The organism is Leisingera sp. ABM4_103 (assembly GCF_056158685.1).
The window spans coordinates 3110040-3219844 of sequence record NZ_JBSWTU010000005.1; the positions used below are offsets into that span (position 1 = coordinate 3110040).

The window sequence follows — 109805 nt, forward strand, 5'->3', positions numbered from 1 at the left end:
CTGCGGCCTTCTGACGAAGGCCTGCCGCAGTTGGGCCCGGCGCCGCGCCTTGCGCGGCGCCGGGCCCAAGGCCGCTGGCGGTGCAGGTTTCCTGCACGGCCGGGGCGCGGGAGCACCGCCGGAAATTGCCGGGTGTCAGGCTTCAGCCTGTTCCGTTGCCTCCAGCCGGGTCACAACCCTGGCGCCGCTTTCCAGGGTGCGGTGCACCGGGCATTTGTCGGCAATCTCCAGCAGCCGGCTGCGCTGTTTCTCGCTCAAGGGGCCGCACAGCCGCACCACCCGGGTGAATTGGTCGATCTTGGCTGGCCCGGAGGGCAGGGCGTCCTGGGCGTGCACTTTATCGTGGCTGACATCAACGCTAATCCCTTCCAGCGGCCAGCCCTTGCGCCGGGCATACATCCTGAGCGTCATCGACGTGCAGGCGCCCAGGCCCGCAGCCACGAACCCGTAGGGGGACATGCCGCGGTTGGTGCCGCCATAGGCCAGCGGCTCGTCAGCCAAAGCGTGGTGATAGGGGCCGGATTGCACATCCTGCAGAAACCCGCCCGGGTCCGCCTCCGTCACCCGCAGGATACCTTCCGGTGCACCGGGTGGCGGCGCGGGCGGGGTCATGCCGATATAGCGCCCGGCCCAGGCCGCGATCACTTCTGCAGCATACTCCGCGTCCGCAGGGCGCGAGATCAGGTGGTCGGCATCGTCCAGAGTAACAAAGCTCTTGGGATGCTTGGCGGCGGCGAAGATCGAACCGGCATTGTCGATGCTCACCGTCTCATCCCTCGGCGCGTGGAGAACCAGAAGCGCCGCCTTCAGTTCTGCAATCGCGGGCGCCAGCGCCTCGGCTTTGATATCCTCGACAAACTCCTTGCCGATCACAAAGGGCCGCCCGGCCAGACAGACCTCTGCGCGGCCCTTGGCCTCGATCTCCGGCAGGGCTGCATCGAAATGGTGCGAGACATGGCCAGGATCAAACGGCGCCCCCAATGTCACCACGCCTTTGGCCGAAGGGATCCCGGCACGCGCGCGCAGCACAGCGGCACCGCCCAGCGAATGGCCGATCAGCAGCGAAGGCGCCATGTTGCGTGAGGCCAGATACTGCGCCGCCAGGATCAGGTCTGCCACGTTGGAGGTGAAAGTGGTGTTGGCAAACTCACCTTCGGAGTGGCCGAGGCCGGTGAAGTCGAAGCGCAGCACTGCAATCCCCATCGCCGCCAGCCGCCCGGCAATCCGCCGCGCGGCGGGAATGTCCTTGGAGCAGGTGAAGCAATGGGCAAAGAGGGCGGTCGCCAGCACCGGCCCGTCGGGCAGGTCGAGACGGGCAGCAAGGGTATTTCCGGCGTGGCCGGTGAATGAAATCCGTTCCATGGGCATTGGCGTGGCCTTTATTGGGTGATCCGCATAGATTGAGCGCGCAACGTGGCCTGAACAAGGCAGCAGCCCCCAACGTCACGGGAAGGTGAAGCCAGATGAGCAGCAGTACCATAGAGGGCATCGGATGTTTCAGGCCGCAGTGCGGGCGGGACCGGCAGATGTGGCAGCGGTTGGCGGACTTCTGCGCCAGCGAACGCCAGGCCTTCGGCCGCAATCCGGAAACCGGCCACGTGACCGGATCCGCTTTTGTGCTGTCGCCTGACAGGAAGAGCGTGCTGCTGACCCATCACAAGAAGCTTAACCGCTGGCTCCAGCTGGGCGGCCATTGCGACGGCATTGCCGACGTGCCCTTCGTGGCGCTGAAGGAAGCCTATGAGGAAAGCGGTCTGTCGCGGATCAGGCTCTTGTCCACGCAGGTGTTCGATGTCGATATCCACGGGATCCCTGCAAGTACCCGCGACTGCGCGCATCTGCATTACGATGTGCGATACCTGTTTCAGGCCGCGGCGGGGGAGATCGCTGCCAGCGATGAATCCCACGCCCTGGCCTGGGTGCCGCTGGATCAGCTGGAAGAGGTAACCGATTCGCCCGGTGTGCTGGTCCTGCGGGAGAAGCTGGCGCGGTTCCTGAGCCGCTATTGTTAAGGCGTGGCGCCTGACGGCGCCGCAGGCTGTCCCGGCCCCTCCTTGCGGGAGGGACCGGCATTTGGGCGTTACGCTTCTCCCAGCAGTGCCTTGTCGAACGGGTAGGTGGTCAGGTTCTCATAGCCGTCCTCGGTGATCAGCACCTGGTCTTCCAGTTTGATCGAGAAGTCGCCGCCCTCGGGCGACACCAGCGCTTCGACACAAAGCACCATGCCCGGCTCAAGCACATAGTCAAAGGCGCCCTCGACCATCTGGTCCGGATAGGCGACCAGCGGCCACTCATCGCAGAGGCCGACGCCGTGCATCATGCAGCCGTATTTCTGTTTCTGGAACTCTGCGTCCAGCGCGTGGCAGCCCTTGGAGAGCTCCTGGATGTTCACACCCGGTTTCAGCATTTCCATGTTGTACCGGATGTGCTCCAGCCCGTGCTGCATGGCATAGATCATGTCGGGGCGCGGTTTCCGGTCGCCGATCCACCAGCTGCGGGAGATGTCGATGCAAATCCCGTAGGAGCCGACCAGATCGGTGTCGAAGCTGATCATTTCGTTGTTTTTGATGATGCGCGGCCCGCATTCCTGGAACCAGGGGTTGGTGCGCGGACCAGAGGCGAGAAGGCGGGTTTCTATCCATTCGCCGCCGCGGCGGATGTTTTCCGCGTGCAGTACCGCCCAGACGTCATCCTCGGAGATATTGCCGCCCGGGATCTGCTCACGGGCGAACGTTTCCATCGCCGCCACTGCGGTTTCGCAGGCGTGGTGGGCGCATCGCATCGCCAGAATCTCGTCCGGGCCTTTCACCGCGCGGCATTTCTCGGTCAGCTCTTCGCCGGGGAAGATCTCCAGCCCCTGTGCTTCCAGCGCCCGGAGCCCGTGCAGCATCACCTTGTCGACCGCCAGCCGCTTGTTGCTGCCGCTGTGCTCCTCCAGCAGGATGCGCACCTCGTTGGAGAACTTATCGGCGGCCACGTCGATCTTGTCGCCGCGGTCAAAATAGAACAGGTCCGCGCCCGCGCGCTGTTCCCGCACCAGCGGGTTGAATTCGCTCAAGAAAGGCGACTGCTTGTAATCCCACAGCACCATGTAGCCATCGGCGCAGATCAGCAGGGCGCGGAACGGGTTGTGGGTGTTCCACAGCTGCATGTTGGTGGAGTTGGTCGCATAGCGGATATTGAGCGGGTCGAACACCAGAAGGCCGCCATAGCCGCGGTCGTTGATGAAACGGGTCAGCCGCTCCCAGCGGAATCTGCGCATGGCCTGCAGGTCCGGCAACTGCAGCCCGGCCTCTGCCCATTCGCCGAAAGCCAGCCGGGTCGGGCCGATCTCGACACGGTCGTTGTCGTTCGGGGTGTTGTCGCCCAGCCTGTCACCGCGAGTTGGGTCGATTTTGCGGATGTCGCGGTAGTGCTCGTTCATGCGTGGCCTCCGTCGCTGCACAGTCCTGTCCAATGTGCCGCCTGCGGCCGGGGGAATCGCGGCAGAAAGCGACGGGTTTTCCGGTCGTTTCTGACCTAAGATGCAACGTTGCGGCTGATTCCCGGCGGTTGGAATGCTATCGCAGAAGGATGAAAGCGATTCTGCAGAAGACCATTCCCTACAACCCGCTGGAGGAGAAGAAACTCCCCGGCATTCAGCCGCTTGCGCCTGATGGCTGGCTGGCGGCGGATGATGCCTATGCAGGCCAGATGGCAGAGCGGGAGCGGCTGCTGTCCACCCGGCGGGACGAGGTCCTGCGGCTGGACGCCAGCGCGATGGCAGCGGCGCAAGAGCTGCTGCAGATGGCGCTGGATGCGATGGATTCCGGGGCTGAAGATGCAGCGCTGCGGCTGGATGGCGTGCGGGTCGCGGTCGACTGGGAGGATCCCTTGGGAACCTTGGGCCGGATAGCGCAGCAGGATTTCTGCATCCTGCAGAAACCGGACGGGGCGGAGGAACATGTTCTGACCGGTGCGGTTTTGTGTTTTCCGGCAAGCTGGACGCTGGCGGAGAAATTCATGCGGCCATTGACCGGCATTCATGTGCCGGTGGACAGCTATGACGCGGGCATCGCTGCGCGGGTACAGCGGTTGTTTGACGGGGTGCAGGCGGGCCTGCCGCTGTGGCGGTTCAACGCGCTGTGGTACCGGGACCCGGCGCTATACCAGCCGCGCAGCCAGTACGCTCCGCGTGAAAAACCGGACGCCAGCAGGGCCTGGTATCTGCGAAGCGAAAAGCAGGTGATCCTGCGGCTGCCGCAGACCCGTGCTGTGGTGTTTGCCATCCACACCCACGTGCTTGCGCGGGCGGATGTGATGCGCCAGTGGGGTCCCCGTCAAGAGGACCCTGCGGCGCGGCCTTAGGGGAACAGCGGGCGTGCGGCCTGCACCATGCCTGCGCTGTCCAGGAACAAGAACAGAGCGGCCAGCAGAAGCAGATGGCTGACAAAACGCAGCCGGCGGCGCGGCGCGATGCTGAAAGCGGCCAGAGCCGGGACCTGCAACTGGCTGCTCCAGCCGCTTGGCTGCGGTCCGGCCTGCAGCGGCCTGCGGCTTCGGGCGCGTGCTCGTTCGGCTGCGGCCGAGGCACCGGGTCCTGCTGCACGGTTTACTGCATCTTGAAAAGCGCGTTCGCAGTGGGCCTCAAGCGCAAGCGCGGCTTGGTCTACCGGTGCAAAGCAAGCGCGGCCGCGGGGACGCTCTGGTCGCGGCTGCCTTGGCTGGCTGGTTTCAACAGAGGTTTCTGCCTGGCCGGATACCGCGGGTTGAGGTGCGAACACGCTCAGGAACTGGTCGCAGGTCAAAGCGACCTCAGTATCAAGCCACTCGACGGAGGTGGCTTCGACAGCGGAAAGCAGCCGCCGCAGTACCTCAGCCAGCAGCATCTCGGTGATCTCGCGGTCGCAATGCTCCGGATGAACCGGGGACAGCGACACTTCCAGCAGTGCCGAGGGCTGCAGCATGCTTCCGGTGAGACGGCTGGAGCGCCGCAGCGGAACCCGGCGCAGGCGTACAGTGACAAAGTAATGATCGCATTGCAGCCGGGCGGCATTCTCGGCGCGGGCCTCGATGGTTTCCGCGGAATGGCCAAAGTCTTCGAGCGTGTCCACCACCGCGGAAACCGCAGCGGAAAGGGTTTCTTGATCGCGGCTTTCCAGCCCAAGCCTGCCCGTAAATTGCACGTTCTTTGCCACCGTCCGGATCCTCCATTCAGGGTGCCGATAAAAGAAGAATAAAAATTGAAGGGGTTCAAAGTGGGGCAGAAGATTAGGCCGTGCGGGAAACTGTGCAAACAGAAAAAGGGCAAATGAGGCAGTTCTTAAGTTTCTGAATCTAAACGGTTTAACACTGGTCCTGCTGAAAATAGGACCCCAAATGCGGCTCAACTGTGGCATCTGCGGAACACATTGATGCCCTAGAGCTTACAATGAAGCGGGAATTGCCTGCACTGTTCCTGGCGTGATTTACAACTGCGCCTCCCGCCCGCGCCGGGGACGGCGGCAAGTGCAGCGATAAACGATCGCTGCCGCGGTCAGCCGTCGATCTGGCGTCCCATGATCGCCAGCGATTGCTGATAAACAGTGGCGGCGTTCCATTGCTTAAGAACGGGGTAATTCGGCTCGCCTGGCTGATAGCCTTTGCCGGGCTTCCAGCCCTTCTTGCGCAGGTAATAGGCGGTGGAGGCCAGGGCATCACCCATGTTGTAGAAATCCACCCGGCCGTTGCCGTCCCAGTCCTGGCCGTATTGCAGGGCATTGCCGGGAAGAAACTGGGTGTGGCCCAGCTCGCCGTGCTTGGCACCAAGCGTGCCAGGGGTGATGGCACCCTGATCCACCAGCTTCAGCGCCCCCAGCGCATGCGGGCGGAAGAAATCGGAGCGGCGGCAGTCGTAGGTCAGCGTCACGATTGCTGAGACCACCTGGCTGTCGCCCATGTAATTGCCAAAGGCTGTCTCCATACCGTGGATGGCAATCAGCACACCCGCGGGCACGCCGTACTTTCGTTCCAGTGCGGCGTAGAAGTCGGGATTGCGCGCCTTGCGCTTGCGGCCCTGCGCCACGATGGTGGCAGAGCCGCGGACCTGCATGAACTTCTCCAAAGAGTATTTGAAACTCTTCTGGTTGCGGTCGGCGGCGATGGTGCGGCGGGCGTATTGCGCATTTGCCAGTGCTTGCAGCCCGGCTTTACGCACCCCGGCACGTTTGGCCTCGCGGCTGAACGCCTGTTTCCAGGCATCAAACCCGGCAGAGGTATTGCCGCAGGTCGCAGCCACGGCGGGAGAAGCAAGAAAGGCGGAAATCAGGGCAGGGGCAATCAGCCGGCGCATGAATAGAACTCTCGAAATGTGACTCGTGTTCCTGCAGCCTAGCGTGACTGTGGCCCATGTCTAACGGGAAATCCTGCGATTGGTTCCCATCCGCCTAGGTAAAGGCCGTCCCCGCTGCCAGTGCCAGACCGTCGGCAACCGCTGTCATGGCATTTTCCGTCTCGACACGCGCATTTGGACACAAAGACCGCATCTCAGCCTGCACCGCCGCCAGCAGCGAAGAGCCGCCGACCATGACAATCCGGTCAACTTGCGCCCCCTTGAGACCTGACTGATCCAGGGTTTCTGCGGCACAGAGGCCGATGGACCGGGTCTGTTCCGCCAGCGTTTGGTTCATGTCCTCGGCGGGCATCGGAACCGACAATCCGCGCTGCAATAACTTGAGGTCGATTGCTGCCGTGTTCTCAGCGCCATTGGCGCGGATCTTGCCGCGCTCCACCGCAAAAGCCAGTTCGTGCCCCAGCTCATCTTCCAGCACGGCCACCAGCCGGGCGAGCTTTTCGGGCTCAACCGCATTTGCGGCCAGGTCCTGCGCGGCGCGGCGGTTTTCGGGACTGTAAAGGAAGGGGATCAGCTGCCAGGTGGCCAGATCGTTGAACAGCCGGTTCGGCGCGGGCAGGCTGCCGCCGCCGAAGGTGTTGCGGATCTGGCTGCCGCGCCCCAAGAGCGGCATCACATGATGAATGCTCAGCTGCCTGTCGAAATCGGTGCCGCCCAGACGAACCCCGTGCGAGGCCAGGATACGAGCCGAGCCATCCGCGTCCAGCTCGAACGCGGTAAAGTCTGACGTGCCGCCGCCGATGTCGACGATCAGCCCCAGCCCCGGCGATGGGGCAGCGGCGCGCAGGGCGGCTTCGGGTTCGTACATGAACATCACGTCTTCAAAACCGGCCTCAAGATAGCAGGCGCGCAGGTCCTTTTCCGCCTGTGCATCTCGGTCTGCACTTTTGGAGTGGAACCGCACCGGCCGCCCGGACAGCGCATGGGTGAACTGCATGCGGGTGGCCGCCTCGGCGCGCCGTTTCAACTCTGCCAGGAAACGGGCGATGATCGTGGCAAAGCTGATCCGCTCGCCGCCCAGCCGCCGCTCCTCATGCAACAGGGAAGTGCCGAGAAGGCTCTTGAGCGCGCGCATGAACCGGCCTTCCTCGCCGCTGATCAGCGCTCGCGTGGCGCTGTGGCCGATCCGCATCTGCCGGGAGTCCTCTGCGAAGAACACCGCTGTGGGCAAGGTCTGTTCGCCAGGTTCCATCTCCACCAGCCAAGGGCGCCCTGCGACGGCGATGCCGGCTGCGGAGTTGGAGGTGCCGAAGTCGATACCAAGAGTGCTGGGGGCGGTCATGAGGGAGATCCTGTACGCAAACCGGAGCGGGCCCGGCTATAGCATAAGACAATCGCGATCAAGGCGAATCATCCCCTTATGCGGCTGAAAGATGCACTTGGGCGGATTGCCGCAGGAGGTACAAGTCCTTCAAAACCCTACAGTAAAGCCTGCGTAAAAAGATCTTAATTCCTGAATGTCACCGTTTAAACGCCTGCCGCCCAGAGCAGGTTGTTTGGAGTTCGGAAGATGAGTAAAACTGATTACCAGCGCATCATCTCAAAATTTGCGCTTGATGGAGACCATCAGAAAGACCTGGCACGCGCGAGCAAAATGCTAGTGCCTTACTTCGATGTAATCCTCGACAAATTCTATGATTTTGCCCGGGCTGACAGCGAAGCCAGCAAGTTCTTTCCCGACGAGCAGATCCTTACCCATGCCAGAACCGCGCAAAAGCGGCATTGGGAACTTCTGCTGCGGGGCGACTTCCCGGAGGAGTATTTCGCTTCGGCCGAACGCGTCGGAAGTGTTCATTTTAAGATCCAGCTTCCCTTCGAGCTGTACCTGTCTGCCTATTCACGGGCAACATCGCATATCCAGCAGGTTCTCGGCGAAAAGTTCGGCGCCGTAGTAACCCCCGGTGGGCGGCGCAAGCTGTTTGCGATGCTGGGGGCTCTGAACCGCGTCTTTGCGCTGGATACCTATTTCGTCATCGACGCCTATTTTGCGGCGCAGCGCGCCGAACAGGACACAGCCTTTGACTATATCACTGCCGGGATCGAGCGGATGGAGGCCCGTGATCTGTCCCAGAAGATCCCAGCGCCCGGCGAGAGCGATTATCCCCAGCGTTATGATCAGGTGCGGGTGACCTTCAACCGGCTGATGGGAAGCCTGGCAGGCGTAATTGGCAGCATCCAGGACTCGGCCACGGGCCTGAACAGCACAGCCGGCGAAATTTCCGACGCTGCGCAGGAATTGTCCCAGCGGACCGAAACCCAGGCCGCAACGCTCGAGCAGACAGCGGCGGCCGTTGAGGAGATAACCGCCAGCATGCGGACGTCGGCCGACGCGACCCAGGAAACCAGCAGCGTGGCCGCCACCGCGCAAGCCTGCGCAGAAGACGGCTTTTCCGTGGTGACCGATGCGGTGAAAAAGATGAAGGAAATCGCCGACTCCTCGGAAAGAATTTCACAGATCATCGGTGTGATTGACGACATTTCCTTCCAGACCAACCTGCTGGCGCTGAACGCCGGGGTCGAGGCCGCCCGTGCGGGCGAAGCGGGGCGCGGCTTTGCGGTTGTCGCTTCTGAGGTGCGCGGGCTTGCGCAGCGCGCCGCTGTATCGGCCAAGGAGATCAAGGAACTGATCAATATCAGCTCAGGCCACGTGGACAAGGGCGTTTCGCTGGTGGACCGGGCAGGCGAGGTGCTGAACCGGATTGTGACTGACGTAAAGAAAGTGTCGGAATTGTCGGCGTCGGTCTCGGCCTCGGCGGGCGAGCAGACCACCGGACTGACTGAGATCAACACAGGGGTTTCGCATCTGGACGGGGTCACCCAGCAGAACGCGGCCATGGTTGAGCAGACGACGGCCGCCACGGTGACAATGCGCCAGGATGCGCAGTCGCTTGCTGACCTGGTCAGATCCTTCGATGTCGGGCAGACAGCCGGCCCGATTGCCGCCGGAGACGGGGACGCTGGCGGCAGCCTGCGTCTGGCCGGCTGATGCGGTGATCCGCCGTATCCCAGCGGCACAGACAGAAAAAGGCGCCCCTTGGGGCGCCTCTTCCTTTGTAATTTCAGCGGCTTAGCAGCTGTAGTACATGCCGAACTCAACCGGGTGCGGGGTGTGCTCGTACTTGTGGACCTCTTCCATCTTCAGCTCGATGTAGCCGTCGATCTGGTCCTTGGTGAACACGTCGCCCTGCAGCAGGAAGTCGTGGTCGGCGGCCAGCGCGTCGACGGCTTCACGCAGCGAGCCGCAGACGGTCGGGATGCCTTCCAGCTCTTCGGCCGGCAGATCGTACAGGTTCTTGTCCATGGCTTCGCCCGGATCGATCTTGTTGCGGATGCCGTCCAGACCGGCCATCAGCAGTGCTGCAAAGCACAGGTAGGGGTTCGCCGCCGGATCGGGGAAGCGGGCCTCGACGCGCTTGGCTTTCGGGCTTTCGGTCCACGGAATACGCACACAGCCGGAGCGGTTGCGGGCGGAGTAGGCGCGCAGAACCGGTGCCTCGAAGCCCGGGATCAGGCGCTTGTAGGAGTTGGTGGACGGGTTGGTGAAGGCATTCAGCGTCTTGGCATGCTTCAGGATACCGCCGATGAAGTACAGCGCTTCCTGGCTGAGGTCGGCATATTTGTCGCCTGCAAACAGCGGCTTGCCGTCTTTCCAGATCGACATGTTCACGTGCATGCCGGAACCGTTGTCGCCATAGATCGGCTTCGGCATGAAGGTTGCCGATTTGCCGTAAGCGTGCGCCACGTTGTGAATCACGTATTTGTATTTCTGCAGCTCGTCGGCCTGTTTGGTCAGCGAGTCAAAGATCAGGCCCAGCTCGTGCTGGCAGGAGGCCACTTCGTGGTGGTGCTTGTCCACCTTCATGCCCAGGCGCTTCATGGTCGACAGCATCTCAGACCGCAGGTCCTGCGCTTCGTCGGTCGGGTTGACCGGGAAGTAGCCGCCCTTCAGGCCCGGGCGGTGGCCCATGTTGCCCATTTCGAACTCGGCGTCGGTGTTCCAGGAGCCGTCGGTTGCGTCAACCTCGTAGGACACCTTGTTGATGGTGTTGGAGTAGCGCACGTCGTCGAACAGGAAGAATTCCGCTTCCGGGCCCATATAGGCCACGTCGCCGATGCCGGAGGACTTCAGGTAGGCCTCGGCCTTCTGGGCGGTACCGCGCGGGTCACGCTCATAGGCTTCGCCGGTGTCCGGCTCCACGATGGAGCAGTGCAGGCACAGGGTCTTTTCCGCATAGAACGGGTCGATGTATGCGGACTCGGTGTCTGCAACCAGTTTCATGTCGGAGTTTTCGATCGACTTCCAGCCGGCGATCGAGGAGCCGTCGAACATGAAGCCTTCTTCCAGGAAGTCTTCGTCGACCAGGTCCACATCCACGGTCACGTGCTGCAGCTTGCCGCGCACATCGGTGAAGCGGATGTCGACATAGGCGACGTCCTCGTCCTTAAGTGTCTTGAGAACTGCGTCTACGCTCATTCCCTCGGTCCTTTTTGTAGAGATGTAAGGATTTTCGTTGAAGTCTTTAGAGTGCGTCCGGGCCGGTCTCGCCGGTACGGATGCGGATCGCTTGCTCGACGGGCGAGACAAAGATCTTGCCGTCGCCGATCTTGTCGGTCTTGGCAGCATCGACAATGGCTTCAATCGCCTGGTCGACCTGATCGTCGTCCAGCACAACCTCGACCTTCACCTTGGGCAGGAAGTCGACCACATATTCGGCGCCGCGGTAGAGCTCGGTGTGGCCTTTCTGACGGCCAAAGCCCTTCACCTCGATCACCGAAAGGCCTTGGACGCCAACGTCCTGCAACGCTTCCTTCACCTCATCCAGTTTAAAAGGCTTGATGATGGCTTCGATCTTTTTCATCGGCTTTGGCTCCTCGCAAGCTTGTTGGAGGTGTCATTTCACTTCTAAATGAAGGCAGCAATGCACAGCTGTGCGGCTGCGGCAATTGTGGGCAGGATTTGATCGTGACTGCCCAAAAATTAAGCACTGCGCCCGGAAATTGCGCAGAATTGAATCGGGGAAGGGCAAAACATGACCGAACTGCTGACCGCAGCCCAGATGCGGGCCATTGAGCAGGCCGCCATAGAGTCCGGCGAGGTGACCGGGCTGGAACTGATGGAGCGCGCCGGGCAGGGGGTGGTTGAGGCCATCTTTGAGGAATGGCCGGAGCTGGCAGAAGAGCGAGGGGCCGGCCCCTCGCGCTCCCCGGAGTATTTGGGGAAAGATGAAGGGGCGCGCCGGGCGGTGGTTCTGTGCGGGCCGGGCAACAATGGCGGTGACGGCTTTGTGGTGGCGCGGCTGCTGAAGGAGCGCGGCTGGGAGGTAGAGGTGTTTCTTTATGGAGACCCGGCCAAGCTGCCGCCGGATGCGAAGGTGAATTATGAGCGGTGGCGGGAGATAGGGGCGGTGCGGCCGCTTTGTGAGGAAGTGATTGATGCTGGAGAGGGTGCAGATCTGGTGGTTGATGCGGTCTTCGGCACAGGGCTGGCGCGGCCGTTTCTGGATCACGGCGAGGTTCAAAGCGAGCTGAACCTGTGGCAGGCCGCTTCCAGCCGTGGCGCGGCCCCGCGGGTTGTGGCAGTCGATTTGCCCAGCGGCGCTTGCGCGGATAGCGGGCTGTACCTGGGGTGCGCGGGTGAAAACCCGTTCGATGCAGCTGTGATGGCAAATCTCACGGTGAGCTTCCACCGGGCAAAGCTTGGGCAATTCCTGTCTGTCGGCGCGGAAGGGTGCGGCAAAGTTGTTGTGAAGGACATTGGCCTTGCTGACAGGGGCAGCCCCGCGGTGCCGGGCGAAGTGGTGACGCTTGCGGCGCCATCTGCCGGCGGCAAGGCGGCGGGGCATAAGTACACCCACGGCCATGCCCTCGTCCTCTCTGGCGGTCATGGCAAAACCGGCGCCGCCCGGCTGGCTGCCCGCGGCGCGCTTCGGATCGGGGCTGGGCTGGTCACCGTCGGCTCGCCGCGCTCGGCGATGTTTGAAAACGCCGCCAATCTGACCGCCATCATGCTGCGCCAGATCGACGGCGCGCATGGGGTCAGCGAGCTCCTGGAGGACAAGCGTTTCAATGCGGTCTGCCTCGGCCCTGGCCTGGGCCGCGGCGCCGATACCCAGGCGCTGGTGATGGCGGTGCTGAAGGAAAATCGCGCCACCGTGCTGGACGCCGACGCGCTCACGAGGTTCGAGCTGAAACCCGAGGCGCTGTTTGAGATCCTGCACGGGAATTGTGTGCTGACCCCGCATGGCGGCGAATTCGCCAAACTGTTCCCGGACCTGGCGGACAAGCTGAACTCGCCCGCCACCTCAGGCCCGGCCTATTCCAAGGTGGACGCCACCCGCGAGGCGGCGAAGCGCGCGGGCTGCGTGGTGCTGTTCAAGGGGCCGGATACGGTAATCGCCGCGCCGGACGGGCGCTGCTCAGTCAATTCCGCCCATTACGAGCGCTCCGCGCCCTGGCTTGCCACAGCCGGATCTGGAGACGTGCTGGCGGGGTTCATCACCGGATTGATGGGGCGCGGCTTCTCCCCGATGCAGGCAGCGGAAACCGCCGCCTATCTCCACGTCGAATGCGCGCTGGAATTCGGCCCCGGCCTGATTGCCGAGGACCTGCCGGAGCAGATCCCCGCGGTGTTCCGCAAGCTTGGGATGTAAGCAGGCTCAAGCCGCCGGGCGCAGGTTCTCTTGCGGCGCGGCGGCTGCCGCCAGCTCAAGGCCGCCTGCATAGATCACATGCGGACGGGAGAACTCCAGCACCGTCAGCTCCATCATCTGCAGGCCCAGGTCGCGGATGAATTCGCCGTCCACCAGCTCATAGGCCGGCACCACCGCCTGCGGCTGGCTGAACATCGCCTTGGCGCGCCAGTCGCGGATCAGAATGCGCTGGTCCCAGGGCACGGTCAGATCATCTTCACACCGGGTGTCGCCCAATGACCCGGCGGTGATGCAAACTGCCTGCAGCATGGCACGGCGGGTTCGCACGGCTTCGACCTGGGCCATGCCTTGGGTGCGGGTGATCAGGCTGTCGCCTGCTTTGATGTCTTCTGCGGGACGCTCGCCCTCCCGGGTCAGCACGATGGTTCCGCGCAGCAGGCTGATGTTCTGGCTGCCTTGAAACAGGCGCCGGGGCTGCGTCTGGCCGCGCGCCGCCAGTTGCGCGCGCAGGGCCGCATTTCCAAACGGTTTCATATTATTGCTCGCTTTGTCTGCCTCAGACTTTTTTGCCAAGCTACGGCAGAACCGGATTCCAGGCCCAGCCTTTCGCGGCAAAAATCCGCTCATTGTTGCAATTATGCGGACGGATTGTTGCCGATCTGCACATCGGCATCCGGGCCGCGTTTTCCTCTCGCATCCCCCGCCAAGCTTTGCTATTCAGCGCGTCACGCGGCGGGCCTGACCCGGCGCACGTGCGGGTGTGGCGGAATTGGTAGACGCACCAGATTTAGGTTCTGGCGCCGCAAGGCGTGGGGGTTCAAGTCCCTTCACCCGCACCATCTTGATTTTAAAAGAATAACTTGGGTTGTATCGCGCGGAATGCGGCGGGTGAACCAGAGCGTTTTACACTTCGTTTTACACTCTTGGTTCTGTTCTTATTCCGTTTTTGTTCTGTTCCGGCGCAGCTGGGCCGTTTTGGACAGCTGCTTTTGCCTGGCTTGCTGGCGGTACTTTTTGACCATCTCCAACGACTTGTGGCCGGTCACAGACTGAATTTCTGTGTCGGAACAACCGGCCTCTGCCAGCTCTTTCGCGGCGGTGTAGCGCCAGCCGTGGATAACAAAGTCCTCGGCCTCGATCTTCTTGCGGACCTCGGCCACAAGGCTCTGAGCGCGCCTTTTGCTGAGGTGCTGGGTCAGGTTTTTGGCCAGGATGTGTTTCCCAGTGCGCGGCAGGAGCTCTAGGAAGGATTGCAGCCGCTCCGGGCAGAAGATTGAAAGCCGGGCGCCGGTTTTCTCCTGCACAACGTCCATATAGCCGCCCTGGAAGTGCGCCCATTCCATGGCAACCACATCGCCGATGCGCTGTCCGGTGCCGATGCAGAGTTCATAGATCGCGCGCTCAATCGTCAGGCCATGCTGCTCGCAGTAGCGCTCAAATGCCGCCAGCTTTGGTTCCGGCCAGGCTTCATAGCTGCCGCCTTTGAGTTTCTCGACGCCCTGGGCAGGGTTGGCGGTGATCCATTCCAGATCAATCGCGTGACGGGCCAGAATTGAAAGCTGTTCGATCATGGCATTTGCCTTGCGCCATTGGTCTGCATACTTGTCCCGTGCTGCGATAACGTGCTTGCGGCGCAGTTTGGTGAAGTCCTTTGGACCGTTCTTTTCGCGGAGCAGTTCCAGCGTGCGGCGGTACTCGGCTTTGGTGCTGGCTTTCAGCCCTTTGAAGCGCGGTGTCTGGTAGTAACTGGTAATCACAGCGTCAAAGGTGGTTTTGACAGTCCCCTGGTGCTGGCCGGACCTGATGGTCCAATACTCCCGGTCAAATTCCTCGCTGTCAGGATCGTCGGGCAGGCGGATCAGGGTCTTTCCCTTCCGAAAATACCAGTAGTCTTTTCCGCCGCGCGCGATGCGGGCCAAGTAGGGTTTTGAGTTCTTCTTTACCATTCGAAATCTTCACTCAGCATGGCGCCTGAGCTAATCGCTTCAAGCTGTTTCACGGACCAGCGTTCAACCTTGCCGCCGATCTTGACCGGCTTGGGCAGGCTGCCCGCTGCCACCAGAGCGCGGAATTCCTTAAGCGGCATATCCAGCATCTTAGCTGCTGTGCTTTCGCGCGCTAGGATTGGGTTTGCTGTGGCCACGAAATTCGCCTCCTGATTTCCGTCGATGCCCCCTCGATCGATGAGGGGGCAGAAAGAGAAACTCGATGGGGTTAGGACGTGCGGCCGAAGTAATAGGGGCGGCCGGTGTTCTCGGCTGTCTGATGGGCCATCGCAGCAAAGGTGGCCTGGCGCATGTATTCGACGCGGTGCCAGCGGAAGCCCAGCATCAGGCCGCTGGCGGTGGGCCGGAAGCGGAACTTGGCGCGAATATCGGCCGGTTCCTCGCCCTGATAGAGCGGGATGCAAAGGCCGATTTCCGTGGGCACCGTCATGTCGCCTTTGACCTTGGTTTCATCCTCGTAGACGAAGGTGCGGTCGCCGTTTTCCAGCCGGATGCCGCTCTTGAAAGAAACGTCCTGGGTGGCTTCGAGGTCGCGGCAGATTTCCAGCATCACTGAATGATCCGGGTCGCTGATATCTGCAACGTTCTCTTCGATGAACAGGGCGAATGCCTCCTGAGAATGCATTTCGCCTTCCATCTTGTTCCAGCGGTCGTATTCCTCGCTGTTGCGCAATTTCAGCGTTGCTGTGTGAGATGCGTGCTGGCGCTGCAGGTCGGTGCTGTTGTCATTGTGCCAGTCCAGGTGCGCACGGATCAGCCCGGCGTCATAGTCCGCGATCAGGATCGATCGGCCATCGCTGAACCGGTTGACGTAGTTGGTCAGGGATTCCCGGTCGTCGAGGATAACGGCCTGGCTGATGTGCTCGGGCAGGCGGTTCGGGTCGGAAATATCCTTGAGGTCGAAGCCCTCGGGGATGAAGGCGTGCTGCCGTCCGTCAGGGCCGGTAATTACCGGGTTCGCCAGCCGGGCGGCTTCAATCGCTGTGTCCATTGCTTGTTTGGGCAGGTTCGCGTCGGTGTTCTGCATTGTCTGTTCCTTCAGTTGCAGGGGATCATTCAGCGGCGGCAGGGCGCCGTCGCTCAATTTCGTCTTCAATGTCCATTTGGTTCGGATCGCGGCGGCTGAGGCGGCCTTCGTCGTCCGCGAAATAGATGCCGGTGCCCATCTGCCGGTGCGGTGTTTTGGAGCTGATCTTGGGCGTGCATTCGATCTGGCCCGCCTTGTTCCGCTTGAAGGGCAGCTTGATTGTGATTTCACCATCGCCACCAGTTTCGGCCATCGCGCTGATTACCTTCTCAAGGTGTTCGTCAGCTTCATGCAGGAGCTGGCCGCGGCGGAATGACTGAAGGAATTCGAGGAAGTTGATTGTGTGGTTGGGCAAGGGCATGTCGTGTCCTCTGTTGGTTCGGGTTAAGGGCGCGGGGTTGCGAGTTTGCCGGTCCATGCGTCGAATTCGGTGCGCAGGGCCTGGAAACGGTCGGCGGCGGTTTGGTCGTGCAGCAGCTCGCAGCGGCTGGTGACCTTGCAGACCTGGCGGACGTATTCCGCCGCGCCGCCTTGGGTTAGCTGCTTATCCGGGTAGCCGCAGCGTTGGGCTGCGAAGGTCTGAAACCGCGGGTCATTGCAGAGGATGCCTGCCTGCGTCGACGGCGGCAGATCCTCAAAGCGCTTTTTCTGTTCCGTGGGCATTGGCTTGCCTTTCTGCAGGGCGGGCGCGGCGCGGCTTCGTGAGTGGTGGACTTTGCCGCGCCCGGCGGATCTGGCGGGGTTCGGTTTCTGGAAAAGGGCCGGGGGTGGTTCGGGACGTGCCCCCGGCCAGTCTGCTGAGGCGCAGGTTTCAGATGGCCTCGGCAACTTGCGTGTCTGCGGGTGGCAGCGGAGCCGCGCCGTTGTACGGGCAATCCGGGCGGCCATCGGTGGCGCGGCGGGTGCCGTCGAGGGTGTGGTGGACTTGCGCGGCTCGCATCCACGCGTCCAGGGCAGCCGGCATGCCATCCCCGGAGGCGGAAACGCCCAGCAGGGTCACATACCAGCGCGTGGCTTCGAAATCGAAGCGGTCGCCGGGATCGGTGCTGCCCGGGGTGATCTTGCCGCCCAACTCCTGCAGCAGCATCGCTTGGCCGAAGCGGCATCGGGAGCGCATAGCGCGTTCGGCGGTATAAAGCTCCTGCGGGGTGCAGGGTCGGGCGGCGGTCAATGTGGAATGCATCTGCATGCGGGATCCTGATCATTTGTGCGCGGGCAGCGGATGGGTTGGAGGATTGCGCCGCCCGCGCTGATCCGCGCCGCAAGACGGGCGCGAAACCTCAATGAAAAGCGGCGCGTCAATCCTCCGTCACGCGCCGCTTTCGGCTATTATGGGTGGGGTGGTGCCCTTGGGTTCGCCCGGCCGGTGTTGCCGGTTTCAGCCGTGGCTCCGTGGGTGGCGGAAGCGGCCTGTGCGTCAGGCTGCATTGCGGCGCTGCACCGGTATATTCTTCTCTGCGATGAGGGCGCGCACCTTGGCTCCGACGCGCGCAAGGGTTTGGTCTGTCGGCTCGGGTGCGGGTTCCGGGCGGTCGATCAGATGAGCCGCGCGCAGGCGTGCCGGGTCAAAGCCTTGTCCGCGGGCGGCCTTCATGGCGGCCCATGCCTGGGTGAACAGGGCGGTATCGTGCAGGTAGTGTTCCGGTGATCCGACGATCTGGCGGGCGGTGTGAGTAATGTCTTGCATTCAATCCTCCATCGGTTGATAGGAGAAGAACTACATAGTACAAATAGCCTATGTCAATACGGTAATAGTCCAAAAATACTACTTTGTGGTACGGAAGGGCTGCGCGCGCGTTGGGTATTGAAATGAAAAACCCCGCGCAATGCGGGGTTCGCGTAAAGGAGAGATCAGGTGGATGACGGGAAATTGAAGGCCGGAGCGCTTGTGCCGGTGCCCCTGGGGGAGGTTGTCGTGCATATCGACGGCGCAATCCTGTGCGTGTCAGATCATGTCCGAATACGCTCTGATGGCTCCGAGGTTCGGGAGTGGCGGGCCTACGACTTAGTCCCGCGGTGTCAGGACGACACCGGTCTTCACCACCTCAAACGTGCCGTCTCGTTTAAAGTTGCAGCGATCACCGTCGCTGGTGATGAGATCAGTGCGTCCCAGGTTTCCTGACGGGCGGGGGTGGCCCCATTCGTGGATAGTGTAGACGCGCCCGTCGCTGCCGTCTGCGGTGATGGTTTTAAGGCGTTTAGGGGTCATTTATGTCCTCTATTAGCACGGAATTGAATGATAAAATGGAGTTTTCTCCCGGGTGGGTAACCGGAGACTTAAGTGTTGTCAGATTACGAAATTATTGTTCATCTTCGCCGTATTCTCGCTGAGACTGATCCGCAGCGTCAGCAAGACCTCGTCCATAGCCTAGTAGCTGCTGGCGCAGGTGTTCGGGCAGCCTCATCACTAGGCGAGCTATCTCTTTCTCTTCTTCGGTCCTCGCATCGCTGAGGAATTCTTCAAGCGTCGTTCCGAGGGCGGCGCATATCTTGCGGGCGGTATCAATGCGAGGGCTTCGCTTGTCTGCATTCTTGAACATCCCGCGAATGGCGCTGTTGTTTAGGCCTGCCTTGACGGCAAGCCCGGCCTCGGTGAGATCAGGATCTTCGTCAATCACTTGGCGAAGTTTCCGCAGAAATGGCTCTTTGATGTCGTCTGGGGTCATGGTTGTAATCAGAAAAGGTTTTTTGCCCTATTTCCATCGGACAATTGAACTTGACCGAAGTAGTACTAATGAACTACCACCTGTGGAATGGAGCAGTTTCTTTCACAGATCCGCAACTATGCGGAGGCTATTGGGGTAAAGCCCTCGACCGTCATTCAGAAGGCGGGTGCGGGCGGCGGTGCAACCTGGGGTCGGTGGGAGAGCGGGGAAAGCAGCCCGACGCTGCACACCGTCGACAAGATCCGCAAGCATATGGCGGACAACCCGCCACCTGCCGGTGATGCGGTCCCGGCGGAGGCGGCAGCATGAACCGCCCCAGCCTGACCCTGATTGTGAACAATGATGTGCCATGCGCTGAGCGTGGCGCGGCAGCCAGTCAAAAGTCTTGGTCAAATCAGTTTGACCCATATGCGCTGAAGGCTAGCGCGCCTGATCTTTGGTCGGCCTACTTCCGCGCCCGGTTCCGCAGCCCGCGCGAGGTTGCGCTGTTCTGCGATGTGAGCTTTCAAACCGCGCTGAACTGGTGGGGTGCGGTCACTGCCCCGGCCAGCCACATCGCGCTTCTGGTCATGCTGACCGATCCGGGCGCGGCAGCGTTTTTCGGTGATGCGTTGGCGAGTGCAGCGTGATGAGCAATGCCTGTCTATATAGTGGTCAATTACCAGCCGCATTCCTTCCGCAATGGTTCGATCGCCTCTTCAATGCCGGTAATATCGAACCGCGCAACAACTTTGCTTTGGCCGTAGGGAGTGAAACGGAAGATTGCGCGCTCGCTTCCAGTCATTGCCTTTATGAATGGAATGGCTTTGCTGCCGGTCCAAAGGCCAAGAGCCGCGTTATCAGTGCTGGCATCAAATTCCCGAGTGTGAGCGGGTTTGTCGCCAAAGCGATATTCTACCCGCCCGTACCCGCCCACGCCGGAAGCCAAGTGGCAATCGGTTGCAATGTAGATCGCAGTGGTGTTCTCGGAACAACGCAAGAGGAGCGTTGCCTTTTGTGCCGCTCCGTAGCTTCTGCACGACAACTCATTTTCGGACTGAAGCGAGGCATAAACATCTGTTGTGTCTTTGAACTCAGACTTGTCGACCCGGACATTCCAGTTGCCTTCGGGCGGTTTACTGACTGTTTGAGTGGGTGTCACACCGGCCTCTTTGTCATAGCAGGCGAGGCGATCCAAATCATTCTCAATCGCGGCGCAGGCGTTGGCGAATGTAGTGGTAGGGGACGTGGTTGCTGCGAGCATCAAGGCAGTTGCAAGGTGCCGTACAGAAGGCATCAAAGAATCCTTTTCGTCAATTTGTTGGCTCCCGCAAAAGGTGCAGGCAAACGGCGCGGCGGACAAGTCCCGGTTGTCTGTGAAGGTTTTGCAGGTGCTGTTCAGTGACCGTCCGTCCAGAAAGCGGCCACTGTGTCCTGTCAGAGGCCGAACTCACTGCCATCAAGTTGAACGATGAAGGCGTGCGCTTTCTTATGCTGTGTTTGGCCCGTGAAGTTCATGAATTTGCTGTCTCTCGCGACATCGCGCATAGCACGATTGAGAAGCAGTTGCCCCTCGTCTTTGGCGAACTCAACCGCCGCCTTGGCAACCTTCTTGACGTTCGCCGTGTTTCCACAGGGGATGCATCCTGCCTGGCCGGTCTCAGTGTCCACTTTTCCTACCCAGCTTATCGGCTTGCGGCACAGGCCGCAAAGGACCGAGCGGCTGGTTCCGTTGACGGAGATTGAGATGCTATCGTCGTCGCTCATTAGGGAATCCTCATTCGACCAGATGGTTGGCGCCTCGGACGATGCAGGCAATCGAGACGGCGAACAAGCCCCGGTTGTCTGCGGATCTGCTGCAGGTGTCGAGGTGGGCAGACCTCGGGGACACACCGAACGGGGGCAGGTGTACCTGCAAGCAGCCCCCTTTTTCCTCCCTGTTGGACTAGGGCGCGCAGCGGGTGTCTCGCTGTGCGCCCCTTTTTCTGCGGGGGCGGGGCATGCGTGATTTGACAGCAACTGCGCTGGATTTCCCGGTGGTGCCCGATTGGCTTTGGCTGGGCTGGTTTTGGGAGCCTGTCGGGCTTTTGAGCCGCCGCGCGCGCCTGGCTGAGGTGGCCGCAGATGCGGGCGGCAAGCTTGCTTGTTTGGCAACGCCCTTTGCGAACGTCTGCGGCGGGCCGGGTCAGGCGGCCGATGCGGCGATGATCTGGATGGACCGGGCCGCGGCAGCTGGGTTTCTGCCGCTGGCACCCGCCTATCTGGCCTTTGAGGCCGGGCGGGACGTGCCGGAGCCGGAAAAGGTGCTGCGCTATGCTGATCTGGTGATTGTGCCGCCGGTGCCCGGCTGGCAGCGGTCGGCCTGTGTGTGGCGGGCGGTCTGCTTGGCGCTGACGGATCACAAGCCGGTTTATTTGCTGGACGGGGGCGCCGATGGCTGACCCTTGGCAGCGCAAAGAAGTTATCGGGGATTGCACCCTGTACCTTGGCGACATGCGGGAAGTTCTGCCTGCGCTGGACGTGCAGGCGGATATGCTCTTGTCAGACACGCCTAACCGGATCGTTGCCGGGGGAAACACAACCGGCGGCATGAAAGGCTGCTTTTCGCATGACCGGTACGACAACTCGGGTGAGCTGTTCGATATTGTTGAGTGGGCAGACATGGCCCCGTTGTTGTTCGCGGCCTGACCGGAGCTAGCGGCCTGCTGCAGGGCGGGTTGGAACGATAATATGAGGAAGGGCAGGGCAATGCAGGACCAGGTGAACCGGTTCGACAACTACCCGGAGCCGCCGATCGAGGCGGAAGTTTCGCTGGGAGGATTCGAGCGGATCGATATGCCGATTGATTGGCTCGTCGAAGAATGGGCGGTTGGCCTGTCCTCGGCCGGGCTGGGGGCTCTCTTCCGCCTCTATGCCGTCAGCCTGCGGCAGTCGCCCGCGGGATCTCTGCCGGGCACTGTCCATGCCATTGAGCAGATCGTTCCGCGCAGTGTCGGGCACGATGAGCTGCGCGAAGCGCTGGAGTTGTGGCCTTTGCATTCTGATGGGCGCCGGTATTGGGCGCGCATCGTGCCTCTGGTGGAAGATGCTTGGGGCCGGAAACGCGGCAAGCGGACAAAGGATGCCATGCGCAAGACGCGCGAGCGGCTGGCGAAGAAACTGATGGAACTGGGCGTGTCCGAGAACGGCGCCAAGTTCGGTGAGCTGCAGGACATGGTGCTTGATGAGCTGCCGGATGGTGCACGGCTCACAACCAAAAACGTCTTGGATGCAGCTACTCGTGCCGGTGTTCTCGGAAATGTCCGCCCGGTCCGGTTGGACACTGTGGGACAGTCGACGGAGTGTCCAAAAGCGTCCGGCGGACAGTCCGCGGACAGTCACGGGACAGTTGGTGGACAGAATTCGGACAGTCCGCTTGTGTCCGGAAGGCCGCCCGGCTCGACATATAGTGCAGGGGTGCGGCGATGACATTTTTTTTGCCTGAAAACTGTCACGCTTTTTTCCGCGGCGAACAGACCAGATCAGATCAGAACCCCCTTACCCCCACGACAGTTGGACGGACGAAACGGCAACCGGTGCAGGCAGAGAAAGAGGAGCAGTGAAGGCTGATGTGCAGTGACCAAACTGAAAGCAAGCGCGCCCGGGTGCGGCGGCTGGTGATACAGCCGCTGCAGGACTTGGGCTTCAGGTTTCCGAAGGGCACGCCGGAGGACAGGCAGAGGGCTATGCTGGACCGGCTGGCGGACTCCATCGCCTACATGAGCGACAAGGGGCTGATTGCGTTGCAACAGTCCCTGCAGACCAAGGGTGAGGGCTCGGCCAAGTGCTTCTGGCCTTGCCGCGCAACGGTGATGGGCTGGGCGGAGGCACTGGAGTGCCGCCCGCTAGATGAGCTGCCGGAGCTGCTGGGGTGGTACCGGTCCCGCGCCGGGGCAGAGGCAATGCGGGACGGTGTGCTGCTGGCGGAATACTTGTTCTGGCGGGACAATAAGCGCCCCCCGGCAAAGGGGCCGGAGAAAGACAGGGTGCGGCGGCAGGCTGCAGAGTTCAACAGCGAATATCAGAAGATCATGGAACGGCGCGCGCGCGGGTTCCCGGATATCCACGACCAGGGAGATTTCGTCCGCTGGTATGAGCGCACGCTGAAGAAGTGCGAGGCGTGGGTGATGGAAGGCAAAGCGGCCCGGGAAGGGGCTGGATTGAAAGAAGGGATGCAGGCGTGAGCGAGCATGTAGCAGTGGTGGCCGCAGATGGTGAGGCGGTCATGACGCCGGTTGAAGAATACCTGGCGGCGCGCCAGCTTCGGGAAAAGAAAGAGGCGGCGCGGATCGATGCAGTGAAGGCGCGCGGGGATGTGCCGGCGGAGTGTGGCGACCGGATACCGGCGGCCCCGGCGCGGGGTGCCTTCCGGGTGTTTGAGCCGGTGCAGTTCTATCCTTCTGGCGAAAAGGGCTATGAGGCAAAGCCTGCAGGCTTTGAGGGCCGGAAGGCAATGCAAATGGCGGATGCCTTTGACGTGATGGCGGCCAGCGCGGCGCGGAAGAAAAAGCTTGCGCCGTTCTCGGCCGGGCAGGTTGCAATGGGCCGTCACTACCGGGATCTGCTGGAGCGGTACGAAAGCGCGGGTGTGCGCTGTTCCTCGGTTGAGGCAATCCGCACGGGCGGCAGCGGGCAGGGTGGCGAGTTCATTGACGCGGTGCTGCGGGATCGGGAAGAGATTGATCGGCTGCGGCGCCGCATCGGTGACGGAGTTGCGATGGAAGTTCGGAGGGTGCGCCCGTCCAAGCGCGGCACGCGCGGCGCCATCAGCAACCGCGCCCTGGTGGATATGGTCTGCCTGCATGACAGGACGATTAGCGACGTCCTGCGCAAGCATCATTGGTCGGTCAACGGCGACAATGTGAAAGCTGTGACGCGGGCGCTGGCCGGTGTGCTGGATGCGATGGCTGGGCCGGTCAGGGGAAAGTACGGTGTCAGGGGTTGCAACATTTACGATCGTGATTAAGTTCGTTCCCAAGGGCTATGGCGCAGCCTGGTAGCGTGTCCGTCTGGGGGACGGAAGGTAGCAGGATCTAATCCTGCCAGCTCGACCATCATGAATAACGCCTGGGTGTTTACGGACCTGGAGATATTGATGATGGAGACTATTCAGTCTTTTATGCCGTGGGTGGCAAGCCTTCGGGACTTTCTGTTGCTAATTCTAGTTGCGCTTAGGGTGTGGCGAGAGATCAGGAGGTTGTGGCGAGGGAAAACGTAAGATCAAATCTGCCTGTTCGCCTTTTCCGATAATCGGGGCTTGACGCTAACATCATCTGCGTGCCAATGAATATGCATCATCACGAAATGCGCCCGCAGGAAACTGCCGGGCGCTTTTGCTTTGGGGGTGCGCTTATGACGGCTCGGAGCGAGTACCACCACCTTTACAACCTTTCAGCTTGGCGGCGGCAGTTGCGGCCTCAGCATCTTCAGCGGGAGCCGCTGTGCCGTGCGTGCCTGCGTCGCAGTATCATCAATGATGGTTCGCTGACCTCGTCGGGCGAGCAGCAGTCCAATCCGCGGCGGCGCTTTCTGGTGGTGGATCACCTGGTGCCGCACCGCGGTGACAAGGCGCTGTTTCTGGATCCGGAAAACCTGCAGACGCTCTGCCCGGATGATCACGATCAGAACAAGCAGCGGCTGGAAACACGGGGCTACTCGGAAGAGCGCGGCGAAGATGGCTGGCCGCTCGACCCGATGCATCCGGCCAACGAATAAGGCCGCCGCCTTTCAAGTGGGAGGGGGAGGGGCGCAAGAAAATCCGCTTTCGGTGGAAACCGGAGGGGGAACCTTTCTGTGCGCAAAGTCGAAATTGGATAGAAAAAGCCACACGGGATAGGGAGTTAGGCAGGATTATGCGGGGGCGGAAACCAGCAGAAGAAAAGGTTGTGCCGCTCACCGAAGACGGCGGCCAGCTGCACAATCTGGATGAGCGCGCCCGGTCCCGCCTGGAGGAGCTGCGGCCGGAAGGGCTGACCGGCGAACTGCGTTGGACCTTTGACCGCCTGGCGCTGCCGCTGTGTCATCCGACCGTTGACCGGCTGAAGCCGCACAACGTGTTCATGTTCCGCCAGCTCTGCGCCGCGGTGGTCCGGCATGAGCGGCTGACTTTGGAGCTGGAAGAAACCGGCGAGACCTACGAGAGCGAGACCCGCAACGGCAAGCAGTTGAAGGCGCGCCCGGAGGTGGCCCAGCTCAATGAGACCTTCCGGCAGATCCGGGCGCTGGCAAATGACTTTGGCATGACACCCGCGGCGGAGCGGGGACTGTCCGGCGGCGGGCAGATGGGGTTCAATTTCCCTGACCCGAACGGGCCGGAGAGCTATCTGACGTGACCGATGCGGTCGCGCCGGTCTCCTACGAGGATGACCCGGTGACAGCTTGGGCGCAGGATGTGGTGGCCAGGGAGATCGTTGCGGGGCCGTATGTTCGGGCGGCGGCGGCGCGGCACCTGCGCGATCTGGTAGAAGGGCCGAAGCGGGGCCTGAAGTGGGATTTGGCGGCTGCGAAGCGGGCGATCAATTTCTTTCCCGATGTGCTGCGGCTGAACGGCGGGCAGTTCGAAGGCAAGCCGTTCCACCTGCACCCGAGCCAAGCGTTTCGCATCGGCTCGCTGTTCGGGTGGAAGAAGTACAGCGCCACGCACCGCGCCTGGCTGCGGCGGTTCAAGCGCTTCTATGACGAAGAGGGCAAGGGCAACGGCAAGTCGCCCATGCTCGGCGGCATCGGTCTATACATGCTGGTGGCGGACGGGGAGCCGCGGGCCGAGGTCTATGCGGCGGCGGCCAAGAAGGATCAGGCGGGTATCCTGTTTCAGGACGCGGTTGCGATGGTCGATCAGTCGCCGACTCTGAAGCGCCGGGTGGGGCAGCAGGGCGAAAACCCGGTCTGGCAGATGACCTATGTTGGCCGCCGGGGTGACAAGCGGAAGTTCAAGCCGCTGTCGGCGGAAAAGGCGCAGTCGGGCCCGCGCCCGCATTGCGCGCTGACGGACGAGGTGCATGAGCATCCGAACCGGGACGTGATCGACATGCTGGAGCGGGGTTTCAAGTTCCGCAAGCAGCCGCTGTTGTGCATGGCGACGAACTCCGGCACCGACAAGAAGTCGATCTGCTGGGAGGAGCATCAGCACGGCGTGAACGTTGTGACTGGCGTGCAGGAGGATGACAGCACCTTTGCCTTCATCTGCTCGCTGGACGAGGGCGACGATTGGGAGAATGACCCGAGCTGCTGGCCAAAGGTGAACCCGCTTCTGGGGGAGACGATCGAAGAAGACTACCTGCGGGATGTGGTCAAGCAAGCGAAGATGATGCCGGGCAAACGCAACGGCATCGCGCGGCTGCATTTCTGCCAGTGGACGCAATCCGTGAAGGCGGCGATCAAGCGCGAGGCCTGGACGGGCTGCCATGGTGATGTGGACCCGGAGGCGCTGACCAAAGCGGGCTACCCCTGTTTTGGCGGCCTCGATCTCAGCCAGGTGCGGGACTTTTCGGCGTTGACGCTGACTTGGGTTTTGGACGCTACCAAGGACGCGGAAAAGCTGGTGTCGAAAACTTGGTTCTGGACGCCGAAGGATACGCTTCTGGACCGCTCGGCGCGGGATCAAGCGCCCTATGAGTTATGGGCGGACAGAGAGTTTATCGAGGCGGTGCCGGGTGAGCGGCTGAAATACCCCTGGCTGGCGGATGCGCTGGCGGATCTGAACTCGCGCTATCAGCCGGAGGTGATCGCCTGCGACCAGTACGGGTTGGAACGGCTGAAGGATAGCCTCACAGAAAAGGGGCTAGTGCTGCCGACCGAGATCCATCCGCAGGGGTTCCAGAAGCGGGTGCTGGAAAAGGTGCCGGATCCGACCAATCCGGGGCAGGAGGTCGAGATTTACCTGTGGATGCCGGATTCCATCAACAAGCTGGAGAACGCGATCTATGACGGCCGGCTGACCGTGGCCAAGAACCCGCTGCTCGACAGCATGGCGGCCTCGGTCACCTATGCCGAGAACCGGACGGGGCACCGGATGTTCGACAAGGAAAAGGCGCACGGGCGGATCGACGGCATGGTGTCGCTTGGCATGTCCGTTGGCATGGCGCTGTGCCGGGAACGCGGGCAGCAGGAACAATCGCCCTGGGCGGATGACGATTACTCGCTGGAGGACACACTTTGGGACTGACGGGAATTTTCCGGCGCGGGTCACCGGCGCAGGCTGCGGCACCGGTGGAAACGCGGGCGCAGGTGATGATGGACAGCGGCGAGGCCTCGATCGCGGAAGTGCTGAGCGGAGAGGTGGCCGAAGGGGTCACTATGAAAGAGGCTCTGTCGCTGCCCGGCGTCTGGGCTGCGATCAACTTTCTGTCGGCGGCCATGGCGGGCCTGCCGGTCGAGGTGTTCGAGAAATCCGGCGAGCCGGGCGGCGACAAGAAGGTGACGGGCGGTGTGGCCGATGTGCTGGGCGCTGCGGTCAATGACAGCACCACCAGTTTCTCCTGGCGCGAGACCTTCTTTGCGGAGGTGTTCGGGCCGGGCCGGGCCTATACCTACATTGAGCGCCGCGGTGGCAGGGCGGTCAATCTCTTCCCGATGGAATATGACCGCACCACGGTGCGGAAGATGAAGGGACGGCTGTTCTACGATTACCGGGAGCCGTCCGGCAAGGTGAAGACCTACGAGGGCAAGGACGTGATCGATATCGCGTTCCTGCTGAAGCCGGATCACGTGGGGCACCACAACCCGGTGATGACCTGCGCCAGCGCCATCCGCCAAGGGCTGAACGCCAACCGCTATGCGTTGACGGTGTTCGGCAAAAACGGCGTGCCGCCCTATGTGCTGAAAGGCCCGTTCACCGCGGCCAAGGAAATGATGCGGGCGGCGGCGGACCTGATGAAGGTGACGCGCCGGTCCGCAGAGGAAGGTAAGCCGGTGCTGCCCATTCCAAGCGGCCATGATCTGGTGCGGCTCGGCGATGATCCGGAGAAGATGCAGTTGACGCCGGTGCAGATCTTTGCGGTCGGGCAGGCGGCGCGGATTTACCAGCTGCCGCCGGTCTTTCTGCAGGAACTGAGCAAGGGAAATTACAACAACATTGAGCACCAGGATTTGCACCTGGTGAAGCACACGCTGCGGCGCTGGGTGAAGAAGTTCGAGCAGGAACTCACGCTGAAGATCTTCGGGCGCGGGGCCAAGCGCTACGTCAAGCTGAACCTCGACGGTATCATGCGCGGCGACTTCAAGACCCGGATCGAGGCAATCGTGAAGGCGATCCAGAACGGGCTGATGACGCCGAATGAAGGCCGTGCGCTGGAGAACCGCGCGCCTCTACCAGGCGGCGATACGCTGCTGGTGCAGGGCGCCACGGTCCCGATTAAATTGGCCGGCAAGGCCTTCGCCAAGGGCGCGGCGGATTCCGCAGCTGACGATGACGCCGGGGCCAATGAGGGCGCGGCCGAACAGGAAACCGACACAGACTGAGAGGAGGCCGCCATGAGCGACCCGCAACGCGAGGTGCGTTTCTGCGCCGTCGCGCCCATCGAGCTGCGCGACGGCGACGCCGGGAGCGATCTGATCAATGTCACCGGCTACGCTGCCGTATTCGGAGAGCGGGCGGAGATCGGCCCGCTGGACCGCTGGGGCTGGGCCGAGGTGATCGAGCGCGGGGCTTTTGCCGAAGCGCTGTCACGCGGCGATGACGTGACCTTTCTGGTGGATCACGGGGGCTTGCCGCTGGCGCGCACCTCGTCCGGCACGCTCACGCTGGCGGAGGATCAGCGCGGCCTGCGGGTGGAAACCGCGCTGGACCCGTCCGATCCGGACGTGCAGCGGATCCTGCCGAAGATGAAGCGGGGCGACATGTCCAAGATGAGCTTTGCCTTCATTGCCGACAAAGAGACCTGGGACGAAACCGGCGATCATGCCCTGCGCGCAATTCATTCGGTTCAGCTGTTCGACGTCTCGATCGTGACGGACCCCGCCTATGACGGCACCGAAATCGGGCTGCGGTCGAAGACTGCAGCCCTGGGCGGCGACAGCGATTTCTATCGCCGCCAGATGCAGATGCGCGCGCGTCTGTCCGGCCTGGCCTGACTGGCCCCGCCCAGCAAGTTCGCGCCTTGGGCAAGCGCAGTTTCCAGACAACCGAAAGGGTTTGACATGTCGAAGATCAAGGAGCTGCGCGACAAGGCGCAGAAACTGCTGACCGAGGCCACCGGCATCCGGGACGGCATCAATGAGAAGACGCCGAAGGATGAGGCGCGCGCGGCGAACGAGAAGTTCGATGCGATGATGGACCAGTATGATGACCTCGTGAAAGAGGCCGACCGCGAAGAGCGTGCTTGCAAGGCCCGGCAGGAGGAAGAACAGCGCCGGGAAATGCGGGAGCGCGAAGAGCGCGAAGAGCGCCGCCCCGGCCAGGAAGATCGCAGCCACGTGCCCGGCGACAACGTCAGCGACGAATACCGCGAGGCGTTCCGCCAGTATCTGGCTTCCGGCGCCGACCTGTCCGAGCTGAGCAAAGAGGCTCGCGACGCACTGCGCTCCGGGTTCCGCGAGATCCGGACGCAGACCACCGGCACCGGCGCCAACGGCGGCATCCTCGTGCCGACCACGCTTGCCAATTCGATCAACATCGCGGCCGCGGCACACGGCCCGATGATGGACAGCAGTATCGCCACCGAAATCAACCTCTCCAACGGCGCCCCCTTCGACTTGCCGAAGGTCGATGACACCGCCGAGGAAGCGAACCCCCATACCGAAGGAGACGAGGGTGTGGATGATGACTCCGGCGATATCGTGCTGGCCAAGACCTCGCTGCTGGCCTACGCGCTTGTGACGCCCTGGATCAAATGGTCCTTTGAGCTGGCGCAGGATTCCTCCTTTGGTTTTGAAGCCTTGCTGGCCAAACTGATCGGCGAGCGCATTGGCCGCAAGGGTAATGCCTGGCTGACAGTCGGGTCTGGCACCAATGAGCCTTTGGGCTTTGTCACCGGCGCGCCGGTGGGCTGGACCGCGGCGGCGGCGGGGGCGCTGACCTTCGATGAAATCATGGACCTTGAGCATTCGGTTGACCCGGCATACCGCGGCGGCCCGAAGGTGCGCTTCCAGATGCATGACCAGACCGTCAAGGCGCTGAGAAAGCTGAAGGACACGAACGGGCGTTACATCTGGTCGGATGGCGACGTGACCAAGGGTGTGCCGGCCACGCTGAACAACAAGCCGGTGTCCTTCAACCAGGCCATGGCGCAGATCTCGGCCAGCGCCAAGCCGATCGCCTTCGGGGATTTCTCGGAATACTACGTCCGCAAGGTGGGCAACCCCTTGATCGGCGTCGCCCGCGAGAAGTTCTTCCCGAACCTCGGCATCATGGGCGTTCACCGGATCGACGGCGCACCTGCGCAGACCAAGGCGATCAAGACCCTGCAGATGGCGGCCTGACGCGGCTTCTGATCGGCGGTCCCTTCCGGGGCCGCCCTATCTCTTCCTTTATTCCTGAGGGCTTCCCATGAAAATCAAGATCACCACCAACTGCGCCGGTCCGTTCGGCAGCTTTACTGTTGGGCAGACGCCCACCGTTGCAGATGAGCTGGGCAAAGACCTGATCCGCGCGCAGTACGCGGAAATGGTTGACGCGGACGCCCAGCCGCCCGCACCTCGTTCCGAGGCCACCGAGGCCACCGAGGCCACCGAGGCCACCGAGGCCACCGAGGCCACCGAGGCCACCGAGGCCACCGAGGCCACCGAGGCCACCGAGGCCACCGAGGCCACTGAGGCCACCGAGGCCACCGAGGCCACCGCCAAATCCGCACGCAAGTCGAAACCCTGAACAAAGTCGCAGCAGCTCAGTGCTGCTGCGGTGCAGACCCTCGGAGGATCGCCCAATGGCCTTGACCCTTATCAGCCCGCCTGCGGTTGCGCCGGTGGAGCTCGCCAAGTTGCAGGCGCATATGCGCGTGGAGCCGGGCGATGATGATGAGTTCCTGCAGCATTGCCTTGATACCGCGGTTGCGCAGTTTGACGGTGCCGATGGCGAGTTGGGCCGGGCGCTGATCAGTCAGACCTGGCGCGAAACCTTCCCGGTAGTGCCTGCACAGGGGCAGTCGGTCGAGCTATTCCTGTCGCCGGTGTCCAGTGTGGACAGTGTCGAGGTGTTCACCTCGGCCGGGACTTGGGAGGATGTGCCCGCCTTTGCCTTTGATTTGTATGAGGAAGACGGCAGGTTCCGCGTCGCGGCGGTGTCGGCTTGGCCGCGGCCCGGGCAGCACCGGGCGCCGCTGCGGATCGAGTATATTGCCGGATACGGTACCGCCGCAGAGTTGGTGCCCAAGCCGGTTTGCCATGCCGTGCTCTTGTTCGCGGCGCATCTCTTCAAGGCGCGGGAACCGGTCGTGTTTGAGGGCGCCCCCGTCGAGGTGCCATTGTCGATCAACAGGCTGGTTTCGAACTTCAAGACCTGGTGGCGGTGATGCGGATCGCACAGCGTGACCGCCGCATTGTCATCCTGAAAGCGGCCTTCGAGGAAAACGAAGCGGGCGAACAGGAAGCGGCGGGCTGGACTGAATATGCCAATCCTTGGGCTTCCTATCACCCGGTGAGCGACGGCGAGCGGCTGCGCGCCGCTGCCGTTGAGCAGAAAACAGACGCCCGGTTTCAGGTTCTGTGGACCGCAAAGCTTGCGGCGGTCACCGGCGCCTTCCGGCTGCGGTTCCAGGGGGATGATTGGCGGATCACCGGGGTGAAGGAAATCGGATACCGCGAACGGCTGGAAATCACGGCCTGGCGACTGGTGCGGGGAGCGGGTTGATATGGCCATGAAATTCAAGATCGAAGGCGCTGGCGACATCGAGCGCGCGCTTGCGGAGCTGGCCCGCGGGACTGCCAAGGGCGCGATGCGGCGGGCGATGAAAAAGACGCTGCAGCCGGTGGCGGAAGCCGCGGAGGATCTGGCCGGAGGAAAGTTCAAGGTTGCCGTCACCAGCAAGCTGACGGCGCGCCAGAAGCGGGAAGCGGGTGCTGACCGGGGCCGCAGCAAGCTGGCCCTGTATGTGGGGCCGGTCACGCCGGACGGAGGCGATGCTCCGCATGCGCATCTTTATGAGTTCGGGACCGCTCAGCGTTTCCACAAGAAGACCGGCAAATCTGTGGGCGCAATGCCCGCGCGGCCCTTCATGCGCCCGGCTTGGGACGCAAACAAGGCAGCGATGTTGGAAACCCTGAAACGTGAGACCTGGAAAGAAATTGAAAAGACGGTCGAGCGCGCGCGGCGGAAGGCGGAAAGGGCCGCCAAATGAGCATGGAAGGCGAACTGAAGGACCTCCTGAAGGCGCTTGGTCACCCGGTGGTCTGGGGAGCGTTTGCGGGTGATGTTGGCTTTCCGCGCATCAGCCTGCAGCGCATCAGCAACGTGACTGCATATTCGCTGAGAGACCGGGTGGATATTGAGACAGCGCGCGTTCAGGTGAACGTCGCCGCCGAGAGTTATGGTCGCCTGATCAGCCTCGTGCCGCTAGTGTCGCAAACCCTGACAAGTTTTCGTGGCGGGTCGGTGATCCGCTGCAAAGAGATATCCCGCCGGGACGGTTCCTCCGAATCCGGCGGCGATGTGATCCGGCTTCAGATGCTGGATTTTCAGGTGCGTTACCGCGCCTGACCCGGCCGGGTGACCGGCTTTCTCGCAACATGATGAAAGGATGAAGTAATGGCTGAAAATGTCATTGCAGCCGATCTGGCGGACATTGAATGGTCCGCGGACGGTGTGGACGCAAATTATGTGGTCATCAAAGGCTGCAAAACCATCGGTCTGCCGGAGGAAAACCCGGAATACCGCGACCGCACCTCGCTGGACAGCCCTGGCCGTTTCAAGGAATACGGCGTCGGCCTGACCGATATCGGGGAGGTCACCCTGAGCTGCTTCTATTCAACGGATCTGTATGAGCAGGCTCTGGCTTACAAAACTGCGGGCCAGCCGGTCTATTTCCGGGTGACGCTGCCGCCGGAGGAGGGGGTGCAGTCCGCCGGGGATACGTTCGTCTATAAGGCGTATGTCAACCCGTCGATGCCGTCGGTCGATCAGGATGGTGACCTGATGACTGACCTGAAGCTGCGTCCGACAGGCGCCCTTACCTGGACGAAAGGCGCGGCAGTATGAGCGTGATCAGCACTCATCCCGTGAAGGTGGGCAAAAAGACCCACAAGCTGAAGGCTTCCACCCTGGCGCAGGCCCGTCTTGAAGATATGTGCGACGGCGCTCCGATCGGGCAGATCCTGGAACAGCTGGTCACCGGCAGCGGCGGGGTCAGCCTGGTTCTGAAAGCCTGGGCGGCGTTCCTCGACGATGGCAAGGGCGTGGAGCTTGAAGAGGCGGCGGAAATCCTGGACGCCCTGGGCGGTGCAAATCCCGCGGCGGAACACCTCGGCAAGACTCTGCAGATTGCCTTCCCGTTCCTTCGTGATGACGAAGCGGGTGCTCAGCCTGCGGAGGGTGACGCGGGAAAGGCGGAGAGCCCGGCCGCGTAGACTGGCACAAGCTGTTTTCGGCGTGGTGTGAGCTGGGCTTGCATCACGCCGAATTCTGGCAGGTCAGCCTGCGCGAATACGATCTGATCACCCGGGCCCGCATCAAGGCCAAAGACGCTGAGTTTACGGCGCTTCGGGTGCTCAATCAGGAGCTGGGCATCCTGACGCAATACGCCTTCCACGATCCGAAGAAGATGCCGGATTTCACAAAGGCCAGCCGCGGCAAGAAACAGTCTGCGGGCAATAAGACGCAAGAGCTGGCGCAGCTTCGCGCCGGTTTCATGAGCATGCACTTTCAAAGCAAAAAGGGGCGGTAAATGTCCGCAGTTATCGGCGCGTTGCGCGGTGTCCTGTCGCTGGATTCCGCGGCCTTTGAAACAGGCGCGAAGCGTTCCAAGGCCTCCATGGGCGACCTGGAACGCCGCCTGGTGCGGCTTGGCGGGAAATTCGAGTCGGTTGGCCGCAAGATGACGCTGGGCCTCACCTTGCCGATGGCCGGCGCAGCCGCGGTTGCGGTCAAGTCCAGCCTGAAGGTGATCGATGCGCAGGCCAAGATGGCGCAATCCTTCGGAACCACGGTCAAGTCGCTGCAGGTGCTGGAGCGTGCCGCGGATCTGTCCGGGGTCTCGATAGGGGAAGTGCAACAGGCCACCCTTCAGCTCACCAAGCGGCTGAGCCAGGCAGTGGGCGGCAGCGGGGCGGCCGCCAAAGCGCTGAACCGTCTGCACTTGAATGCACAGGAACTGCAGCGTCTTCCTCTGGATCAGCGGCTTGCGAAGATCCAGGCTGCGTTGGCGCAATATGTCCCGGAGGCTGAACGCGCGGCAGTGGCGTCGGAGCTGTTCGGCAGCCGGGCAGGGCTGACCTTCACCCGGATTGATGCCTCGGCGCTGCGCCTCGCAACAGAAGACGTTACGCGCTTCGGTGTGGCAGTCTCCGAGGTGGATGCGGATCAGATCGAGGTGACCAACGACGCGATTTCGCGGCTCGGCCTGGTCGGGCGCGGTGTGTCAAATCAGCTCGCCGTGGGGCTTGCGCCGACGCTGGAATGGCTGAGCAACCGGGCCGGGGATGCTGCTGAATGGTTCAATGGGCTGAATGACCGCACAAAGCAGTTTCTCTCCGTCAGTGTCGCGCTGACGGCTGCCGTTGGCCCGGCAGCTATTGGCCTTGGCCTGCTCCTGAAGATTGCGGCGCCTTTGGGTGCCGCGCTCTTGGGTACTGTGTCTGCGGTTGCCCTGGCGCCGGTCAAGTTCGCCTTGGCGGCCAAGTCTGCCGTTGCGCTGGAAATGGCCCTGGGTGCCACCAGCGCCAAGGCCGCTCTTTCCAGCATCGCAATCAAGGGGCTGACCCGCAGTTTGAAGCTGCTGCGGGTGGCTGCAACGATGACCGGGATCGGTGCGCTGGTGGCGGTGTCGGCGGGGATCTATCAGGGGTTTGTCCAGTCCCGCGAAGCCGCTGAGAATTACGAGGCTGCCATTCGCGGGCTGGCGTCTGCGCATGATGTGCTGAATGCGGCGACGGAAACGTTCTATACCAATATGACGGCCAAGAATGCCGAAGCAATGCGCCGGGCGGCTGAGGCTGCCCGGGATGCCACGCGCCAAGCGCTTGAGGCTGCCCGGGCGGAGCTGGAAGCGGCATCTTTCTACACGAACCTTTTCGGCGCCAGCCTTTATGAAACCGACCGGATGGCAAGAGCCCGGGCAGAAATCGAACGGCTTGGCGCAGCTCTCGCCGAAGCCGAGGCCCGGCTTGACGCGGCGACGGTGGCGGCAAGCCGTACCGCAGATGAAACCGGCAATGCCGCGGACAGCGCGGCTGAAGCTGCGGCAAGCAGCAATGCCCTGGCAGGCGGGCTTGCGGCGGCCTCCGGGCAGGCATCGGCGCTGAGTACCTATCTTGCCTCGGTGCCGGGCGCGCTTGCGTCAGCACAGACGAATATTGCCGGGCTGAAGGCGGGCATGGCCGTGCTGTCAGCGGGCGGTGACCAGGCAGCGGCAAACGTCGCGAAATACCGGGCGGAGCTGGAAGCCTCTGCCGGGCCGCTGGGGGAGTTGCAGGACGGCCAGCGGGCGCATGTCCAGGAGACGATCGAAAAGCAGGTTCAGCTTTACGCTCAAGAACAGGCGCTGCGCGGCGAGTACCAGAAGCAGATCGCGGCGCTGACCAAAGTGAAGGCTACTAGCAGCGCGGCCTCGAAAAGCGCGCTGGAAGGGCTTCAAAAGGAGATCCAGGAACGGCGGGCGCTTCTGGGCCTGACGGAAGCGCAGCGGAAAAAGCTAGAGGCGGTGCGCCTTGTGCATCAACGCCTTGGCAAAGAGGGCACCAAGCTGAGCAAGGCGCAGATCGACGGGCTGGCCGCGCAGGTGGTGGAGCTGGACAGCGCGGAAGACGCGCTGCAGCGCGTCAATGATTTGCAGCGCCAGTGGTCGGAGCAGATCACGCGCACGGCGTTTGAGGGCGGAAGCCTTGGCGACACGATTAAGGGCATGCTGCGCGATATAGCCTACCAGTTCGCGCACTCGAAAATCGTCCTGCCGATTGTCGGGCAAATCACCGGAGTTCTCGGGCTGGATCAGCTTGCGCTTGGCGGAGGCGGTGGACAGGCCGCAGGCGGCATTCTGGGCGGCGGCGGTGGCGGTGGCTTGCTGGGCAACCTCGCAAATGTCAGCGGCCTGTTCTCTGGCGCAGGTGCCGGTATCAGCTCGGGCCTGATGGGCGTTCTGTCCGGTGGCGGGCTTGGGTCAAGTTTTGCGAACCTCGGCGGCCTTGTGTCCGGTGCATCAGCGGGCTGGGGCGCATTGGGGGCGGCACTGCCTGCGATTGGCATCATCGCCGCCGGGATCGCGATCCTCGCAAAAGGGTTCTCGCGCAAATACAAGGGGTCCGGCATCGGGGGGGCTTTCACGCCTGACGGCCTGGCAGACGGCCATTCCTTCGACTTCTACCAGGGGGGCTGGTTCCGCTCCGACAAGTGGGACAGGAAGCCCCTGGAACAGGCGTTCCAGAGCGCGCTTGATGAGGCGATGGCAGGCGTTTCGGGAGGCGTCATTGACCTGGCTGGCACGCTGAACCTCGGCACGAAAGCGCTGAAGAAGTTCGAGAAGGCGAACTTCACGATCTGGACCAACGGCAAGTCTCAGGAAGAGATCCAGGAGTTGCTGCAGGCGGAGATGGAAAAGACCGCCGAACAGATGGCGGAACTCATTCTGGCCAATGAAAAGTACCTTCAAGTTGGTGAAACCCATCTGGAGGCGCTGGCCCGCATGGCGACCGGCCTGCAGGCCGTCAATGACGTGATGGATCTTCTGGGGGGCAACGCTTTCAAGGCTTCGCTTGCGGGCGGGGACCGGGCGTCTGACCTGGTGGATGAATTCGGCGGGAAAGAGCAAATGCAGGCCGCCGCAAATGCGTATTTCACCGGGTTCTACACGGAAGCTGAACAGGCTGAAATGCTTCGCCGCCGTGCAATGAAGCACCTGCGGGCTGAATTTAAAGATCTGGGCATCGCTATTCCAAAGAGCCGCGAAGGTTTCCGCGAATTGGTTCACAGCATCGACCTGACCACCGCTTCGGGCCGGGCGCTGTATGCGGATCTGCTGCAGCTTTCCTCTGGCCTGGACCAGGTACTGCCCAAGGTGGGCGCGTACACCGAAGCTATGCAGGGTCTGGTCGACAGGATCGGCGGCGAGATCGGTCTGCAGATCGAAACCGCGCGCGGCATGGCGGCGGATGCCAAGACGGCGGCACAGCTCTGGTATCGCACGGCCAATACGCTGCGCGATTTCCTTGGCGGGCTGGTCAACTCGGACCTGACAGCGGCCAGCTCCGGCCAGGCGCTTGCGGTGCAACACAACCGCTTCCAAACCGCCTTTGAAATGGCGCGGAGCGGCGACGTGCAGGCGGCGCAGGATATTCCTGGCCTTGCACGGGCGTACCTGCAGAGCCTGAAAGAAGGTGCTGGCAGCGCCTTGGAATACCGCCGGGCCGCAGCGCAGATTCAGGGCCAGTTGAATTTCGTCGCCGGTATTTCTGAGCTTGAAGGCGCAAACCAGGACATGCTGCGCGGGCTCTATGAGCAACAGATCGATGTTCTGACCAAACTGGGCCAGTTCCTGCAGCTTGAAGGCTTGACCGCCGATCAGGTCAGCGAACTGAGCGACGGAGTGCAGGCCCTGACCGATGATTGGAACGGGACGGTTGCGGCCTTCGAGACCTCGCTGGGGGCCTTGGCTGATGCGATCAAGAATGCCGAGGCGTTCAGCTATGACGATTTGGTGGGCCGGTTAGATGTCGCGGTGGCGCTGGACGAAAATGCGCCGGCATGGCTCGCCCGGCTGGTCGACCGTGCCGATACCGGCATCCGGACCATGCTTGATTTCGTCATCCGGCGCGATGATCTGACGGCGGCAGACCGCTGGATTGCAACCAATGCCCTGTCTGAGCATGTGGCGGCTCTGGACTTTGTGCTGCGGGAGGACCTGGACGATCAGACCCGGCGCCTGGTGCTGCGCACCTCGGGGGGTCTGCGGCGGGATCTATCGCTGAACCTGGCGCAGGATTTGGACCCGGAAACCCGCCAGATGGTGCTGACCCGTTCGGCGGCCCTCTCGCGGCGGGTGAATGTTGCGCTGACCGAAGAAGGCGGCAACACGCTGCGGAAGCTGAACCGGCTGCGGGATCTGGTCGGCACGAAAGGTAATGGCCGGATTACCTTTGATGGCGGCCTGTCCTTCGCGCCGGATACAGCGTTCAGCACGCTGTTCGGTGACGTTGCAGAGAGCAGCCGCGGGCTGGTTGATCCGATGGGCAAGCTGACCCGGATGCTGGGACGGCTGCGGGATCAGGTCGAAAAGGACCGGGAACAGCGGGCCAATACCCAGCGGATAGCCGACCTTCAGGTCAAGGGCGGAAATGCCGTCCTGCGCACTCAGCAGGGGCAGGGGATTGTTGATGACTTCAACGCGCTGCGGGCCAAGTTCGGCATTACGCTGACTGGGCAGGAGGGCACGGTCAAGGTCAATGATGCCGGCCGCATCGTTACCTCCTTCGACTACTATGGCGGCGGTGATGTGGTCGGCTTCAAGGCAGCTCTCCGCGAGAAATACGGGACCGATGCGATCGGCCGGGTTTTCGGCAAGACGAACGAACGTGTGGGCATGGCCGAAGATCGGGCTGCAAAGCTGCGCCAGCAGATCCGGGATCTCGGGGCAATTCCAGCCTTTGCGTCTGGTGGTGTTCATGCGGGCGGCTGGCGCGTGGTTGGGGAGCGCGGCTGGGAGCTGGAGCATACAGGCGCGTCCCGCGTGGTCAGCCACTCGGACAGCATGGCGATGCTGGACAACCGCCACGTTGTGCGGGCGCTCAATTCAGTCAATCGCAGCATTGATGAGCTGCGGCGACAGCAGGCCGTGCAGTCCCAGCGGCAGGAGCTGCTTGCGAAAACTACCGCCCGGATCCTCGAAACCTGGGATGAAGGCGGGCAGCCGGGGGAGCGTTCCTGATGGACTTCAATATCATCGCGCCGATGGCGGTGACAGATGCGGAGCTGGTGGCCTCCAATATTCTGGAGGATGACTATCCGGCCTGGGATGCGGCAGCCACCTATGCGGCAGGGGATAAGGTCATCTCTGCCGCTACGCACCGCGTCTATGAGAGCATGCAGGCTGGCAATCTGAACAAGGATCCGGGCCTTGATGATGGCTCCTGGTGGCTGGATCTGCGGGCAACCAAAAAGTGGGCGGCGTTTGATAACCGGCGGTCGAACAAGGCCAGCCGCGCTGATGAAATCACCTATTCCATCGTACCGACGCAGGACTGCGATGCGATTTCCCTCTTCGGCCTGACCGCCGGGCACGTGCGGATCGAGGTGTTTGATGGCGCGGCCAGCATCTATGACGAGACTTTTGTGCTTGCTGATACCGGGCATGTGGTCAGCGTCTACACCTACCTGTTCGGCGGTATCGTTTACTCTCAGCAGAGGGTGTTGAACGGGTTCCCCGGCTACATCGGGCACCGGATCGACATTACGATTTCGGCAGTGGGGGCGACTGCAGAGGTCGGGCATATCGTGATGGGCCGCAACCACCTGATCGGCGGAGTGATGAATGGCGCCGAGGTCAGCCATGTGAGCCACAGCCGCAAGGAATTCGACCAATTCGGTGATGAGCTGCTGATCAAGCGCGGTTCCACCAGGAAGCTGACCATTCCCCTGCAAGTGCCGACAATTCAGGCGCCGAGGACGATGGATATCATCGGTGAAGTGGATGGCCTGGTCACCGCCTTCTACGGCTCAACAGGCGGGGAAAGCTCCGCCGGATCAAACTACGGGATCGAGGGGCTGGGGTTTGTGGATGATCACACTCAGCCCCTCGATGCAGCGGGTGACAGCATTTTCACCCTCATCATGAAAACCATCAAATAGGACCGATTGAGCATGAGCATTCCCAGCTTTTCGGAATGGCCACCCATTCCGCAGCGCAGCGCGCCTGAGGCGGATTTTGACGCCAAGATGTATGCGCTGTTTCAGCATTTCGCAGTCACACACCGCGCTGAAATGCTGGCCTTTATCAGCTTCCTGGAAAACAACAGCACGGTGATTGGTGCCGCGCTGAATAGCACCGCAATCGGGCTTATCACCCCTGCGGCGGGCAAGTTCACCACGCTTGAGGCTGCGAACGACTTCACCGTCGACACCGACACCCTGCATGTGGACAGCACCAACGGTCAGGTTGGGGTCCGCACAACCAGCCCTGAAGCGGCCCTGCACGTTGCCTCTGACAGTATTGGCATTGTTGTCGGAGAACATGCCGACAACACCGACAAGCATAGCCGCATCGGCTTTGTGCATCGCAACTTGGGCGAAGAGCCGGTGTGCGCGCTCAATTACTACGCGGACGATGTGCGCAGCCTTCTGACGATCGGGGGCGGCACGTCTCTGCTGAACACCGCCACCGAACTGCGGTTCCACACCGCGCCGAACATCGCGACTGTGACCGGCGACGAGAGGATGCGAATCGACAGCGACGGAAATGTGGGTATTGGTGACACCACCCCTGATGCCCGCCTCGACGTTTATAACAACGATTCCGGCACTTGCGTCGAAATGACTGTAGGCAGCGGGAACACAAGCAACAATAATGTGCTGCAGCTCGCTCACCAGTACGCGTCGTTCTCCAACGACGCGCTTCGATTGAGCGTCACGCGCGCGGCAACATCAGCCTACGCTATGGCTACTTTTCGTTCTGGTGGTGGGGCGGACACTGAATTTCGGTTTGCTGGCGACGGAAACGGGTTTTGTGACGGTTCCTGGACCGGCGGCGGCGCCGACTATGCAGAGTTCTTCGAATGGGCCGACGGCAACCCGGCTGGCGAAGACCGGCGCGGCGTCAGCGTGCTGCTGGACGGTGACAAGATCCGCCCGGCGCTGGGCGGTGAGCAGCCCATCGGCGTGATCTCGGCCAATCCGTCCGTTGTCGGTGATGGCGACATTGACCGCTGGAAGGAAAAGTATCTGCGCGACGATTTCGGCGCTTACCTCTGGGAGGATTACGAGGCGCTGAGCTGGACCGAAATCGTCACCGAGACGGAAACTGTGCGAGAGCAGGCGACCGAGCCGCAGGAGCAGACCCGCGAGGTGATCGAGATGCTGGAAGGCAAGGCGGTCAAGCGGACGATTGCCGAAACCGTTCAGGTGCCGCTGTTCGATGAGTTCCCGCTGGTGGATGAGGCGGGCAATGATCTGGGCATCCACCGCGTGCCCCGCATGGTCGAGGTTCAGCACGAAACCACCAAAGAGGTGCCGCGCAGCTATGCCGCTGATGAGGTCCCCGAAGGCGTCACCGTGCCGCCGGATGCTGAGCGCGCCATCCAGCAGCGCCGGAAACTGAACCCCGAGTATGACCCCAGCTATGAGTATGTCCCCCGCGCTGACCGCCCGGAATGGGACACCGTGGGCCTGATGGGCAAGCTGCGGCTGCGCAAGGGCCAGCCGGTCGGGGCAAACTGGATCCTGATGCGGGATGTGTCTGCAGATGTTGAAGAATGGCTGGTGAGATAAAATCATGACAATGATCGAGCAGAGCGACCGGGGGATTACCCTGAATAAAGGCCTTGGCTGGACCGTTGCCTGCGGCTTGGTGAGCGCTGGACTGTGGGTCGGGGTCGAGGTCGCCACCCTTCGCGGTCAGACTGTGCAACTCACCGCGTCGATCGATGCGCTGCGCGTCGACGTGGCGGCGTCGGAGGCGCGGGAAAGCGCGCTGACAGCGCGGGTGCGCGCCAATGAAACTGGACTTGCGCGGCAGGATGAGCGGCTGTCCCTGATCCTGACCACGCTGAACAAGATCGACAACCGCCTGGAGCGGATGGAGCGGCTGCCGTAGCTCCGCTGACCTCCCCGTCATCATTCATCGAAACCGGCCCCGCTTTTGCGGGGCTTTTCTTTTGGAGGGCACATGACCCAAATCCTTGATTTCGGGACGCTGCAGAAGATCACCGGCCCAATGAAGCCCGGGGGTGGGCAGGAGCGGAACGCCAAGTCATTTATTCTTGCGCTCAATGAATACGGCTTTGAGTTCGGTCTGGGGCGGTCGCACCGGGTTTCCTACTTGCTGGGGCAAGTTCTGCTGGAAAGCGGCGCCTTCCGGTATGACCGCGAACTGTGGGGGCCGACACCGGCGCAGCAGAGGTATGATATCCGTACTGACCTCGGGAACTCGCTAGAGCGGGATGGCGACGGCTTCAAGTACCGCGGCCGCACGCCGATGCAGATTACCGGCCTGGACAATTACGCCGAATACACTGCCTGGGTGCGGTGCCTCGATCCTGCCGCGCCGGATTTCGTGGAAGACCCTGATGCCGTGAACTTGGACCCGTGGGAGGGCTTGGGGCCGCTCTGGTATTGGGACACGCGCGGGCTGAATGTGCCGGCCGATGCTGGCAGCGTGCGGCGGGTCACCAAGCTGATCAATGGCGGATACAACCATTTCCTTGAACGGCTGCGCTGGACTGACAAGGCGCAGCTTGTGCTGCTTGGTTATGCGGTCGGCGATGTGCGGGCGTTTCAGCGCGATTCCGGCTTGGCGGCTGACGGGCAGTTCGGGCCGAACACGCGCACCGCCATGCACAAGGCGCTGTGCGCCCTGCCGCCAATCTCCCGGCCTCAAAAGCCTGAACCTGTTCCGCGGCTGCCGGATTGGTTTCGCCGCTTCCTGGCTCTGGTGGCTCGCTGAGCTGCCGGGGCCTTTCTCTACCTGAAAGGACTGACCTATGAACTTGACCGGAATTCTGCCGGATCTGACGCCGTTGCTGATCCAAGCCCTGGCGCTGGTCCTGTCATCGCTGATTGGCGCTGCAGCGCTGACTGTGCGGAAGCACTTTGGCGTCCAGATTGGCAAGGCGCTGCAGGATGATCTGCACCGCGCCCTGATGAGCGGGATCAAGGCTGCGCTGGAAGATGGCCGGGAGGCCGCAACGGACGTTCTGATTGATGAGGCGATCAAACACGCCCGCGAATCTGTGCCTGATGCCTTCAGGGCGCTCAACCCCTCAGCGCCGGTCCTGCAGCGCCTGGCGCGCGGTAAGATTGCCGAGGCCGTGCGGCATGCCCAGGAATAGAGCTTGCCTACAGACAGAACGAGAGAGGCCCCGGCGATCGCCGGGGCCTTCTTTTTTAAGGGCGGTTTCTGGACTCTTGGCAGCGAAGGGCGGCAACGAGCCCGAACCTACCAGATTTCTGCAGGATGGCGAATGTCGGCTTTCGTGAGGCCCACAACAACTTCACATACAAGGGCTTATGCGTCCTTTGCGGTGCGAATTGTCAGGAGAACGCCGAAAGCTACCGGGCGGATTGATCCCATTGGTGTTGATAACATGGGCAAACCTCAATCGCTTTGATCGTGTCTTCCGGCACTACATCCCGTCCGATGTGCTGCCGAACCTGCCAGCCTAGCTCTGGGTGATCACTTAGCAGTTCTTCGCCGGTTAGTTGGAATCGGTGGGTGACCTGAAGAAACCGTTCGTCTTTTTCGCCAAACCGAACTACGCCAACGTCATTCACTTCAAGATAGTCGTATCGACCATCTGCATCGTAAAGCGTTTTGAGGTCACCCCCCCTATGATTAACGTACTGCTCACTGATGCTGTGCGGCAAAGGAAGCGCTTCATCGTCGTAGACAGTGCCAAAATCTGGTTCTGAAAAAGTCTTCGGGAAAACCGTCTCGCGCGTGAAACTATCGAGCATGATTTGCCGCTCCCCCTTTTCCAAGACGGCCAGCGTACCTGTTACCGGGGACCCATCCACGAAGTCCACATAGATGTGCGGCAGCTCATTCCACTTATCGCCCTTGTCATCGATCACGAGCATGTCTTCATATCGAATGATGCCATCTAAAGTGAACATGGCCTGGTTCTTCAAAGGGAGCCTTTCCCAGTAATTCCTAGCCAGCCCGAGCTGTTCTCGCTCTTCGCGTTCCCTTTGCGTTTCCTGTCTGTGATGATCGTAAGGATTGTGAAGCTGAAACGGCGGCTCTGCCAGATCAAAAGTCTTCCCGTCTTCATCGACATAGGCGAAGCATCTCTTGAGCAAGATGATCACACCACGAGGGTGAAGCTCGGTGACTTCGAAGCTCATCCAGCGCGGCCTTTCATCAAAATCAGCGTACTCAGACTTGTAAGGGTAATGTCGATCCTTCGAGTCTCTTACGAGGACCCAGGAATGCGTAGAGTTGTCGCCAAGGATCCGCATAACACGGTTCTTATTTGTGACTTCAGACCGGATTTCCGTCGCGCGTGATCTGCGCCGTCGGACATTCGATATCCCGAAGAAGGTGAACAGGATTTTATCGTTCTTCGGTTGATGTAGTTCGGTCTCAAGCGTGGCGTTGCCCCAAAGATAAAACTCTAGAACACCAAGCTTGGTGAGTTCGTCGCGAAAGGTATCATAGGCCTTTTTCGAGAAGTTGGTCGCCGCTGCCAGGATGTAGCCGTAGGGGGGGGTGTCAGGATCGATGTCGGCCAGGATTTGCTTGATTTTGCTCGGCGGTACCTTCTTTTCGCGCTTGCACTGGATCATCCAAAGGTTGCCATCCATGGGACGGACGACCTCATTTCCATCATCGTCAACGCTGGTGGTTGTTACGCGCTCATAGGCTCGAATATCAAATCCGTCATCATCGCCGCCCTTGCCTGTGGCTTCGATCGTTTGCCAATCGCGGAAGTCGTAGACTAACTCGCGCACCAAATCTTCAAACCGCTTCGGATCGAGGTCTTCAAAGTGTATCGGGTTTGTGGTCTTGGTAGGCTTACTCATAAAGACTCCCTCGAAATTCCTCTTCAGAATATGCGTTTAGATTGTACCATTGTAATATCGCTAGCAAGTGACGACCCCACGGCTTTCGCGGTATACAACATTGCCTCAAGTTGCACAGTGCAGAACGAATGGTGCATAAGTAATGAGCTGTGCGAAATGTTCCAAAACCCACGAAAGACGGGCTGAGTATGTGCATAGGCGCGGTGCGGGTTTTGGCCCTATCGACCGTGCCATCCTTTAAACCGGACATTGATCCGGGAAACTTGAACGGCAGCAAAGTCCGGCACAGCGATCGCTCGTGCTGGCGGTTTCTGTATCGTCGTTATGTATGTTATTTTTTAGCATACAGTATGTCAACAATAGGCATACATTATTACGCTTGCTAGTATGCGATTTATGGGCATACAAACGCGAATGGCGTGGCAGGACTTCCTAACTGACGAAGAGCGGCAAGAGCTTGAAGCCGCAGAGGCAGATTTTGCCGCTGCGAAAAGGGCTTTGGACCCTGTGAAGGCTCGCCGGGATGCCACGCGAAAGAAGCTCAAGATCCGTTGCGACATGCGTATGCATCGCGCCAAAGGTGAAAACGGATCGGACGAATAGCGCGCAGGTTGCCTTGTCCAGAAATTGTGTCCAGATTGGATGCGTGAGGCGGGATTTAGAGTAAGAAAGCGATGTCCGAATCCGAAAAACAGCCGGTGCGCAAGATCGGGTATGCCCGTGTTTCGACTGCTGAACAAAACCCGGATATGCAGATCCAGGCGCTCAAGGATTATGGCGTGCCGGAAGAACTGATTTTCGTGGACCGGGCCAGCGGTGGCAGCCTGGACCGCCCGGCCTTCCGCCAGGCGCTGAGGTTTGCGCAGCACTCCGGCACAGAGTTTGTCGTCTGGAAACTCGACCGGCTGGGCCGCACGCTGGAAGGTGTGATCATGGTGCTGAACCTGTTCGAGCAGCGCGGCCTGAAGTTCTTCAGCCTGACCGAGCGCGTGGATATGACCACGCCGATGGGCAAGGCTATGGTGCAGATCATGGGCGCGGTCGCTGAGTTGGAGCGCAACCTGATTATTGAGCGCACCAAGGCGGGGATCGAGCGGGCCAAGGCTCGCGGAGAAAAGCCCGGACGCCCGATTGCCATGACGCCCGCCCGGGTCGAGGTGGCCGACATGATGCTGCGATCTGGCAAGCGCGGTCAGGAAGTGTTCGAGGCGGTCAAGCCGCTGTCAGAGGTCAAGCTGAGCCGTGCCGCCTACTATGCCTTTCAGAAGCGGTGGGACGATGGCGAGATAGCAACCGTCGATGACGGTGAGGAATCCTAGAAAGGAGTGACTGGTTTGATGAGAGTTTGTGTTTTCTTAGGTTTATTATTGGCAACTGCGTGCGTGAGCACCTCGGAGATGCGGCAAGCCCAGTTTCTCGAAGAAAGAAACGGTGAAAGCGTGTATCGCTTTTGGGTTTATCGAACGGCGCACATCCAAGGCAGAGGCGACCAGCTGTGCCCTGGTGGGTGGCGAGAGTTGGAGGGCCGAGAGCTCGGAGAACGCGACTACTATTACGCAAATGGAGTGCCAATCCACTACCAAAAGGTTTGGGTCACAATATCGTGCCCAGTAGACAGGCCTTAATGTCTGCAAGTCCAAGTAAGGAGACGCCTCGGCGCGATCCTCGCGCTGGGGATCGTGCGGGGGTGGGGATGCAAGGCCCTTCCCCCGCGATCTGATACGGAGCCAGGCAATGGATGCTAAGGACAGGCGACAATTCGGACTAGTTTGTGAAAACCTGGCTGAAGCTTTCCGGCGCGTCGCTGCGGCTGGAGGGCTAGATCTTCCGTTTCTCCCAACGGATGCCGCCACGCGCGCGGATGCGGCCGCGGCGGAACTTCTTCAGGGGCCAAAATTGATTAAGACCAAATAAGAGTGCGGCCCGCGAAGGTGATAAAACAAGTACTGGTTACGCGCGGGCCGCTGCCCCTGTTGCCAGTGGCAAGTTGATGGTAGGGCGATTACTCGCATTTTTGCGGGGAATTTTCGAAGCGACCGCTCAAAATGGGGTTGTCTGGATAGGAGCAGGGCATGACGAACGTAGTTAGCTCTCATGGTGTTCCGGCGCCGCGGCGCGCTCTTGCGCGGCAGATGCGTGAGTTGGCGGAACTGCTTGAAGGCGACCAGCTGGATACTGAACCCTACGGGATCATGATGTGCCTTATGGGCGCCACGCAGTTCGAGGTGGTGGGCGTCGGAGAGACTGAGGGGTGGTCGGGGGCGCGGCAGGCGATGTGCGCCGTGCTGGGCGCGCAATTCGATACAGTTGGCGGGAACATCCGCCCGCGTGATCATGCCGTGTATCAGCCGCGCAAGGCCGCTGCCGCCGTGCCGCTGGTTGTTGCAACCAAGTCCAAATAGGAGCTAGGTGTGCGACTTGCATTGTTCATGCTGGCATTCGTGGTACTTGCGCCGCCCCTTTGGGCGGGCGGGGTGAAGGTGCGCGATGCTGACACCATCGTGGTGAGCGGTACGCCGGTTCGCTTGCAGGGGGTGGACGCTCCAGAACTGGACACCGGCGCTGGTACGGACGCCCGTCGTTGGATGGTGAATTACTTGGCCAACAGAACGGTCGAGTGCACATTGAACGGCGAGCGATCCCATGACCGATACGTCGGCGTTTGCTATGCTGATGGGGTGGACATCGGGGCGGCCGTCATTGCCGCGGGCTACGCTCTGGACTGCCAGCGGTACTCTGGTGGGCGCTATCGGCATCTTGAAACCCCAGCAGCGAAGTCCCGGATCCGCCGGGCCAGATATTGTCGGTGAGTGCATCAAGGGAGAATCGTGGTGATTGTTATTGAGAAAAAGTACCTCCCGAAAGAACTCAGCGACGTTCGAGTTAACAGGGATCAGGTAGCTTGGGTGCAGATCACAGATGGTGGTGGAGACGGAAACGTATTGCTTAGAGTGCACTTTCCATCTGGACCCAGTCTGAAGCTCGCAATCATAGAAGCTGAAGCAAATCAGGTGTTGGGCCTGTTCGCTTGATCCATATCGGGAGGGCGAGGGGGCTAGCCCGGTGCTTTGCTCCCGGCGCTCCACCAATTCTGCGCGTAGTAGGGGCGGCAGCGGCCGAGCATGTTGTTGGGGGTTGCGCGATCTTCCGGGCAGTCGGCGGCGATGATGCTGAGTGCCTGGGGCAGCTCCGTTTCGCTTCCGACGATCTCCACAAACCGCTCTTTCTTATAGCGCCCATAACGGCTGCAATAGTTGCAACAGATTTCAACCGTCGGCAGTGGGTAGTCTTTGGCGCGCATGTGAGGGGGTGACGTTTGTCCTCGGTTTGTTCCGTTTTATACTTTCACGCTTCGTTCTTGCAATGTCCTATAAAACTTTCAGGCTATGTGCGTTGAAATCATTGATTGTTCGTTAGTTTTAGGTTCTGGCGCCGCAAGGCGTGGGGGTTCAAGTCCCTTCACCCGCACCATCTCTCTAAAAATGCAGATTTTGTTTTCTTCGCCGCGGTGGCAAGGCTGGTCGCGGATAGCGCGCGGGCAGGGGCGTTCGCGGCCTGGCGGCCATTGACGGATCCTTGCCCGGAATGATCAGCGGGCTACCTGCCGGGTGAGATTTTCCGAATATTCTGCTGAGGGAGATAGCCATGCCACGTCTTCATCATTTTCTCAGCGCGGCGGCGGTTTTTTGTGTCCTGGAGCAGCCCGCGGGAGCTGAACTGAAATACACCAACAATTCCGGCGGCTACGTCGAGATCTACGGTCAGTTTAATCCGGCCATCATCTCGGTCGATGACGGGCAGCAGACAGAGACGAATGTGCTGGACAATGACCTGTCCCGCTCCCGGGTGGGGCTCCGGCTGATCCAGCCGTTTGGCAGCAACACCTTCGGCTTCCGCTTCGAAACCGGGCTGGGCTTTCCGAATTCGACCGAAGTCAATCAGTTCGGGTCGAACTACAGCGGCTGGACGCGTGCGGATCTGCGTCATGTGGACTTCTGGCTGGAAGGGAGCTGGGGCAAATTCTCAGCGGGGCAGGGCAGCATGGCGGCGGATGGTGCGGCCGAGACGGAACTGTCCTATGTTGGCACCGCGCTTTATTCCTATACCGTGGATTCCAACGCCGGATTTCTGTTCCGCGACACCACGGGGGCGCTGACCGGGCCTGCACTGGTCAATGCTTTCGACAATCTCGATGGCTCCCGGCGCGGCCGCATCCGCTATGACACGCCGGACTTCAACGGGTTTTCCGCTGGGATCGCCTGGGGGCAGAACGTGCTCTCCTCTTCGGATGATGCCGACTATTATGACATCGGTCTGTTTTACGGGCAGGAGCTGGGCTCTGCCGAATTCAGCGCATCCCTGGCCTATCAGGTGCGTGAAGATGCCGGCACCGACCGGTCGGACGTGCTGGGGGCGGCCTCGGTGCTGCTGGACAACGGCATCAGCTTCACGGTTGCGGGCGGCACCCGGGACAACGACGCGGCAGGCGCCAGCGACCCGAGCTATTACTATGCCAAGATCGCCTATGAGGACGAATGGCTGGCCTGGGGCAAAACCGGCATTGGGGTGCACTACTATGACGGTGAGGATTTCAATGTCACCGGTTCGACCGCCAAAGGCTGGGGGATTGGCGCGGTGCAGAAGGTCGAGACCCTCAATACCGACATCTACCTGACCTATCAGGAGTATGAATACGAGGATGCCGCGGCGACCTACCAGGATCTGACGACCTGGGTTCTGGGCGCGCGCTGGAAATTCTGACGGCGCCGGAGACAGACCTCGAAAACGCCCTGGATCTCCCGGGCGTTTTTTTGTGCCCGGCGGCGTATTGGGCTGTGCAGGAATGAATGGGTTTCTGCGCGCCGGCGCAGGGTTGCTTAAACCGCATGGCACCTCTGACGAAACAAGCCGGGTGAATGTGAAACGCTTCACTCAAAGCGTTGAAAGAAGGCGGTTTATCGCCTGGGCGGGATCTTGCTGAGCGGATTTCCGCTTATCTGATTTGCTGGGCAGCAGCCCGGTTTTTCAACCCTGAAGCTGCCGAAATCTGCATGATACCCAGTCCCCCGGCAGCGGTCTCAGGGATGGAGAGGCACGCCGCCGACGGAACAGGAGACTCAGAATAATGAGCAAAAAATTTGCAGCACGTGCCGGCGCGGCGTCGCTGGCAGCGGCCCTGGCAGCCCCGGCATTTGCAGGCCCCACGTACACCAACGACACCGGCGGCAGCTTCCGCTGGTACGGACAGTTCAATCCAGCCTACCAGTCGTTTGACGACGGGGAACAGGACTTCAACCGCCTGACCGACAACGCGGCCTCCAACTCGCGCATCGGTTTCTGGCTGGAGCAGGCGTACGGTGAGAACACCCTGCGGTTCAATTTTGAAACCGCCTTCGGCTTCCGCTCCTCGGACGGGGTCAGCCAGACCTCAACCGGCGACAACCTCAGCTGGGACCGCACCAACATCCGCCACGTCGACTTCCAGTTCGACACTGCCCGCTATGGCCGCTTCTCGGCGGGTCAGGGCTCGATGGCGACCGACGGCATCACCGGCGCGGATTTCTCGGGCACCGGTCTCGGCGCCTCCAACTCGGTGGCCGACCCCGCCGGCGGCTATGCCTTCCGCACCGGCGCGGCCGCACTCAGCTCCGTCGATATCGGCGATGCCTTCACCGACCTCGACGGCAGCCGCCTGGGCCGCATCCGCTACGACTCCCCGGAATTCGGGGGCTTCACCCTCTCGACCTCTTGGGGCACCGACGTGCTGAAGGACGCAAACGACCGCGAAAGCTATGACGTTGCGGTGCGTTGGGCCAACGACGATGCCGCGGGCTTTGCGATCGACACCGGCATCGGCGCCTCCTGGACCGAAGAAACCGGCGAGGAAGACACCCGCGACATCTCCGGCTCCTTTGCGGTTCTGCACAAGGCCACCGGCCTGTCGCTGAACGTGGCCGCAGGCGAGCGCGACATTGCGGGCAGCTATGCCTACGCCAAGCTGGGCTATTCGGCGGATCTGATCGCGGCCGGTTCCACCTCCTTCTCGGTGGACTACTATGACGGCTCCGACATGGTCACCGCCGGCGACAGCGCAGAGTCCTGGGGCGTGGCTGCGGTCCAGAAGATCGACGCCTACAACGTCGAAACCTACCTGGCCTACCGCGACTACTCCTATGCCGACACCAGCGCCACCAGCTACCAGGACGCAAACGTCATCCTGGCCGGTGCCCGCTGGAAGTTCTGAACCGCGACTCCCTCGGTTTCTGGAACGGAAACACGCCCCTTTGCGGGCGTGTTTTTCGTTTGCAGCCCCGGAAATCCGCGGGATTGCGCAGGAAAGAGGCAATCCCCCTTGCGCCGCCGCGCCGGGGGAAATAGAAGACCGCAAATTGTCTGGGGGCGCCTGCGCGCACGCGCCCCGAATCTCTATGGGGAATAGGATGCAGGTCACCGAGACGCTGAACGAAGGTCTGAAACGCGGCTACGCCATTACCGTCACCGCTGCAGAGCTGGACGAGAAGGTCAACGAAAAGCTGGTCGAAGCGCAGCCGGAAATCGAAATGAAGGGTTTCCGCAAGGGCAAGGTCCCGATGGCGCTGCTGAAAAAGCAGTTCGGCCAGCGCCTGATGGGCGAAGCCATGCAGGAAGCCGTCGACGGCGCCATGAACAAGCATTTCGAGGACAGCGGCGACCGTCCGGCGCTGCAGCCCGACGTCAAGATGACCAACGAAGACTGGAAAGAAGGCGACGACGTCAACGTCGAGATGTCCTATGAGGCACTGCCGGAAATCCCCGAAGTCGACTTCTCCGGCGTCGAGCTGGAAAAGCTGGTTGTGAAGGCTGAAGACGAAGCCGTCACCGAGGCACTGAACAACCTGGCGGAAACCGCCAAGGAATTCGAAGCCCGTGAAGAGGGCGCAGCAGCCGAAGACGGCGACCAGGTCGTGATCGACTTCGTCGGCAAGATCGACGGCGAAGCCTTTGACGGCGGCGCAGGCGACGACTACCCGCTGGTGCTGGGCTCCAACTCCTTCATCCCCGGCTTCGAAGAGCAGCTGGTCGGCACCAAAGCCGGTGAAGAAAAAGACGTCACCGTCTCCTTCCCGGAAGAGTACCAGGCCGAGCACCTGGCCGGTAAGGAAGCCGTGTTCTCCTGCACCGTCAAGGAAGTGAAAGCTCCGAAAGCGGCTGAGATCGACGACGAGCTGGCCAAGAAATTCGGTGCCGAAGACCTAGATGGTCTGAAAGCGCAGATCTCGGAGCGTCTGGAAGCCGAATACGCCGGCGCCGCCCGCGCCGTGATGAAGCGCGCGCTGCTGGACAAGCTGGACGGCCTGGTCTCCTTCGACCTGCCGCCGTCGCTGGTCGACGCCGAAGCCAAACAGATCGCGCATCAGCTGTGGCACGAGGACAACCCGGAAGTGCAGGGCCACGACCACGGCGAGATCGAGCCGACCGAAGAGCACGTCAAGCTGGCCGAGCGCCGCGTGCGCCTGGGCCTGCTGCTGGCCGAGCTGGGCCAGAAAGCCGAGGTCGAAGTGACCGACGCCGAGATGACCCAGGCGATCATGCAGCAAGCGCGCCAGTACCCGGGCCAGGAACGCCAGTTCTTCGAGTTCATCCAGCAGAACGCCCAGATGCAGCAGCAGCTGCGCGCGCCGATCTTCGAAGACAAGGTTGTCGACCACATCGTCGAGCAAGCCAAAGTCGAGGAGAAGGAAGTCTCCAAGGAAGAGCTGCAGAAGGCGGTTGAGGAGCTGGAAGAGGAGTAATCCTCTCCCTCTAGCCAGATTACGGAAAGGCCGCCTGATGGGCGGCCTTTTTCGTGCTTGGCCCGGTCAAAGAACCACCCGCTCCTGCAGCCACAGGAGCGACGGATAGGCTGCCAGCCAGATCCAGAAAAACCGGTTCAGTCCGAACAGGCAGGCATTGGCGAGATGGAACAGCGCCGCGGTGAACAGCGCCACCACCAGCGCCTCTTGGTTGAACAGGGCCAGCGGGAACAGCACTTCGAACAGCATCACCGCCCAGCCCATCATCCACAGCAGCCTGGGGCGGTCTGCAAGGCTGCGGAGGCCCTCGCTAACGGGGTAGGCTGAAAAACGGAACACGTCCTGCAGCGCGCGTCCAGAGCGCCACTCCGGGTTCACAATCTTCACCTGGCCGGAAATGAAGTAGCAGATCACCAGCTGCCCGGCGAGATAGGCAAAGGCATACTCCTGCCATTGCTCTGACGGAAGCCAGCGGGCCGCAGGCAAGCAGCAGAGGATCAGCAGGCTCATCTTGTCGCTGCCGCCGTTGTAAGGGCCCTGAAACCGCTGCAGCAGCAACAGCCCCACGATCACCAGTCCCAACAGCACCCAGGGCGTGGCGATCCCGAATAGCAGCAGCCCGGCCAGCAGCAGGCGGGGGCCGTGCAGGATCTGCTCATCGCGGAAGCCCGCCAGATGTTCAGCGCTTTGCTGCAGGAAGGCGAGCGCCAGCAGCACCTCGGTGGCGCGCAGGGCCAGCTCCAGGCTCATGCGGCGGCCTGTTGTGCGGCTTGGGCGGAGAGGCCGGCCATCAGAAGCGGTTCGGACTGATAGGTGACTGCCTTGACCAGCAGGCCGTCCTCACCGCGATCCAGAAAGACGAGGCGGAACTGCAGATAGGGCAGGAGAGCACCGGGCGGCAGCGCACGCTGCAGGTCAGCCGCAATCCGCCGCAGGATTTCCTGCTGGCTGTGTTCGGTTGGCGCCAGCGTCAGCCGTTCGGCACAGCTGACCAGGAACAGGCTTTCGTTCCAGCGCGCATTCCACAGCATCCGCCCGGCCACCGCCAGCAGGCTCAGCCGCTGCGGGCGCGGCCGGAATTCGCGCCATTGCTGGGGAGCGCTGGACGCGCTGTCCAGCATACGCCATTCCACCCGGGGCGAGGGGTCCACCGATTTGAAAAAGCGCCAGGAAGGGATCAGCGCTGGCAGCAGCAGTTTGAAGAGGGTCAGCATCACGCCAGTAAAGCGGGCGCTGGTTAGAATTCTGCTAAAATGCCACCAGATCGAAAGCGAAATGCTCCCGCCCGTCCTCGGCACCTTCCTGCGGAAGCCGCCGGCGTCCCGTTGGGCCGGGCAGCGCCCCTGCGGGGCGCTGCGGGCTGCGGCTCAACCGTCTCAGGGGCGCAGGCCGGTTTCCTTGAGCATACCGCGGCGTTTGGCCTCAAAATAATAGCCGCGGGAGTAATGCTTGACGGCCATGTCCTGGCTGCCATCGGCGAGCAGCCAGGCGCCGCGCAAGTATTTGACGGAAAACTGCAGGTTGGTGTCCGCGTCCAGCAGTTCCTTGGGCTGGCCCTCGAAACCCATCGAGCGGGCCGTGGCGGGAAGAATTTGCAGCAGCCCGTAATATGGCCGGTTCACCGCGTGCGGGCGGTGGGTGCTTTCGCGCACCGCCAGCCGGTGCACCAAGCTGCGCGGGACCTCGTAGTGGTCTGCCCAATAGTTGATCTGCTGCCGCAGTTCAGGCGTTTCATTGGGATGGAGCGGCGGATTGTATCTCGTGACCTCGGGCGTTGAGGCGGTACTTCCGCAGGCAGCCAGAACTGCGGCTGCAAAAAATAAGATCAGTGTGGTCCGGCGCGACATGCGGCCTCCGCATATTGTTACACGCGGCCAGCCTAGCCGCACGGCCCCGGGCTGCAAGACGGGCTGTGGCATAGCCCGGCGCAACCGGCGGGGAATTGCCAGATCAGGAGGGGGTTTCCGCCGGCTTCTGACGGTTTTTGCGAATTTCGGCCGGGTTCATCAAACTTTAAATATTAGACATTTGTTAAATATGGTTATCCACTACATATTGGGTATGCGCATTGAGGCAACACGACCCTCAGGCAGATCGCCCCTCACGCCTGTGGGGCATCTGACCGCATCGGGCAGAAGGGACCGCGGCTGTTTCCCAATTTTCCGCGGTCCCGATAACCCCCGGCAAGCGCAGGCCGGCCTGTCTTTGAAAGCAAGAAACCGACCTATGTTTGGCGCGGCGCAAGGCATGTGGATCTCACCTCCGTCCACCCCGGCCGCAGCGGTTTCGGCGGGGACCTGGCAGGGGGCAGTTCAGGCTTCGCAGCTTAGCCCGCCTCCGGTTTCCGCGAAATCAGCCGGACGCGCGGCTGGGCTTGTTCAACGCCTCAAACAGGCCGCTGCCCGGCGCAATCAGGCCCTTGGGCACGATCTCCGCTATCGCCTCGGTTCTGAAGTCCGGCCGGTCGAACCGGTGCCCGCGCAGCAGCCGGAACAGCAGCCGCCGGCGCAGCGCCAGCTCCTCACGCTCCAGGTCGTCATCCACGTCTGTCCCCTCCATTCTGATCCCGTTGCCATGCTGGCAAGGAACGGCAAACGGGAGGTTTATGGCGGTTGTGCATATCCATAAAACTTAGCGCGGCTTTTAGGCGTGGCCGCCTGAAACAGAAAAGGCCGCCCCGAAGGACGGCCTTTCCCGATTTCCTCTGACCCGAGAAGGGATCAGTTGGTTTCTTCGTCGCCAGCGGCTTCGGCTGCCGGTGCTTCGTCCTCGTCGGACGCCGCGGAGCCGATGTCGTCGAACAGCTCGGAGATCTCGAATTCAGCAGCGGCTTCCTCTTCGGCGGCCAGCTCCTGGATCGATTTGCCCGATGCCTGCAGCTCGGCTTCCTCTTGGGAGCGGGCCACGTTCAGCTTGATTTCGACTTCCACTTCCGGGTGCAGTTTCACGGCGACGGAATGCAGGCCCAGTTCCTTGATCGGGTGGATCAGGGCGACCTGTTTCTTGTCGACCGAGAAGCCGTCCGCAGTTGCAGCGTCAGCTGCGTCGCGCGGGGTGACCGAGCCGTACAGCGCGCCCGCGTCCGATGCGGAGCGAATCACGATGAACTGCTGGCCGTCCAGCTTCTCTGCCAGAGCCTCGGCTTCTTTCTTGGTCTCCAGGTTGCGCGCTTCCAGCTGCGCTTTCTGGGCTTCGAAGGAAGCGATGTTGGCTTCGGATGCGGTCTTTGCCTTGCCCTGCGGCAGCAGGAAGTTGCGGGCGTAACCGGGCTTCACGTCGACGACGTCGCCCATTTGGCCCAGCTTTGCAACGCGCTCAAGAAGGATAACTTGCATCTGCTTATCTCCTTACTTCACGGCGTAGGGCAGCAGGGCGAGGAAGCGGGCGCGCTTGATAGCACGGGCCAGCTCACGCTGCTTCTTGGCCGAAACGGCGGTGATGCGCGAAGGCACGATCTTGCCGCGCTCAGAGATGTAGCGCTGCAGCAGACGGGTGTCTTTGTAGTCGATCTTCGGCGCGTTGTCGCCCGAGAACGGGCAAACCTTGCGGCGGCGGAAAAACGGTTTGGCTGCCATGATTTAGCGTCCTTTTCTCAAGCGTTGATCAGCGGCGCTCGCGACGGCCGTCGCGTTCGTCGCGCTTCTGCATCTGGACCGAAGGGCCCTCGGCGTGCTCGTCGACCTTGATGGTCAGGACGCGCATCACGTCATCATGCAGACGCATCAGGCGCTCCATTTCCTGAACGGCAGACGCGGGTGCGTCGGTGCGCAGGAAGGCATAGTGGCCCTTGCGGTTCTTGTTGATCTTGTAGGCCATGGTCTTGACGCCCCAGTACTCCTGGTCGACCAGCTTGCCGCCGTTGTCGGACAGAACAGCACCGAAGTGTTCGATGAGGCCTTCTGCTTGCGAGTTGGACAGGTCCTGACGCGCAATCATGACATGCTCATAGAGTGGCATGCGAACTCCTGTTTGTGTCTAGGCGCATTTCATAGACGGGGCATCTGATGCTTCCGCTGCCCGGTCACGAGAGGCTGCGCGGATCGAAAGTGTCGCGGAAGCAGGCCCCCTATACAGGCTGAGGCGCAAAGAGCAAGGCAAAAGCGGCCTATGCCGCCGCCAGTGCCGGGCCGCCGCTGCAAAACCGCAAGCGCGCCGCATTGCTGCCTCAATGCCGGTCTTCTCTGATTAACGAAGTCTTAACGCGGCGGGGAGCCGTGATGCCGGCTCCGCGCCGGCAGGGGCAGCTTGAGAAAGGGCAGTCGGATGGCAGTAACAGATCAAACTCCGCCGGAGGTTTCCAGGGCTTCTGGCGGCACGGCGTTTGGTGCCGCAGTCAGAGCGGTGCCGCTGAGCCTGCGGCTGGAGGCAAACTGGAAACTGCGTGTGGTTCTGTTCCGGCTGTTGGGGGCGGCTATGATCCTCGGCTCCACCGGCCTGTGGCTGGTGCCCGGGGCCGGGGCGGACCCGGAGATGAACCTGATCCGGATGGGGATCTCCGTGGCCTTTCTGCTTGCCGGGCTGGTGCTGATGACCGCGCATGAACCCGGCAACCGGCCCGAGGCGTGCTTTGATCCGGTGCGCCGTGAGTTGCGGGTGCTGCAGCGTGACAGCCAGGGCCGCCCCTGCACTGTGCTGCGCCGCAGCTATGAAAGCCTGGGCGGGGTCCGGCTGACAGCGGCCTCGGTGCAGATGTACGAGGTGGACGGCAGCCTGCTGATCGAATTGCCGGTCGGGTCCGCCGCAATGCGCAGCCAGCTGCGCGACCAGTTCAGCGGAGCGGTGCGGTTCCTGACCTGACAGCCCATCACGTTTTCGCGAGACGGGCCCGGCTGCACCGCAGCCGGGTTTTGTGTTCGCCCGCTCACAGCTAGTGTTGGTTTTTGCCGGCTTCCTTTTCAGGAGACTTTCGCCGCATCTGTTGCCACAAGATTTGTTCAGACGGAGCCTTTCCCATGAAGAAGACCCTGCTTGCCGCCGCCCTGGCCGCTGCCACTGCAACTGGCGCTGCCGCCGCCCCCGAAAAATACGTCCTGGATCCCGGCCACAGCCAGATTCTGTTCGATTACAACCACCTGGGCTACTCGACCACCTATGGCCTGTTCTCCGGCTTCGAGGGCGAAATCATGTTCGACCAGGAAGACCCGGCGGCCTCCAGCGTGTCTGTGACCATGCCGCTCAGCATGATGTTCACCGGCTGGCAGGCGCGGTTCGACCACTTCATGACCAAGGACTTCTTCGACGCCACCGAGGATGAAACCGTCAGCTTCACCTCCACCGCCATCGAAGTGACCGGCGAGGACACCGCCAAGATCACCGGCGATCTGACCATCAACGGCGTGACCAAGTCGGTTGTGCTGGATGCCAAGCTGAACCAGAAAGGTGAGCACCCGATGGCCAAGAAGCCCTGGGCCGGTTTTGACGCAACAACCCAGGTCCTGCGCTCCGACTACAACCTGGGCCAGTTCGCCCCCTTCGTGAGCGACGAGGTCAACATCAAGATTTCGATCGAGGCAATGAAGGCCGACAGCTGACCCTGATCCGCTGACCTGAAACCTTTTGGCCGCCAGCTCACTCCGGGCTGGCGGTTTTTTCGTGCCTGCTGCTGCGGGCCTCCCCAAAGCGTGACCGGAGTTCACTGGCGTTTTCCGCCGCCCTGCGGCAGTCTGGTGCCGGCCTCTCCGGCCACATCGGAAAGGAGGCACCCATGTTCCGCTTAGGCTATATCGCTTCAGCCGGTGCGGCATTGGCCCTCGCTGCCAACCAGGCTTTCACAGCGCCCGCCGCCGCCCATGATTCAGGCCATGATGCGGCCCGCGCCATTGCCGGGCTGATTGCCCTGGGCCTTATCGTCAAAAGCCTGGACGACCGGAAGCACCGCCACCACGGGTATAACTACAGCTACCAGCCGCGTACGCATTACTACCTGCGCACCTACTACAAGCCCCACGGCGGCCGCCATCATGTCAAACGGCACCGGCATCACAACCGCGGCATCCACCGCCACCGCACCCGCCACGGCGGCTATTACCGGCACAGCCACTAGGCTGACGCCCCTGCAACTGCAATTGACGGTCCTGCAAAAGCGGGACCTCTCCAGTAGCTGCGCTTGATACCTCGCAGGCAGAGCGGCGCCCGGAACGGCAAAGCGCCGCGCGTCAGCGCGGCGCCGGGCCCAAGGCTGCCAGGGGGTTCCGGCGCAGCCGGGGCATCCGCAGGCGCGGGAGGGCGCCGCTCCCCGGATCACTGGAAGATCACTGGATGCGCCTGGCCTCCAGCTCAACCGTCACGTCCACCGCAAACCCCAGCGAGCTTTCGTCCGGCAGGCTCTTGCCGATACCAAAGTCCAGCCGGTTCACGCTGAGGGCTCCGGTCATCCTCGCGGTGTCTCCCTCCAGATCCAGGCTGAAGGGCAGGGTGGCGGGCACCGTCTGGTCCTTGATTGTCAGGGTGCCTTCGGCCTGGTAGCCCTCCTCCAGCTTTTCGATCTCCGCCTGGAACAGGGCCGTGGGGAAATTGGCGCTGTCAAAGTAATCGGCGCCCATCGCCTGACCGGTCACCGAGCCCAATTCCAGCGAGGGGATGGCGATGGTGACCTCCACATCGCCCGCCGGTCCCGGGGCGGCCGGCTCCTCGAAATTGATCACCGCATTCCACTCGCCAAAGCTGCCGGTGACCGCGCTGCCCATCTGGACGACAGAGATTCCCAGTGTGCCCGACTGCACCGCCCAGCTGCCTGCGGCACCGCTGCCCGGTTCCGAAGCCACAACCGGCGCAGCCGTCCCTGTGGTCTGCTTGCCGCCGAAGACGCCGATTGCTGCACCGCCGCCCAGCGCGCCGGCCCAGACCAGCAGCGCCGCCAGCAGCGGCAGCAGGCTGTGGCTCTGCGCGGGCGGCTGCGGCAGGCTGGCGCGGCCCGGCAGCATCCGGCGCAGGGTGGCGTCCCGGTCGACCACATGATGCTTCAGCGCACCGGCAATATGCAGGCCCAGCGCGCCCGCCAGGGTCCAGACCAGCACCCAGTGCAGCCCCGCCGTCAGCTCTGCCAGCGGCTCGGACTGCGGCACAAACGGCAGTGTCTGCCCGAACGGCCACCAGATCGGGGCAAAACCGGTGGTCGCGGCATGGTGGATCCAGCCGGTCAGCGGCACCGCCACCAGAGAGCCGTACAGCAGCCAGTGCACCATCTCCGCTGCCAGCGCCTCGGCCTTGCGGTCCGGATGCAGCAGCCCCGGCTTGGGCTGGCTCAGCGCCCACAGGATGCGCAGCAGCGCGGTGAAGAACACCGCCACCCCAACGGTCTTGTGCAGCGAGAACAGCAGCGTGGCGCGCTCGATCACCGCCTGGCTTCCGTCAAACGCCGGGCTCTGGATCTCTTGCGCCAGCTCATTGGCGAAGTAGCCCAGCGGAAAGGCCGAAAAGATCAGCAGGGCGGTCAGCCAGTGAAAGGTCTTGGCAACGCTGCCATAGCTTTGAAAGGTGTTTTGGCCGGGCATGGGACATCAGGTCCTTTTCAAGTCTGGTGTTGGACTCAAGGTAACAACACCGTTGTGCCGTGCAATATTCGCTCGCCCTTCATCCGCGCACAGGGCCGGTGCGCAAACTGCAGCTTTGCTTGTGCGTTGCGTCAAGGGCCGTTACATCAGGCCAAACGCTAAAACAGACGAGGTCTTCAATGACGATCGCATTCGTGTTTCCCGGGCAGGGTGCCCAGACCATTGGGATGGGCAAGGCATTGGCCGATGCTTATCCGGCGGCCAAGGCCATCTTTGATGAGGTCGATGAAGCGCTGGGGGAAAGCCTGAGCCAGCTGATCTGGGAGGGCGACATCGAAACACTGACCCTCACCCAGAACGCGCAGCCCGCGCTGATGGCCACTTCGATGGCCACCATGCGCGCGCTCGAAGCCGAAGGCGTGACGATTGAGAAGGCCGCTTTTGTGGCCGGCCACAGCTTGGGTGAATACTCCGCTCTGGCCGCCGCCGGGGCGATCTCGGTCACCGACACCGCCCGCCTGCTGCGCACCCGCGGCCAGGCTATGCAAAGTGCCGTGCCGGTGGGCGAGGGTGCGATGGCCGCGATCCTCGGCCTCGACCTCGACGCCGTGCGCGCAGTTGCCGAGGAAGCCGCGCAGGGTGAAGTCTGCCAGGCTGCCAACGACAACGACCCCACCCAGGTGGTGGTCTCCGGCGCCAAGGCCGCCGTTGAACGCGCCGCCGTGATCGCTAAGGACAAGGGCGCCAAACGCGCGGTGATGCTGCCGGTGTCCGCCCCCTTCCATTGCGCCCTGATGCAGCCCGCCGCCGACGCCATGGCCGAGGCGCTGGCCGGTGTTGAAATTAAATCCCCCGCGGTGCCGCTGATCGCCAATGTGCGCGCCGACGCTGTGACCAGCCCGGATGAGATCCGCCAGCTGCTGGTGGAACAGGTGACCGGTTCTGTGCGCTGGCGCGAAAGCGTGCAGGCGATGGCCGCAAAGGGCGTGACCGAATTCTGGGAGATCGGCGCGGGCAAGGCGCTGTCCGGCATGATCCGCAAGAACGATCGCGCGCTGGCGAGCCGCCAGATCGGCACCCCCGAGGAAGCCAAGGCCGCAGCCGAAGCGTAACAATATATCCCGGCGCGCCCGTGCAGCGCCGGGGACCGCATACAAAGGACACAAACATGTTTGATCTGACTGGCAAGAATGCCCTCGTCACCGGCGCCTCCGGCGGCATCGGCGGCGACATCGCCCGCGCGCTGCACGCGGCTGGCGCAACCGTGGCCCTGTCGGGCACCCGCGAAGAGCCGCTCAAGGCGCTTGCCGAAGAGCTGGGCGAGCGCGCCCACGTGCTGCCCTGCAACCTGTCCGACGCCGAAGCGGTCGAGGCGCTGCCGAAACAGGCGGCTGAGGCAATGGGCTCGGTCGATATCCTGGTCAACAACGCGGGCATCACCCGCGACAACCTGTTCATGCGGATGAAGGACGAGGAATGGGAAAGCGTCCTGAACGTGAACCTGACCTCGACCATGCGCCTGTGCCGCGGTGTTCTGCGCGGCATGATGAAGGCGCGCTGGGGCCGCATCATCAACATCTCCTCGGTCGTGGGCGCCACCGGCAACCCGGGCCAGGGCAACTATGCTGCCTCCAAAGCAGGTATGGTCGGCATGTCCAAATCGCTGGCTTATGAAGTCGCCAACCGCGGCATTACCGTGAATGCGGTCGCCCCGGGCTTTATCGCCACGGCGATGACCGACAAGCTGAACAACTCGCAGAAAGACGCGATTCTGAGCCAGATTCCGGCAGGCCGCATGGGGGATTCGAACGAAATCGCCTCTGCCGTTCTGTACCTGGCCAGCCAGGAAGCCGGCTATGTCACCGGCACAACCCTGCATGTGAATGGCGGCATGGCGATGATCTGAGCCCCGTGCCAGCCGCTGAATTGCCAAGCCCCGCAGCCCGTCTGCGGGGCTTTTTCACACCGTATCACGCCAAGCCCGCCGCGCAGCCAGTCCTGCCGTTGCCGTCAAGCGGTTGAAAAACGGCGGAATTGCCAAAAAAACCCATTAACACTCTTGCAACCACTTGATTGCGGGGCCATCTGCACGGCTTCATACCCGCACGATACCGGCTGCCGCGGGAATCGTTACCAAGCGAAACCGTTTGCCTTGGCCGCGGTCTATGCTATAGGCGGCCCATATCCGCAGGTATTTCCTAAGGGAAACGCCGCACTGTCCCCGTCCCGCGGGGATCACACCGCCCGCTCCGGGCAATAACCACGCCGCCCGCACGGGCAAGGGCAGAACCGGGCAGAGTGCCCTGAATTACGAGGAAGAGACATGAGCGACGTCGCAGATCGCGTAAAGAAGATCGTTGTTGAGCACCTGGGTGTTGAAGAGGACAAGGTCACCGAAAACGCCTCCTTCATCGACGATCTGGGCGCAGACAGCCTGGACACCGTGGAACTGGTGATGGCGTTTGAAGAAGAGTTCGGCATCGAGATCCCGGACGACGCAGCCGAAACCATCCAGACCTTCGGCGACGCGGTCAAGTTCATCTCCGAAGCGTCCTAAGCCACGCTTCCGGATGACCGGATTGAACGGCGCTCTCCCCTGCGGAGGGCGCCGTTTTCTTTTGTCTTTCCGGTGCCGTCCGGCGCTTGCCGAATTTGCGTCTGCGGCAATCCGGCCCCATGCCTGTTGGCGCTACCACGCAGCCGGGCGCTGGTGCCGCAATTGTTCCACAAAAGGTCAGGATACGGCGTATCTCAGGGGATGATCCGTGCTAGTATTTCCGTGACAGGCAGAGCACAGAGGAGACTGGCACTATGATGATTTACCCCACGATGGAGATTCAGAACGGCCGCTGCGTGAGCCTGGAAAAAGGCCGCCTGGACGAGCCGCAGATCTGGCACGTGGACCCGGTGGAAACCGCCAAGGGCTTTGCCGCCGCAGGGGCGGAATGGATGCACCTGACCGACTTCAGCGCAATTGAGGGCGATTACAGCAACGAGGACCTGGTCACCGACATCATCCGCGGTGCCGGCATTCCGGTGCAGCTGGGCGGCGGCATCCGCTCGCGCGAGCAGGTCGAGAGCTGGATCGACAAGGGGGCAGGCCGCATCGTGATCGGCACCCTGGCTGCCCGCGACCCGCATCTGGTACGCGAGCTTGCGGAACACCATCCGGACCAGATCGTGCTTGCCGTTGATATCTGGCAGGGCCAGGTGATGACCGACGGCTGGCGCAAGTCCGGCGCCTTTACCCCCGAAGCCTATCTGGAGGCCTTTGAGGGCGCGCCATTTGCCGGCATCATTATCACCGACATCGACTCCGATGTTGCCGACACGGAAGCGCAGATGGGGCTGATGTCGCACCTGGCGTCCACGGTGAAGCTGCCGGTGATTGCCAATGGCGTGGTGCGCAATGCCGATGATATCTCGCGGCTGAAGTACATTCACAATATCGCCGGCGCGATGGTGGGCCGGGCGCTGTTCCGCAAGACACTGTCGGTCGGGGATGCGCTGGCCGTTGCGCGGCCGGAGCCGGAACCGGTGGCGGAATTCCAGTAACCCGAAGCAATCGGGCTGCTGCCTGCGGTTATCACCCGCAGGCAGCCTGCAGCCGCGCGGCGGCTTGCGATCCGCATCGCGGCCGGCGCGCAGATCCAGCCAAACGGGGCGCAGTCAGGCTGAGCTGGCGGCTGTCTCCGGCTCGTTGACCTGCGCGGCATTGAGTTTGAGAAGCTTCTTAAGGTGCCCGCGGGACAGCCGTTTGCTGAACTTTATCCCGACATAGTCGTTGTTCTGCCAGGTCGCTTGGGCCTCTATCAGCAGGAGGCCGGCCGCCTCGGCCGCAACTTCGCCTTCGATGAGAGGCACGGGCTGGCCGCCCTCCAGCCCGACACGCACCTTGGCTCCCAGCCGGCTGATATCGACTATCCGTGCCTCAAAGCGGAAATCGCCGCTTTTGAGGATACAAGGCAGCGCGCAGGGGTGGCGGCGGGACAGCCGCAGGCGCCGCCGGGCCAGGCGCTCCAGCAGGACCGCCGCTGCCGCACCGAGAATCAGCGTCAGCAGGGAACCTGCGATGACAGCCTCCTGCGGCAGTTGTTTCAGTTTCCCGATGCCGCTCAGCGAAACGCCTTCGGTGTCCTGCGGCGGCACATAGTTGCAGGGCAGGGGAACGATGCGCGCGGCATAGGTTTCCAGCAGCGCAGCGGTGCGGCGGCGCTTGGCATTTGCCGCCGCCGCTTCGGCGCCGTGCCTGCGGTGGATCTCCAATAGGCCCTTGTAACGGGTGATCAGGTTCAGAGTGAGCCGCTCGTAGCGATGCATCCCGGCCCGGCGCAGCCGGATGCGAAGATCCACTTGCGGATGGTCAGCCAGCCAATTGCGCAGTCTTTGCGCCTCGCCGCTGCCCTTTCCGGTCCGAAGCACCTGGTGAAACGCGCGCATCTGATGCTGCATGAACACAAGGTCCGACAAAAGCTCGCATGTGGCGCGGGAAGGCGACGGTGTTGCGGCTGCCGCCGGTCCGGCTGCGGCAAGGGTCAGGGCTGCGGCGGCGGAAAGAGCAAAAGGCTTGAAAACCATGCCGGGGGACTCGCGAAACTGTGCACAGATCACCCCAAGGTCTAACTTGGCGGCCTTAACGCACGGCAAGCGGACGCAGCAAATCTCCGTTAAATCTCAGCAGCGCTTCGCAGGTCTGGCAGACGGGGGCGAAAGTGCGGTCGCACCGCCGTGTGTCTGCGGGGCGGCCAGAAAGGCCCGGGACAGCAGAAGTGGCTATCCGGCGGAGCTTGAGGCGCTGCCTCGGGGAACCATAAGCTAGATTCCGAGACCGGGTGGCATGCGCGCCGCCCGTGGTCTGCCGTCCTCATCCTCCATCGGGAAGGCTTCCAGCAGCCGGTGCAGCTGGAGGAAGTTGAAATCCTTGGAGAACTTCACACCGAAGTAATCAGCCGTCTGCCAGCGCACATTCGAGTCCACGGTATAGCCGCCGAAGGAGAGGGTCACCCGGCCCGGAATCTCGCAAGCCGCGTCAGGGCGCACTTTGGCGCCGGCCCGGCTGAGGTCGACCAGATGGGCTGGCACCGTTCGCCCGCCCGCCTGCAGAACGCAAGGCACCGAGCAGGGGTAACGCTTGGTGCGGCGGATCTTTCGTATGCCGATCCGGTCGAGGAAATACAGAACGCTGCCGCCCAGCACCAGGAAGGACACCCAGGCAATGGCGGCATTGATGATCTGCTGGCGTTGGCGCGCGTCCGCTGCATTCACCGCAACCAGCTTACTGCCGTAACCGTCGTCCTTGACCTGATCGCAGGGCAGGGCCTCGACTTGGGTGCCGAATTCCGCCGCCAGATCCTGGAGACCCATGTGGCGGGCGGTCTCAAAGGCGGCAGCGCGGCCCTGGGTTGCAAGAATCTGCAGGACGACTGTTTGCTGCTTCAACAGCTCCATCGTTCCGGCCTCAACGGTTTGAATTCCCACAGCCCTCATCCGCTGCCGCAGCGGAGCCGGCGGATTTGCGCTGATCCAGCTGCGCAGATGCTGCACACTGTAGGCGCCCTGGCCGGTACTGAGATAAGACAGAAATCCCTTGCTGGCCCGGTGCAGATCCGACAGGTCGCGGTGCACGGCACAACTGGCGCTTGCATGCCCGGGGAGCAGGCCGATCACCAGCAGGGTAGCAGCTATGGAGAGCCATTGGCGCATGGCGGGGTCGTTCCTCAAATCCTTCGAGAACAGAAGAATGCCCTAAAGAAGCGAATGCCCGGTTAACGCAGCGGCCGCAGCGGAAGAAAACCTTGCAGCAGCCGCAGCCAAGGCGCACACCGCCGTGCGGTACAGCAGCCAAACGCATGAAGACGAACAAGGGGGAGGACTGTTTTTCCCGCTTCGCCCAAGGCCGCTTGCCGCGAAAACGGGGGGTTGCAAGCACCGGAAAAAAATGCGGGCTGGAGACAAAAAGGCCCAGAGCTCCAGCCCGCTGTGGCAATCCTTGAGGACGGATGCCAAGTTCTATTGATCGGTATACGAGCAACCTATGAGAGAATAGTTAATCAGCCATTCCCGTTTCGGCATCTCTGCATAAAAATCGGACTTCCGCAAGGGAATCCGCGGCCGCACCCGCTCTTGCACCTGCCGGGCATTCCAAGCTATTTGGACAGACGGATTGCCGAGGCAAAGGAGAGCAAGGAATGCGTCGAGTAGTTGTCACCGGTCTGGGCCTGGTTACCCCTCTGGCCAGCGGAGTTGAGGAAAGCTGGACCCGGTTGCTGGACGGCCAGTCGGGCGCGGGCCCCATCACCCAGTTTGACGCCGAAGCAAGCGGCGTGACCACGACCTATGCCTGCGAGGTTCCGCGCGGCGATGGCAGCGGCGGCACGTTCAACCCGGATGACTGGGTTGCCAAGAAAGACCAGAAGAAAATTGATGATTTCATTCTCTATGGCATCGCTGCCGCCGACATGGCCGTGCGCGACGCCGGCTGGACGCCCGAGGACGAGGAAAGCCGACTGCGCACCGGCGTGATGATCGGCTCTGGCATCGGCGGCCTGTCGTCGATTGCCGACACCGCGGTGATGATCAAGGAAAAAGGCCCCCGCCGGGTGTCGCCGTTCTTTATCCCCGGCGCGCTGATCAACCTGATCTCCGGCCAGGTCTCGATCCGCTTCGGCTTCAAGGGTCCGAACCACTCTGTCGTGACCGCCTGCTCGACCGGCGCCCACGCCATCGGCGACGCGGCCCGGCTGATCAAATCGGGCGACGCCGACGTGATGATCGCAGGCGGTGCAGAGGCGGCAATCTGCGAAATCGGCATCGCTGGCTTCAACGCCTGCAAGGCGCTGTCGACCAAATACGCCGACGACCCCAAGAAAGCCTCGCGTCCCTATGACGCCGACCGTGACGGCTTTGTCATGGGCGAGGGTGCCGGCATCGTGGTTCTGGAAGACTACGAGCACGCCAAGGCCCGCGGCGCCAAGATCTATGCTGAGGTGCTGGGGTATGGCCTGTCCGGCGACGCCTATCACATCACCGCGCCGTCCGAGGATGGCGAAGGCGGCGAGCGCTCGATGCGCGCGGCCCTGAACAATGCGGGCCTGGAGCCGTCGGCGGTTGACTATATCAACGCGCATGGCACCTCCACCATGGCCGACACCATTGAACTGGGCGCGGTGGAACGGCTGCTGGGCAACCATGCTGCCAATGTCACCATGTCGTCGACCAAATCCGCCACCGGCCACCTCTTGGGCGCGGCCGGCGCGATTGAGGCGATTTTCTCGATCCTGGCGATCCGCGACCAGGTGGCACCGCCGACCATCAACCTCGACAACCCCGCGGTTGAAACTCCGGTTGACCTGGCCCCCAACGCCAAGCGTGAGCGGGAAATCAAAGTGGCGCTGTCGAACTCCTTCGGCTTTGGCGGCACCAACGCATCGGTGATCTTCGGGAAACCTGACTGATGTGGCGCAGCCTCGCCTCTAATATGCTGACGGTCCTGATCGCCGCCCTGTTCCTGCTGGGCGGCCTCATCCTGTGGGGCCAGTCGCAGTACACGGCTGAAGGTCCATTGGACACCGCCATCTGCCTCCGGGTGGAGCGCGGCTCCAACATGGCCCGAGTCAGCCGCGACCTGGAAGAGCAGGGGGCAGTTTCCTCCGGCACCATCTTCCGTCTCGGCGCCAAGTACAGCGAGAAGACCGGCCAGCTGAAGGCCGGCAGCTTCCTGGTGGAGCCGGGGTCGTCGATGGAACGCATCGTCGACGAGATCACCCATTCCGGCGCCTCCACCTGCGGCACAGAGATCGTTTACCGCATCGGCGTGACCCGCACGCAGGCTGAGGTGCGCGAGCTGGATCCGGCGACCAACAAATTCGAGGAGAAGGCGGAATTCGTCCTTGGCGTCGATGAGGTGCCTGCGGAATACACCGAGACCCGCCAGGACGCTGACACCCGCTATCGCATTGCGCTGGCCGAAGGCGTGACCAGCTGGCAGGTGGTCGAGGCGCTAAAGGCGATGGACGTGCTGGACGGCGACCCGGGCGAGCGTCCGGCCGAAGGCCTGCTGGCGCCCGACAGCTATGAGGTCACCCCAGGCACTGAACGCGCCGCCGTGCTGGCCGAGATGCAGGAGCGCCAGACGCTGCGCATCAACGCCGCTTGGGAAAGCCGCGCAGACGACGCTGCCGTCAAGACGCCCGAGGAGATGCTGATCCTCGCCTCGATCATCGAGAAGGAAACCGGCGTCGCCTCCGAGCGCGGTGTGGTCGCCTCGGTCTTCACCAACCGCCTGAACCGCGGCATGCGCCTGCAGACGGACCCGACCGTGATCTACGGCGTCACCAAGGGCGAAGGCATCCTGGGACGCGGCCTGCGCCAAAGCGAGCTGCGCAAGCCCACCCCCTGGAACACCTATGTGATCGAGGGCCTGCCGCCCACGCCCATCGCCAACCCGGGGCTTGCGAGCCTTGAGGCGGCGGTGAACCCGGAGACCACGGACTATGTGTTCTTCGTCGCCGACGGCACCGGCGGCCACGCCTTTGCCGAGACGCTGGACGAGCACAACAGGAACGTCGCCAAATGGCGCGAGATCGAAGCCCAGCAGCAGCAGAACAACTGAGTGCTGCGAGGCTGGATCGCGTAGGAAAGGGCGCCGGACGGCGCCCTTTTTTGTTGAACCCGTACGCAACAGCGCGGCCAAGCGCGGCCGTTCCGGTGCCGAACCAGCCAGCTCCATTGCCGCCATCGCAAATGACGCTTTCGCTCGTTTGCAGTTGCATCCGCCCAGACGTCCTCCTAAATGATGTTCAGGATAAATGGAGATTTCATGTCCCGGTAAGGAGGGGAGGCAGCAAGCCTCCCAGCGCAAGACCCGTCACGGAAAACACCACCGCTAAGTGCGGCCGGTGAATGACGCCTTGCATCTTTTCCTTACTCTTCCGGCCGGGCCCCGCCCGCAGCCCAGACATGAAAGTTTACCCGCAATGGTACGGGACTACTCCCAATTTCTTCCGAACAGCCGCCGTGACGGCGGATCAAACGACCGCATGACGCCGCTTCAGGCCTTAGGCTGGCAGCCGTTCTTTTCCCAGCAGATCAGCGTTGAAGACCTGCGCGCAACACCGCCGGTCCGCGTCGTCCAGGTGCATCGCAATGCGCTGCATGTTTTCGGTGACAGCATCGAAACCACGCTTCCGCCCCGGCAGGATGTTACGGTCGGCGACTGGCTGTTGCTGGATCGCGAACGGCCGCAGTCCAGCCAGGTTCTGGATCGCATCAGCCTGATCAAGCGGCGCGCGCCCGGCACCGGCCGGTTCGAGCAGCTCATCGCCGCTAACATCGACACGGCCTTTATCGTTTCGTCCTGCAACCAGGATTTCAACGTGCCGCGGCTCGAACGTTACATCGCCCTGGCATTTGAGGCGCAGATCACGCCGGTCATAGTTTTGACCAAGGCCGACCTGCTTGCGGACCCGCAGGACTACACAGATGCGGCCCGGGCCATTTCGCAAACGGTTGAAGTCGTAACGCTCGACGCTCGCGGATTCGAGCCCCGAAGCGCGCTGGCGCCCTGGTGCAAGCCGGGGAAGACGGTTGCGTTCCTGGGGTCATCGGGCGTCGGCAAGTCCACCCTTGCCAACGCGCTGTTGAACAGCCAGTCGATTGAGACGCAAGGGATCCGTGAAGACAACTCCAAGGGCCGGCACACCACGACGCGCCGCGAGCTCCATTCCATGCCGAATGGCTGCATGATCCTCGATACTCCCGGTATGCGGGAACTGCAGCTTACCGATGCGGATGCCGGGATTGATGACGTGTTCGCTGATATCCAGCAGTTGTCGCTTGGATGCCGGTTCAAGGACTGCAAGCACGACACGGAACCGGGCTGCGCGGTGGCGCAAGCCATTGAACAGGGCGAAATCGACGCCTCCCGGCTTGCCCGTTGGCGCAAGCTCAAGGCCGAAAACGCCTTCAATTCAGCCAGCCTTGCCGAACGCAGGTCCAAGGACAAGGCTTTTGGAAAGATGGTGCGCGGCGTTAAAAAACTGAAAGAGAGCCGGAGGTGAACCGATGAGCAAGTCAAAAGCCGGCCAGGTCGTCTGGCACGACCTGTTCACGCCGGACACGGACCGCGCAATGGCGTTCTACAAAAGCGTCGCGGGCTGGAGCTATGTGACCGAACACGCCACGGACTTCGCGTGGGGCGGCGGCGAAAAGGATTTCATTCTCGCCCTATCCGGCGATGAAGCTGGCGCTGGTATTCTACCGGCGCCGCGGGGTCTGGCAGAGGGCTGGCTCGCCTATGTCGAAGTCCCCGATGTGGACGCCGCGCTGGACCAGGCGGAGGTGCATGGCGGCGGTATCGTCAGGCACCCCTTCGAAGTTCCAGGCGTCGGGCGCAACGCGGTCATCCGTGACCCGCAGGGGGCGCTGATCGGGGTCTCTCTTTCGCGCCACAGCTTTCCTGTGCCGCGCCGGCAGTTCGGACCTGAAGTCTACCTGTCGGACACCGGCGCCTTTCCCGGGGCATTCTACAGGGAGGTTCTGGGGTGGCAGGCTGCCGGCCCCCGGACACAAGGGCAAGGCGGCCTTGCCATCACCGGGCCCACCGGCGGCCTGACCGCAGTCCTGCAACCGGCGGACTTGGCGACAGGCGCGCAAGCAATCTGGGTGCCAAGCATCCGGATCGCCGCGCTGGCGGATGCGCAGCGCGTTGCAGAGGCCAATGGGGCGTGCCTCTTGGACCGCGGCGCAGTGGGCAGCGGCACGGCGCACAACTTAATCCTGCGCGATCCCGGCGGTGCGCTGGCCATGCTGCGCGAAGAGCCGGCCAGCCCGTCCACGTGACCCCAGGGCTGCCGCTATTCTGTGGCAGCCTGCCGCTGCGGCGCGCCTCCGTCGGTTCCTTGCGCGCGGGGCGTTGCGGGCCCGCCGTACGCACCCCGCCTCATAACCCTTGACTTTTACGATGTAATCGCGTATAGGTTGTGGCGCAGCTGGAAGAAACAAGGACGGCCCCGGATCCCTCCACCGGTGGCCGTCCTGTCTTTCTCTCGTGCGGACAAAAACGCATGAGGCAGAGCAACCCATGACACACCCGACACCAGACCAGGACGGCGCCGCCGTTCTGACCCGGCAGGTGCATTACACCGCCGATCTCCTGCGTTCGCTGCAGGACAGCATTCACCGTCTGCGAAACGAGGCGGAAGAGCTCCGGGAGCAGCTCGAAACCGCCGGCGCCGATGAAGTTACCGGCGCCAAGGCGCAGATCAGCAAGCTTGAAGGCCTGATCCGGGATTGCCAGAAAGTGGAGAAAGTCATTGCAGAACAAAGCACCGAATTCACCCGTATGCTCAAATCCGAGCACGAGCTCGATCTCGTCGCGGCGCGCGCAGCTGTCGAGCGCGGACTTGCTTGCCTGCGTGCCGCCATCGCTCCTGAGCTTCTTCTTGGATGAGCTGGACCGCAAAACGCTCTGCGCGCTGCCGCATCTCTTTGATATCTGGGCGCTGGACCACCAGCGCCCGCCTCCGGGGGACTGGCGTGCCTGGGTGATCCTGGGCGGCCGCGGCGCGGGCAAGACGCGGGCAGGGGCCGAATGGGTCCGCTCGCTGGCCGAGGGCCCATGCCCGCATGACCCCGGAACCGCCCGGCGCATCGCGCTGGTGGCAGAGACCTATGACCAGGTACGCGACGTGATGATCCACGGCGACAGCGGCATCCTGGCCTGTTCGCCGCCCGACCGGCGGCCCAAGTGGAAAGCCTCGGAGCGCAAGCTCACTTGGCCCAACGGCGCCGAAGCGCAGGCGTTCTCCGCCCACGACCCCGAGGCCCTGCGCGGCCCCCAGTTCGACGCTGCCTGGGCGGATGAGCTGGCCAAGTGGCGCAAGGGCCAGGAGAGCTGGGACATGCTGCAATTCGCCCTTCGGCTGGGCCAGGACCCGCGCGTCTGCGTCACCACCACGCCCCGCAACGCGCCCGTGCTGAAACGGCTCTTGGCCTCACCCAGCACTGTCACCACCCATGCCCCGACCGAAGCCAACCGCGCCAACCTCGCGCCGTCTTTTCTGGCGGAGGTGCGGGCGCGCTATGCAGGCACCCGGCTGGGGCGGCAGGAGCTGGACGGGGTGATGCTGTCGGACATCCAGGGCGCGCTCTGGACCACAGCGGCGCTGGTGGACGCGCAGGTGTCTGAGGCGCCGCCTCTGGACCGGGTGGTGGTCGCCGTCGACCCGGCGGTGAGCGCCGGCAAGGACTCCGACGCCTGCGGCATCGTGGTGGCGGGCGCGATCACCCACGGCCCGCCGCAGGAGTGGCAGGCCTACGTGCTGGCAGATTGCACCGTGCAGGGGGCTGGCCCCTTGGCCTGGGCACAGGCGGTGATTGCCGCCCGCGACAGGTTTGGCGCTGAACGGGTGGTGGCAGAGGTCAACCAGGGCGGCGCCCTGGTGGAAACAGTCCTGCGCCAGGCCGACCCGCTGGTGCCGTTCCGGGCCTTGCACGCGCGCAAGGGCAAATCCGCCCGCGCCGAACCGGTTGCCGCCCTCTACGAACAGGGCCGGGTGTTTCACCTGCCCGAATTGGGAGAGCTGGAGGACCAGATGTGCCAGATGACCCCGCAGGGCTACCGCGGCAGCGGCTCTCCCGACCGGGTTGATGCGCTGGTCTGGGCCTTGCATGAGCTGATCATCCAGCCCGCGGCCAACCTGCGCAGGCCGCAAGTGCGAGTGTTGTAAGCTACAGCCTGGCCGCAGGCCGGGCAGCGCCCGTCCGCGCCCGCGGGCGGGTGCTTCCCGCCCGCCCGCGAACCGGCGCTGCCCTTCGTGACCTCCGCAAGCCGCCCTCTGCGCAACGGGCGGTTTTTGTTTTTAATCAGACGGTTGAGGTATGGTGTTGCGCCCCCTGCGTACGCACCGCTTCCCGGATCTTCAGCTCTTTCTGCCACTAATGATCCTCAGCAAAGGCGCACCAGCCCCAAGGGGTCCAGCGCCGGACAGGAACAAGCTGAGGAGCGGACCATGGTCTTTGACCTGCTGCGGCGTAAAACGCCGGACCCCCGGAAACCCGGCCCCAAAAATCCGGGCCTGGAACAGAAGGCCAGCCAGACCGCCCGCGTGGTCTCCTGGCACAACTCGGGGCGCATCGCCTGGAGCCCGCGCGACACCGTCTCCCTGACCCGCAGCGGCTTTGCCGGCAACCCGGTCACCCACCGGGTGATCCGCCTGATCGCCGAGGCCGCCGCCGCCGTGCCGCTGGTGCTTCAGGACAGCCGCCAGCGCTATGACACCCACCCCTGGCTGGCGCTGCTGGCGCGTCCCAACCCGGCCCAGACCCAGGCGGAGCTCTTGGAGGCGCTCTACGGCCACCTGCTGCTGTCCGGCAACGCCTATATCGAGATGGTCGCGGCTGAGGACGCAACCCCGGCAGAGCTGCATGTGCTGCGCTCCGACCGGATGAACGTGGTGCCCGGTCCGGATGGCTGGCCGGCAGCCTTCGACTATGTGGCCGGCGGGCGCAAGCACCGCTTCGCCAACGAACCCGGCCAGCCGCCGGTCTGCCATATCAAGAGCTTCCACCCGCAGGACGATCACTATGGCCTGTCAGCCCTGCAATCGGCGGCGATGGCGATAGACGTTCACAACGCCGCCTCCCGCTGGTCCAAGGCGCTTTTGGACAACGCAGCCCGCCCCTCCGGCGCGCTGGTCTGGACCGGATCTGACGGCCAGGGCCAGATGTCGGAAGATCAATTCCGCCATCTAAGTGAGGAGATTCAATCAAATTTCCAGGGCGCCCAGAATGCCGGCCGCCCGATGGTGCTGGAGGGCGGATTGGACTGGAAGCCGATGGGCTTTTCGCCCTCCGACATGGAGTTCCAGAAGACCAAGGACACCGCCGCCCGCGAAATCGCGCTCGCCTTCGGGGTGCCGCCAATGCTGATCGGCATCCCCGGCGATGCGACCTATGCCAACTATCAGGAGGCCAACCGCGCCTTCTACCGGCTGACCGTGCTGCCTCTGGCGGCCAAGGTGACCGCCGCGCTGTCCGGCTGGCTTGCAGGCTGGACCGGCGAGGAACTGACCCTGAAGCCCGATCTCGACCAGCTGCCCGCCCTGGCGGCAGAGCGCGAGGCGCAATGGAGGCGGGTCGCTTCCGCGGATTTCCTCACACCCGCGGAAAAGCGGCAGCTGCTGGGGTTGCCCGCAGAAGCCCCGGCCGCGCCGCAGGCGGAGGGCGGACAGGATGACTGAGCACCCGATACACGCATTCGATTGTTCACCGGGATTGCGCCTGTCCGCCCATGAGCGGGTTGCCCAGATCCAGAACGAGGCCGTGAACCGCCGCCTCGACCGGATCGAGCAGATGATGGAGCGGCTGGAGAAACGCCTCTGGCTCACCGTCTACGGCGTCGCGGCCGTCATCCTGGCGCAAGCCTTCCAATCCTTTCTGGCGGTGCAATTGCCGTAACTCCAATAACTTGCGAGGCAGATATCATGCAGGGAACGCCCCAGCTTGAACATAAATTCGCACGCTTCGGCGAGGATCTCTCGCTGAAGGACGCAACAGAAATCAAGGGCTACGCCAGCCTGTTCGGCCAGACCGACCAGGGCGGCGATGTGGTTATGCGCGGCGCTTATGCGGCCTCGCTCAAGGCGCTCCGGGATCAGGGCCGCACGGTCAAGATGCTGTGGCAGCACGACCCGGCCCAGCCCATCGGCGTCTGGGATGAGGTGCGCGAGGACAAGCGCGGTCTGTACGTCAAAGGCCGCATCCTCACCGCCACGCCCAAGGGCGCCGAGGCGGCCGCGCTGATCGAAGCGGGCGCGATTGACGGCCTCTCCATCGGCTACCGCACCCAGAAAGCCACCCGCGCCCAGGACGGCACCCGCCGCCTGACCCAGGTGGAGCTGTGGGAGGTGTCGCTGGTCACTTTCCCGATGCTGCCCGCGGCGCGGGTGGCGGGGAAATCTTCCGCCTTGGACGCCGAGGCAAAGTCCCTCCGCGCATTGGCCGCCGGCCTGCGTCAGATCACCCGCGACCTCAAAACAGGACACCCATCATGAGCAACCAAGACCTCCCGGCCCAATCCGGGGACGCAGCGCCCCTGGCGCATGAAGTGAAACAGGCCATCACGGGCTTTCTTCATGAATTCAAGGGGTTTCAGGACGACGTGCAATCAAGGCTGAAACAGGCAGAAGAGCGAGTGAACATGCTGGACCGTAAGACAATCTCTCAGAACCGCCCCCATCTGGCAGCCAGTCAGGACGCGGGCGCGCCGCACCAGAAGGCGTTCAACGCCTACCTGCGCAGCGGCGACGACGATGGCCTGCGCGGGCTTGAGCTGGAAGGGAAATCCATGTCCATCGCCGTGGGCAGCGACGGCGGCTATCTGGTCGACCCGCAGACCTCCGACACCGTCAAGGCGGTGCTGAACGCCTCCGCCTCGATCCGCGCCGTGGCCTCTGTGGTGCATGTGGAGGCAACGTCCTATGACGTGCTGATCGACCACAGCGAAATGGGCGCCGGCTGGGCCAATGAAACCGGCCCGTCGGCGGAAACCTCCACTGGCAGCATCGACCGCATCTCGATCCCGCTGCATGAACTGAGCGCATTGCCCAAGGCCTCGCAACGCCTGCTGGACGACAGCGCCTTTGATATCGAGGGCTGGCTGGCCGGCCGCATCGCCGACAAGTTTTCCCGCTCGGAGGCAGACGCCTTCATCAACGGCGACGGCATCGACAAGCCCACGGGCTTTCTCAACTACCCGGTCACGGACAACGACAGCTGGACCTGGGGCAACATCGGCTACAAGGCAACCGGCGTGGATGGTGAGGTCGGCAATGGCGACGCGATCATCGACCTGGTCTATGCGCTGGGGGCGGAATACCGCGCCAATGCGACTTTCATCATGAACTCCAAAACCGCGGGAATGCTCAGGAAATTGAAGGACGCCGACGGCCGCTTCCTGTGGTCTGACGGCCTCGCCGCGGGTGAGCCCGCGCGCCTTATGGGCTACCCGGTGCTGATTGCAGAGGACATGCCGGACCCGACCTCCAACAGCTACCCGATTGCCTTTGGCGACTTCCGCGCCGGCTACACCATCGCCGAACGCCCGGACCTGCGCGTCTTGCGCGACCCCTTCAGCGCCAAACCGCATGTGCTGTTCTACGCGACCAAGCGCGTCGGCGGCGACGTCAGCGACTTTGCCGCCATCAAGCTGATGAAATTCGGCGCGAGCTAACGCTCCGCGCTGATGGCGGACCGGCAGCCCGGTCCGCCGGCTGGCACGCACCCCATATTTCCCTGCCGTCTAGCTGCTCCCCCTCCGTCCGAGCGGCAGGGACCGGTGCGTGCCGGCCGAACCTTGGAAACGGACAGCAGATCAGGGCCGGCAAGGGGGAGGCCCGCAGGAGTGAGATGATGATGCTGAGCGAAGTGACCCCCGTGCCCGAGGCCGCCCTGCCGCTGGCCCCCTTCAAGGCGCATCTGCGCCTGGGCACCGGCTTTGGCGAGGACAGCCTGCAGGACGAGGTGCTGTTTGGCTTCCTGCGCGCCGCCCTGGCCGCGATAGAAGGAAGGACCGGCAAGGCACTGATTACCCGTGATTTTGAACTGGAATTCCGCCACTGGCGAGATCGTGCGCAAATGGTTCTGCCGCTCGCCCCTGTGCAGTCGGTGAGCGAGGTTGCGATCCGCGATGCGAGCGGCGCGGAGACGGTTCTGAACGCAGCGCTTTACCGGCTGGAACGCGACAGCCAGCGCCCGCGCCTTTGTCCCACCGGCAGCCTGCTGCCCGCGATTCCCACCGGCGGCCTGGCACGGATCACCTTGCAGGCCGGCATGGCCGCGGATTGGGGCAGCTTGCCCGCGGATCTGGCCCAGGCGGTGATGCTGCTGGCCGCGCATTACTACGAATACCGGGCCGATACCGGCCTGCACGGCGGCTGCATGCCCTTTGGCGTCACCAGCCTGATCGAACGCTACCGCAGCCTGCGGCTGACTTTGGGAGGCCTGGCATGAAACAGCCCCCGAAACTCATCCGCAAGCTGGTGCTGGAAGATCCCCAGCGCGCCCCTGACGGCGCCGGCGGCTTTACCGAGACCTGGGTGGCGCTTGGCACCCTTTGGGCCGAGGTGAAGTCTCTCTCAGGCCGCTTGGCCAGCGGCAATCTGTCTTTGCAAAAATACCGCATCACCCTGCGCGCTTCACCTGAAGGTTTTGCATCTCGCCCACGGCCCGACCAGCGCTTCCGTGACAGCAATCGCCTCTACCGCATTGATGCGGTTGCAGAAAGCGGCCCGGACGCCCGCTACCTCACCTGTTTCGCGGTAGAGGAGGTGAGCGGATGACCTATGCCATCGCAGGCGGGCTGCAATCCGCCGTTTACACCCATCTGACCGGGGACGCAGGACTAACTGCGCTGGTCGGCAGCGCGATCTATGACGCCATCCCCGCAGGCCCCTTGCCGCAGACCTATGTGGCGCTTGGCAGCGAAGAGGTGCTGGACCGCTCCGACAAGACCGCGGGCGGGGCTGAGCACCGGTTTTTTGTCACCGTCACCACCGACACCGCCGGTTTCGCCACCGCCAAATCCGCCGCCGCCGCGGTCTGCGACGCCTTGGTCGGCGCCGCGGTGCCGCTGCCGCGCGGCCAGCTCACCGGCCTGTGGTTCGACCGGGCCAAAGCTGAGCGGCTGACGACCGGCGGCAGGCAGATCACCCTGCGTTTCCGGGCGCGGGTGGATGACGTTTGAACCTCGGAACTTTCGTGAAACCAGTTGAAATACATGGAGAACTCCCATGACAGTTCAAAACGGCAAGGACCTCTTGGTCAAAGTGGACATGAACGGCGCAGGCCTGTTTGAAACTATCGCCGGCCTGCGTGCCACCCGCATCAGCTTCAACGCCGAAAGCGTCGATGTGACCAGCCTTGAAAGCCAGGGCGGCTGGCGTGAATTGCTGGCGGGGGCCGGCGTGCGCTCCGCGAACATATCCGGCTCCGGCATCTTTAGGGACGAGGCGACGGACGAACGCGCCCGGCAGCTGTTCTTTGACGGGCTGACGCCGGCGTTTCAGGTGATCATCCCCGACTTCGGCATCGTGCAGGGGCCGTTCCAGGTGACAGCACTGGAATACGCGGGCAGCCACAATGGCGAGGCCACCTATGAGCTGTCGCTCGCCAGCGCCGGCGAGCTCAGCTTTGCGGCGGTCTGAAAATGGTGAACCCGCACGCAGGCGAGGCGGAATTGCTCGTGAATGGAAGCCCTTACGCGCTGAAGCTGACGCTCGGCGCGCTGGCGGGACTGGAGGCCGCACTGGAAGAAGGAACGCTGGTCGAGCTGGTGCAGCGGTTCGAACAGGGCCGGTTTTCCGCCCGCGACGTGCTGGCGCTGCTGGCGGCCGGGCTGCAGGGCGGCGGTCATGATCTGAGCCGCGAGGACCTGGCGTCTGCCACCATCACCGGCGGCCCGATGCAGGCCGCCAAGGTAGCAGCGGAACTCCTGGTGCGCAGCTTTGCTGCCCCGGACAGTCCATGACCGGGCTCGACTGGCCCGCCCTGATGCGCGCCGGGATGGCGGGGCTGAAACTGCTGCCGCGTGATTTCTGGCAACTGACGCCGGCAGAGCTGCGGCTGATGCTGGGCGAGGCCGCCGCACCGCAGCCGATGCAGCGCGACCGGTTGGCGGCGCTCATGCGGGACTTCCCGGACTTCGCGCCGCCGAAGAACAAGGAGACGACAGATGACTGACTTATCCGTGATGGCCGAACTGGAACTGCAAGGCGAGGCTTTGGGCGAAGCACTGGACGGTGCCTCTGGAATGGCTGCTGCCTTTGCAGACGTGCTGGGGCGGGTCAAAGAGGGGTTTTCCGAAACCGGCCGCGATGCGCAGATCCTTGATCGCAGTCTTTCCAAAGGCTTACGCCGCGCTTTTGAGGGGCTGACCTTTGACGGGGACAGCCTGTCGGAAGCGATGGACACGCTGGCGCGCAGCATGGTCCGCACCACTTACAATGCGGCGATGAAGCCGGTGACCAATCACATCAGCGGGATGATGACCGACGGGCTCACCTCGCTGATCGGCGGCATGCTGCCCTTTGCCGATGGCGCGGCCTTCAGCCAGGGCAAGGTGATGCCGTTCGCCAAGGGCGGGATCGTGACCAGCCCGACAACATTCCCGATGCGCGGCGCCACCGGGCTTATGGGCGAGGCCGGGCCGGAGGCGATCCTGCCGCTGACCCGCGGCGCGGATGGCGCGCTTGGGGTGCGCAGCCAGGGCGGCGGCGCGGTCAATGTGGTGATGAATGTCTCCACCCCGGACGTCAAAGGCTTTGAACGCAGCCGCAGCCAGATTGCGGCGCAGCTGTCCCGCGCGCTGTCCCGCGGCGGGCGCAACCGTTAAGGACGGAGGATAACATAATGAATTTTCACGAAGTCCGCTTTCCTGCTTCGCTCAGCTTCGGCTCCGTCGGCGGCCCTGAGCGGCGCACCGATGTGGTGACGCTCGCCAACGGGTTCGAGGAGCGCAACACGCCCTGGGCGCACTCCCGCCGCCGCTATGACGCCGGGCTCGGCCTGCGCGCGCTGGAGGATATCGAGACGCTGATTGCTTTCTTCGAGGCCCGTCAGGGTCAGCTTTACGGCTTCCGCTGGAAGGACTGGAGCGATTACAAATCCGCCCGGCCCAGCGCTGACCCCGATTTCCGCGATCAGGTGATCGCCACCGGCGATGGCAGCACGGTGACATTCCAGCTGGCCAAGATCTACCGTTCAGGCGAATTCGCCTATCAGCGCCCGATTGCCAAACCGGTGGCGGGCACGGTGCGGGTCGGGATCGAACAGGATGAGCTGCGCGAGAGTGTCGATTATGAACTGGACACCGCCACCGGCCTGATCACCCTGGCGCACCCGCCCGAAGCGGGCCTCAGCATCAATGCGGGGTTCGAGTTCGACGTGCCGGTGCGCTTTGACACCGGAAGCATCCAGACCAGCGTCGCGTCTTTTCAGGCGGGCGAGGCGCCGGCTGTGCCGGTGGTGGAGGTGCGGGTATGAGCGGGCTGTCCGAAGCATTCCGCGCCCATTTGCAAAGCGGCATCACCACCCTGTGCCGCTGCTGGGCGCTGACGCGGGGCGACGGCGCGGTGCTGGGTTTCACCGACCATGACTGTGTGCTGCGGTTCGACGGGCTGGCGTTTCAGCCCGGCAGCGGCCTGACCGCGCGGGCGGTGCAGCAGGCCACGGGCCTCTCGGTCGACAATACCGAGGCGCTCGGGGTGCTGAGCGATGCTGCCGTGCGGGAGGAGGACATCGAGGCAGGCCGGTTCGACGGCGCCGAGGTGCGCTGCTGGCTGGTCAACTGGCAGGATGTCTCGATGCGCTGGCTGCAGTTCCGAGGCTCCATCGGCGAGATCCGCCGCGCCGCCGGGGCCTTTGAGGCGGAGCTGCGCGGGCTGACCGAGGCGCTGAACAGGCCGCTGGGGCGGATCTACCAGAAGCCTTGCACCGCAGTTCTGGGCGATGCCGCTTGCGGGTTTGACCTGTCAACCCCAGGCTATGCCGTGGAGCTGGCCGCCGCAGAGGTGGAGCGAAACGAGGAGTTCCGCTGGGATGCCTTGCCGGGGTTTGAGCCCGACTGGTTCACCGGCGGGCGGCTGACGGTCCTGAGCGGCGCGGCTGAGGGCCTGTGGGCGCCGGTGAAGGCCGATCAGAGCAAGGCTGACGGCCGCAGGATTACGCTGTGGGAGCCGGTCCGGGCCGATGTACAGCCGGGTGACATGCTGCGGCTGGAGGCGGGTTGCGACAAGCGGATGGAGACCTGCCGGCTGAAGTTCAACAACCTGCTGAACTTCCAGGGCTTCCCGGACATTCCGGGCGAAGACTGGGTGATGGCGGTGCCGCGCCAGTCTGGCGTGAACACCGGGGGCAGCCGGCGATGAGCCGGGTGGTGCAGGCCGCGCGCGGCTGGATCGGCACGCCCTATGTGCATCAGGCCTCGCGCAAGGGCGCAGGCTGCGATTGCCTTGGCCTGATCCGGGGCCTGTGGCGGGAGCTGTATGGTGCTGAGCCGGAGCTGCCGCCCGCCTATACGATGGACTGGTCGGAGCCGCAGGGGGCTGAGGCACTGTGGCAAGCGGCGGCGCGGCATCTGGCGGCAAAGCCGCTGAGCGATGACGCACCCGGTGACGTGATCCTGTTCCGGATGCGCGAGGGATCGGTGGCCAAGCATCTGGGGGTGCAGACATCTGTATTAGAACTGAGGGCTGCGCCTGCCTGGGCGGGCGCGAATGCGCCTGCCGGGGGGCAGGCAGGCGCAGCCCGGCGTTCCGCCGGGCGGGACGTACGTGTTTCAAACCCCGCCTTCATCCACGCCTATGCGGGCCACGGGGTGGTGGAAAGCCCGCTGAGCCCGCCCTGGCAGCGCCGCATCGTGGCGCGGTTTCACTTCCCGAAGGAGCTGATCTGATGGCAACTATTCTTCTCTCGGCCGCGGGCGCGGCGGTTGGCGGCGCAATCGGCGGCACTGTCGCGGGCCTCTCATCCGCGGTGATCGGCCGGGCGGTGGGCGCCACGCTGGGCGGCATGATCGACGACCGCCTGCTGGGCTCAGGCTCGGCCCCGGTGGAGACCGGCAAGGTGGACCGCTTCCGCCTGACCCAGTCCAGCGAGGGCAGCCCCGTGGGGCAGGTCTATGGCCGGATGCGGCTGGGCGGGCAGGTGATCTGGTCGTCGCGGTTCCTGGAAACCTCCGCCACCTCCGGCGGTGGCGGCAAGGGCCGTCCCAGCCAGCCGCAGGTCACCAGCTACAGCTATTCCGTGTCGCTGGCGATTGCGCTGTGCGAGGGGGAGATTGCCCATGTCTCCCGCGTCTGGGCCGATGGCGAGGAAGTGGCGCCCAAGGATCTGAACATGACCGTTTACCGCGGCACACAGGACCAGCTGCCTGACCCGGTGATGGAGGCGATCGAGGGCGCAGGCCAGGTGCCTGCCTACCGCGGCACGGCTTACGTGGTGATCGAGAACCTGGAGCTGTCCCGGTTCGGCAACCGGGTGCCGCAGTTCTCCTTTGATGTGCTGCGGCCGGAACAGCCGGACAGCAGCACATATGCGCAGGATCTGGGCCAGCTGTTGCAGGGCGTCGCGCTGATGCCCGGCACTGGCGAGTATGCGCTGGCTGCCGAGACGGTGCAGTATTCCGGCGGGCCGGGCGATGCCAAACCAGCCAATGAGCATACGCCCTCTGGGCTGAGCGATCTCAAGACCTCGCTGAACGCGCTGGAGGCGGAGCTGCCGTCCTGCGGCGCGGCCTCGCTGATCGTCTCCTGGTTCGGGGGTGACCTGCGTTGCCGAGAGTGCAGTCTGAAACCCAAGGTGGAACACAAAGACGCCGAGGGCAGTATGCCCTGGAGCGTCAGCGGGCTGACCCGGGCATCAGCGGAGCAGGTACTGACCCAGGAGGCAACCCCGCTTTACGGCGGCACGCCGGCCGATGCCTCGGTGATCCAGTCGATCCGGGAGATGCAGAGCCGGGGTTTGAGGGTGATGTTTTACCCCTTCATTCTGATGGACCAGGCCGAGGGCAACGAACTGCCCGACCCCTGGACCGGCGGCGCCAGCCAGCCGCATCTGCCGTGGCGTGGCAGGATAACGCTTTCGGCCGCGCCGGGGCAGCCCGGCTCCCCCGATGGCACGGCTGCCGCAGACGCGGAGGTGGCGTCGTTCTTTGGCACCGTCACCGCGGCGGATTTCACCGTTGGCGACGGTACTGTCTCCTACAGCGGGCAGGATGAATGGAGCCTCAGCCGGTTTATCCTGCACAACGCCGCGCTCTGTGCGGCGGCGGGCGGGGTGGAGGCGTTCTGCATCAGCTCGGAGATGCGGGCGCTGACACAGATCCGCGGCGCCGCTGGGTTTCCGGCGGTGCAGGCGTTGCGCGCGCTGGCGGCTGAGGTGCGCCTGTTGCTGGGGGCAGAGGCCAGGATCGGCTATGCCGCTGACTGGTCCGAGTACTGGGGCTATCAATCGCCGGAGGGTGACCGGTATTTTCACCTCGACCCGTTGTGGGCGGATGCGAATATCGACTTTATCGGCATCGACAACTACATGCCGCTCAGCGACTGGCGGGAGGGGGAGGATCACCTGGACGCGCAATCCGGCGTGCCCGCGATCTATGACCTCGCTTACCTGCGCAGCAACGTGGAGGGCGGCGAGGGGTTTGACTGGTATTACCACTCGCCCGAGGCCGAGGCGGCGCAGATCCGTACCCCGATCACCGACGGTGCCCATGATGAACCTTGGATCTGGCGTTACAAGGATATTCGCTCTTGGTGGCTCAATGAGCATCACGAGCGGATCGGCGGGGTGCGTCAGGCGGCGCCGACCGGCTGGGTGCCGCAGAGCAAACCCATCTGGTTCACCGAACTGGGCTGCGCTGCCATCGACAAGGGCACCAACCAGCCGAACAAGTTTCTGGACCCTAAAAGCTCGGAATTGAAACTGCCGAAATATTCCAATGGCCTTCGCGACGATCTGATCCAGATCCACTACTTGCGTGCGATCCTCGGCTATTGGGGGGAGGAGGGGAACAACCCGGTCTCGGACGAATACGGTGGGCCGATGCTGGATATGTCCAACGCCTATGTCTGGGCCTGGGACGCGCGGCCGTTTCCGGCCTTCCCCAGCCGCCTGGAGATCTAGAACGACGGCGAGAACTACCTGCGCGGCCATTGGCTGAACGGGCGGGCCGGGCAGCGCACGCTGGCCTCGGTGGTGGCAGAGGTGTGCCGGCGCGCGGGGCTGGAGGATTTCGATGTCTCGCAGCTGTATGGCGTGGTGCATGGCTATGTGAACCCGGATGTGAGCGATGCGCGTGCGGTTCTGCAGCCCTTGATGCTGCGGCATGGGTTTGATGCGGTGGAACGCGACGGGATGCTGCAGTTCCGGATGCGCAAAGGCACCGGGGCGGAGGCGCTGGCACTGGAGCATCTGGCCGAGAGCGAGGAATTGGAGGGCACCATTGAGCTCACCCGCTCCAGCGAGGCGGAGCTGGCAGGCCGGGTGCGGCTGCGGTTCACCGAATGGGGCGGCGACCATGCTGCCGGATCGGTGGAGGCGGTGCTGCCCGATGAGGCCACCCATTCCGTCAGCCAGAATGAGCTCCCGCTGGCGCTCACCGCTGCCGAGGCGCGCCAGATTGTCAGCCGCTGGCTGGCGGAGGCTCGGATGTCGCGCGATATGCTGCGGTTCCAGCTGCCGCCCTCGATGCTGCATCTGGGGGCAGGCGATGTGGTGTCGCTGCCGCTGGCGGGAGGCGATCAGCTCTATCGCATCGACCGCGTGGAACAGGCTGAGGCGCAGATGGTGGAGGCGGTGCGGATCGAGCCCGGAACCTATGACCTGGCCGCGGTGGCGGAGGAGCTGCCGGGGGTCAACGCCTTTGCTGCCCCCGGACCGGTGCTGCCGTTGTTCATGGACCTGCCGTTGATGCGCGGTGATGAGGTGCCGCATGCGCCGTATCTGGCGCTGACGGCGCAGGCCTGGCCCGGCAGCGTGGCGGTTTATGGCTCAGAGGCGGATGAGAATTACGCGCTGGAGCAGGTGATCGCCGCGCGCCAGGTGGTGGGCGTCACCGAAACGCCGCTGTTTGCTGCAGGCGCGGGACGCTGGGATCTGGGCGCGGATCTGCAGGTGAAGCTGATCTCCGGTTCCTTGGAAAGCCGCACCGTTGAGGCAGTACTGAACGGCGCCAATGCGGCGGCTATCGGCGATGGCACATCCGGCAACTGGGAGTTGTTCCAGTTCCGCGAGGCGGAGCTGATCGCGCCGCAGACCTATCTGCTGCGCGGCCGTTTGCGCGGCCAACAGGGGACGGATGCGCTGATGCCGGAGGTCTGGCCCGCGGGCTCTTACGTGGTGCTGCTGGACGGCACCCCGCTACAGATGGAGCTGGCGCCGGAACAGCGCCGCCGGGTGCGGCACTACCGGATCGGGCCTGCCCGCCGCGCGCTGGATGACCCCTCCTATGTGCACCGGCAGGAGAGCTTCGACGGCAATGGCCTGAGCCCCTATGCGCCAGTGCATCTGCGGCTGAGCGGCGCGCTGGGCGATGACCTGGCGGCGGCCTGGATCCGCCGGACCCGGATCGAGGGCGACAGCTGGGACCTGGACGAGGTGCCGCTGGGCGAGGAGGCCGAGGCCTACCGCATCAGGGTGATGCGCGGCGGCACGGTGCTGCGGGAGGAGACGTCCGGCACGCCTGCGTGGAGTTATCCGGCGGCGGCCCAGGCTGCGGATGGCGTCGAGGCCGGAGACCTGCTGGAAGTGGCGCAAAGGTCGGCCCGGTTCGGCGCGGGGCCTGCGGCGCGGATTGTGCTGGTATGAGGCGGCCGGTGCTGCCCGGCGACGTCTCTGCCGCGGCGCGGGCGCTGCTGGCGGTGCCGGACCGCGGACGGCTGCGCCTGTGCCGCAGGATCTTTGGCGGCGCGGCGGAGGCTGCGGCCTATGCGGGTTTGTTCGGCCGGCTGCATCCGCGCTGGGGCGATGGCTCGTTGAGTGCTGCTGCCCGGCGGTATTCGCTGGCGGATGAACCGTTCCTGGATGATCCGGAATACCTGCGCTGCACCTGGCTGGTGCTGGAAGAGCTGGAAGCCGTGCTTGACGCCGCCGGGAAGGCTCCCGCCCGCTGATCCTGGCAGGAAACCTGCCCGGCCAGCCGTTGGGCCGGGCGCCGCCTGGCGGCGGCGCGGTTGCGCGCCCTGGCAGCCTGGCGGGGTCAAGGAGGGCCGCAGGTCCCCGCGCCCCGGCGCGGCTTGTCCTTGAGGCTGTCAGGCTGGCTCACATGCTTGGGCGGGCGTCTTGAGGAAGCAGAATGCGCCCTCAAGCGCTTTTCAGCAAAGTAAATCTTCTTGGAGGCTCCAGGTTCCAGGGCCGCTGATTGTTCCCAGAGATTTGGGACTGTTTCCCCGCGCCGCGCGCCGCAGGCGCGCGGCGCGGGTCGTTCCGGGGTAGCCCGGAACGAAATGCCTCTTTGCCGGGCTACCCCGATTTGCAGGGCTACCCCGACGCGCAGGAGATGCACTTGAGCGCTGCCGGGTTCAGTTCAAGGCGCCTCAGGGCGATGTCCTCGCCGCAGTCCTCGCAATACCCGTATTCGCCCTCTTCCATCCGGGCAAGAGCCGTTTGCAGGCGCTGGGTTTCCAGCTGGCGGCGGGCAGCTTGCGCCTTGGCCATGGCCTGCATCTGCAAGGCGTCCATGCGCGACAGGCGGCCGACCATTTGCTGGTCCAGTTCCACCACTCCCTGGGAGGCCTCGCCCAGGGCATCTTCAGCCGCCAGCTCCTCCAGCCGGGCGGCAATCCGGTGCTTCAACTTCTGTTGATCCGATTCATTCATTCCCGGAATATACCCCATCAAGGGTTTGCGTTTGCGGAAAACCCCCTTAGATGGGTAGTCTGAGCGGAGAAAGGGAGAGATCCATGGCCAAAACCCAGCAAGCCCTCACCCCGGTGGACCCCGTATGGGACCGGATCACCCGCGAAGCGGAGGAGGCTGTCGCCACCCAGCCGCTGATGGGCGGCCTGATTCACGCCTGCATCCTGCATCACAAGACGCTGGAGAAGGCGCTGTCCTACCGGATCGCTGCCAAGCTCTGCTCCAACGAGATGTCGATGATGGTCCTGCGCGAGATCGTCGACGAGGCCTATGACAGCTGCCCCGAACTGATTGAGGCGGCGCGGGCCGATCTGATGGCGATCAACGAGCGCGACCCGGCCAGCCACCGGCTGCTGCAGCCGATCCTCTATTTCAAGGGGTTCCAGGCGGTGCAGGCCTACCGGGTCAGCCACTACCTGTGGAAGCAGGGGCAGAAGGATCTGGCCTATTTCTTCCAGATGCGCACGTCTGAGATCTTCGGGATCGACATCCACCCCGGCGCCCGCATCGGCAAGGGGATCATGATCGACCACGCGCATTCCATCGTGATCGGTGAAACCGCGGTGGTGGGCGACAATGTCTCGATGCTGCATTCGGTGACCCTGGGCGGCACCGGCAAGGAGGAGCAGGACCGGCATCCCAAGATCGGCGATGGCGTGCTGATCGGGGCGGGCGCCAAGGTTCTGGGCAACATCAAGGTCGGCCACTGCAGCCGGATTGCTGCCGGGTCGGTGGTGCTGTCGGAGGTTCCGCCCTGCACGACGGTGGCGGGCGTGCCTGCGAAAATCGTCGGCGAGGCGGGCTGCGACCAGCCGTCGGTCAATATGGACCAGGTGGTGCCGGCGGGATCTTCCGCAGCGGAGTGAGCCGGGCGGCGCAGGGGCCGGACCTTGAGTATTTGGAGAAAGATGAAGGGGCGGTTACCGCCCCTTTCTTTTTGTCCGGAATTCCCGGGAAAGCCGTTTCTTATGAAAGCGTTGAGGGCGGTTTGTGATCCATCTGGAGAGGGAACCTGAGCCTTTGGTTCTGCTTTGGCGCTTTTTTGGCGAAGGCTGGTCTTAATCCGGGCGGCTGCGGGCCTCGCTGCTTGCGGCGGCGCAGCAGCGGGCGCATATTTCCCCTGGAACGCGATAGTTAACTGCACTTGGGAGACGGGGACAGAAGATGATTTACACAACCGAAGGCCGCGGGCGGCTTTATGGCTCGATCCTGGAGACCGTGGGCAACACGCCTGCGATCCGGCTGAACCGCATCGCGCCGGATCATGTCACCATGTATGTGAAGTTCGAGGCCTTCAATCCGGCAGGCTCGGTCAAGGACCGGCTGGCGCTGAACATCATCGAGGCCGCCGAACGCGAGGGGCGCTTGAAACCCGGGCAGACCGTGGTGGAGGCGACCAGCGGCAATACAGGGATTGGCCTGGCGATGGTTTGCGCCGCCAAGGGCTATCCGCTGGTGATCACCATGCATGACGGGTTCTCGGTCGAGCGGCGCAAGCTGATGCGGATGCTGGGCGCCAAGGTGGTGCTGACCCGCAAGGAGGACAAGGCGGTCGGCATGGTGGTGAAGGCCAAGGAGCTGGCAGAGGCAAACGGCTGGTTCCTGGCGCATCAGTTTGAGACCAAGGATAACGCCGATATCCACGAGAGCACGACCGCACGGGAAATCCTGGGTGATTTCAATGGCGAGCGTCTGGATCATGTGGTGCTGGGCTATGGCACCGGCGGCACGGTGAGCGGCCTGGGCCGGGTGCTGAAGGGCGCGCGGCCGGATCTGAAGATCACCCTCAGCGAGCCGTCCAATGCGGCGCTGGTGCAATCCGGTGAAGCGCAGGAGCGCAATGATGAGGGCGAGCCTGCGGCGACGCATCCGGCCTTCAACCCGCACCCTATTCAGGGCTGGACCCCGGATTTCATTCCGCTGGTGCTGCAGGAGGCGCTGGACGAGGGGTATTTCGATGCGCTGGAGCCGGTGAGCGGAGACGAGAGCATTGCCTGGTCCAAGCGGCTGGCGGCGGAAGAAGGCATCCTGACGGGCGTTTCTGGCGGTGGCAGCCTGGCGGCGGCCATCAAGGTGGCGGAAACCGCGCCGGAGGGCTCGGTGCTGCTGGCGATGCTGCCGGATACCGGCGAACGCTATCTGTCGACGCCGCTGTTTGACGGTATTGCGGCGGAGATGGATGAGGGTGAGGCGGCGCTGTCGGCCTCGACCCCCGGGTATCAGTACTGACCGGCGCGCCGCCGCTGGCGTTTCGCAGGCGGCGGCTGTGGTGAAGGTGAGTATTTTTGGAAAGATGAAGGGGGCGGCTGCGCTCCCTTTTTCTGTCGCCGCCCGCGGGCAGGCAAAGAAAAAGCCCCGGTGTTTGCCGGGGCTTTTGATGTTCGCGGTGGCGGCCTTTTAGGCCAGCATCACCATCGGGTTTTCCAGGTTTTCCTTGATCGCATTGAGCAGCTCTGCCCCCAGCGCGCCGTCGATCACCCGGTGGTCGACCGAGAGGGTGACGGACATCACGGTGGCCACCGCCAGCTCGCCGTCCTTGCCGACCACCGGCTTTTTCACGCCGGCGCCGACGGCCAGGATCGCGCCGTGCGGCGGGTTGATCACCGCGTCGAAGTTGTCGATGCCGAACATCCCGAGGTTGGAGATCGCGAAGCTGCCGCCCTGGTATTCATGCGGTGCCAGCTTGCGGTCGCGGGCGCGGGCGGCGAGGTCCTTCATCTCCGCCGACAGGGCCGACAGGGATTTGGTGTCGCTGTCCTGCAGGACCGGAGTGAACAACCCGCCTTCGATGGCGACGGCAACGGCCACGTCGGAGGCTTTCATCTTCAAGACCCGGTCACCGGCCCAGACCGCGTTGGCGTCCGGCACCGACTGCAGTGCCAGGGCGCAGGCCTTGATGATGAAGTCGTTGACCGAGAGCTTGACGCCGCGGGTTTCAAGCTGCTTGTTCAGCTCGCCGCGGAACTTGAGCAGCGCGTCCAGCTGGATGTCGCGGCGCAGGTAGAAATGCGGCACCTGCTGCTTGGCCTCGGTGAGGCGGGCGGCGATGGTCTTGCGCATGCCGTCCAGCTTGACCTCTTCAAAATCGCGGCCCTCGTACATGCGGGCGACCTGATCGGCAGAGGGGCCGGCCGCGGGCGCGGCGGCAGCAGCCGGTGCGCTGGCGGCGGCGGCTTTCGGAGCCTCGTCCTTGGCGGCCTGCGGCTTGGCGTCGATCACGTCGGCCTTGACGATGCGGCCCTTGGGGCCGGAGCCTTTGATTTGGCTCAGGTCCAGGCCCTTGTCGGCGGCGATGCGGCGCGCCAGCGGCGAGGCGAAGATGCGGCTGCCGTCGGCTCCTTGCGGGGCGGCGGGGGCGGCTTTGGCCTCTTCTTTCGGGGCTTCGGCCTTGGCTTCGGCAGGGGCCTCTTCCTTGGCTTCCTTGGCCGGAGCTGCGTCCGCGCTGGAGCTGCTGGAGGTGTCGATGTCGTCGGCGCTTTCGCCGTCTTCCAGCAGCACCGCGATCGGGGTGTTGACCTTCACGCCCTCGGAGCCTTCGGCGATCAGGATCTTGCCGACGGTGCCTTCGTCCACGGCTTCAAATTCCATGGTGGCCTTGTCGGTTTCGATCTCGGCGATCAGGTCGCCGGAGGAGACGGTGTCGCCCTCCTTGACCAGCCATTTGGCAAGGGTGCCTTCCTCCATGGTGGGAGAAAGCGCGGGCATCAGGATTTCGGTGGGCATGTCAGCGCTCCTCAATCAGAACAATTTGGTCATAGGGCGCCTTGGGGCGCCTGGTGCCGCGGGCCAGTTGGGTGATCGCGGCTTCGATCTTGTCTTTGTATTCGGCCATCCAGACGTAGGCCTCCTGATGGGAGGGCCGCGAACCGATCAGCCGTGTGTCTGCTGCCAGCCGTTCGGGAACCAGTGCGGTGACTGTGCGCCCGTCGACGGTCAGCGTGACGCGGTAGCATTCGGTTTCGGGATCGCGGCCCCTGATCTCCATCGGTGCCTCTAGCGGTAGGACACTTGTTTCACGGCCTCGACCACCTCATCCGTGGTGATCAGCGCGTGGCGTTCCAGGTTGGCGGCATAGGGCATGGGCACGTCCTTGCCGGTGCAGGTGATGACGGGCGCATCGAGATAGTCGAACGCCTCACGCTGCACTTCCGACGCGATGTAGCTGCCGACGGAGCCCTGCGGCCAGCCTTCCTCGACGGTGACCAGGCGGTTGGTCTTCTTGACCAACTCAATCACCGTGGGCAGGTCCATGGGCCGGAGCGTCCGCAGGTCGATGACCTCGGCCGAGATTCCGTCCTGGGCCAGCTTGTCGGCGGCTTCGAGCGCGTACTGCATGCCGATGCCGAAGGAGACGATGGTGGCGTCCGAGCCTTCGCGCCAGATCCGGGCCTTGCCGAAGGGGATGGTGAAATCATCCAGTTTCGGCACATCGAAGGCGCGGCCGTAGAGGATTTCGTTCTCCAGGAAGATCACCGGGTTGGGATCGCGGATGGCGGTTTTCATCAGGCCTTTGGCGTCGGCGGCGGAGTAGGGCATCACCACCTTCAGCCCCGGGATCTGCATGTACCAGGCGGCATAGTCCTGGCTGTGCTGGGCGCCAACGCGGGCGGCGGCGCCGTTGGGGCCGCGGAACACCATCGGCGCGCCCATCTGGCCGCCGGACATGTAGAGCGTCTTGGCCGCCGAGTTGATGATCTGGTCAATCGCCTGCATGGCGAAGTTGAAGGTCATGAACTCGACAATCGGGCGAAGGCCGCCAAAGGCCGCGCCGGTGGCGATGCCGGCAAAGCCGTGTTCGGTGATCGGGGTGTCGATCACCCGCTTGGAGCCGAATTCATCCAGCAGGCCCTGGGACACCTTGTAGGCGCCCTGGTACTCGGCGACTTCCTCGCCCATCAGGAACACGTCCTCGTCGCGGCGCATTTCCTCGGCCATGGCGTCGCGCAGGGCTTCGCGCACGGTGGTCTGCACCATTTCGGTGCCTTCCGGGTAGTCGGGCTCCAGAAACTTGGCCGGCATGGCGGGTTCTTTCTGCGGCGCGGCGGCGGCGGGTTCGTCGCTGGGCGCTTCCTCGGCCGGGGCCTCTTCCTTGGCGCTGGAGGCCTGGTAGTCATCGGCGCTTTCGCCGTCTTCGACCAGCACCGCGATGGGGGTGTTCACCTTGACGCCTTCGGTGCCTTCACCGATCAGGATCTTGCCGACGGTGCCTTCGTCGACGGCTTCGAATTCCATCGTTGCCTTGTCGGTTTCGATTTCGGCCAGAATATCGCCGGAGTTCACGGTATCGCCTTCCTTGACCAGCCATTTGGCCAGGGTGCCTTCCTCCATGGTCGGCGACAGGGCGGGCATCAGAATTTCAGTTGCCATGTCTATGTCTTCCCTCTCAGGCGTTTTCCTGCGGCACTTCATCCGCATAGATGTCGGTCCAGAGCTCTTCCAGGGCGGGCTCGGGGCTTTCCTTGGCGAAGTCGGCGGACTTGGAAACGATTTCCTTGATTTCCTTGTCGATCGCCTTGAGATCCTCTTCGGTGGCGTGCTTGCCGGTCAGCAGCATGTCGCGGACCTGCTCGATCGGGTCGCGCTCCTCGCGCATCTTCTGGACCTCTTCGCGGGTGCGGTACTTGGCCGGGTCCGACATCGAGTGGCCGCGGTAGCGGTAGGTCTTGACCTCGAGGATGTAGGGGCCGTCGCCGCTGCGGCAGTGGGCCACGGCGCGCTCGCCCGCTTCCTTGACGGAGAGGACGTTCATGCCGTCCACCGCTTCGCCCGGAATGCCGAACGCCTTGCCGCGTTCCCAGATCTCCGCGCTGGAGGTGGAGCGCTGCTGCGAGGTGCCCATGGCGTACTGGTTGTTTTCGATCACGAAGACCACCGGCAGCTTCCACAGGGCGGCCATGTTGAAGGTCTCATAGACCTGGCCCTGGTTGGCGGCGCCGTCACCGAAATAGGTGAAGGTGACGCGGCCGTTGCCCTTGTACTTGTCGGCGAATGCGAGGCCCGCGCCGAGCGGCACCTGGGCGCCGACGATGCCGTGGCCGCCGTAGAAATGCTTCTCTTTCGAGAACATGTGCATCGAGCCGCCCTTGCCCTTGGAGTAGCCGCCTTCGCGGCCCGTGAGCTCGGCCATGACGCCATCGGGGTCCATGCCGCAGGCCAGCATATGGCCGTGGTCGCGGTAGGAGGTGATGCGCTTGTCGCCTTCCTCGGCGGCGGCCTCCAGGCCCACGACAACGGCTTCCTGGCCGATGTACAGGTGGCAGAAGCCCCCGATCAGCCCCATGCCGTAGAGCTGGCCCGATTTCTCTTCGAATCGGCGGATCAGCAGCATCTCGCGGTAGTAGTGGGTAAGTTCTTCGGCAGAAACGTTTGGTTTCTTTGTGGTTTTTCTAGCGGCCATGGTGGTCGGCTCCCCCTGCAGGCTAGATAGTTTAGCATTAAACAAATTCATAACCGGTTTTGACGCGGCTGAATAGTGTTATTCTGCCGCGGGGTTTCCGCCGCGTAAAAAACCGCCGAGGGCGCGCAAAAATGCCACGCTGCCCGGAGGTGCACACGGCGGGCGGCTGCATCATGTCTGTTTGCGTGAAGAAGGGAAAGCCTGTTTCCGGTTTGGCTGGCGGCAGGCTGTTCCCTTGGAGGAAAACCGCAGCGGGTTTCAGCGCGCGGCCAAATGCGGAGGCGGGAGGAGAACCGCGGTTAGCGGATCACGATCTCGTCGGCACGGACCAGGCCCAAGACCGAGCGGGCCTGTTCATCCAGCAGGTCGAGGTCGAGGTAGTCGTCGGAGAGGCGGCGGGTCAGGTTTTCCATGTCGCCGATCTGGGACTGGAGGCGGCCGAGATCCAGCCGCAGGTCTTCTGCCTCAGCCTGGATCTCGACCCTCCGGAACAGCCCGAAGTCGCCTTGCACCGCCGCGAAGGTGAAGTACGCGCTGAGCGCGAACGCGATGGCAAAGAAGGCGATGGCGCCAAAAGACGGCCGGGTGCTTCGGGTCACGTTGGGAGTGCCTGTATGTTACTGCTCTAGTTGTATTAGCGCCGTTTGCCGGCGTCTGACGTCAGAATGCCACAAGCGAATCTGCTTGTGAATCCCAAATCGGCCCGCCGCGGGGAAATTTCGAAAAAATGCGTGATAGAGCGGGCCTGGGAAACTGCGGTTACTAGCAAACCCGCAGATGTTTCTGCACGACTTCCCGGAAGTGTTCTGGAAAGCTGCGTTCGGCCGGGTTGAGGTCGAGAGCGGCCTCGGTGATGCGTTCAAGGCCCATGCATTCGTACTTCTCTTCGAGCTGATAGATTTCCCATGCGTCAATTGCCTCGTCTATTGATTGGAACTTTGCCGCCAGAATTCGACGCTCGTCGGTGTTGAGGCTGAGGCAGGACCAGAGTCGGTATTTTGCCCGCCACGACGCGAAGGCGCCGGAGAGTTGCCCGGTTTTGCCGGTGCCGTCTACGGACAACGATTCATACAGGGTGAAAAATGAAAGGATGAACTCTCTCAGCGCTAGAGTGGAGGCAGCGTGCTTGTTCCACGCCTCAAAGCTTTCGGTGTCCGGTGCGTCGTTTTCAACCGGGAGCAAATTGCTGGCGGAGCCCAACTTGTTTTCACCTGACGGGAGCCGCCATTGGGCTTTGTCGGCATCCGGGAGGGCATGCCATTGCGGCGCGCAATAGCGGTTGGCGATCGCTGTCATGCGGGCGGGTTCTTCCAGTGCTACTGATCTTCCAAGAGGCGTGACATGAGCAAGCGCGGCTGCGCAAAAGAGCAAAAGAATGGCCAACAAAAATCTAAAACGTTTCATAAACTAATTCTCCGGTGCTGGCGCCTGACTGACAGTGGAATGGGGCGAAAATGCGGGTGCGGTTAATGCACGGGCAGAAAATTTCCGAAAATGATCCGCTCAAATGAAAACCGCCGCAGGTACTCTGCGGCGGTCCGGAGCTGGTTTCTATGATACGGCTTTGCCGTTTCAGGCGCTTTCCAGCGCCGCGACGCCGGGCAGGGTTTTGCCTTCCATCCACTCCAGGAAAGCGCCGCCGGCGGTGGAGATGTAGCTGAAGTCGCCGGCCGCGCCGGAAGCATTCAGGGCCGCGACAGTGTCGCCGCCGCCGGCCACCGAGATCAGCTGGCCGGAACGGGTCATCGCTGCGGCTTTGAGAGCTGCGGCGTTGGTGGCGGCGTCAAACGGCTCCAGCTCAAAGGCGCCGAGGGGGCCGTTCCAGATCAGCGTCTTGCTGTTTGCAAAGACCTCGATGATGCGGGCGACGCTGTCCGGGCCTGCGTCCAGGATCATCCCGTCCTCGGGGCACTGGTCGGCGGCCAGGATCTGGTGCTCGGCGTGGGCCTCGAACTTTTTGGCGACCACGATGTCGGAGGGCAGGATGATCTCGCAGCCTGCGGCCTCGGCCTTGGCCAGGATCTCGGCTGCGGTATCCTTCATGATGCGCTCGGCCAGCGAGACGCCCACTGGCAGGCCCTTGGCGACCAGGAAAGTGTTGGCCATGCCGCCGCCGATCACCAGGTGATCGACCTTCTCGATCAGGTTGCCCAGCAGCTCCAGCTTGGTGGAGACCTTGGCGCCGCCGACAACCGCGGTCACCGGGCGCTGGGGCTGGCCCAGGGCGCTTTCCAGCGCTTCCAGTTCTGCCTGCATCAGACGGCCGGCGCAGGCGGGCAGCAGGCGGGCCAGCGCCTCGGTCGAGGAGTGCGCGCGGTGGGCGGCGGAGAAGGCATCGTTGCAGTAGACCTCGCCCAGGCGCGCCATGCCGGCGGCCAGGTCCGGGTCGTTCTTGGTTTCGGCCGCGTGGAAGCGGGTGTTTTCCAGCAGGAGCACTTCGCCCGGCTGCAGCGCGTCTGCGGCGGCTTCCGCACCTGCGCCAACGCAGTCGGCGGCAAACAGCACGCGTGTTTCAAAGGCGCGCTCCAGCGTCGGCACCAGCTGGTTCAGCGACAGGTTCTCGCGGCGCTCGCCGCCGGGGCGGCCGAAGTGGGCCAGCAGGATCGGCTTGCCGCCGGCCGCCAGAATATCGCGCACGGTGGGGGCGATGCGGCGGATGCGGGTGGAGTCGGTCACCACGCCGTCGACGATCGGCACGTTGATATCCACGCGCACCAGCACGCGCTTGCCGTTCAGATCCATATCGTCGAGTGTTTTCCAGCCCATCTGCGAGACCCCTTATGGTGAAAGTGCAGTCAAATCCGCGGGCTGTTTCGGGGGTTTTTGCGTATCAGTCAATGCTCCCTTGGCATTTGCGAGCGCTACCCTTAACTATCGTTGCAAATTTCGACGACAGGAGGGCCAGATGGCCGAGATTAAAGATCCCGAAAACACCGTCATCATCGAGCTGAAAGACGGCAATGTTGTTATCGAACTGCTGCCCGACGTGGCGCCGAAGCATTCCGAGCGGATGAAGGAACTGGCCCGTGCCGGCGAATATGACAACGTCTGCTTCCACCGCGTGATCGACGGCTTCATGGCGCAGACCGGCGACGTGGCCAACGGCGACATGGAAGACGGCTTCAACATCCGCATGGCGGGCACTGGCGGCTCCTCCCTGCCGAACCTGCCGGCCGAATTTTCCAAGCTGCCGCATGACCGCGGCACCCTGGGCGCGGCGCGTTCCGCTAACCCGGACTTAGCAAACTCGCAGTTCTTCATCAACTTCAAGGACAACCACTTCCTGAACGGCCAGTACACCGTCTATGGCCGCGTCATCGAAGGCATGGAGCACGTGGACGCTATCACCCGTGGCGAGCCGCCTGCGAACCCGGACCGGATGATCTCTGTCAAGGTGGCTGCGGATGCGTAAGGCGCTTTCGCTGGTGGCCCTGCTGGCGGCAGGGCCTGCCTTTGCCACCGGTCTGGAAATCCAGGTCGAAGGCGAAGCCAACGGCACCATCCAGATCGACCTGTTCGAGGATGTGGCGCCCAAGCACGTGGAGCAGATCACCGCGCTGGCCGCCGAAGGCGCCTATGACGGCGTGGTGTTCCACCGCGTGATCGAGGGCTTCATGGCGCAGACCGGCGACGTGGAGTTCGGCAAGGCCGGCGGCGACATGCGCCGGGCCGGGCAAGGCGGTTCCGCCCGCCCCGACCTGGCGGCCGAGTTCTCGGACATCACCTATGACCGCGGCGTTGTGGGCATGGCCCGCTCCCAGAACCCGGACAGTGCCAACTCGCAGTTCTTCATCATGTTCGCGCCGGGCCCGTTCCTGGACGGCCAGTACACGGTTGTCGGCAAGGTGACCGAAGGCATGGATGTGGTCGACGCGATCAAGCGCGGCGATGGCCCCAATGGCGCGGTGATCGGCCAGCCCGACACCATGTCCAAGGTGAGCGTGACCGAATAAGGCCGCGAGCCTGCACAGCTTTGGCGAGGCCCGTTTCCCGCGAGGGAAGCGGGCCTTTGCTTTGGCGCGGGGGCACCGTTTGTTGAACTGCCGTCACAAGCGCGTGTCTGCCCCTGTCCCGGTCGCATCAGCCCCCTTATGACTGGTGGTAAGGGAGATGTGCGATGCTGAAACGCTTGTTGCTGAGCGCAGCGTTGGTGTTTCCGTGGATGGCCCTGGCCGGGCCTGCTGAGTGGAAACGGGAGTGGCCGAGAACCGACTTCAGCCAATCGCTGGTGAAGGACTGGGAGCAGATCCGCTCTGGCGGGGTGCCCAGGGACGGTATCCCGGCGCTGGATGTGCCGCAGTTCGTGGAGGCCGCCAAGGACCGCCGGATCAAGCCGCGCGAACCGGTGATCACGCTGGAACTGGCAGGCGCCCGGCCGCGGGCCTATCCGCTGCGCTACCTGACCTGGCATGAGATCGTGAACGACGTGGTGGCGGGGGTGCCGGTGGCGGTGACTTATTGCCCGCTGTGCAACTCCGCGATGACCTTTGACCGGCGCACGCCTGCCGGGGTGCTGAGTTTCGGGGTCACCGGCAAGCTGCGGTATTCCGACCTGGTGATGTATGACCGCGAGACCCAAAGCTGGTGGCAGCAGGCGGTCGGCACCGCCATCGTCGGCAGGATGAGCGGCCAGCGGCTGGCCAGCCTGCCAAGCTGGGTGGAAAGCTGGCAGGAATTCACCGCCCGCAACCCGGACGGGCTGGTGATGGCGCAGCCGGGCTGGAACCGGCGCTATGGTCAGAACCCTTATGTGAATTACGACAGGTCGGACTGGCCGTTCCTGTATGACGGCACGCCGCCGCCGCACGGGCTGGCACCGATGGAGCGGGTGGTGCGCGTCGGCAGCCGCGCGTGGCCGCTGACGCGGCTGGCGCGCGAAGGCGAGATCCGCGAGTTCGGTGTGGTGCTGAGCTGGCGGGCCGGGCAGGCCTCGGCGCTGGATGCGGGCACAATTGCCAAAGGGCGTGACATCGGCTCCGTCCGGGTGCGGGACAGGCAGGGGCGCGACGTGGCGCATGACGTGATGTTTGCCTTTGCCTTCCATGCCTTCTGGCCGGACGGCACGTGGATGCTGAAATAGCGAAAGGCGCGCCGGGCAGGGCGCGCCTTTGCAATTTTGGAAAAAGTCACCTTAGAACAGGAAGTTGTCAGCATCCTGCAGCTGCGCCACGCTGATGTCCTCCACCAGGATGGTGACATCGGCAAAGGAGACGAGCACATCGTCGCCTTGCTGCGCAAACTCCAGCTGGCTCAGGCGGGATGCACCGCGGCCGATCCCGATGAGGTCCTCGCCTGCGGTGAAATCGGTGATCGTGTCGTTACCGTGTCCTTTGTGGAATACGAAGGTGTCGGCGTGACTGCCGCCGGTAAGATGATCGTCGCCCTTTTTGCCCAGCAGAACGTCGCGACCGGTGCCGCCGGACAGGGTGTCATTGCCGCCGCCGCCGGAGAGGCGGTCGCCGCCTTTGCCGCCCTCGACCAGATCCTTGCCGCTGCCGCCCTTGATCACATCTTTGCCGCCGCCGCCGTGCAGCCGGTCGCTGCCCCGGCCGCCATCCAGCAGGTCGGCTCCGCTTTGGCCGCCGAGAACGTCGTTGCCGGCGTCGCCGTTCAGCGTGTCGTCGCCGGTCTCTCCGTGCAGGGTGTCCCGCGCCTCGCCGCCAGCCATGCTGTCGTTGCCGCTGCCGCCGAGCAGGCGGTCGGCGTCGAAGCCGCCGTTCAGCGTGTCGTTGCCAAAGCCGCCGCGCAGAGTGTCATTGCCGCTGTGGCCGGTGATCTTGTCGTTGCCGTCTTCCCCCAGAAGCAGGTCGTGGCCGGAGAGGCCGTTGAGGCTGTCGTTGCCGCCACCGCCGAGCAGGACATCGTGGGATGTCGCCGTCCTGGTGTCGCCGCTGAGAGAGTTGGAATATGAGGTCCCGGCCTTCAGGCTGACAGTGCGGTCCGTGAACTGAACAAACTGGATGGAGCTCAGAGTGTCGCGGCCGTCCGGTCCGTCTAGGATTGTGCGGTTGAAGCTGGAGGAGAAGCTGGCTCCGGAGAATGCGCCATCGACGATAAGCCGGTCGGTTCCGCTGCCGCCATAGATGTAGTCCCAGCCGCTTCCCGCATTGATGGTGTCATTGCCATCACCCAGCTCCCAACTGCTGCCGAGGGTCGACTCGATGGTGAAGAGGTCGTTGCCTTTGGTGGCATCCTCCTCGAAGGCGGAGGGGTTATAGGTATTGGAGTATTTGGTGAAGGACACGTCCAGACCGCTGGCCGTGAAGACGGTTGATCCGTCGATCTGGAATGTGATGCTGGTGATCGTTCCATAAACGGATGAGCCAAATGAACTGAAACTGCCCGTGAACCTGCCGAAGAAACTGGCGCCGCTGTATGTGGTGCCGTTGATTTCCAGGAGGTTGCTGTTGACGGTTCCCGCGGTCGGGTTAAGGACCCGGAAGGTTTGAAGATCGCCCACATCCCAGCTGTTGCTGGAATCATTCACGGTAAACGTAGCCATTGGGAACAGCTCCTTGGTTCTGGCAAAACTTTAGTTGAAACCAGGTTGGTCAACGCAATTTTAAGGTCTGTTGCCCGAGCAAGGAGGAATGTTCAAGGCAAGGAAAACCTTGCCGCCAGGTTACTGTAGCTTTTTTGCAGCTTTTACGAGTGTTCCCCGCAAGAAAAAAAACGCCGCAAGGTTTCCCCTGCAGCGTTTCTTTTTCCCTGTCAGACCCGGCCGTGCTGAACGCCAGCCGTTCGCCTGTTCAGTTATCGGCCTTGTGCGCGGCGGTTGCGGCCTGAACCGCTGCCGAGGGGGCAGGCGCTGCGGCCGGAGCCGGTACCGGGGACGCCTTGCGGCCGCCCGGGTTCAGCGGGTCGTCCTGACGCTGCACGGAGCCTTCGAAATGGGCGCCGCTTTCGATGGCGATGGTTTTGTGGATGATGTCGCCTTCGACGCGGGCGGTGGCGGTCAGGCGCACCTTGAGACCGCGCACGCGGCCGACGATGCGGCCGTTGATCACCACGTCGTCGGCGGTGACTTCGCCCTTGATGGTGGCGGTCTCGCCAACGGTCAGCAGGTGCGCGCGGATGTCGCCCTCGACGGTGCCTTCGACCTGGATGTCGCCGGTGGTTTTGACGTTGCCGGTGATGTGCAGATCCGAGCTCAGCAGCGACGCGGCGGGCTTGGCCTTGGGCGCGCTGGCCTTGTACTCGCTGGCCGCCGGCGCAGCCGGAGCGGCAGAGGCAGGGGCAGCCGGGGTTGCGTCGGCCTGCTTCGGCCCGGGCTCGTTGATTTTGCTCTTAGAAAACATTTCTCGCAGCCTTGATATAGATCATGGGGTTTACAGGTTGCCCGTTGACCCGCACCTCATAGTGGAGGTGGGTCCCGGTGGACCGTCCGGTGTTACCCATATCAGCAATGTGATCCCCGCGCGAGACCCTTTGGCCGGCCTTAACGCGGAGTTTCGAATTATGGGCGTATCTTGTTTCGATGCCGAATGCATGGCGGATCGTCACCAGGCGGCCGTAGCCGGATTGCCAGCCCGCGTGGGTCACGACGCCATCCGCGGTGGCAAAGATATCGGTGCCGGTGCGGCCTGCAAAATCAAAGCCTTTGTGCAGGCGGCGGCCGCCGGTCTTGGGGTCGCGCCGGTAGCCGAAGCCGGAGCTTTGGCGCACCTGGCCCAGGTTGACAGGGGTTGCAAAGGGCGCCTTCTGGGCCGCCAGCCGGTACAGGTTCAGCTGGTCCAGCCGGGCAAGGATCTTGTTGGCGCGCAGTTCCTCCGGCGCGGGTTCCTCACCCCGGGTCGACATCGCCAAAGGGCTGAGCGGACCGCCCTGGCCGTTGTAGCCGCGCCGCACCTGCTCGAGGATCCGGTCGGGCGGCATGCCGGCATTGCGGAACATCTTGTCCAGCGGGGTGATGGAGACCGCGACCGCTTCTTCCAGCTGGCGGAAGATCTGGCCGTTGCGCTCCTCCATCAGTTGCAGTTCCAGCTCCAGCTCCTGGCGCTGGCCGATGGCGTCCCGGGCGTCGGCCATGATCCGGTCGCGTTCCGCCGCGGTGTCGGTCAGGGCGCCCGCCAGCATGTCCATCTGCTCTACCGCGCTGGCCATGACTGCCGGGGCGGCGTTTTCGTCCTGGGTTTCTTCCTTGAGTTGCGCCAGGGCTTTGCGGGCGCCGTCGCGGTCGCTCATGGTGTCGCGCAAGGTGGTCTGGATCACTTCGATCCCGGTTTCCAGCTCGCGGCGGCGGGTTTCCGAGGCCAGCAGCTCAGATTGCATCATCGAGATCTGGGCCAGCGCGGCGTTGAACCGCTCCTGTGCTGCCAGGGCTTCTTCGGCGCGGGCATCGCGCTCCGCCGAGATCGCGTTCAGCCGCTCCCGGTAGGTCTGCTGATCGCGTTTGGCCAGCTCGCGGAAGTTGCCGGCGCCGATGCTGTCCATCAGCACGATGGCAGTGGCGACAATGGCCCAGGCGACGAACAGGGTGATGCCGGCCACCGCGGCCAGTTGGGTTTCCGAGCGCAGCCGGATGAAACGCGTGTCAGTGTCGGATTTCAGGAACACCCGCCGCTCGGGGAAGCGGCGCTCCAGAAAGGCGTGTATTTTGATCGCGAGCCGTGTGCGCAAAGTCCGTTCCCTGTTCCGTCCCTGTCCCGATCCGCACCGCGGCCGCAGGGCGGATCCGGTGCCTTGGGCGAAGTGAATAGACAGCGCGCGCGGATTGGGCAAGCCTGTTGACCCGCTGGACGGGGATCGTGCCGGCAGGGCGGGCGGATAGGCGGAAACCTGCCGAAGTTTCAGAGTGTAAGGTCCGGCCCGGACAGCGGGCGCGCCGTGCCTGGGGCGGGCCGGTCAGCCGGGCTGGCCTTTCCGCCGTTCCTCCTGCGCTTCTGTCCAGCCGCTTTCCCAGGCCTGGTGGTCGGCGGTGTCGAAGGCGTAGGGGTTGCCGGTGAAGGGCTGACCGTCCATGCAGGCGCGGAAGCCCTCGTCATAGCTGTGCGCGCGCGGGTCCATGCCGCAGGGTTTGTGGGCGGTGTCGCGCAAGTGGGCGGCAAACTCCGGGTATTTGGCGAGGTCGGTCTGGTCGAGCCCTTCTGGATGCCGGGCGAGGGCCTGATGGCCGCGGCTGGTCAGGCGCCAGCTGGATGCCTCGCCCGGCAGCGCCTCTCCCGGAACCAGGATACCGGCGATTTCCAGGTCCGACAGATGGCCGGCCAGCCGTTCGCGCAAATCGTCAGGAGGCAGGCCGGGTGTTTCATTCGCCTGGCGGAACAGGCCGTTCAGCGCCTTTTCGCAGCTGTCCAGCGTCACCGGGCCGGATCGTGCCGTGTGCAGGATCAGGGCCACGAGGCTTGCTGTGCTCAGCAATGGGAAATCGTTTTCGAACATGGGATCACCCGGTTGTCCAGATGTCCCAGTCTAGGCGGCTGCGGCAGTCCGGTAAAGGCGGCTGCGGCCGGCAAGGCGCGCCGCCGGGGCTCAGCGGCCCGGCAGGTCCCGCGCCTGATCGGCCAGCGGCCAGTAGAAATCCGGCGGCAGCCCGGCATCGGCGCGCTTTTCCTCGTTGAAGGGCGGTTTCAGGGCGCCGTGGAAGTATTTGCGCACCAGCGCATGAAAGACCTCTTTGGGGTCCAGGTTGTCCCGGCCGCAAAGGAAGTTGAACCACTTGGAGCCATAGGCGACATGGCCGACCTCCTCGGCATAGATCACCTCCAGCGCGTCAACCGCCTGGGTGAGCTGCGCCTTGCGGAAGATTTCGATCATGCCGGGGGTGACATCCAGCCCGCGCGCCTCCAGCACCATCGGCACCACCGCCAGGCGGCCCATGAGGTCCTCCGCCGTGTCCTCTGCCGCACGCCACATGCCGGCGTGGGCCGGGAGGGCGCCGTAGTGGCTGTCCAGCGCTTCAAGGCAGTCGCACATCAGGTTGAAATGCTTGGATTCCTCATCCGCTGCCTTCACCCAGTCATCAAAGAAGCCCATCGGCATCGGCACATGGGAAAAGCGGGCAATGATGTCCCAGTGCAGGTCGACGGCGTTCAGTTCGATATGGGCCACGGCGTGCAGCAGCGCGATGCGGCCCGCTTCTGACCCCGGCTTGCGCTTGGGCACGTCGCGGGGATGCAGCAGCTCAGGCTTATCGGGCCGGGCCGGGTGCATGGGCGGTGACGCGGTGCCGATTGCGATGTCCGGCCCGGTGCCATTGCGGAAGGCGAACCACTCGGCTGCATGGCGGCGCGACAGCGCTGTCTTTTGCCGGCCGTCCGCGGTGTTCAGCACCTCGGCGGCGCGTTCTGCGAGCGTTAGGGGCTGATCGGTCATGCGGGTCTCCTGTTGCAGCGGCTGGCCCGGGTTCACCTGATTCAGGCGGCGGAGTCCAGAGCGGAAACGGAAGCGCTCCCGCGCCCGCGGAGGATCAGCGGGCTGATCCCCCTGGCGGCCTTGGGCCTAGCACCGCGCGTGCCGCGCGGTGCGCGCCGCCCGCTTGGGCGGCGCCGGGCCCAACAGCGAGGGCTGCGCCCGTCAGGGCGCGGGCCGAACTGGCGGGAGTGCCCCGCCAGGCCTGAGAGCGGAAGCGCCTCAAAGCGCCTGGACGGCTGCCAGCACCTCATCCACGTGGCCGTCGACCTTGACCTTGCGCCAGGCCTGGGCGATCCGGCCCTCGGCATCGATCAGGAAGGTCGAGCGTTCGATCCCCCAGAACTTCTTGCCGTACATGTTCTTCTCCTTCCAGACGCCGTAATCCTCGCACACTGTGCCCTCCGCATCGGACAAAAGCGGCGCGGTCAGCCCGTGTTTGGCAGTGAACTTATCGTGTTTGGCTACCGTGTCCTTGGAGATCCCGAACACGTGAGCCCCGGCATCGGCAAATGACTGCAAAGCCTCTGAAAAGCCGATGGATTCTTTGGTGCAGCCGGGAGTATCATCGCGGGGGTAGAAAAACAGCACCACGGGCGCGCCCTTGAGGCTGGACAATGTGACCTCTCCGCCGCCGCTGCGGGGCAGGGTAAAGGAAGGGGCGGGATCTGAAACGTCGGGCATCGGCCTGTCTCCGTAATTTGCGCAAATCACTGCGCCGCAACCATAACCCATGAGCAGCGAAGGGAAAGCTGAGATCAAACCCGCCGGCGAGAATAACGGCACTGCGGCCGAGGCCGTGCCTGTGCGCGGCCCGGAGCCGGGCCCGGACGCAGGCCTCGCGGCGCCCGCGCAGAGGCGCTTGCGCTGGCGGCTGCTGCGCGGTGCCGTCTGGCTGCTGGCGCTGCTGAGCTTCCTGAGCGCTGGCGCCATCTATTTCGGTCTTGGCACCCGGCTGGACGCGCCGGAGTGGGTGCGTCAGCGGGTTGAAACCCGGATCGAGCGGCACCTGAACGGGTTGCAGATCGAATTCGGCGCCATCCATGTGGTCGTGAACAAGGGCTGGCGGCCGCGGGTCAGCCTCAAGGACGTGGTGCTGCGCCATCCGGACGGCGCGGTGTTTGCCCAGCTGGCGGATGCCCAGGCGAGCCTGGCGATGCGGCCGCTGCTGCGCGGCCAGGTCCAGCCCAAACAGATCTCGCTCAGCGGCCTGTTCGCGGTTTTGCGGCGCAATCCGGACGGCACCCTGGCGCTGAGCTTTGCCAGCGGCGGGCTGCCAACGCGGCAGGCGGGCAATTTGGTGGAGCTGATCAAGCAGTGGGACAGCCAGCTGGACAAGCCCGTGCTGGCGGCGCTGCGGGGAGTGGAGACCAGCGAACTGACGCTGTCCTACACCGATGACCGCCTGGGCCGTGCCTGGACCCTGGACGGCGGCCAGATCCGGCTGCAGAAAAGCGGCAGTTCGCTGTCGGCCTCGGCGGTGTTCTCTGTTTTGAGCGGGCGCGGCGATGTGGGCTCTGTCGAAGCCAGCTATACCTCGGAGATCGGCAGCCCGGAGGCCGAATTCGGGGTTCTTGTCTCAGAGATCGCCAGCGAGGACATCGCCTTGCAAAGCCCGGCGCTTGGCTGGCTGGGGGTGCTGCGGGCGCCGATTTCCGGCTCCTTGCGCGGCGGCGTCCGCAGCGATGGCGCGCTTGAGCCGGTGCAGGCCAGCCTGCGGATCGGCGAGGGGGTGATCCAGCCGGAAGCCCAGACCCGCCCGGTGCCGATCACCGGCGCGCGCAGCTATTTCACTTATGATCCGGCACGCGAGGTTCTGGAGTTCGCCGAACTCAGCGTGCAAAGCGGCTGGGGCTCCGGTGTGATGCAGGGGCAGGCCAGCCTTGCCGGTATCCGGAACGGCCAGCTTACCGGGCTGACCGGCCAGCTGCGCTTTACCGATCTGGAACTGAACCCGCGGCGGCTGTTCGAGGCGCCCGTGAAGTTTCCGGGGGTGGATGCGGATTTCGACCTCAGGCTCAAACCCTTCCGGCTGCGGCTGGGCGAGATGCTGGTGCGCGACGGCGGCAGCCTGATCCATTTTGACGGTGAGATCGGCGCCGGGCCTGAGGGCTGGGACTACGACCTGAACGGGCGGGTCGACCAGGTCGGCGTAGCACGTGTCAAGGAGCTGTGGCCCGAGGCGCTGGCGTCCAAACCGCGCGAATGGGTGCGCGACAACCTGCATGCGGGGCTGGTGCGCGATGTGGGCTTTCACATGCGCGGGCGCGGCAGCGGCAAGCCCTTCGTCAGCCTGGACCTGGCCTTTGAAGAGGCCGAGGTGCTGTTTCAGAAGTTCATGCCGCCGGTGCGGGACGCAGCAGGCCAGCTCAGCCTTTACGGCAACCGCTTTGTCGTCACGGCGTCCAAGGGGGTGGTCACTGCGGATCAGGGCGGCGATGTGGATGTGACCGGCACATCCTTCATCATCCCGGACACGACTGTGCGTGATGGCACGCCCGGTATTGCCCGGATTGCTGCGCGGGGCTCAGTGACTGCGGCGCTGTCGCTGCTGAACCGTGAGCCCCTGAGAGTAATGGACAAGGCTTCGCTGCCGGTCGATCTGGCGGAGGGGCAGGTGGAGGCCACGGGCACGCTGTCGCTGCCGCTGCGCAAAGGCGTTCAGCCGGAGGAAATCCTGTACCATTACCGCGGCGGGGCGCGGGCGGTGGAGACCAGTAAGCTGGTGCCGGGCCATACCGCAGCGGCCCCCTTGCTGAAGATCGAAGGAAACCAGGGTGAGGTGCGCATCAGCGGCAGCGGCAGCCTGTCGGGCGTGCCGCTGACCGCCAGCTGGGGGCAGAAGGTCGGCAAGGATGCCCCTCAGGACAGCAGGGTTGAGGGGACTATCGAACTGTCGCCGGAAACGGTTTCGGCTTTCAACATCGGCCTGCCGCGAGGCTCTGTTTCCGGTACGGGGCAGGGCCGCTATGCAGTGGACCTGAAACCCGGGGCACCGCCGCAGCTGCAGCTGGAGTTGGATCTGGCCGGCGTTGGCCTCAGGATCGCGGACATCGGCTGGCGCAAGAATGAAGCGGCGGCGGGGAAGCTGTCGCTGTCGGCGGAACTGGGCGGGACCGCAACCGTCGAGCGGCTGGAACTGCAGGCGCCCGGGCTGGCCGCTACGGGCCGCGTGACCACCCGCGAGGGCGGCGGGCTGAACGAGGCGGTGTTTTCCTCGGCGCGGGTGGGCAACTGGTTTCAGGGCGCGGTGACCTTCCGCGGCCGCGGCAACGCGGCACCGGCGATTGAAGTCACCGGCGGCAGGCTGGACCTGAACCGCTCACCGTTTTCGGCAAGCTCCGGCAGCGGCGGCGGTGGCGCCAGCAGCGGAGCGCCGGTTCCGATCAGCCTGCGTCTGCAGAATCTGCAGGTCACGGACAGCATCGGGCTGCAAAGCTTTCAGGGCCGGTTTTCCACCGGCGGCGGCATGAACGGGGAGTTCACCGCCCGGCTGAACGGTCAGACGCCGGTGGCCGGCACCGTGGTGCCGCAGAACAATGGCACCGCGGCGCGTATCCGGGCCAATGATGCCGGCGGCGTGTTCCGCTCTGCCGGCGTGTTCGAGCATGGCCGCGGCGGCAGTTTCGACATGACGCTGGTCCCGGCGGAGCGGCCCGGCGAATATGACGGGCGGGTCAGCGTCCGCAATATCCGGGTGCGCAACGCGCCGTCGATGGCGGCAATTCTGAATGCGATCAGCCTGGTCGGGCTGCTTGATGAGATGACGGGACAGGGCATTTTGTTCACCAGCATGGACGGGCGGTTCCGGCTCGGCGGCTCCCATCTGATCCTGCATCAAAGCAGCGCTGTGGGGCCGTCTATGGGGCTGTCGCTTGACGGCAACTTTGATCTGAACAGCAGCCGCCTGAACATGCGCGGGGTGATCTCGCCGGTCTATTTGCTCAATGCCATCGGGCGGGTGCTGTCCCCCAGGGACGGCGAGGGGCTGTTCGGCTTTACTTTCACCTTGCGGGGCACCGCTGACGATCCTTCTGTCTCGGTCAACCCATTGGCGGGGCTGGCGCCGGGGTTCCTGCGCGAGATCTTCCGAGGACCGCCGCCGAAAGTGCCCGGCGACAACAGAGCGTTTTCCGTCGACGGGGAACTCCTGGAGGAGGGAGAAGAGCAAGTCCAAACCCCGCCGGGGGCCAACAAGTAAACTGGCTGGGGGTGAAAATCGCCATAGATTTTCCCTGCAGCACATCCTATAGCGCGCGCCATGAAACTCAGCGATTTCGACTTTGACCTGCCCGACGATCTGATTGCCACCCGGCCTGCCAATCCGCGCAGCTCGGCCCGGCTGCTGGTGGCCGAGGGCGGAAACCTGCACGACGGGCAGGTGACCGATCTGGTGCAGTGGCTGCAGCCCGGCGACCGGCTGGTGCTGAACGACACCAAGGTGATCCCGGCGCGCCTCAGCGGGATGCGCCACCGCGACAGCGCGCAAGGGCCGGTGGCGGCCAGGATCGAGGCGACCCTGCTGGAGCCGCGGGCTGATGGCACCTGGGCGGCGCTGCTGAAACCCCTGAAGAAGATCAAGGCGGGTGAGGAAATCATCTTCTCCGATGACCTGAGCGCCAGTCTGGAGGAGATTGCCGAGGGCCAGGGGCACCTGCGATTTAACCTCAGCGGCACGGATTTCGACGCCGCACTGGCCGAGGCCGGTGCGATGCCGCTGCCGCCCTATATCGCGGCGAAGCGCGCCGCCGATGATCAGGACAAGACGGATTACCAAACCGTCTGGGCCCGCAACTCAGGCGCGGTGGCGGCGCCGACCGCCTCGCTGCACTTCGACGAGCCGCTGCTGCAGGCGCTGAAGGCGCGCGGGGTGGAGATCAGCTATGTCACCCTGCATGTGGGCGCGGGCACCTTTCTGCCGGTCAAGGTAGAGGATGTGACCACCCACCGGATGCACGCGGAATGGGGCAAGGTCAGCGAAGAAGCGGCGTCGGAGATCGCCGCCACCAAAGCGGCGGGCGGCCGGGTCATCCCGGTCGGCACCACTGCGCTGCGGCTGATCGAAAGCGCGGCGAAGGACGGCCAGATCCACGCTTGGGAAGGCGACACCGATATCTTTATCTACCCCGGGTTCGCGTTCCAGGTGGCCGATGCGCTGATGACCAATTTCCACCTGCCGAAATCGACCCTGCTGATGCTTGTCTCCGCCCTGATGGGGCAAGAGAAGATCCGGCGCATCTACGAACATGCGGTCAGCAGCGGCTACCGGTTCTTTTCTTATGGCGATGCGTCGCTTTTGATCCCGGCGAAGGCGGAACCGCATCAGAAAAGCGGCGCAAATCCATAGACAAGCGCCGCGGATATGATCCGTGAACGCGCGCGCCGGGTCATGAAACTGAAATCAGAATCAGCGATAGCGGCCACGCGAGCCTTGATCGCCCGGACATAACATTCAAATGTGGAGGCAGCCCGTCCCTTGTGGAGGGCTGCTTTGCTTTCAAAGGAGGCGTCGGAATGCTTCAGGTACTGTCGAGCGCTTGGGCGCTGCTGTTGGGCGTTTGCCTGCTGATGGTGGGCAACGGCCTGCAGGGCACCATGCTGGGTGTCCGCGGCGAGCTTGAGGGCTTTTCGACCTTCCAGATGTCCATCGTGATGGCGGCCTATTTCGTCGGCTTCCTCGGCGGCTCCCGGCTGGCGCCGGAAATGATCCGCCGCGTCGGCCATGTGCGCGTCTTTGCGGCTCTGGCCTCCTTCATTTCAGCGGTGATGATCCTCTATCCGCTGCTGCCCAACACGGTTGCTTGGGCGCTGGGGCGGATGATCATCGGGTTCTGCTTCTCGGGCGTGTATGTGACCGCCGAAAGCTGGCTGAACAACGCCGCCGACAATACCAACCGCGGCAAGGCGCTGTCGCTTTACATGATCGTTCAGACCATTGGCATCATTACGGCGCAGGGGCTGATCCAGGTCGGCGACCCGGCGGGCTATGAAGCCTTCATCATCGCGTCGATCCTGGTTTCGGTCTCCTTCGGCCCGATCCTGCTGTCGATTTCGCCGACACCGGCCTTTGACACCACCAAGCCGATGACGCTGCGCAAGCTGTTCGAAACCTCGCCGCTGGGCTGCGTCGGTATGTTCCTTCTGGGCGGTGTGTTCTCCGCCCAGTTCGGCATGAGCGCGGTCTACGGCTCGGCCGCCGGTCTGACACTGACGCAGCTGTCGATCTTTGTCTCCACCTTCTATGTCGGGGCGATGATCCTGCAATACCCGCTGGGCTGGCTGTCGGACCGTATGGACCGCCGGGTGCTGATCCTGGCCGCCGCGGTGGCCGGCGGCAGCGGCGCGGTTATCGGGTTTTTGTTCGGCGTCGAATTCAAGATGCTGCTGGTGGCGGCCTTCTTCATCGGCGGGCTGTCGAACCCGCTCTATTCGCTGCTGATCGCCTATACCAATGACTACCTGGAGCATGACGATATGGCCGCGGCTTCCGGCGGGCTGATCTTCATCAACGGGCTGGGCGCCATCGCCGGGCCGCTGATCACCGGCTGGCTGATGGAAGACGCGGTGTTCGGGCCTGCGGGCTTCTTCACCTTCATCGGCGCGCTGATGTTCGTGATGGCAGCCTATGCGCTCTACCGCGCGACCCAGCGCGCCTCGATCCCGGTCGAGGAGACCGGCAGCTATGCCGCGATGTCGCCGACCGCCTCGCCGGTGGCGGTGGAGTTCGCCCAAGAATACGCCATTGAGACCGAACTGGAGGAGCAGGAATCCGCCGCCGCGGAGAATTGATTGCGCTAACTAGCCGTTTTCGTGAGGATTATTTCACGTCCA

General features: G+C 63.4%; 118 protein-coding genes, 2 tRNA genes and 1 pseudogene. 76 read left to right on the top strand and 45 right to left on the bottom strand.

From position 1 onward, the window contains the following. Positions 1-135 precede the first annotated feature (135 nt). Complete coding sequence (locus tag ACXAED_RS17020) at positions 136-1368, bottom strand: bifunctional alpha/beta hydrolase/OsmC family protein (RefSeq protein WP_475051675.1); 1233 nt, start codon at positions 1366-1368, stop codon at positions 136-138. Between the two features lie 158 nt (positions 1369-1526). Here ACXAED_RS17020 and ACXAED_RS17025 point away from each other — a divergent pair, with 158 nt between their 5' ends. Continuing rightward, complete coding sequence (locus tag ACXAED_RS17025; protein WP_475051676.1) at positions 1527-2012, top strand: NUDIX hydrolase; 486 nt, start codon at positions 1527-1529, stop codon at positions 2010-2012. A 68-nt stretch (positions 2013-2080) separates the two neighbouring features. Here ACXAED_RS17025 and dddP read toward each other — a convergent pair whose 3' ends face one another. After that, positions 2081-3424, bottom strand: coding sequence for a dimethylsulfonioproprionate lyase DddP (dddP, locus tag ACXAED_RS17030; protein ID WP_475051677.1), 1344 nt, complete (start codon positions 3422-3424; stop codon positions 2081-2083). Between the two features lie 149 nt (positions 3425-3573). On the opposite strand from dddP, the gene ACXAED_RS17035 reads away from it, so the two are divergent. Continuing rightward, entirely contained in the window at positions 3574-4347 is a 774-nt protein-coding gene (locus ACXAED_RS17035; RefSeq protein WP_475051678.1) for a heme-dependent oxidative N-demethylase family protein, read from the top strand. Here ACXAED_RS17035 and ACXAED_RS17040 read toward each other — a convergent pair. From ACXAED_RS17040 to ACXAED_RS17050, 3 genes are all read right to left on the bottom strand, one after another. After that, positions 4344-5378: a hypothetical protein gene (locus ACXAED_RS17040; RefSeq protein WP_475051679.1), complete on the bottom strand. Its 1035-nt coding sequence runs from the start codon at positions 5376-5378 to the stop codon at positions 4344-4346. The two genes, ACXAED_RS17035 and ACXAED_RS17040, sit on opposite strands and share 4 nt — an antisense overlap. 137 nt (positions 5379-5515) lie before the next feature. Further along, positions 5516-6310, bottom strand: a complete 795-nt coding sequence (locus tag ACXAED_RS17045) for a lytic murein transglycosylase (protein ID WP_475051680.1) — start codon at positions 6308-6310, stop codon at positions 5516-5518. A 94-nt stretch (positions 6311-6404) separates the two neighbouring features. After that, a complete protein-coding gene (locus tag ACXAED_RS17050; protein ID WP_475051682.1) occupies positions 6405-7652 on the bottom strand; it encodes an Hsp70 family protein in 1248 nt (415 codons plus the stop codon). A 228-nt stretch (positions 7653-7880) separates the two neighbouring features. On the opposite strand from ACXAED_RS17050, the gene ACXAED_RS17055 reads away from it, so the two are divergent. Continuing rightward, complete coding sequence (locus ACXAED_RS17055) at positions 7881-9356, top strand: methyl-accepting chemotaxis protein (RefSeq protein WP_475051683.1); 1476 nt, start codon at positions 7881-7883, stop codon at positions 9354-9356. 81 nt (positions 9357-9437) lie between these two features. Here ACXAED_RS17055 and glnA read toward each other — a convergent pair whose 3' ends face one another. Together glnA and ACXAED_RS17065 are read right to left on the bottom strand one after the other, a co-directional pair. After that, the gene (gene glnA, locus ACXAED_RS17060; protein WP_475051684.1) at positions 9438-10844 is read right to left on the bottom strand and encodes a type I glutamate--ammonia ligase; all 1407 of its coding nucleotides are present in this window, start codon (positions 10842-10844) and stop codon (positions 9438-9440) included. 46 nt (positions 10845-10890) lie between these two features. Next, positions 10891-11229: a P-II family nitrogen regulator gene (locus tag ACXAED_RS17065; protein ID WP_008554830.1), complete on the bottom strand. Its 339-nt coding sequence runs from the start codon at positions 11227-11229 to the stop codon at positions 10891-10893. A gap of 171 nt (positions 11230-11400) precedes the next feature. Here ACXAED_RS17065 and ACXAED_RS17070 point away from each other — a divergent pair, with 171 nt between their 5' ends. After that, positions 11401-13020: an NAD(P)H-hydrate dehydratase gene (locus ACXAED_RS17070; protein WP_475051686.1), complete on the top strand. Its 1620-nt coding sequence runs from the start codon at positions 11401-11403 to the stop codon at positions 13018-13020. Positions 13021-13026: 6 nt separating this feature from the next. Here ACXAED_RS17070 and ACXAED_RS17075 read toward each other — a convergent pair whose 3' ends face one another. Further along, entirely contained in the window at positions 13027-13554 is a 528-nt protein-coding gene (locus ACXAED_RS17075) for a Hint domain-containing protein (protein ID WP_475051688.1), read from the bottom strand. Between the two features lie 220 nt (positions 13555-13774). Between ACXAED_RS17075 and ACXAED_RS17080 the strand changes: the two genes are divergently transcribed. Then, a tRNA-Leu gene (locus tag ACXAED_RS17080) sits at positions 13775-13859 on the top strand. A 96-nt stretch (positions 13860-13955) separates the two neighbouring features. On the opposite strand, the gene ACXAED_RS17085 is transcribed toward ACXAED_RS17080, so the two are convergent. From ACXAED_RS17085 to ACXAED_RS17125, 9 genes are all read right to left on the bottom strand, one after another. After that, positions 13956-14966: a site-specific integrase gene (locus ACXAED_RS17085; protein WP_475051689.1), complete on the bottom strand. Its 1011-nt coding sequence runs from the start codon at positions 14964-14966 to the stop codon at positions 13956-13958. Further along, positions 14960-15163 carry a helix-turn-helix transcriptional regulator gene (locus tag ACXAED_RS17090; RefSeq protein WP_141890462.1) on the bottom strand — a complete coding sequence of 68 codons (204 nt, stop codon included), beginning with the start codon at positions 15161-15163 and terminating at the stop codon, positions 14960-14962. The genes ACXAED_RS17085 and ACXAED_RS17090 overlap by 7 nt, the downstream gene beginning before the upstream one ends. 71 nt (positions 15164-15234) lie before the next feature. Beyond that, complete coding sequence (locus tag ACXAED_RS17095) at positions 15235-16053, bottom strand: YfdQ family protein (RefSeq protein WP_260003763.1); 819 nt, start codon at positions 16051-16053, stop codon at positions 15235-15237. A gap of 25 nt (positions 16054-16078) precedes the next feature. Next, positions 16079-16414: a hypothetical protein gene (locus ACXAED_RS17100; RefSeq protein ID WP_260003764.1), complete on the bottom strand. Its 336-nt coding sequence runs from the start codon at positions 16412-16414 to the stop codon at positions 16079-16081. Between the two features lie 23 nt (positions 16415-16437). Beyond that, entirely contained in the window at positions 16438-16716 is a 279-nt protein-coding gene (locus ACXAED_RS17105) for a hypothetical protein (RefSeq protein WP_475051690.1), read from the bottom strand. A 148-nt stretch (positions 16717-16864) separates the two neighbouring features. Next, positions 16865-17242 (bottom strand): hypothetical protein, encoded by a 378-nt coding sequence (locus ACXAED_RS17110; protein WP_475051692.1) that lies wholly within the window; start codon positions 17240-17242, stop codon positions 16865-16867. 228 nt (positions 17243-17470) lie between these two features. Further along, positions 17471-17740: a hypothetical protein gene (locus ACXAED_RS17115; protein WP_475051693.1), complete on the bottom strand. Its 270-nt coding sequence runs from the start codon at positions 17738-17740 to the stop codon at positions 17471-17473. 318 nt (positions 17741-18058) lie between these two features. Beyond that, positions 18059-18262 carry a hypothetical protein gene (locus ACXAED_RS17120; RefSeq protein ID WP_475051695.1) on the bottom strand — a complete coding sequence of 68 codons (204 nt, stop codon included), beginning with the start codon at positions 18260-18262 and terminating at the stop codon, positions 18059-18061. A 91-nt stretch (positions 18263-18353) separates the two neighbouring features. Further along, complete coding sequence (locus ACXAED_RS17125; RefSeq protein WP_475051697.1) at positions 18354-18719, bottom strand: helix-turn-helix domain-containing protein; 366 nt, start codon at positions 18717-18719, stop codon at positions 18354-18356. Positions 18720-18806: 87 nt separating this feature from the next. Between ACXAED_RS17125 and ACXAED_RS17130 the strand changes: the two genes are divergently transcribed. Both ACXAED_RS17130 and ACXAED_RS17135 read left to right on the top strand, forming a co-directional pair. Continuing rightward, positions 18807-19028: a helix-turn-helix domain-containing protein gene (locus tag ACXAED_RS17130; RefSeq protein ID WP_475051699.1), complete on the top strand. Its 222-nt coding sequence runs from the start codon at positions 18807-18809 to the stop codon at positions 19026-19028. Further along, the gene (locus ACXAED_RS17135; RefSeq protein WP_475051701.1) at positions 19025-19348 is read left to right on the top strand and encodes a hypothetical protein; all 324 of its coding nucleotides are present in this window, start codon (positions 19025-19027) and stop codon (positions 19346-19348) included. The genes ACXAED_RS17130 and ACXAED_RS17135 overlap by 4 nt, the downstream gene beginning before the upstream one ends. Before the next feature lie 29 nt (positions 19349-19377). Here the strand turns inward: ACXAED_RS17135 and ACXAED_RS17140 are convergent, their stop codons facing one another. Beyond that, positions 19378-19995 (bottom strand): type VI secretion system-associated protein TagO, encoded by a 618-nt coding sequence (locus ACXAED_RS17140; protein WP_475051703.1) that lies wholly within the window; start codon positions 19993-19995, stop codon positions 19378-19380. Positions 19996-20135: 140 nt separating this feature from the next. Next, positions 20136-20465, bottom strand: coding sequence for a hypothetical protein (locus ACXAED_RS17145; protein WP_475051706.1), 330 nt, complete (start codon positions 20463-20465; stop codon positions 20136-20138). A gap of 233 nt (positions 20466-20698) precedes the next feature. Here ACXAED_RS17145 and ACXAED_RS17150 point away from each other — a divergent pair, with 233 nt between their 5' ends. The 26 genes from ACXAED_RS17150 (at position 20699) to ACXAED_RS17275 (ending at position 42854) form a co-directional block, all read left to right on the top strand. Next, on the top strand, positions 20699-21139 hold the full coding sequence (locus tag ACXAED_RS17150; protein ID WP_475051707.1) for a hypothetical protein: 441 nt from the start codon (positions 20699-20701) through the stop codon (positions 21137-21139). Then, complete coding sequence (locus ACXAED_RS17155) at positions 21132-21386, top strand: hypothetical protein (RefSeq protein WP_475051708.1); 255 nt, start codon at positions 21132-21134, stop codon at positions 21384-21386. The genes ACXAED_RS17150 and ACXAED_RS17155 overlap by 8 nt, the downstream gene beginning before the upstream one ends. Positions 21387-21446: 60 nt before the next feature. Further along, a complete protein-coding gene (locus ACXAED_RS17160; RefSeq protein ID WP_475051709.1) occupies positions 21447-22166 on the top strand; it encodes a hypothetical protein in 720 nt (239 codons plus the stop codon). 140 nt (positions 22167-22306) lie between these two features. Then, positions 22307-22921: a hypothetical protein gene (locus ACXAED_RS17165; protein ID WP_475051710.1), complete on the top strand. Its 615-nt coding sequence runs from the start codon at positions 22307-22309 to the stop codon at positions 22919-22921. Beyond that, positions 22918-23703 carry a hypothetical protein gene (locus ACXAED_RS17170; RefSeq protein WP_475051711.1) on the top strand — a complete coding sequence of 262 codons (786 nt, stop codon included), beginning with the start codon at positions 22918-22920 and terminating at the stop codon, positions 23701-23703. Before ACXAED_RS17165 ends, ACXAED_RS17170 begins: the two co-directional genes overlap by 4 nt. Positions 23704-23714: 11 nt before the next feature. After that, a tRNA-Pro gene (locus tag ACXAED_RS17175) sits at positions 23715-23791 on the top strand. Between the two features lie 298 nt (positions 23792-24089). Continuing rightward, a complete protein-coding gene (locus tag ACXAED_RS17180) occupies positions 24090-24452 on the top strand; it encodes an HNH endonuclease signature motif containing protein (RefSeq protein WP_475051712.1) in 363 nt (120 codons plus the stop codon). A gap of 170 nt (positions 24453-24622) precedes the next feature. Beyond that, on the top strand, positions 24623-25069 hold the full coding sequence (locus ACXAED_RS17185) for a P27 family phage terminase small subunit (protein WP_475051713.1): 447 nt from the start codon (positions 24623-24625) through the stop codon (positions 25067-25069). Next, positions 25066-26901, top strand: coding sequence for a terminase large subunit (locus ACXAED_RS17190; protein ID WP_475051715.1), 1836 nt, complete (start codon positions 25066-25068; stop codon positions 26899-26901). Before ACXAED_RS17185 ends, ACXAED_RS17190 begins: the two co-directional genes overlap by 4 nt. Then, on the top strand, positions 26892-28196 hold the full coding sequence (locus tag ACXAED_RS17195) for a phage portal protein (RefSeq protein ID WP_475051716.1): 1305 nt from the start codon (positions 26892-26894) through the stop codon (positions 28194-28196). Before ACXAED_RS17190 ends, ACXAED_RS17195 begins: the two co-directional genes overlap by 10 nt. Positions 28197-28208: 12 nt before the next feature. Next, complete coding sequence (locus tag ACXAED_RS17200) at positions 28209-28808, top strand: HK97 family phage prohead protease (RefSeq protein ID WP_475051717.1); 600 nt, start codon at positions 28209-28211, stop codon at positions 28806-28808. Positions 28809-28874: 66 nt separating this feature from the next. Next, the gene (locus ACXAED_RS17205; RefSeq protein WP_475051719.1) at positions 28875-30155 is read left to right on the top strand and encodes a phage major capsid protein; all 1281 of its coding nucleotides are present in this window, start codon (positions 28875-28877) and stop codon (positions 30153-30155) included. A 67-nt stretch (positions 30156-30222) separates the two neighbouring features. Continuing rightward, positions 30223-30543 (top strand): hypothetical protein, encoded by a 321-nt coding sequence (locus tag ACXAED_RS17210; protein ID WP_475051721.1) that lies wholly within the window; start codon positions 30223-30225, stop codon positions 30541-30543. Positions 30544-30598: 55 nt separating this feature from the next. Further along, positions 30599-31183 (top strand): head-tail connector protein, encoded by a 585-nt coding sequence (locus ACXAED_RS17215; protein ID WP_475051722.1) that lies wholly within the window; start codon positions 30599-30601, stop codon positions 31181-31183. Then, positions 31183-31521, top strand: a complete 339-nt coding sequence (locus ACXAED_RS17220; protein WP_475051724.1) for a phage head closure protein — start codon at positions 31183-31185, stop codon at positions 31519-31521. Before ACXAED_RS17215 ends, ACXAED_RS17220 begins: the two co-directional genes overlap by 1 nt. A 1-nt stretch (position 31522) precedes the next feature. Further along, positions 31523-32008 carry an HK97-gp10 family putative phage morphogenesis protein gene (locus tag ACXAED_RS17225; protein WP_475051725.1) on the top strand — a complete coding sequence of 162 codons (486 nt, stop codon included), beginning with the start codon at positions 31523-31525 and terminating at the stop codon, positions 32006-32008. Then, on the top strand, positions 32005-32367 hold the full coding sequence (locus tag ACXAED_RS17230) for a hypothetical protein (RefSeq protein WP_475051726.1): 363 nt from the start codon (positions 32005-32007) through the stop codon (positions 32365-32367). The genes ACXAED_RS17225 and ACXAED_RS17230 overlap by 4 nt, the downstream gene beginning before the upstream one ends. Positions 32368-32415: 48 nt before the next feature. Continuing rightward, positions 32416-32865, top strand: coding sequence for a phage tail protein (locus tag ACXAED_RS17235; RefSeq protein WP_475051728.1), 450 nt, complete (start codon positions 32416-32418; stop codon positions 32863-32865). Continuing rightward, positions 32862-33233 (top strand): hypothetical protein, encoded by a 372-nt coding sequence (locus ACXAED_RS17240; protein ID WP_475051730.1) that lies wholly within the window; start codon positions 32862-32864, stop codon positions 33231-33233. Before ACXAED_RS17235 ends, ACXAED_RS17240 begins: the two co-directional genes overlap by 4 nt. Before the next feature lie 38 nt (positions 33234-33271). Beyond that, positions 33272-33550, top strand: a complete 279-nt coding sequence (locus ACXAED_RS17245; RefSeq protein WP_475051732.1) for a hypothetical protein — start codon at positions 33272-33274, stop codon at positions 33548-33550. Continuing rightward, complete coding sequence (locus ACXAED_RS17250) at positions 33551-38740, top strand: hypothetical protein (RefSeq protein WP_475051734.1); 5190 nt, start codon at positions 33551-33553, stop codon at positions 38738-38740. It begins immediately after the preceding gene. Continuing rightward, the gene (locus tag ACXAED_RS17255; RefSeq protein ID WP_475051736.1) at positions 38740-39660 is read left to right on the top strand and encodes a hypothetical protein; all 921 of its coding nucleotides are present in this window, start codon (positions 38740-38742) and stop codon (positions 39658-39660) included. Before ACXAED_RS17250 ends, ACXAED_RS17255 begins: the two co-directional genes overlap by 1 nt. Before the next feature lie 12 nt (positions 39661-39672). Continuing rightward, the gene (locus ACXAED_RS17260; RefSeq protein ID WP_475051737.1) at positions 39673-41295 is read left to right on the top strand and encodes a peptidase G2 autoproteolytic cleavage domain-containing protein; all 1623 of its coding nucleotides are present in this window, start codon (positions 39673-39675) and stop codon (positions 41293-41295) included. A 4-nt stretch (positions 41296-41299) separates the two neighbouring features. Next, positions 41300-41620, top strand: a complete 321-nt coding sequence (locus tag ACXAED_RS17265; RefSeq protein WP_475051738.1) for a hypothetical protein — start codon at positions 41300-41302, stop codon at positions 41618-41620. A gap of 72 nt (positions 41621-41692) precedes the next feature. Beyond that, positions 41693-42469, top strand: coding sequence for a peptidoglycan-binding protein (locus ACXAED_RS17270; RefSeq protein ID WP_475051740.1), 777 nt, complete (start codon positions 41693-41695; stop codon positions 42467-42469). 37 nt (positions 42470-42506) lie between these two features. Then, entirely contained in the window at positions 42507-42854 is a 348-nt protein-coding gene (locus tag ACXAED_RS17275) for a hypothetical protein (RefSeq protein ID WP_475051742.1), read from the top strand. 220 nt (positions 42855-43074) lie between these two features. Here the strand turns inward: ACXAED_RS17275 and ACXAED_RS17280 are convergent, their stop codons facing one another. Beyond that, positions 43075-44547, bottom strand: a complete 1473-nt coding sequence (locus tag ACXAED_RS17280; protein ID WP_475051744.1) for a restriction endonuclease — start codon at positions 44545-44547, stop codon at positions 43075-43077. Positions 44548-45221: 674 nt separating this feature from the next. On the opposite strand from ACXAED_RS17280, the gene ACXAED_RS17285 reads away from it, so the two are divergent. From ACXAED_RS17285 to ACXAED_RS17295, 3 genes are all read left to right on the top strand, one after another. Next, on the top strand, positions 45222-45866 hold the full coding sequence (locus tag ACXAED_RS17285; protein WP_475051745.1) for a recombinase family protein: 645 nt from the start codon (positions 45222-45224) through the stop codon (positions 45864-45866). A 753-nt stretch (positions 45867-46619) separates the two neighbouring features. Continuing rightward, on the top strand, positions 46620-46949 hold the full coding sequence (locus tag ACXAED_RS17290) for a hypothetical protein (RefSeq protein ID WP_475051746.1): 330 nt from the start codon (positions 46620-46622) through the stop codon (positions 46947-46949). 9 nt (positions 46950-46958) lie between these two features. Next, positions 46959-47357 (top strand): thermonuclease family protein, encoded by a 399-nt coding sequence (locus ACXAED_RS17295; protein ID WP_475051747.1) that lies wholly within the window; start codon positions 46959-46961, stop codon positions 47355-47357. Positions 47358-47602: 245 nt separating this feature from the next. Here ACXAED_RS17295 and ACXAED_RS17300 read toward each other — a convergent pair whose 3' ends face one another. Further along, complete coding sequence (locus ACXAED_RS17300; RefSeq protein WP_475051749.1) at positions 47603-47848, bottom strand: hypothetical protein; 246 nt, start codon at positions 47846-47848, stop codon at positions 47603-47605. Between the two features lie 344 nt (positions 47849-48192). Here ACXAED_RS17300 and ACXAED_RS17305 point away from each other — a divergent pair, with 344 nt between their 5' ends. The 3 genes from ACXAED_RS17305 to tig all read left to right on the top strand — a co-directional run bounded on the left by ACXAED_RS17305 (position 48193) and on the right by tig (position 52319). Further along, complete coding sequence (locus tag ACXAED_RS17305) at positions 48193-49308, top strand: porin (protein WP_475051750.1); 1116 nt, start codon at positions 48193-48195, stop codon at positions 49306-49308. A 364-nt stretch (positions 49309-49672) separates the two neighbouring features. Next, entirely contained in the window at positions 49673-50791 is a 1119-nt protein-coding gene (locus ACXAED_RS17310) for a porin (protein ID WP_475051752.1), read from the top strand. Positions 50792-50987: 196 nt separating this feature from the next. Beyond that, positions 50988-52319, top strand: a complete 1332-nt coding sequence (gene tig, locus ACXAED_RS17315) for a trigger factor (RefSeq protein ID WP_475051754.1) — start codon at positions 50988-50990, stop codon at positions 52317-52319. A gap of 66 nt (positions 52320-52385) precedes the next feature. Here tig and ACXAED_RS17320 read toward each other — a convergent pair whose 3' ends face one another. From ACXAED_RS17320 to rpsF, 7 genes are all read right to left on the bottom strand, one after another. After that, entirely contained in the window at positions 52386-53069 is a 684-nt protein-coding gene (locus ACXAED_RS17320; protein WP_475051757.1) for an HTTM domain-containing protein, read from the bottom strand. Then, a complete protein-coding gene (locus ACXAED_RS17325) occupies positions 53066-53533 on the bottom strand; it encodes a hypothetical protein (RefSeq protein ID WP_475051758.1) in 468 nt (155 codons plus the stop codon). Before ACXAED_RS17325 ends, ACXAED_RS17320 begins: the two co-directional genes overlap by 4 nt. A gap of 162 nt (positions 53534-53695) precedes the next feature. After that, positions 53696-54166 carry a transglycosylase SLT domain-containing protein gene (locus ACXAED_RS17330; RefSeq protein WP_475051759.1) on the bottom strand — a complete coding sequence of 157 codons (471 nt, stop codon included), beginning with the start codon at positions 54164-54166 and terminating at the stop codon, positions 53696-53698. A 505-nt stretch (positions 54167-54671) separates the two neighbouring features. Next, positions 54672-54863 (bottom strand): hypothetical protein, encoded by a 192-nt coding sequence (locus tag ACXAED_RS17335; protein ID WP_475051761.1) that lies wholly within the window; start codon positions 54861-54863, stop codon positions 54672-54674. Between the two features lie 176 nt (positions 54864-55039). Beyond that, complete coding sequence (rplI, locus tag ACXAED_RS17340) at positions 55040-55654, bottom strand: 50S ribosomal protein L9 (protein ID WP_475051762.1); 615 nt, start codon at positions 55652-55654, stop codon at positions 55040-55042. 12 nt (positions 55655-55666) lie between these two features. Continuing rightward, the gene (gene rpsR / locus ACXAED_RS17345) at positions 55667-55894 is read right to left on the bottom strand and encodes a 30S ribosomal protein S18 (protein WP_005982441.1); all 228 of its coding nucleotides are present in this window, start codon (positions 55892-55894) and stop codon (positions 55667-55669) included. A gap of 28 nt (positions 55895-55922) precedes the next feature. Next, positions 55923-56276 carry a 30S ribosomal protein S6 gene (gene rpsF, locus ACXAED_RS17350; RefSeq protein WP_027237802.1) on the bottom strand — a complete coding sequence of 118 codons (354 nt, stop codon included), beginning with the start codon at positions 56274-56276 and terminating at the stop codon, positions 55923-55925. Positions 56277-56582: 306 nt separating this feature from the next. Here rpsF and ACXAED_RS17355 point away from each other — a divergent pair, with 306 nt between their 5' ends. The 3 genes from ACXAED_RS17355 (at position 56583) to ACXAED_RS17365 (ending at position 58362) form a co-directional block, all read left to right on the top strand. After that, the gene (locus tag ACXAED_RS17355; RefSeq protein ID WP_475051766.1) at positions 56583-57116 is read left to right on the top strand and encodes a hypothetical protein; all 534 of its coding nucleotides are present in this window, start codon (positions 56583-56585) and stop codon (positions 57114-57116) included. Positions 57117-57271: 155 nt separating this feature from the next. After that, positions 57272-57850: a YceI family protein gene (locus ACXAED_RS17360; protein ID WP_475051768.1), complete on the top strand. Its 579-nt coding sequence runs from the start codon at positions 57272-57274 to the stop codon at positions 57848-57850. A gap of 173 nt (positions 57851-58023) precedes the next feature. Next, positions 58024-58362, top strand: coding sequence for a hypothetical protein (locus ACXAED_RS17365; RefSeq protein ID WP_475051771.1), 339 nt, complete (start codon positions 58024-58026; stop codon positions 58360-58362). 208 nt (positions 58363-58570) lie between these two features. Here ACXAED_RS17365 and ACXAED_RS17370 read toward each other — a convergent pair whose 3' ends face one another. Beyond that, positions 58571-59812: a cytochrome b/b6 domain-containing protein gene (locus ACXAED_RS17370; protein ID WP_475051774.1), complete on the bottom strand. Its 1242-nt coding sequence runs from the start codon at positions 59810-59812 to the stop codon at positions 58571-58573. A 179-nt stretch (positions 59813-59991) separates the two neighbouring features. On the opposite strand from ACXAED_RS17370, the gene fabD reads away from it, so the two are divergent. The 4 genes from fabD (at position 59992) to ACXAED_RS17390 (ending at position 63367) form a co-directional block, all read left to right on the top strand. Further along, on the top strand, positions 59992-60924 hold the full coding sequence (fabD, locus tag ACXAED_RS17375; protein WP_475051776.1) for an ACP S-malonyltransferase: 933 nt from the start codon (positions 59992-59994) through the stop codon (positions 60922-60924). A 56-nt stretch (positions 60925-60980) separates the two neighbouring features. Beyond that, positions 60981-61718, top strand: coding sequence for a 3-oxoacyl-ACP reductase FabG (fabG, locus tag ACXAED_RS17380; RefSeq protein WP_475051778.1), 738 nt, complete (start codon positions 60981-60983; stop codon positions 61716-61718). Positions 61719-62135: 417 nt separating this feature from the next. Beyond that, the gene (locus tag ACXAED_RS17385) at positions 62136-62369 is read left to right on the top strand and encodes an acyl carrier protein (RefSeq protein ID WP_005982462.1); all 234 of its coding nucleotides are present in this window, start codon (positions 62136-62138) and stop codon (positions 62367-62369) included. Positions 62370-62623: 254 nt separating this feature from the next. Next, entirely contained in the window at positions 62624-63367 is a 744-nt protein-coding gene (locus ACXAED_RS17390) for a 1-(5-phosphoribosyl)-5-[(5-phosphoribosylamino)methylideneamino]imidazole-4-carboxamide isomerase (RefSeq protein ID WP_475051780.1), read from the top strand. A gap of 114 nt (positions 63368-63481) precedes the next feature. On the opposite strand, the gene ACXAED_RS17395 is transcribed toward ACXAED_RS17390, so the two are convergent. Both ACXAED_RS17395 and ACXAED_RS17400 read right to left on the bottom strand, forming a co-directional pair. Continuing rightward, the gene (locus ACXAED_RS17395; protein WP_475051782.1) at positions 63482-64264 is read right to left on the bottom strand and encodes a PilZ domain-containing protein; all 783 of its coding nucleotides are present in this window, start codon (positions 64262-64264) and stop codon (positions 63482-63484) included. A gap of 363 nt (positions 64265-64627) precedes the next feature. Then, a complete protein-coding gene (locus ACXAED_RS17400) occupies positions 64628-65515 on the bottom strand; it encodes a PilZ domain-containing protein (protein WP_475051783.1) in 888 nt (295 codons plus the stop codon). A 485-nt stretch (positions 65516-66000) separates the two neighbouring features. Between ACXAED_RS17400 and fabF the strand changes: the two genes are divergently transcribed. The 22 genes and pseudogenes from fabF (at position 66001) to ACXAED_RS17510 (ending at position 85482) form a co-directional block, all read left to right on the top strand. Next, complete coding sequence (fabF, locus tag ACXAED_RS17405) at positions 66001-67266, top strand: beta-ketoacyl-ACP synthase II (RefSeq protein WP_475051784.1); 1266 nt, start codon at positions 66001-66003, stop codon at positions 67264-67266. After that, a complete protein-coding gene (mltG, locus tag ACXAED_RS17410) occupies positions 67266-68423 on the top strand; it encodes an endolytic transglycosylase MltG (RefSeq protein ID WP_475051787.1) in 1158 nt (385 codons plus the stop codon). Before fabF ends, mltG begins: the two co-directional genes overlap by 1 nt. Before the next feature lie 364 nt (positions 68424-68787). After that, positions 68788-69870, top strand: coding sequence for a ribosome small subunit-dependent GTPase A (gene rsgA / locus ACXAED_RS17415; RefSeq protein ID WP_475051788.1), 1083 nt, complete (start codon positions 68788-68790; stop codon positions 69868-69870). A gap of 4 nt (positions 69871-69874) precedes the next feature. Beyond that, positions 69875-70651, top strand: a complete 777-nt coding sequence (locus ACXAED_RS17420; RefSeq protein WP_475051790.1) for a VOC family protein — start codon at positions 69875-69877, stop codon at positions 70649-70651. 241 nt (positions 70652-70892) lie between these two features. Then, on the top strand, positions 70893-71261 hold the full coding sequence (locus ACXAED_RS17425; protein WP_475051792.1) for a recombinase: 369 nt from the start codon (positions 70893-70895) through the stop codon (positions 71259-71261). Further along, positions 71254-72540 (top strand): DNA-packaging protein, encoded by a 1287-nt coding sequence (locus ACXAED_RS17430; RefSeq protein ID WP_475051793.1) that lies wholly within the window; start codon positions 71254-71256, stop codon positions 72538-72540. The genes ACXAED_RS17425 and ACXAED_RS17430 overlap by 8 nt, the downstream gene beginning before the upstream one ends. A 282-nt stretch (positions 72541-72822) precedes the next feature. Next, positions 72823-74052 carry a phage portal protein gene (locus ACXAED_RS17435; RefSeq protein WP_475051794.1) on the top strand — a complete coding sequence of 410 codons (1230 nt, stop codon included), beginning with the start codon at positions 72823-72825 and terminating at the stop codon, positions 74050-74052. Then, complete coding sequence (locus tag ACXAED_RS17440) at positions 74045-74269, top strand: GTA head formation protein, RCAP_rcc01685 family (RefSeq protein ID WP_475051796.1); 225 nt, start codon at positions 74045-74047, stop codon at positions 74267-74269. Before ACXAED_RS17435 ends, ACXAED_RS17440 begins: the two co-directional genes overlap by 8 nt. A 26-nt stretch (positions 74270-74295) precedes the next feature. Beyond that, positions 74296-74865, top strand: coding sequence for an HK97 family phage prohead protease (locus ACXAED_RS17445; RefSeq protein WP_475051798.1), 570 nt, complete (start codon positions 74296-74298; stop codon positions 74863-74865). Next, positions 74862-76043, top strand: a complete 1182-nt coding sequence (locus ACXAED_RS17450; protein WP_475051800.1) for a phage major capsid protein — start codon at positions 74862-74864, stop codon at positions 76041-76043. The genes ACXAED_RS17445 and ACXAED_RS17450 overlap by 4 nt, the downstream gene beginning before the upstream one ends. Before the next feature lie 179 nt (positions 76044-76222). Then, a complete protein-coding gene (locus tag ACXAED_RS17455) occupies positions 76223-76822 on the top strand; it encodes a head-tail connector protein (protein WP_475051803.1) in 600 nt (199 codons plus the stop codon). Further along, positions 76819-77151, top strand: a complete 333-nt coding sequence (locus ACXAED_RS17460) for a head-tail adaptor protein (RefSeq protein WP_475051806.1) — start codon at positions 76819-76821, stop codon at positions 77149-77151. The genes ACXAED_RS17455 and ACXAED_RS17460 overlap by 4 nt, the downstream gene beginning before the upstream one ends. Further along, positions 77148-77555: a DUF3168 domain-containing protein gene (locus ACXAED_RS17465; protein ID WP_475051808.1), complete on the top strand. Its 408-nt coding sequence runs from the start codon at positions 77148-77150 to the stop codon at positions 77553-77555. The genes ACXAED_RS17460 and ACXAED_RS17465 overlap by 4 nt, the downstream gene beginning before the upstream one ends. A 46-nt stretch (positions 77556-77601) precedes the next feature. Then, positions 77602-78015 carry a phage major tail protein, TP901-1 family gene (locus ACXAED_RS17470; protein ID WP_475051809.1) on the top strand — a complete coding sequence of 138 codons (414 nt, stop codon included), beginning with the start codon at positions 77602-77604 and terminating at the stop codon, positions 78013-78015. 2 nt (positions 78016-78017) lie between these two features. Next, positions 78018-78338 carry a gene transfer agent family protein gene (locus ACXAED_RS17475; protein WP_475051812.1) on the top strand — a complete coding sequence of 107 codons (321 nt, stop codon included), beginning with the start codon at positions 78018-78020 and terminating at the stop codon, positions 78336-78338. Further along, positions 78335-78550, top strand: a complete 216-nt coding sequence (locus ACXAED_RS17480; protein ID WP_475051814.1) for a rcc01693 family protein — start codon at positions 78335-78337, stop codon at positions 78548-78550. The genes ACXAED_RS17475 and ACXAED_RS17480 overlap by 4 nt, the downstream gene beginning before the upstream one ends. Beyond that, entirely contained in the window at positions 78543-79202 is a 660-nt protein-coding gene (locus ACXAED_RS17485; protein ID WP_475051815.1) for a phage tail tape measure protein, read from the top strand. Before ACXAED_RS17480 ends, ACXAED_RS17485 begins: the two co-directional genes overlap by 8 nt. A 17-nt stretch (positions 79203-79219) precedes the next feature. Further along, positions 79220-79852: a phage distal tail protein, Rcc01695 family gene (locus ACXAED_RS17490; RefSeq protein ID WP_475051818.1), complete on the top strand. Its 633-nt coding sequence runs from the start codon at positions 79220-79222 to the stop codon at positions 79850-79852. Beyond that, entirely contained in the window at positions 79849-80736 is an 888-nt protein-coding gene (locus ACXAED_RS17495; protein ID WP_475051819.1) for a DUF2163 domain-containing protein, read from the top strand. The genes ACXAED_RS17490 and ACXAED_RS17495 overlap by 4 nt, the downstream gene beginning before the upstream one ends. Next, positions 80733-81263 carry an NlpC/P60 family protein gene (locus ACXAED_RS17500; RefSeq protein WP_475051821.1) on the top strand — a complete coding sequence of 177 codons (531 nt, stop codon included), beginning with the start codon at positions 80733-80735 and terminating at the stop codon, positions 81261-81263. The genes ACXAED_RS17495 and ACXAED_RS17500 overlap by 4 nt, the downstream gene beginning before the upstream one ends. Next, a pseudogene (locus tag ACXAED_RS17505) lies at positions 81263-85177 on the top strand (baseplate multidomain protein megatron). The gene ACXAED_RS17500 and the pseudogene ACXAED_RS17505 overlap by 1 nt, the downstream one beginning before the upstream one ends. Next, complete coding sequence (locus ACXAED_RS17510; RefSeq protein ID WP_475051823.1) at positions 85174-85482, top strand: DUF7742 family protein; 309 nt, start codon at positions 85174-85176, stop codon at positions 85480-85482. Before ACXAED_RS17505 ends, ACXAED_RS17510 begins: the two are co-directional and overlap by 4 nt. A 367-nt stretch (positions 85483-85849) precedes the next feature. On the opposite strand, the gene ACXAED_RS17515 is transcribed toward ACXAED_RS17510, so the two are convergent. Then, positions 85850-86188, bottom strand: coding sequence for a TraR/DksA family transcriptional regulator (locus ACXAED_RS17515; protein WP_475051825.1), 339 nt, complete (start codon positions 86186-86188; stop codon positions 85850-85852). 83 nt (positions 86189-86271) lie between these two features. On the opposite strand from ACXAED_RS17515, the gene cysE reads away from it, so the two are divergent. After that, positions 86272-87093 (top strand): serine O-acetyltransferase, encoded by an 822-nt coding sequence (gene cysE, locus ACXAED_RS17520; RefSeq protein ID WP_475051826.1) that lies wholly within the window; start codon positions 86272-86274, stop codon positions 87091-87093. 298 nt (positions 87094-87391) lie between these two features. After that, on the top strand, positions 87392-88456 hold the full coding sequence (locus ACXAED_RS17525; protein WP_475051828.1) for a PLP-dependent cysteine synthase family protein: 1065 nt from the start codon (positions 87392-87394) through the stop codon (positions 88454-88456). Between the two features lie 168 nt (positions 88457-88624). Here ACXAED_RS17525 and ACXAED_RS17530 read toward each other — a convergent pair whose 3' ends face one another. The 7 genes from ACXAED_RS17530 to ACXAED_RS17560 form a co-directional block, all read right to left on the bottom strand. Then, the gene (locus tag ACXAED_RS17530; protein ID WP_475051830.1) at positions 88625-89950 is read right to left on the bottom strand and encodes a pyruvate dehydrogenase complex dihydrolipoamide acetyltransferase; all 1326 of its coding nucleotides are present in this window, start codon (positions 89948-89950) and stop codon (positions 88625-88627) included. A gap of 1 nt (position 89951) precedes the next feature. Beyond that, complete coding sequence (locus tag ACXAED_RS17535) at positions 89952-90212, bottom strand: hypothetical protein (RefSeq protein ID WP_475051831.1); 261 nt, start codon at positions 90210-90212, stop codon at positions 89952-89954. 8 nt (positions 90213-90220) lie between these two features. Continuing rightward, entirely contained in the window at positions 90221-91594 is a 1374-nt protein-coding gene (locus ACXAED_RS17540; protein ID WP_475051833.1) for a pyruvate dehydrogenase complex E1 component subunit beta, read from the bottom strand. A gap of 16 nt (positions 91595-91610) precedes the next feature. Next, the gene (pdhA, locus tag ACXAED_RS17545; RefSeq protein ID WP_475051836.1) at positions 91611-92624 is read right to left on the bottom strand and encodes a pyruvate dehydrogenase (acetyl-transferring) E1 component subunit alpha; all 1014 of its coding nucleotides are present in this window, start codon (positions 92622-92624) and stop codon (positions 91611-91613) included. A gap of 299 nt (positions 92625-92923) precedes the next feature. Further along, positions 92924-93223 (bottom strand): FtsB family cell division protein, encoded by a 300-nt coding sequence (locus ACXAED_RS17550; protein WP_475051837.1) that lies wholly within the window; start codon positions 93221-93223, stop codon positions 92924-92926. A 163-nt stretch (positions 93224-93386) separates the two neighbouring features. Beyond that, positions 93387-94028 (bottom strand): hypothetical protein, encoded by a 642-nt coding sequence (locus tag ACXAED_RS17555; protein ID WP_475051840.1) that lies wholly within the window; start codon positions 94026-94028, stop codon positions 93387-93389. A gap of 168 nt (positions 94029-94196) precedes the next feature. Continuing rightward, positions 94197-95390 carry a phosphoglycerate kinase gene (locus ACXAED_RS17560; protein ID WP_475051841.1) on the bottom strand — a complete coding sequence of 398 codons (1194 nt, stop codon included), beginning with the start codon at positions 95388-95390 and terminating at the stop codon, positions 94197-94199. Between the two features lie 139 nt (positions 95391-95529). Here ACXAED_RS17560 and ACXAED_RS17565 point away from each other — a divergent pair, with 139 nt between their 5' ends. The 3 genes from ACXAED_RS17565 (at position 95530) to ACXAED_RS17575 (ending at position 97704) form a co-directional block, all read left to right on the top strand. Continuing rightward, complete coding sequence (locus ACXAED_RS17565; RefSeq protein WP_475051843.1) at positions 95530-96036, top strand: peptidylprolyl isomerase; 507 nt, start codon at positions 95530-95532, stop codon at positions 96034-96036. Beyond that, complete coding sequence (locus tag ACXAED_RS17570) at positions 96029-96577, top strand: peptidylprolyl isomerase (RefSeq protein ID WP_475051845.1); 549 nt, start codon at positions 96029-96031, stop codon at positions 96575-96577. The genes ACXAED_RS17565 and ACXAED_RS17570 overlap by 8 nt, the downstream gene beginning before the upstream one ends. 164 nt (positions 96578-96741) lie before the next feature. Then, positions 96742-97704 (top strand): DUF3179 domain-containing protein, encoded by a 963-nt coding sequence (locus tag ACXAED_RS17575; protein ID WP_475051847.1) that lies wholly within the window; start codon positions 96742-96744, stop codon positions 97702-97704. A 51-nt stretch (positions 97705-97755) separates the two neighbouring features. Here ACXAED_RS17575 and ACXAED_RS17580 read toward each other — a convergent pair whose 3' ends face one another. The 6 genes from ACXAED_RS17580 to ACXAED_RS17605 form a co-directional block, all read right to left on the bottom strand. Then, positions 97756-99126 carry a calcium-binding protein gene (locus tag ACXAED_RS17580; protein ID WP_475051849.1) on the bottom strand — a complete coding sequence of 457 codons (1371 nt, stop codon included), beginning with the start codon at positions 99124-99126 and terminating at the stop codon, positions 97756-97758. A gap of 247 nt (positions 99127-99373) precedes the next feature. Then, entirely contained in the window at positions 99374-99922 is a 549-nt protein-coding gene (locus ACXAED_RS17585; protein WP_475051852.1) for a bactofilin family protein, read from the bottom strand. After that, positions 99912-101243: a DUF5930 domain-containing protein gene (locus ACXAED_RS17590; protein ID WP_475051855.1), complete on the bottom strand. Its 1332-nt coding sequence runs from the start codon at positions 101241-101243 to the stop codon at positions 99912-99914. The genes ACXAED_RS17585 and ACXAED_RS17590 overlap by 11 nt, the downstream gene beginning before the upstream one ends. A 225-nt stretch (positions 101244-101468) precedes the next feature. Then, positions 101469-102005, bottom strand: coding sequence for a ribosome modulation factor (locus ACXAED_RS17595; protein WP_475051857.1), 537 nt, complete (start codon positions 102003-102005; stop codon positions 101469-101471). Between the two features lie 90 nt (positions 102006-102095). Continuing rightward, positions 102096-102938 (bottom strand): ferritin-like domain-containing protein, encoded by an 843-nt coding sequence (locus ACXAED_RS17600; protein WP_475051859.1) that lies wholly within the window; start codon positions 102936-102938, stop codon positions 102096-102098. A gap of 258 nt (positions 102939-103196) precedes the next feature. After that, a complete protein-coding gene (locus ACXAED_RS17605) occupies positions 103197-103658 on the bottom strand; it encodes a peroxiredoxin (protein ID WP_475051861.1) in 462 nt (153 codons plus the stop codon). A gap of 49 nt (positions 103659-103707) precedes the next feature. On the opposite strand from ACXAED_RS17605, the gene ACXAED_RS17610 reads away from it, so the two are divergent. The 3 genes from ACXAED_RS17610 to ACXAED_RS17620 all read left to right on the top strand — a co-directional run bounded on the left by ACXAED_RS17610 (position 103708) and on the right by ACXAED_RS17620 (position 109763). Next, positions 103708-107175 carry a YhdP family protein gene (locus ACXAED_RS17610; RefSeq protein WP_475051862.1) on the top strand — a complete coding sequence of 1156 codons (3468 nt, stop codon included), beginning with the start codon at positions 103708-103710 and terminating at the stop codon, positions 107173-107175. A 60-nt stretch (positions 107176-107235) separates the two neighbouring features. Further along, entirely contained in the window at positions 107236-108321 is a 1086-nt protein-coding gene (gene queA, locus ACXAED_RS17615; protein ID WP_475051865.1) for a tRNA preQ1(34) S-adenosylmethionine ribosyltransferase-isomerase QueA, read from the top strand. A gap of 167 nt (positions 108322-108488) precedes the next feature. Beyond that, positions 108489-109763: an MFS transporter gene (locus ACXAED_RS17620; protein WP_475051866.1), complete on the top strand. Its 1275-nt coding sequence runs from the start codon at positions 108489-108491 to the stop codon at positions 109761-109763. The last annotated feature ends 42 nt before the right edge of the window (positions 109764-109805 follow it).

Coding starts and splice junctions, on each gene's coding strand:
- ACXAED_RS17065 (WP_008554830.1), bottom strand. CDS start 11,229: ATGAAAAAGATCGAAGCCATCATCAAGCCTTTTAAACTGGATGAGGTG.
- mltG (WP_475051787.1), top strand. CDS start 67,266: ATGTGGCGCAGCCTCGCCTCTAATATGCTGACGGTCCTGATCGCCGCC.
- ACXAED_RS17610 (WP_475051862.1), top strand. CDS start 103,708: ATGAGCAGCGAAGGGAAAGCTGAGATCAAACCCGCCGGCGAGAATAAC.
- ACXAED_RS17205 (WP_475051719.1), top strand. CDS start 28,875: ATGTCGAAGATCAAGGAGCTGCGCGACAAGGCGCAGAAACTGCTGACC.
- ACXAED_RS17055 (WP_475051683.1), top strand. CDS start 7,881: ATGAGTAAAACTGATTACCAGCGCATCATCTCAAAATTTGCGCTTGAT.
- ACXAED_RS17110 (WP_475051692.1), bottom strand. CDS start 17,242: ATGCAGATGCATTCCACATTGACCGCCGCCCGACCCTGCACCCCGCAG.
- ACXAED_RS17585 (WP_475051852.1), bottom strand. CDS start 99,922: ATGTTTTCTAAGAGCAAAATCAACGAGCCCGGGCCGAAGCAGGCCGAC.
- rplI (WP_475051762.1), bottom strand. CDS start 55,654: ATGCAAGTTATCCTTCTTGAGCGCGTTGCAAAGCTGGGCCAAATGGGC.
- ACXAED_RS17145 (WP_475051706.1), bottom strand. CDS start 20,465: ATGAGCGACGACGATAGCATCTCAATCTCCGTCAACGGAACCAGCCGC.
- ACXAED_RS17465 (WP_475051808.1), top strand. CDS start 77,148: ATGACCTATGCCATCGCAGGCGGGCTGCAATCCGCCGTTTACACCCAT.
- ACXAED_RS17140 (WP_475051703.1), bottom strand. CDS start 19,995: ATGCCTTCTGTACGGCACCTTGCAACTGCCTTGATGCTCGCAGCAACC.
- dddP (WP_475051677.1), bottom strand. CDS start 3,424: ATGAACGAGCACTACCGCGACATCCGCAAAATCGACCCAACTCGCGGT.
- ACXAED_RS17160 (WP_475051709.1), top strand. CDS start 21,447: ATGCAGGACCAGGTGAACCGGTTCGACAACTACCCGGAGCCGCCGATC.
- ACXAED_RS17495 (WP_475051819.1), top strand. CDS start 79,849: ATGAGCGGGCTGTCCGAAGCATTCCGCGCCCATTTGCAAAGCGGCATC.
- ACXAED_RS17200 (WP_475051717.1), top strand. CDS start 28,209: ATGAGCGACCCGCAACGCGAGGTGCGTTTCTGCGCCGTCGCGCCCATC.
- ACXAED_RS17210 (WP_475051721.1), top strand. CDS start 30,223: ATGAAAATCAAGATCACCACCAACTGCGCCGGTCCGTTCGGCAGCTTT.
- ACXAED_RS17150 (WP_475051707.1), top strand. CDS start 20,699: ATGCGTGATTTGACAGCAACTGCGCTGGATTTCCCGGTGGTGCCCGAT.
- ACXAED_RS17325 (WP_475051758.1), bottom strand. CDS start 53,533: ATGCTGACCCTCTTCAAACTGCTGCTGCCAGCGCTGATCCCTTCCTGG.
- ACXAED_RS17270 (WP_475051740.1), top strand. CDS start 41,693: ATGACCCAAATCCTTGATTTCGGGACGCTGCAGAAGATCACCGGCCCA.
- ACXAED_RS17565 (WP_475051843.1), top strand. CDS start 95,530: ATGGCCGAGATTAAAGATCCCGAAAACACCGTCATCATCGAGCTGAAA.
- ACXAED_RS17560 (WP_475051841.1), bottom strand. CDS start 95,390: ATGGGCTGGAAAACACTCGACGATATGGATCTGAACGGCAAGCGCGTG.
- ACXAED_RS17020 (WP_475051675.1), bottom strand. CDS start 1,368: ATGCCCATGGAACGGATTTCATTCACCGGCCACGCCGGAAATACCCTT.
- ACXAED_RS17475 (WP_475051812.1), top strand. CDS start 78,018: ATGGTGAACCCGCACGCAGGCGAGGCGGAATTGCTCGTGAATGGAAGC.
- ACXAED_RS17215 (WP_475051722.1), top strand. CDS start 30,599: ATGGCCTTGACCCTTATCAGCCCGCCTGCGGTTGCGCCGGTGGAGCTC.
- ACXAED_RS17240 (WP_475051730.1), top strand. CDS start 32,862: ATGAGCGTGATCAGCACTCATCCCGTGAAGGTGGGCAAAAAGACCCAC.
- ACXAED_RS17035 (WP_475051678.1), top strand. CDS start 3,574: ATGAAAGCGATTCTGCAGAAGACCATTCCCTACAACCCGCTGGAGGAG.
- ACXAED_RS17530 (WP_475051830.1), bottom strand. CDS start 89,950: ATGCCCACCGAAATCCTGATGCCCGCGCTTTCTCCCACCATGGAGGAA.
- ACXAED_RS17280 (WP_475051744.1), bottom strand. CDS start 44,547: ATGAGTAAGCCTACCAAGACCACAAACCCGATACACTTTGAAGACCTC.
- tig (WP_475051754.1), top strand. CDS start 50,988: ATGCAGGTCACCGAGACGCTGAACGAAGGTCTGAAACGCGGCTACGCC.
- cysE (WP_475051826.1), top strand. CDS start 86,272: ATGGCCAAAACCCAGCAAGCCCTCACCCCGGTGGACCCCGTATGGGAC.
- ACXAED_RS17455 (WP_475051803.1), top strand. CDS start 76,223: ATGATGCTGAGCGAAGTGACCCCCGTGCCCGAGGCCGCCCTGCCGCTG.
- ACXAED_RS17600 (WP_475051859.1), bottom strand. CDS start 102,938: ATGACCGATCAGCCCCTAACGCTCGCAGAACGCGCCGCCGAGGTGCTG.
- ACXAED_RS17540 (WP_475051833.1), bottom strand. CDS start 91,594: ATGGCAACTGAAATTCTGATGCCCGCCCTGTCGCCGACCATGGAGGAA.
- ACXAED_RS17620 (WP_475051866.1), top strand. CDS start 108,489: ATGCTTCAGGTACTGTCGAGCGCTTGGGCGCTGCTGTTGGGCGTTTGC.
- ACXAED_RS17275 (WP_475051742.1), top strand. CDS start 42,507: ATGAACTTGACCGGAATTCTGCCGGATCTGACGCCGTTGCTGATCCAA.
- ACXAED_RS17180 (WP_475051712.1), top strand. CDS start 24,090: ATGACGGCTCGGAGCGAGTACCACCACCTTTACAACCTTTCAGCTTGG.
- ACXAED_RS17165 (WP_475051710.1), top strand. CDS start 22,307: ATGTGCAGTGACCAAACTGAAAGCAAGCGCGCCCGGGTGCGGCGGCTG.
- ACXAED_RS17330 (WP_475051759.1), bottom strand. CDS start 54,166: ATGTCGCGCCGGACCACACTGATCTTATTTTTTGCAGCCGCAGTTCTG.
- ACXAED_RS17605 (WP_475051861.1), bottom strand. CDS start 103,658: ATGCCCGACGTTTCAGATCCCGCCCCTTCCTTTACCCTGCCCCGCAGC.
- rsgA (WP_475051788.1), top strand. CDS start 68,788: ATGGTACGGGACTACTCCCAATTTCTTCCGAACAGCCGCCGTGACGGC.
- ACXAED_RS17360 (WP_475051768.1), top strand. CDS start 57,272: ATGAAGAAGACCCTGCTTGCCGCCGCCCTGGCCGCTGCCACTGCAACT.
- ACXAED_RS17025 (WP_475051676.1), top strand. CDS start 1,527: ATGTGGCAGCGGTTGGCGGACTTCTGCGCCAGCGAACGCCAGGCCTTC.
- glnA (WP_475051684.1), bottom strand. CDS start 10,844: ATGAGCGTAGACGCAGTTCTCAAGACACTTAAGGACGAGGACGTCGCC.
- ACXAED_RS17575 (WP_475051847.1), top strand. CDS start 96,742: ATGCTGAAACGCTTGTTGCTGAGCGCAGCGTTGGTGTTTCCGTGGATG.
- ACXAED_RS17040 (WP_475051679.1), bottom strand. CDS start 5,378: ATGCCACAGTTGAGCCGCATTTGGGGTCCTATTTTCAGCAGGACCAGT.
- ACXAED_RS17390 (WP_475051780.1), top strand. CDS start 62,624: ATGATGATTTACCCCACGATGGAGATTCAGAACGGCCGCTGCGTGAGC.
- ACXAED_RS17420 (WP_475051790.1), top strand. CDS start 69,875: ATGAGCAAGTCAAAAGCCGGCCAGGTCGTCTGGCACGACCTGTTCACG.
- ACXAED_RS17485 (WP_475051815.1), top strand. CDS start 78,543: ATGACTGACTTATCCGTGATGGCCGAACTGGAACTGCAAGGCGAGGCT.
- ACXAED_RS17120 (WP_475051695.1), bottom strand. CDS start 18,262: ATGACCCCTAAACGCCTTAAAACCATCACCGCAGACGGCAGCGACGGG.
- ACXAED_RS17460 (WP_475051806.1), top strand. CDS start 76,819: ATGAAACAGCCCCCGAAACTCATCCGCAAGCTGGTGCTGGAAGATCCC.
- ACXAED_RS17510 (WP_475051823.1), top strand. CDS start 85,174: ATGAGGCGGCCGGTGCTGCCCGGCGACGTCTCTGCCGCGGCGCGGGCG.
- ACXAED_RS17305 (WP_475051750.1), top strand. CDS start 48,193: ATGCCACGTCTTCATCATTTTCTCAGCGCGGCGGCGGTTTTTTGTGTC.
- fabG (WP_475051778.1), top strand. CDS start 60,981: ATGTTTGATCTGACTGGCAAGAATGCCCTCGTCACCGGCGCCTCCGGC.
- ACXAED_RS17570 (WP_475051845.1), top strand. CDS start 96,029: ATGCGTAAGGCGCTTTCGCTGGTGGCCCTGCTGGCGGCAGGGCCTGCC.
- fabD (WP_475051776.1), top strand. CDS start 59,992: ATGACGATCGCATTCGTGTTTCCCGGGCAGGGTGCCCAGACCATTGGG.
- ACXAED_RS17440 (WP_475051796.1), top strand. CDS start 74,045: ATGACTGAGCACCCGATACACGCATTCGATTGTTCACCGGGATTGCGC.
- ACXAED_RS17480 (WP_475051814.1), top strand. CDS start 78,335: ATGACCGGGCTCGACTGGCCCGCCCTGATGCGCGCCGGGATGGCGGGG.
- ACXAED_RS17490 (WP_475051818.1), top strand. CDS start 79,220: ATGAATTTTCACGAAGTCCGCTTTCCTGCTTCGCTCAGCTTCGGCTCC.
- ACXAED_RS17370 (WP_475051774.1), bottom strand. CDS start 59,812: ATGCCCGGCCAAAACACCTTTCAAAGCTATGGCAGCGTTGCCAAGACC.
- ACXAED_RS17265 (WP_475051738.1), top strand. CDS start 41,300: ATGACAATGATCGAGCAGAGCGACCGGGGGATTACCCTGAATAAAGGC.
- ACXAED_RS17125 (WP_475051697.1), bottom strand. CDS start 18,719: ATGACCCCAGACGACATCAAAGAGCCATTTCTGCGGAAACTTCGCCAA.
- ACXAED_RS17580 (WP_475051849.1), bottom strand. CDS start 99,126: ATGGCTACGTTTACCGTGAATGATTCCAGCAACAGCTGGGATGTGGGC.
- ACXAED_RS17105 (WP_475051690.1), bottom strand. CDS start 16,716: ATGCCCACGGAACAGAAAAAGCGCTTTGAGGATCTGCCGCCGTCGACG.
- ACXAED_RS17235 (WP_475051728.1), top strand. CDS start 32,416: ATGGCTGAAAATGTCATTGCAGCCGATCTGGCGGACATTGAATGGTCC.
- ACXAED_RS17045 (WP_475051680.1), bottom strand. CDS start 6,310: ATGCGCCGGCTGATTGCCCCTGCCCTGATTTCCGCCTTTCTTGCTTCT.
- ACXAED_RS17225 (WP_475051725.1), top strand. CDS start 31,523: ATGGCCATGAAATTCAAGATCGAAGGCGCTGGCGACATCGAGCGCGCG.
- ACXAED_RS17310 (WP_475051752.1), top strand. CDS start 49,673: ATGAGCAAAAAATTTGCAGCACGTGCCGGCGCGGCGTCGCTGGCAGCG.
- ACXAED_RS17385 (WP_005982462.1), top strand. CDS start 62,136: ATGAGCGACGTCGCAGATCGCGTAAAGAAGATCGTTGTTGAGCACCTG.
- rpsR (WP_005982441.1), bottom strand. CDS start 55,894: ATGGCAGCCAAACCGTTTTTCCGCCGCCGCAAGGTTTGCCCGTTCTCG.
- ACXAED_RS17285 (WP_475051745.1), top strand. CDS start 45,222: ATGTCCGAATCCGAAAAACAGCCGGTGCGCAAGATCGGGTATGCCCGT.
- ACXAED_RS17115 (WP_475051693.1), bottom strand. CDS start 17,740: ATGCAAGACATTACTCACACCGCCCGCCAGATCGTCGGATCACCGGAA.
- ACXAED_RS17255 (WP_475051736.1), top strand. CDS start 38,740: ATGGACTTCAATATCATCGCGCCGATGGCGGTGACAGATGCGGAGCTG.
- ACXAED_RS17095 (WP_260003763.1), bottom strand. CDS start 16,053: ATGCAGAACACCGACGCGAACCTGCCCAAACAAGCAATGGACACAGCG.
- ACXAED_RS17555 (WP_475051840.1), bottom strand. CDS start 94,028: ATGAAACGTTTTAGATTTTTGTTGGCCATTCTTTTGCTCTTTTGCGCA.
- ACXAED_RS17220 (WP_475051724.1), top strand. CDS start 31,183: ATGCGGATCGCACAGCGTGACCGCCGCATTGTCATCCTGAAAGCGGCC.
- ACXAED_RS17400 (WP_475051783.1), bottom strand. CDS start 65,515: ATGCGCCAATGGCTCTCCATAGCTGCTACCCTGCTGGTGATCGGCCTG.
- rpsF (WP_027237802.1), bottom strand. CDS start 56,276: ATGCCACTCTATGAGCATGTCATGATTGCGCGTCAGGACCTGTCCAAC.
- fabF (WP_475051784.1), top strand. CDS start 66,001: ATGCGTCGAGTAGTTGTCACCGGTCTGGGCCTGGTTACCCCTCTGGCC.
- ACXAED_RS17100 (WP_260003764.1), bottom strand. CDS start 16,414: ATGCCCTTGCCCAACCACACAATCAACTTCCTCGAATTCCTTCAGTCA.
- ACXAED_RS17130 (WP_475051699.1), top strand. CDS start 18,807: ATGGAGCAGTTTCTTTCACAGATCCGCAACTATGCGGAGGCTATTGGG.
- ACXAED_RS17085 (WP_475051689.1), bottom strand. CDS start 14,966: ATGGTAAAGAAGAACTCAAAACCCTACTTGGCCCGCATCGCGCGCGGC.
- ACXAED_RS17595 (WP_475051857.1), bottom strand. CDS start 102,005: ATGTTCGAAAACGATTTCCCATTGCTGAGCACAGCAAGCCTCGTGGCC.
- ACXAED_RS17525 (WP_475051828.1), top strand. CDS start 87,392: ATGATTTACACAACCGAAGGCCGCGGGCGGCTTTATGGCTCGATCCTG.
- ACXAED_RS17230 (WP_475051726.1), top strand. CDS start 32,005: ATGAGCATGGAAGGCGAACTGAAGGACCTCCTGAAGGCGCTTGGTCAC.
- ACXAED_RS17445 (WP_475051798.1), top strand. CDS start 74,296: ATGCAGGGAACGCCCCAGCTTGAACATAAATTCGCACGCTTCGGCGAG.
- pdhA (WP_475051836.1), bottom strand. CDS start 92,624: ATGGCCGCTAGAAAAACCACAAAGAAACCAAACGTTTCTGCCGAAGAA.
- ACXAED_RS17470 (WP_475051809.1), top strand. CDS start 77,602: ATGACAGTTCAAAACGGCAAGGACCTCTTGGTCAAAGTGGACATGAAC.
- ACXAED_RS17450 (WP_475051800.1), top strand. CDS start 74,862: ATGAGCAACCAAGACCTCCCGGCCCAATCCGGGGACGCAGCGCCCCTG.
- queA (WP_475051865.1), top strand. CDS start 107,236: ATGAAACTCAGCGATTTCGACTTTGACCTGCCCGACGATCTGATTGCC.
- ACXAED_RS17320 (WP_475051757.1), bottom strand. CDS start 53,069: ATGAGCCTGGAGCTGGCCCTGCGCGCCACCGAGGTGCTGCTGGCGCTC.
- ACXAED_RS17355 (WP_475051766.1), top strand. CDS start 56,583: ATGGCAGTAACAGATCAAACTCCGCCGGAGGTTTCCAGGGCTTCTGGC.
- ACXAED_RS17500 (WP_475051821.1), top strand. CDS start 80,733: ATGAGCCGGGTGGTGCAGGCCGCGCGCGGCTGGATCGGCACGCCCTAT.
- ACXAED_RS17075 (WP_475051688.1), bottom strand. CDS start 13,554: ATGAAACCGTTTGGAAATGCGGCCCTGCGCGCGCAACTGGCGGCGCGC.
- ACXAED_RS17135 (WP_475051701.1), top strand. CDS start 19,025: ATGAACCGCCCCAGCCTGACCCTGATTGTGAACAATGATGTGCCATGC.
- ACXAED_RS17300 (WP_475051749.1), bottom strand. CDS start 47,848: ATGCGCGCCAAAGACTACCCACTGCCGACGGTTGAAATCTGTTGCAAC.
- ACXAED_RS17155 (WP_475051708.1), top strand. CDS start 21,132: ATGGCTGACCCTTGGCAGCGCAAAGAAGTTATCGGGGATTGCACCCTG.
- ACXAED_RS17365 (WP_475051771.1), top strand. CDS start 58,024: ATGTTCCGCTTAGGCTATATCGCTTCAGCCGGTGCGGCATTGGCCCTC.
- ACXAED_RS17515 (WP_475051825.1), bottom strand. CDS start 86,188: ATGAATGAATCGGATCAACAGAAGTTGAAGCACCGGATTGCCGCCCGG.
- ACXAED_RS17425 (WP_475051792.1), top strand. CDS start 70,893: ATGACACACCCGACACCAGACCAGGACGGCGCCGCCGTTCTGACCCGG.
- ACXAED_RS17395 (WP_475051782.1), bottom strand. CDS start 64,264: ATGCAGCATCAGATGCGCGCGTTTCACCAGGTGCTTCGGACCGGAAAG.
- ACXAED_RS17260 (WP_475051737.1), top strand. CDS start 39,673: ATGAGCATTCCCAGCTTTTCGGAATGGCCACCCATTCCGCAGCGCAGC.
- ACXAED_RS17290 (WP_475051746.1), top strand. CDS start 46,620: ATGACGAACGTAGTTAGCTCTCATGGTGTTCCGGCGCCGCGGCGCGCT.
- ACXAED_RS17050 (WP_475051682.1), bottom strand. CDS start 7,652: ATGACCGCCCCCAGCACTCTTGGTATCGACTTCGGCACCTCCAACTCC.
- ACXAED_RS17535 (WP_475051831.1), bottom strand. CDS start 90,212: ATGGAGATCAGGGGCCGCGATCCCGAAACCGAATGCTACCGCGTCACG.
- ACXAED_RS17070 (WP_475051686.1), top strand. CDS start 11,401: ATGACCGAACTGCTGACCGCAGCCCAGATGCGGGCCATTGAGCAGGCC.
- ACXAED_RS17250 (WP_475051734.1), top strand. CDS start 33,551: ATGTCCGCAGTTATCGGCGCGTTGCGCGGTGTCCTGTCGCTGGATTCC.
- ACXAED_RS17435 (WP_475051794.1), top strand. CDS start 72,823: ATGGTCTTTGACCTGCTGCGGCGTAAAACGCCGGACCCCCGGAAACCC.